The sequence below is a fragment of the Umezawaea endophytica genome (assembly GCF_025061645.1).
GTDB classification, from domain to species: domain Bacteria; phylum Actinomycetota; class Actinomycetes; order Mycobacteriales; family Pseudonocardiaceae; genus Umezawaea; species Umezawaea endophytica.
Map to the genome: position 1 here is coordinate 172,215 of NZ_JANYMP010000003.1, position 114,127 is coordinate 286,341.

Genomic DNA, 114,127 nt, shown 5'->3' on the forward strand with positions numbered 1-114,127 from the left:
CGTACAGCGGGTGGTAGGTCTGCGCGTAGCGTTCGAGGCTCTTCCGGAACAGGGCGCTCTTGTCGCCGAACGTGCCGTAGAGCGAACTCCGGCCCAGGCCGGTGCCCTCGGTCAGGCGGTCGATCGAGGCCTCCGAATAGCCCCAGCGCCAGAAGACGTGCATCGCGCGTCGAAGCGCCTCGTCCACGTCGAACTGCTTGCGACCCGCCATGGTCGATCAGCCTACGCATCTTGCACCGATCGTTTCAACATGGATAGGGTCCCCGCCATGACAAGTTGCACCGATCGTTCCAAGATGCCGACGGACTTGAGCACGCTGCGGCTGCCCGACGGGTTCACCGACCTCTTCACCAGCCGTTACGTGGAGCTGGACGGGTTGCGGCTGCACGCGGTCACCGGCGGTGACGGCCCGCCGCTGCTATTGGTCAGCGGGTGGCCGCAGACCTGGTACGCCTGGCGCGAGGTGATGCCCGCACTCGCCCGCGAGCACACCGTCGTCGCCGTCGACCCGCGCGGCGCAGGCCTCTCCGACAAGCCCGACGACGGCTACGACGCGGGCACGCTGGCCACCGACCTGGTCGCGCTGATGTCCGCGCTGGGGCACGACCGGTTCGACGTGGTCGGCCACGACATCGGCATGTGGACCGGCTACGCCCTAGCCGCGGACCACCCCGAACGCGCACGCACGCTCACCGTCGTCGACGCCATCATCCCCGGCCTCACCCCAACCCCGTCGTTCTTCAGCCCGGCCGCGGTCAACCAACGACTCTGGCACTTCGGCTTCAACCGACTCACCGACCTCAACGAGAAACTGGTCCAGGGCCGGGAACACCTCTACTTCGGCCACCAGTTCGCCACCAAGGCAGCCACTCCGACCACGATCCCCTCGTACGCCGTCGACGTCTACGTCAACGCGATCGTCACAGACCCTCGTGGGCTACGAGCGAGCTTCGCGTACTACCGCGCGCTGGACGAGACGATCGCGCAGAACGAGCACCGCAAGAAGACCCGACTGACGCTGCCCGTGCTCGCCCTCGGCGGCGCGCGCTACAGCGGCCCGCTGGTCGCCGAGACGATGCGCCTGGCGGCCGACGACGTCACCGAAGCGATCCTCGACGACTGCGGCCACTACGCGGCCGAGGAACAGCCGGAGCGGTTCACCGAGGTCCTGGAGGACTTCCTCGGTCGCGTAGGCCGACACCCCACCCCCGGCCAGGGCAGGTCCGCCTAGCGCTCGCCGAACCCGACTTACTCGTCGCCCGTGTGTCGCGTTTCGACTCCCTGACCGACGGCCCCATGCGATCATGCGATCGTCGAGATCACGACTTCCTTGTGGGGGGAACATGTCCAGGACAAGCGCGCTCGTCGCCGCGGTGCTCATCACCGCGGCGGCCGTGTCGGTGTCGGTGAGCACGCCCGCGACGGCTGCTCCGGCAGAGGTCACCATCCAGGGCATCGGGCAGCGGGTCACCGTGCGCACGGGCATCGTCCAGGCGGACCTGAAGCCGATTCCGGGAACCGCTGCTCCCAACACCGGGATCGCCCGGCCCGGCGACAACCTCGCCGCCATCTGCTTCACCCCTGACAACCGGGGTGAGCCCTGGATCCTCGTGATCAACCGCAACGGCATCGCGGGCGCGCAGTACGCCAACACCGTCGGCTACATCCACCAGTACGACCTGAGCAACGGCGGCAGCGTCGTCGTGAACGGTTGCGCCACGACGGACGTGAGGTATCCGGCGCACCACTTCGCGTGGCTTCGACCCGAGTTCACGCAGGCCGACATGAAGCCGGTGGCGGGTACGGACGCCCCCAACACCGGACTGTTCAAGCAGGGCGACAAGGCGGCGGTCTACTGCTTCCTCGCGGACAACCGAGGCGTCTTGTGGGTACTGGCCGTCAACCTGTCGGGACACGCGGGTCAGCAGTACGCCAACACCGTCGGCTTCATCCGGGACGACGCCACCCTCAACGAGTTCGCGGGCGGAGTCGACTGCGGCGCCTCGTAGTAGAACCTCACTGGCGACCTGTCACCTGACCTGAGCGATGAGGTGCGAGGGCGAATCGCACGGTGATCGACAGGCCGCCTTCGGGGTGTGCGCTGGTGGTGACGGTGGCGTGGTGTGCCTGGGCGACCGCCTCGACGATGGCGAGGCCGAGACCGAGACCGTGGCCTGGGCCCAGTCGTTGGAAGGGTTGGAAGAGTCGCTGGATCTGGTCCTCCGGGACTAGCGGTCCGCTGTTCGCCACCGTCAGGGTCGCCTCCGTCGCGGAAGCCCGCGTGATGATCTCCACCCGCCCGCCGGGGTGGTTGTGGCGGACGGCGTTGTCGACGAGGTTGGCGACCAGGCTTTGGACGAGCCCCGTGTCCCCCGCCGTCACCGCGGGCGTGAGGTGTTCGGTCAGGGCGATGCCCCGGAGTGCGCCCTAATCACGGCGGGGAGCGAGCACGGCCGCGACGACGTCGGCGAGGTCGATGGTGTCCCAGCGGGTGATGCCGCGTTCGCTGGTGGCCAGGGCCAGCAGTGCTCGGACGAGCTGTTCCTGGTGTTGGCCGAGGGCAAGGGCTTCCTGGCACGCGGACCGCAGGGTGTCGGTGCTCGCGTCGGGGTCTCCGAGGGTGACTTCGAGGAGGGTGCGCAGGCCTGCGAGGGGGGTGCGCAGTTCGTGGGAGGCGTTGGCGACGAAGTGGCGTTGGGCGGTGAAGGAGGCTTCCAGGCGGGCGAACAGGTCGTCGAGGATGGAGCCCAGTTCGGTCAGCTCGTCGGTGCGCGCGCCGAGGTCCAGCCCGAGGCGGTGGTGGAGGTTTCCGACGGAGATGGCTCTGGCGGTGGTGGTGATCTCCCGCAGTGGCCGGAGGAATCGGCCCGCGACGAACCAGCCGACGGCCACCGAGAGCGGGCACAGCAGGACGAGGGCGAGGGCGGAGCTGAGGAGCAGTTCGCGCGGACCGATCCCGTCGCCGGTGCCGGTAATAGTGGCCGGGACCTGGCTGTGGACGGGAGTGGTCGACCGGATTCCCGCGAGGGGGATGGTGACCACGGCGAGGACCGCGGTTCCGACGGCGAAGGTGGCCGTGGCGTAGGAGATCGTGAGCCGGGCCCGCAAGGACCGTCGGGGGCTGGTCATGCTCGTCCGATCCGGTAGCCGCCTTCACGGACGGTCGTGATCACGGGTGGGTCGCCGAGTTTGGCCCGCAACCGGTGCACGGTGTGCTTGACCGCGGAGCTGAAGGGGTCGGCGGCTTCGTCCCAGGCCCGTTCGAGCAGTTCCTCGGCGGACAGGACCAGACCCGGTGAGGCGAGCAGGCATTCGAGCAGCGCGAACTCCTTGGGGCTGAGGTCGAGGCGCCTGCCCGCGCGGAACGCCGTCCGCCGCGCCGGGTCGAGGGTGATGTCCTCGCAGGAGAGCTCAGGGGGAAGCGGTCGGGCGGCCCGGCGGGCCAGGGCCCGGACGCGGGCGACCAGCTCGGCGAAGGCGAACGGCTTGGGCAGGTAGTCGTCCGCGCCGAGACCGAGGCCTTCGACGCGGTCCTCGACCGTGTCGGACGCGGTCAGCATCAGCACGCGGGTGTCGGCCCGGTCGTTGGCGAGCCGACGGCAGATGTCGTCCCCGTGGACGTCGGGCAGGTCCCGGTCGAGGACCACCACGTCGTAGCGGACGGCGATCAGGCGGTCGAGGGCGTCGGTCCCGGTCAGCACGACGTCGACGGCCATCCCCTCGCGCCGCAACCCGGTCCCGATGGAACGGGCGAGCACCTCGAAGTCCTCGATCACCAGAACTCTCACCGCGGACCACCGCCGGTGGTGGGGGAAGGGCAGGTTCGACGCGTCACGTGCGCCACCATGCCAGGCGCCCGGTTCCAACCAGGTCGCGGTCGCCGAGACCGGGCTGGAACCGTTTGACGGCTACAACTTCCCGCATGAGATCCACACCGACACACCCGGAGGTCGTCGTCGCCGGGCTGCGCAAGCGGTACGGAACGACCCTTGCCCTCGACGGCATGTCCTTCACCGTCCGCCCTGGGCTGGTGACCGGCTTCATCGGGCCGAACGGGGCCGGGAAGTCCACCACGATGCGGGTGGTCCTCGGACTGGACGCGGTCGACGAGGGCACCGCGCTCGTCGGGGGCACGCCGTACCGCGACCTCCGGAACCCGTTGAGCCACGTCGGTTCGCTGCTCGACGCGTCGGCGCCGCACCCCGCCCGGAGCGCCCGCGACCACCTGCTCTGGCTGGCGCACTCGCAGGGCCTCGGCGCGAGCCGGGTGGACCAGGTGGTCGAGCGGGTCGGCCTGACCTCGGCGGCCAGGCGCAAGGCGGGCGGCTACTCGCTCGGCATGCGGCAACGGCTGGGGATCGCCGCGGCCCTGCTGGGCGATCCGCCGATCATCCTGCTCGACGAGCCGTTCAACGGCATGGACCCGGAAGGCATCATCTGGATGCGCGGTTTCCTGCGGTCGCTCGCCGAGCAGGGCCGGGCCGTCCTGGTGTCCAGCCACCTGATGAGCGAGGTGCAGGACACGGCCGACCACCTCGTCGTGGTCGGGCGCGGCAAGGTCGTCGCCGACGCGGGCGTGGCCGACCTGATCGCCGCCGCGTCCGGGAACCGGGTGGCCGTGCGCACCGCGGCCCGGCCGGAGGCGATGGCCCTGCTCTCGCACGCCGGCGCCACCGTGGCGGCCTCCGGCCGGGACACCGTCACCGTTTCCGGTCTGACGGCGGATCACGTCGTGACGCTGCTCAACCGGGGCGCGATCCCGTTCTCCGAGGTGTTCGCGCACCGCGCCACGCTCGAGGAGGCCTACCTGGAGCTCACCCGCGACGCGGTCGAGTTCCGCGCGACCTCACCCGAGGAGGTGTCCCGGTGACGCCGCGCGGGTGGGACGGCTTTCCCCGGTTGCTGCACGCGGAGTGGACCAAGTTCCGCACCGTCCGGGGCTGGACGCTGGGCGTGGTGACCGCGGCGCTGATGGTGGTGCTGGTCGCCGTGCTCGCCGGAGTCAGCAGCGACCAGCGCGACAGGCCCGTCGTACCGATCGGACCCGACGGTGGTCCGGTCACCGACAGCTTCTACTTCGTCCACCGGCCGTTGACCAGGGACGGCAGCATCACCGTCTCCGTTTCCGCGCTCACGAGCAGCATCCCCACGAGTCCGGGAAACCTGCGGCGTGACACTGTGCCGTGGGCGAAGGCCGGGCTCATCATCAAGGACGGCACCCGCCAGGGATCGCCCTACGCGGCCATCATGGTGACCGGCGGCCACGGCGTGCGGATGCAGGACGACTACGTCAACGACACCGCGGACCCCTCCGGCGAATCGCCCCGCTGGCTGCGGCTGGACCGCTCGGGCAACGCGGTCACCGGTTCCACCTCCACCGACGGCACGCGGTGGAACACCGTGGGCACGGTTCACGTCGAAGGACTCGGATCGACCGTCCAGGGCGGACTGTTCGTCGCCTCTCCACCTTCCGTGCAAGGCATGGGCACGGACGTCACCGTCTCCACGGCCGACTTCGAAGACCTGGACACCCGCAGTGGCTGGCACGGCCGGGACTGGACCGGCGACCAGGTCGGACCCGAGTCCGCCGGCTTCGCCGGTTACCCCGTGGGAACGTCGGGTTCGGTCACCGAGTCCGACGGCCGCTTCACCGTGACCGGGGCCGGGGACATCGCACCCGCCGTCCGCTACTCCCTCCCCACCGGCGGCACCCTCAAGGACATCCTCACCGGCACGTTCGCCGCGCTGATCGCGGTGATCGTCATCGGGGCGCTGTTCATCACCACCGAGTACCGAGGGCGCCTGATCCACGTCACCCTGGCCGCCAGCCCCCGGCGAGGGCGGGTGCTCCTCGCCAAGGCCGTCGTGCTGGGCTCCGTCACCGCCGCCGCGGGGGTGGTGGGAGCGACCATCGCCCTACCGCTCGGCGAGCGGCTCGCACGGGCCAACGGCGTGTACATCTTCCCGGCCACCACCTCGACCCAACTCCGGATCGTGCTCGGGACCGCGGCCCTGCTCGCGACGGCCTCGATCCTGGCGCTCGCCGTCGGCGCCGTGGTCCGGCGCAGCGCCGGAGCGGTCACCGCCGTCGTCGTGGCCCTCGTGCTGCCCCACCTCCTGATCGCCAACCCGTTCACGCCGTCGGGCCTGTCCGACTGGCTGGCCAGGGTGACTCCCGCCGCCGCTTTCTCCGTCCAGCAGACACTCGTGCGGTACGACCAGGTCTCCAGCGTCTACACGCCGTACAACGGCTACTACCCCTTGGCGCCGTGGGCCGGGTACGCGGTCCTCGCGGGTTATGCCGTGCTGGGACTGGCGGTCGCGGTCGTCGTGCTCCGCAGGAGGGACGCGTGAAGCGGGCCCTGCACGCGGAGTGGACGAAGACGCGCACCGTCGCAGGCCCCTGGTGGCTGCTCCTCGGCGCCGTCGTGCTGACCATCGCCTCGAGCGCCCTGGTGACCTCGCTGGCGACCTGCCACACCGCCGGTTGCCACACCGACACCACCAGGCTCAGCCTCACCGGCGTCCACCTGGGCCAAGCGCTGATCGCGATCCTGGCCGTGCGGTTCCTCAGCGACGAGTACGACTCGGGCATGATCCGCACCACCCTGGCCGCGATCCCGCACCGACCCACCGCCTTCGCGGCCAAGGCCGTCACCCTCACCGGTGTCGTGGCCGTGGCCGGTTCCATCGCGATCCTCGGCTCACTGCTGGCAGGTCGGATCATCCTGCCCGGCAACGGCTTCACGCCCGCCCACGGCCACCCGGCACTGTCCCTGGCCGACTGGCCCACGCTGCGCGCGACCGTCGGATCGATCCTCTACCTCACGTTGATCGCCCTGCTCAGCCTGGGCATCACCGCCGTGCTGCGGGATTCCGCGACCAGCACCGGAGCCGTCCTGGGCCTGCTCTACCTCTTCCCCGTCCTGGCCCAGGTGATCGACGACCCGCACTGGCAGCGTCTGCTCCACCAGATCGGCCCCATGAGCGCCGGCCTCACCATCCAGGCGACCACCGACCTCCACACCCTGCCCCTCACCCCCTGGGCCGGACTGGGGGTGACCGCCGGCTGGGCCGCCGCGGCGCTCGCGGCAGGCGGCCTGCTGCTGCACATCCGCGACGCCTAGACGAGCAGGTCCTCACCGGACGGGGAACGCGAAATCGAGTGTGGGCGACGGTGTCGCCGGGCATGCTCGTCCACATGCCCTCGAAGATCACTCGCGTCAACCCCGATCAACTCCACACACCACCCGGCTACCACCACATCACCGTCGTCGAGGCAAGCCGAACGGCCTTCCTGGCAGGCCAATGCCCGATCGACCCGGCGGGCGCCCTGGTCGGGGAAGGTGACATCAACGCCCAGATCGACCAGGTCGTCGCGAACGCGATGATCGCGCTCGGCGCGGTCGGGGCCGAGCCGAGCGACGTCGTGCGCACGGTGATCTACGTGGTCAGCGATGACCGGTCCGTGCTGGGCGCGGCGTGGGAACGGCTGACGCAGTCGCCTCTCGCGCCGGCTTTCACCACCGCGAGCACCTTGCTGGGGGTCGCACAGCTCGGGTTCCAGGGCCAACTGATCGAGGTCGACCTCACGGCGGCGTTGCCAGGATGACCGGAACGCCCCTGTCTGCCGCAGGGCGGTCACCAAGCCCAGCCAGCCACGTGTGCGCTGCCCCGACCAGACCTCACCAGCCGCCGTCCACCAACCATCCACCGGACTGAACACCATGACCCGAACACTGCTCGCGGTCCACGCCCACCCCGACGACGAGTCGACCTCCACCGGCGGCATCCTGGCCCACTACGCCTCGCTCGGCACCCGAATCGTGCTCGTGACCTGCACGACCGGCGAACTCGGCGACGCACCGAACGGCGCCAAACCCCTTCACCCCCGCACATGATCCCGCACAGGTCGCCTCGCACCGGCTCGGCGAACTGCGAGCGGCGTGCCGCGTCCTCGGGGTGACCGACGTCGAACTGCTCGGCTACCACGACTCGGGCATCGCGCCGTGGGAGAAACCTCGCGGTGCTTTCGTGGACGTGCCGGTGTCCGCGGCCGCCGACCGGGTGGCGAGGCTGATCGAGCACTACCAGCCGCAGGTCGTGGTGACCTACGACGCCGAGAACACCGCACAACACCGCGACCACCTGCACGCCGCACGGGTCACCTCGGCGGCGTTCGACCTGTCCGCGGTGGCGGCCAAGCTCTACTTCAAAGCACACGGCAGGGCGTACTGGGAACGCGTGATCCGGGCAGCCGCCTCGATCGGGATCCACCGGAACCTGCCCACCGGCCTAGATGACGTCGACCGGCGCATCACCACGACCATCGACACCCGCGCGGTCGTCGACCGCAAACGCGCCGCGCTGCACTGCCACGCCTCCCAACTCGACTCGTCGATCGCGGGCAGGCTGCCACCAACCGAGTTCGCCGCGGCGCTCGGCGTCGAGGACTTCATCCGAGCACGGGACACCACGGGATCACCCGTCCCGGAAACCGACCTCTTCGCCGGGCTCGGGTCGCACGAACGCGGCGATCACCCCCGCGGTTGAGGCAGTGGAACCGTGACGGACCCGAGGCTGGACCACGTCATCCACGAGCCTCACCGAAGAAGCACGGTTCACACCACTGCGGATGTGCCCGCGGAACGACGGCCGCACATCTCCCTGCAGACCGTCCACGTAGTGGTCGAAGGCGCCCCTACTATCTTGGTAAGAACCTCTATCAGGTCGCGACCAGCACAACGGACAGGACTGCTGTGGTGGACACGTTCATGCTCGATCAGTTGAAACTGCGATGGCCTGCGGACTGGACGAAGCTGCACGTCTACTTCGTGCCTGACCCGGTCGAAATCCGACCCGTGATCGATGCCTACCGAAGTGTCCTTGACAGATTCGACTTCATCGCCAGGCAGCCCGACGAATGGTTGCACTCGACGATGATGGTCATCGACGAGATCTCGGCCCGCAACGTCACCTCGGACCAGCGTGCGGAGTTGGCGCGGCGACTTCGGCAGGTGACGGCAGAGATGCCCTCATTCAAGGTCGCCTGTCGGTCCGCAGTCGTCAAGCGCAGCAGCGTGTCTCTGGAGATGGTGCCTGACCTGCGTTTCAACAAGTTGATCGACGGGATGAAGGCGGTTGCGGGTGACATGTTCGGGCAGAAGGCCGTGCAGTACTCGAATGGCCGACCACACATCACCCTGGCGTATGCCACCGGCGATGGCGACTCCGACGTCGTCCAAGCCTCGCTGCGCGAGGTGCTCGATCCTCGGACCGAGCTCACAGTGGACTGCGTTCGTCTAGTGGATGTCCTCGTGGACACCGAACTTGTTCAGTTTCGCTGGGAGGAACTGGCGAAACTTCGGCTGACACACTGAAGAGTCACCAGTCCCCGACCATCGTCGCGTTGGCGCCTTCTTGTACTCGCTCGCGCATTTGTTGTGAGTTTGTTGTGAGGTGGTCGGGCCCAACATCCGTTCGCTGTCGGTGGGGCGGACACAGCGCTCTGCCTCGTCGACTAGTCGGCCTGTTGTTCTTGCGCCGCAAGGCGAGCGGTGACGGCCTGAACGAGTGCCTTCGCGTGCGGCTCGTCATGGGAGGCCCACCCACGCATCGCGTCGCACGGCACAACCCGGCCGTCGGCCATCAGGAACGACACGCGCTGGATGCGGCCCGGCTCACGGTCGATGCCCCTGATCTCGTCCCACGGCAGGAACCGGTCACGCCACGAGTTGCGCACGAGCACCCCATCCGGCCTCAGGACCACCGCCAGCCGCCAGGTCTGGGTCACCAGCGCCACCAGCAGACCGACGAGCAACCCGGTGAGGACGTTCCGGGTCAGCCCGTCCGCTAACTCGTCTATCCGGAACGCCAGGACGAAGTACACGAACACCGAGATGATCACGATGGCCACGCGGGCCGATGGCCTGCGAAAAGTAGTGGTCCCCATGCGCCAAAGCTAGCCCGGCGCGTACCTGGCTGACCTGGAAACGACGAAAGCCCCCACGTGGAGGGCTCTCGGGTGGAGCGGGTGGCGGGCCGAGGCGGCGCGGCCGGAGCTCGAAGGTATGTACTGACAGGTGTCTGCCTCGGGCGGGCGCGGGCCGTGATGCTCGTGGCATGACGAAAAAGAGCGTTCCGATCACCGTCTTCGCCCGTACGACGTCCAGGCCCGCCCACACCTACCGGGTCATCGTGCCGATCGACCTCTCCCAGGTGTTCAAGCCGTGGGGACCGTTCCCCGGCGTCGAGGAGGTGCGCGGCCAGACCGGCACCTGGGACCGGCCGGGGACCTCGCGCCAGACCTGGTTCACCGACGGTTCCAGGGCCGACGAGCGGCTCACCGAGGTCGTGGACGGGCACGGGTTCGCCTACGAGCTCAGCGGATTCACCAACGTGCTGGCCAAGTTGGCCTCCGGGGTGCGCGGCGAGTGGTCGTTCCTCCCCGACGGCACCGGCACGTCGATCCGGTGGACCTACGACTTCCAGCCGCTGCCCGGCCGCCGCTGGATCGTCGCCGGGCCGTTCAAGCCGCTCTGGACCCGCTACATGCGCGCCGCGCTCGCCCGGATGGTGACCGTGGTCCAGGACACGCCTGGTGCGATCATGGAGGAGTGAGCGACCTGAGCTTCGGTGCCCTGGTGCGCGGTTGGCGCGACCGCCTCGACCCGGCTGACGCCGGCTACGCCCGGTCAGCGCGCAGGCGCGCCCCCGGCCTGCGCCGCGAAGAACTCGCCGAACTCGCCGGTCTCTCCCACGAGTACGTCCTGCGGTTGGAGCAGAGCCGGGCCACCAACCCGTCCGCCCAGGTGGTCACGGCCCTGGCCCGCGCGCTGCGCCTCTCCCCCGCCGAACGCGACCAGCTCTTCCGCGCCGCGGACCTGCTCCCGCCCCGCGACCAGACCGTCGGCACCCACGTGCCACCCAGCATCCGCCGCCTCGTCGACCGCCTCGGCGACCTCCCGATCGGCGTGTTCGCCGCCGACTGGAGCCTGCTGTGGTGGAACGACATGTGGACGGCTCTGCACGGCGACCCGTCCGGCCTGCCGCCCACCGAACGCAACCTCGCCCGCGCCCTCTTCGGCACGGGCGAGGGCCGCTGGCACCTGCGCCCGGTCACCTCGACGGCCGGACCGTACGCCTTCGAAACCGCGATCGTCGCGGACCTCCGCGAAGCGGTCTCCCGCTACCCGGCCGACCCGGACCTGGCGGCACTCGTGGACGGCCTGCGGGCGGCCTCGCCGTTCTTCGGCGAGCTGTGGTCGGTGGCGGGCATGGGACAGCTCACCGGCGACCTCAAGACGATCAGCCATCCCGAGCTGGGTGACGTCACCCTGGACTGCGACGTGCTGACCGTGCCCGGCGTCGACCTGCGCATCGTCACCTACACGGCGGCCCAGGGAACCAGCGGCGCCGACCAACTCGACCGACTGCGTGAGTTCCGGCTCAGCGAGGCTCGCTGAGCGGGAACCGGGCCGGCAACACCAGTTCGGTCAACACCACCCGTCTCAGGAGAGCTCTACGTCGTCGCCGGTACCGCGGCACCGGGAACGGGGGCTGGTGCCGGTACCACGGTGGGGTAGCGGGTGTTGCCGGGTGGGAAGGTGCCCGAGTTGGCCGGGAGCGGGAGGATCACCGCCGTGCTCGTGGCCAGGGTGCGCGGGGTCCAGCCGTCCCAGCCGGAGATGTAGGTGTGACCGGACTGGCCCGCCGGGTTCGTGGCGTTCGGGTGGACGTCGGCGGTCATGAGGAGCCTCCAGTTCCGGCCCGCGGCGTCGACGAAGTAGACCCAGACTGACGCCTTCTTCGTGTCGCCGCCGGTGGTCGCGGAGGTGATGACGCTGACCGTGTTGGTGTAGTCGGCGTTCGCGGCCAGGTTGTTGGCGTCGTTGTTGGTGAAGTTGGCCGGGCCCCCGTTGGGGCACTTGCCGTTCCAGGCCATGGTCGACTCCTCGGTGGACGGATGATGTGACCGCTCCACTGAGGAAACTCCTGGTGTGCCTGAATGTCACCACTCACCTGGGTGGAATTGCGTGTAGCTCTCCGTCACGGAAATCGCTGGCAGGCACTGGTATTCAACGCGACCGCCACAGGTGCTACGGGGCGTTGCGGAAGATCCGCCAGCACAGGTAAACGCAGACGCCGGCCGCGGGGGCGCCGCCCAGGAGGGTTGCCGCGATGCCCAGTGGGATCAGTGTTTCTGTCAGGTAGAGCGGTACCAGTACCGCGGTGGCGATGGTGCACTTGGTCAGGAACACCGCTGTACAAGCGTAATAACGGCGTAGCTGGTGGCGGTCGTGTCGCCAGGCGTGGTGGTCGCCGTGCAGCGTGCCCATCACCAAACCTACGATCGGCCACTTCACCAGCATGGACAACAGGAACAGCGCGCCGCCGACCGCCTGCAACACGACGGCGGGGAGGTAGAAGTCGGCTGCTTGTCCGGTGCTGCCCGCCAGCAGTGCGGACGCGCCGACCACCAGCAGCCCCAGTGCGGGTTGCCAGGGTTTGCCGCCGGTGCACAGGCGTGCCGCGGTGAACACGACCACGCCGCCGACCGCGATCAGGGCGGACGTGAGCACCTGGCGGGTGATCAGGTAGGCGACCAGGAACAGTGATCGGGACACGACGCTTTCGGCGACCGTGCGCCAGCCGCCCACCGCGCTGAACAACGACAGCGACTTCCGCGTCAGCATGGTGAAGCTCATGTGCTCGCCTTCGCCTCGACGGACGGGAAACCGTTGCGGCACATCGTGGTCGCTGGTCGCATCCAAGATCACCCCCATTCTTCATCACCTGGTGAAGAACACTCTAGGGCCGATCCCGAAACTCCACCGGGCGGTGAAGAAAGGGGTGTTAGGCTTCGACCGCCATGGCTGAACACGACGACCACCGTCGCCCCGGACGCTGGCGGTCCGGTGCGGAGAGCAAGCAGCGGGTGCTCCAGGTCGCGCGCGAACTGTTCGACCGCAACGGTTACAACGGCACGACGGTGCGCGCCGTCGCCGCCGCGGCGGCGGTCGACCCGGCGATGGTGTTCTACTTCTTCGGCACCAAGCAGGGACTGTTCAGCGCCGTGATCGACAGCGCCCCGCACACCATCGAGTCGATCTTCGCGGGTGATCTCGACACCCTGGGCGAACGGATCGTCCGGACGCTCGTGCGGAACCTCGACGCCTCCGACGGCGCGCCGCTGGTGATGTTGACCAGATCGGCGCCGACCGACCCGCGGTCCGAGGAGCTGCTGCGCGAGTTCATCGGCCGGGAGATCACCGACCGGCTCGTGGCCCTGCTCGACTCACCGGACACCGCGCGGCAGGCGGGCATGGTCAGCGTCCAGGTCCTGGGTCTCGCGGTGGCCCGGTACATCGTGCGCGTCGAGCCGATCGCGTCGGCGTCCGTCGACGAACTGGCCACCACCTTCGGCCCGCTCGTGCAGCAGTGCCTGACCCCAGCGCGCGGGAAAGGGGAACCGTGACGATCACGCTGCCCGTGCCGGAGATCGGGTCGGCGGCCACGCTGCGGCTACCCTCTGCCGCACAGCGGACACCGGCACGTGCGCACACCGCCTGACGGCCGACCCTCGCGGTAATCGACGTCACTTGACCACCATCACGTTGGTACGCCACACTTCGCCCCCTGGGGGGAGTACCCATTCAGCTCGTGATCGACATTACGGCCGCCCCACGGCGACCCGGTCACGGCGCCACCGCACTCCGGTGGTCGGGGAGACCTCGGTTCGTCATCCGAACCGGAGGGCTCGACATGGTCAACGTCCGCAAACGCCTGCTGCTCTTGCTGTTGTGCGTCCTGACGGCCGCGGGGTGCGCCACGCTCAAGGAGCTGTCCACCCTCTCGGCCCGCATCCAGGATGAGGGCTACATCGGGATTTCCGTCAAGCACAACACCTCCAACGGCTTCGACACGCTGGCCGTCACCGCCTACCGCACCGACGAGCAGAACGCCGACGTCGACGCCCTCTTCCGGCTGATCTGGGACACCTACGCCGAAGACGTCGACCGCGTCGTGGTCACCGTCAACGACGAGTCCACCTCCGCCACCAAGGCCGAACTGCAAGCGGCCTACGGTCCCCGCAAGATCCAACCCGCAGGCGGGACGTCCGGCGCGGGTCACGTCATCGCCTGGATCCTCGTCGCACTCCTGCTTGTCGGCGGCACCACCGCCGCGGTGATCGTCCGCCGCCGTCGCCGCCAGCGGACCAAGCCGCCCCACCAGCCACGTCCGTACTACAAGGAGCCCTGACGCGAAGTTCCCGCACAATTACGGTGTGTGAACATGATGTTGGCCCGATCGTAGGCTCACCGGATCATCCGGATGGCGACATGGGGAGGTCACGTGGGGGAAGCGGTGACAGGCACGCCGTCGGCGGGTGGTTGATGGCGTCCGAGGAAACCCGCGACGTGACTCCCGGTCACCGGTCGGGCGATGTCCACCAGGAGGCGACCGCCAGTGGCGGGGCCCACGTCACCCAGGTCGGCCGTGACCAGCACGTCCACTACACCAACGGCGTCCGGGTGCGGCACCGCACGACACCGGGGGCCGTCGTGCACGAGTGCCCCTACCCCGGACTGGCCGCGTTCGGCCCCGAGCAGGCCGAGTGGTTCTTCGGTCGGGACGGACTGGTCGCCGACCTGACCGCGCGCCTGGACCGGCGGCTGGTCGAGGGCGGGGTGCAGGTCGTGGTCGCGCCGTCCGGCGCCGGGAAGTCGTCGCTGCTGCGCGCCGGTCTGCTGCCCGCGCTCGACGACGGCAGGGTGCCGGGCTCCAACGGCTGGCCGAAGGTCGTGTTCACCCCCACCGCCGAGCCGGTGGCGCGGCTCGCCGCCGCCGTGGCGTCGCTGACCGGCGTCGACCACGTCGACCCGGCGGACTGCGTGAAGGCGTTGCGCCGCAACGCGGACACCCCGGTCGTGATCGTGGTGGACCAGTTCGAGGAGCTGTTCACCCTGTGCTCGGACGACCGCGAACGGCAGGTGTTCCTGGACTCGCTGGTCGAGATCGCCGAGAACGACGGCAAGCCGCTCGGACTGGTCGTCGTGGGCTTGCGCGCCGACTTCTACGCCGCCTGCGCCGACCACCCCGGCCTGCGGGCCGCGTTGCAGGACGCCCAGCTCGTGGTCGGTCCCATGACGGAGGACGAGCTGCGCGAAGCCGTCCTCCACCCCGCGGCCGCGGTCGGCCTCGACGTCGAACCGGGCCTGGTGGAACTGCTGCTGCACGACCTCGGCGTCACCACCGGGCAGCGTGCGGAGGACAGGACGAGCTACGACGCGGGCAGGCTGCCGATGCTGGCCCACGCGCTGCGGATCAGTTGGCAGCAGCGCAGCGGCTCGACGCTCACCGTGCAGGGCTACCGGGACACCGGCGGCATCCGCAACGCCATCGCCACCTCCGCCGAGCAGGTCCACGCCCGCTTGGACGACGCCGGACAGCGGACCGCGCGGTCGTTGTTCCTGCGCCTGGTCAGGATCGGCGACGGCACCGAGGACACCCGCAGGCGCGTCCCCGGCAGCGAACTGGCCGACCAGGACCCCGCGGCGACGGCGGCGGTCATCGACGCGTTCACCAGCGCCCGGCTGCTCACCCGGCACCGCGACGAGGTCGAGATCACCCACGAGACCCTGCTGCGCTGCTGGCCCCGGCTGCGGGACTGGATGACCACCGACCGCGTCGGCAGGCTGGTCCAGCAGAACCTCGAAGAAGCGGCCACGGCCTGGTCCCGCGCCGACCGCGACCCGTCGCTGCTGTACTCGGGCAGCCGCCTCCACACCGCCCGGACCTGGGCCGACAGCGCGCCCGCGGGTGACTTCAGCCCGCTCGTGGACTCGTTCCTGGCCGCCTGCACGCGGGCGCGGCGCCGGTCCGCCCGCGTCCGCACCGCCGTGGTCTCCGCGCTCCTGGTCGCCGCCGTGGTCGCCTCCACCGCGGCGGCGCTGTTCGCCGTGCAACGCGGCGAAGCCGAGCGGCAGCGCGACCTGGCCGTGTACAACCGGGTCGTCACGGAGGCCCAGCAGCAGCGGGACGTCGACGCGTCGCTGTCCGCGCAGCTCGACCTGGTCGCCCACCGCCGCCGCCCCGGCGCGGAGACCGCCGCACGGCTGGTCGGGGCCGCGAACCGTCCGCTGTCGACTCCCCTGACCGGCCACGCGGGCCGAGTCGGTGTCGTCGCGTTCAGCCCGGACGGGCGCACGCTGGTCACCGGCGGCGTCGACGAGCCCGCGCCCATCCGGGTGTGGGACGTCTCCGACGCCACCCGGCCCGTGCGGATCGGGCAGTCGGGCGGTGACGCGAACCCCGTGCACGGGCTCGCGATGAGCCCTGACGGTCGGACCGTCGCCACCGGCGGGCTCATGGGCTCGGTGCGCCTGTGGTCGATCGTCGACCCCACCCGTCCCGAACCGCTGCGCGAACTCGGCACCGACGACGGCTTCCCAGGCCAGGTGGGCACCATCGGCCTGCTCGCCTTCAGCCCCGACGGCCGCTTCCTGGCCGCCGCGAACAACCAGGGCACCACGCAGGTGTGGAACCTCGCCGACCCCGCCCTGGCGGGCTCGCCGAGCACGACGTTCGGCCGCCAGGGCAGCGGCGAGGTCGAGGCGGTGGCGTGGAGCCCCGACGGGCGCACCCTGGCCGTCGGCAACGAGGACGCCGCCGCCGTGCTGTGGGACGTGACCGACTACGCCCGGCCGACCGCCGCGAGCCCGAAGCTGACGGGGCACGACGGAGCGGTCGACGCGGTCGCGTTCAGCCCCGACGGGCGCACGCTCGCCACCGGCAGCCAGGACTCCACCATCCGGCTGTGGGACGTGGCCGACCCCGCCCGCGCCTCGGTGGTCGCCGAGACCCCGCGCAGCGGCCTCAGCGCCGTGGCCGGAGCTGTCGCGACGGTGGCGTTCAGCCCCGACGGGCGGACGGTGGCGGGCGGCAGCGGTGACACCGTCCGGCTGTGGAACGTCAGCGACCGGACCCGCCCCGAGGCCGTCGGCGAACCGCTGCGGGGGCACACGGGGGTCGTCGGCGCGGTGGCGTTCAGCCCGGACGGGCGGACCCTGGCCACCGGGGGCAACGACCGGACGGCCCGGCTGTGGCACCTCCCCGGTTCGGTGCTGACCGGACCGTCGGCCACGACCCACTCCGCGGCGTTCAGCCCGGACGGCCGCACCCTGGCCACCGCCACCGCCGAACCCGCCGTGCGGTTGTGGAACGTCACCGACCCGAATCGCGCCGAGGCGTTGGGCGAGCCGCTGACGGGCCTCACCGACGGGGTCCTGTCGGTGGCGTTCAGCCCCGACGGCCGCACGCTCGCCGCCGCCTGCGGCTCCGCCGTGCACCTGTGGAACGTCGCCGACCCGGCGCGGCCGACACCACTGGCCGCCCCGCTGACCGGCCACACCGGACCCGTCAACGCGGTCGCGTTCAGCCCGGACGGGCGCACCCTGGCCAGCGCGAGCAGCGACAAGTCGACCCGGCTGTGGGACCTCGCCGACCCCGCCCGGCCAACCCCGCTCGCGTACCCGCTGGCCACGCGCAGCACCGAGATCGACTTCAACGGCCGCAGCGAGGGCATCTACTCGGTCGCGTTCAGCCCGGACGGCCGCACGCTCGCGACCGGCAGCAGCGACCAGACGATCCGGCTGTGGAACGTCTCGGAGCGGACGCGACCCGTCCTGCTGGGCCCAACGCTGACCGGCCACACCGACACCGTCCTGTCGGTGGCGTTCAGCCCCGACGGCCGCACCCTGGCCACCGGCGGCGCCGACACGACCGTCCGCCTCTGGAACACCACCGACCCGGCCCGGCCGACGTCGGCCGGGCCGCCGCTGACCGACCTCACCCAGGAGGTGTTCGCGGTCGCGTTCAGCCCCCACGGCCACACCCTGGCCACCGGCGGTGCCGACGCCACGGTCCGACTGTGGGACACCACCGATCCCGCGCGGCCCACCTCGCCGGGACCACCGCTGGCCGGCCACACCGACGCCATCGCCACGCTCGCGTTCAGCCCGGACGGGCGCGTGCTCGCGACCGGCGGCGCGGACCGTTCGGTGCGGCTGACGGACCTCGACGTCGACCGCAACAGCGCCCGGATCTGCGCCTTCACCCGCGCCGGCCTCACCGCCGAGCGGTGGGACCGCCACGTCGGCACCGACGTGCCCTTCGCCCCGCCCTGCGCCTGACCGTCCCGAGGAGTCGCCATGACACCACCGCTCACCTCCACCCCGCGCACGCTCGGGCGCTACCGGGTGCTGGGGGAACAGGGCCGGGTGCTGGTCGGTCGCGGACCGGACGGCGACCTGGTCGCGCTGCGCCTGGCGCGGGAGGCCGACGAGGAGTTCCGGCGCGTGGCCGACGCCGCGAAGGCGATGCCGGGAGTCCACGCCGCCGCCGTGGTCGACGCGGACGCTTCCGTTCCGTGGCTGGCCTCCGTGTACGTGGTGGGTCCGTCGCTGGACGAGGTGGGGCCGCTGCCGGAGGAGCCGTTCCGGCGGCTGGCGCGCGAGGCCGCCGCCGGACTGGCCGAGGTGCACGGGGCCGGGTTGCCGCACGGGAACCTCACCGCGTCGACCGTGCTGCTCACCGAGGACGGCGTCAAGGTCGTGGGCTTCGGCTTCGCGGACCCCGGACACGCGGCGGCCGACGACGTCGCCGCGCTCGGTTCCGTGCTCGCCTCCGCGTACGGGGGCACGGCGTTGCCACCGATCGTCGAACGCTGCCGGGCCGAGGACCCCGCCGCACGGCCCACCGCCGCACAGGTCGCGGCCGAGTTCACCGGCCAGGCCGTCGCTTGGCCGACGGAGGTCCGCGAGCTGATCGACCGACACCGAGCCGACGCGGACCGCCTGGCCGAACCGAACACCAAGCGCGGCAAGCGTTTCATCCTCGTGGGCGCGCTGGTCGGCGTCGTCGTGCTGGCCGCCGGTCTGCTGTGGGCGCTCCAGCCCACACCGGACGCGCCAGCCGGGCAGGACCGTCCCGCGACACCGACCCAGGTGGCCGAACTGTCCGACTCCACCGAGAACGCGAACGGGGTGGCGTTCAGCCCCGACAACCGCACGCTGGCCGTGACGAGCGCGGACGGCGCGGTGCGGCTGTGGGACACCACCACCCACCAGCAGGTCGGTGAACCGATCACCGGTCTGGACACCGGGATCGCGCTCCCGGTGGCGTTCAGCCCGGACGGGCGGACGCTCGCCACCGGCGGCATGGTGCCGAGGCTGTGGGACGTGGCCACCCGCCAGTTGCTCGGCGTCCTGAAGGTCCAGGACCGGTTCGCGGTGGACGGCGCCATGGCGCTGGCGTTCAGCCCGGACGGGCGCCTGCTGGTCACGGCGGGCTTGGGCGACACCCGCCTGTGGAACGTGGGCACCCACCAACCGGTCGGCCCCGCTCTGGTGCGGGGCATGCTGGGCGCGGCCTTCAGCCCCGACAGCCGGACCCTGGCGGTGGGTGGCAACGACGGCGGGTTCCTCTACGACGCGGCTTCCTCGCAGGAGATCGGCCGGGTCGCCCAGGGTGACTGGCTGTTCGGCGTGGCGTTCAGCCCGGACGGCAGGACTCTGGCCACCGCGGGCGGGGTGGACTCCGGCAACGCCGTGCGGCTGTGGAACACCGCCGACCTGAAGCAGGTCGGCGGGCCCATGGGCGAGGGGATGGGCGGCCTGGCCTTCAGCCCCGACGGCCGCACGCTCGCCACGATCGGTGGCAACGCGGGCAACACGGGGAGCAACGAATCCGTTCAGCGGTGGGACGTGGCGAGCAGGCAGCAGATCGGCGACCCGCTGGGCGGCGGCACCCTGGCACTGGCCTACCGCCCGGACGGCACCCAGCTCGCCGCCACCAGCGGCGGCCCGTCGACCCGCTTGTGGACGTTGCCGAACGACCGCTGAGCGGCGGTGCCGTCGTCACCTCCGACGACGGCACCGGCCGCTTCGTCCCGTCCGAACGGGACTCCCCTGCCGCGGGAACCCGCGGCCGCGGACTACACGCGCTCGGCGTCGACCGTCGTCGCGGGCTCACTGCCGGGCTGACTGCGGTTCTCCAGCTTGATCCCGCACTTGCCTGCCAGCGCGACACCGACACCGATCGTGGTGACCACCGGGGCGGCCAGCACCGCGACCAACCCGAGAGCCACCGGCACCTCCAACACCACGTCGTCCTTGCTGTCACGCACGACCACACGACGGTTGACGCCCTCGCCGACCAACCCGCGAACGGCGTCGACCACGGAGTCGACGGTGACACGGTTGAACTCGGGCTTGGATTCGCTCATGACTCTCCTCGCACTGCGGATGTCCTCGACACCTCCAAGACTGTCCGCTGTGGAACGCCCTGCCATCAGGGTTTCCCCCGACCTCCGCCTGATTCACCCCTCAGACGCGGCCAGGCGCACGTCGTCGGTGACCGCCAGCGCGAGTTCGCAGAACATCGAGTCCGCCCACGAGAACCACGGCCTGGAGTACGCGGTGGGGTCGGAGGGGTCGAAGCTCTCGTGGACGCGGCCGGTGCCCGCGTCGGTGTCGGCGATGAGGCGCAGGAGGCGTTCCCGGTCGGCCGCCGTTCCCGTCAGGCCCTCGACGGCGAGGGCGATCGGCCACACCCGTCCGGGTTTCGTGTGCGGGCTGCCGATGCCACTCACGACGCGACCGCGGAAGTAGTACGGGTTGCCGGGGCTCAGGGCGAACGCGCGGGTCGCCCGCCAGACATCGGTGTCGACGAGGTCGGGTGCGAGGAGGGGCAGGGAGAGCAGTGACGGTGTGTTGGCGTCGTCCATGAGGAGCACGCCGCCGAGCCCGTCGACCTCGTACGCGTAGACGCGCGCGCCGTCGTGGTCGACGATGCCGTGCGCCTCGACACCGTCGACGAGGTCGCGGGACAGCGCGCGGGCGTCGGCTCCCAGGTCGGTGTCGCCGTAGACCTCCTCGGCGACCTCGGCGATGGCGACCAGCGCCTGTGCCGCGAACAGGTTGGCCGGGATGTTGTACCCGTAGGTGCACGCGTCGTCCGACGGCCGGAACCCGCTCCACGTCATGCCCGTGACGGCGACGGGCGTGCCACGGCCCCCGCGCGCGAGCGTCTCGGTGGGGATCGCGCCAGCGCGCTCGAAGCGGTACGGGGACTCGTCGTGCCGCTGTTCCCGACGCAACTGGCCGACGACCGTGCGCGCCACGCGGTGCGCGCGGGCGTCGAACGCCTCGGTGGAGCCGGTCGCCCGCCACAGCGCGTGCGCGAGCGTGACCGGGTAGGCGAGGCTGTCGACCTCGTACTTCTGCTCCCAGACGTGCGGATCGCCGCACACGTCGTCGGGCTCGTAGTGCGCTCCCGTCGGCCCGTCGTTGAACGCGTTGGCGTACGGGTCGTGGTCGAGGCACGCGAACTGCCTGCGCACCACGGCGGTGACGAGCGCGGCGAGCGGCGGGCACTCGGCGAGGAAGCGCAGGTAGGGCGTCAACTGCGTGGTGGAGTCGCGCATCCACATCGCCGGGATGTCGCCCGTGATGACGAACGCGCTGCCGTCCTCGCCGATCGTGATGGTGTCGCGCAGGGTGCGCAGCAGCGCGGCCTCGACCAGATCACCGATCCGGTCCCCGGTCGCGGCGCGCACGCGGGCCGCCGCGGTCCCGATCGTCCGCTCGATCGACGGGTCGATCACCGTTGCCACGGCGTCATTCCTCCTTCGTCGGTGACGCGCACCCGCGGGGCGTTCCCCGGCTCGTCGGTCTCGTCCGAACTCCACACGCCGATCTCCACCGGGACCGCGACCGGTCGCCCGCTCGCCCACGAGCCCAGTTCGTCGAGCCCCAGTTCGAACTCGACCGTCGTCGTGCTCCTGGGCGCGCACGTCGTGCGCCGCACGGCCAGCAGGCTCCTGCGGCGCGGGCGCACGCCGAGTTCGTGCCTGCGACCGTAGACCGGTACGGCGACGGAGAGCGGAACCGCGCCGACGTTGGTGACGTCCACCGCGACCCGCACGGTCCCGCCGTTCCCCAGGGCTTCGGCGGAGGTGGTCCACGCCGCCTCGCGCACCCTGGTCACGATCGACGGATGGGCTCCGCCGCCGAAGGGAAGACCCACGGGCCGCTTGTGCTCGACGTAGCCGCGAGCCGTTTCCAGGCGCTCGTCGTGGGCCACCGGGAGGACGCCGTCGGCGACGGGGAACGAAGCGGGCAGCCTGCCCGAGGCGGTGCCGTCGAACAGCGCGCTCACGACGGCGGCACCACCGCTCGGGCCGGGGAACGGCACGAAGAGCAGCGCGTCCACCAGGCCCGCCAACGCGGTGAGCACGCGCGGCCGTCCGTCGACGACCACGGCGACGACGGGTTTTCCGCTCGCTCGGGCCCGGCGCGCGAGGTCGAGCTGCGCCTCCGGCAGCGCGATCGAGGCGAGGTCGACGCCTTCGCCGTTGGTCGTGTCCTCCGCCGGGCCCTCGACCGCGCCGTTGTCGGCGAACTCGTCGTCGTAGCCGCGACGGCTCGTGCCACCGAGCACCAGCACGCAGACGTCGGCGCGGCCCGCCACCTCCTCGACGGCCGCGAGCGCGTCCGGGCCGAGCGCGCCGCGCACGCGGGAGCCGGGCGCGTGCAGCACCCGGTCGTCGCCGATCCGCGCCACGAGCGCCGATCGCACGGTCGACGCGGCGGGGTCGTGCGCGGGCCGGGGTGGGGTGTAGTCGCCGAGCTGCGCGTCCAGGTCGTCGGCGTTCGGGCCGATGAGCGCGACCGTGCCCGCGGGGTCGAGCGGCAGCACGCCGTGGTCGTGCACGAGCACCACGGCCTGCCGGGCGGCTCGGTCGACGAGCGCCACGACGTCCCGAGCGACGGGCCGCTCGACCGGTGCGGGCTCACCGAGCAGCCCGACCCGGCGTTTGAGCGCGAGCACGCGGTCGACGGCGCGGTCCAGCTCGTCCTCCCGCACGAGGCCGCGGTCGAGGGCGTGCCCGAGGTGGGTGAACGCCTCGTCCCACAGGCTCAGGTCGACGCCCGCGCGCAGGGCGAGCGCCGCGGCCGCTGCGGGATCGGGCGCGCTGTCGCGGAGGCGGTCGATCGCGGTGCCGTCGGCCATGACGACGCCGTCCCACCCCCAGTCGTCGCGGAGCGTGTCCGTCAGCAGCGCCCGGTTCGCGCTGCACGGAACGCCGTCGACGTCGTTGTAGGCGGCCATGAAACCGGCGACACCGCAGCGGGCGGCGGCGTGGGCGGGGCGCAGGTGTACCTCCCCCAGTTCACGGGGACCGATCGGCGCTCCGGAACCGTTGCGGCCCCCCATTCCCGCGCCCTGGGCCGCGAGGTGCTTGGCGACGACGGCGACGTGCTCCGTGCCGATCGGCCCGGCCCCGGTCGAACCGCCCTGCAACCCCCGCACGGTCGCCGCCACGAGCGCGGCGGCGAGCGCCGGGTCCTCGCCGAAGCACTCCTCCGCGCGGCCCCAGCGGGGATCGCGCAGCACGTCGAGACCCGAGACGAGGACGACGTGCGTCCCCCGCGCCCGTGCCTCGGCGGCGACCACGGCCGCCAGTTCCCCGGTCAGCTCCACGTCCATGCCCGCGCCCAGCGCGAGGTTGACCGGCAGCGTCGTCCCGCCGAGCGCCTGGACGCCGTGCGGCGCCTCCTCGACGAACAGCACGGGCACGCCGTCCCCGTGGCGCGTCACGTAGTCCTGCACGGCCGCGCACGCTTCGGCGCTGCGCTCGGGCGGGATGCCGTTGCGCCAGTGGACGGCCGACCACGGGTCGGCGCGCAGCACCCCGTAGAGGGCGCCGAGTCCGCCGAAGCGGTCGACCTCGCGCCGGAGGACGTCGGTCACGCGGGGCGCGCCGTCGATCCAGCGCAGCGCCTCCCAGCCCTTGAGGCGCTGGTTGACCTGGCCGATCCGGCTGGTCAGGGAGAGCGAGGACGCGGAGAGGGGCGGGGTCATCCCTTGACAGCCCCGGAGATCAGCGCGCGCTGCATCTGGCGCTGGAGGACCGTGTAGACGAGGTACACGGGCAGCAGGGTGAAGAGCGTTCCGGCCATGAGCACTCCGTAGTCCGTGCCCGCGTCGACCTTGAGGGTCGGCAGCGCGACCTGGATCGTGCGCTGGGCGGTGTCGGGGCCGATGAGGATGAGCGGGTACAGGTAGGCGTTCCAGAACGACAGGAAGTTCAGCAGCAGCACGGTCGCGATGCCGGGGACGCAGATGGGCAGGTACACCTGCCGGAGCACCTGGAGGGCCGAGGCGCCGTCCATCGACGCCGCCTCCTCCAGCTCGCGCGGGATCGCCCGCATGAAGGACGTGAGGATCACGATCGACAGCGGCAGCGCGGTCGCGGGCAGCAGGAACACCACGAACGTGCGGCTGTGGAAGAGACCCAGCGCCGCCGCGAGCAGGAACGTCGGGAAGAGCGCCGCGAACGACGGGATGAGGAAGCCGAGCGCGAAGATGTTCTCGACGAAGCGGCCGAGCCTGCCGTTCGAGCGCGCGAGGGCGAACGAGGCGGGCAGGGCGAGCAGCAGGGTGAGGACGAGCGCGGCGACGGTCGTGATCACCGAGTTCGCGACCGCGAGGACGAGTTCGGCCTGGTCGATCGCCGTGCCGAAGTTCGAGAAGTCCCACGTCCCCGGCAGCGCCAGCGGTGACTCGAAGATCTGCTCGTTGTCCTTGAACGACGAGACGACGAAGTAGTAGAGGGGCACGACCAGCAGGGCGCAGTAGATCCAGGCCAGCGCCCCGCTGGTGATCGAGCCGACGCGGTCGCGCAGGGGACGGAGGGCGGTCCGGGCCATGGTGGACTCCTTCGGAACTGGTCAGTGGGACGCGCGGAGCACCCGGCGGATGACTCCCATGCCCAGCAACCCGAGCACGAAGAGGATGAGGCCCACCGCCTGGCTGTAACCCAGGTCGGTTTCGACGAAAGCCTTGCGGTAGACGAGGTACGACAACGTCGTCGTCGACGTGCCGGGGCCGCCCTGGGTCAGCAGCAGCACGGTCTGAGCCGAGTTGAACAGCATCGACAGGAACTGCAACATCGTCACGACGCCGATGAAGTCGCGGGCGATGGGCCAGTACATGCCCCATGCGATGCGCCAGTCACCCGCGCCGTCGATGCGCGCGGCCTGCACGATCTCGGGGGCGACGCTGTCGAGCCGTGCCGCGATGAGCACCGCCGAGTAGCCGATCCCGCTCCACAGCTCGACGGCGATGATCGCGCCGAGCGCGGTCGAGGGGTTGGCCAGCCAGGCGGTGCCGTCGAGCCCGAGCGGGCGCAGCACACCGTTGAGGAGGCCGTCCGGGTTGAGGATCGCGTAGAAGACCATCGCGGTCGCGGGCGCCGAGATGAGCGCGGGGATGAAGAGCAGGTAGCGCATCACCTTGTGGCCGCGCGGTTTCTGCACGACGTAGAACGCCAGTAGGAAGGCGAGCACCATCATGACGGGCAGGCCGATGACGATCTGGACGGCCGAGTTCCCGGCAGCGGCCCAGAACTTCTCGTCGGCGAAGACGCGGCCGAAGTTCGACAGGCCCGCGAACCCCGGTTCGACGAGCATGCCCGGCCAGGACAGGAAGCCGATGAGGACCATCGCCACGACCGGGCCGATCATGAAAACCGCGTACCAGACGAGCGCGGGCAGTGCGAAGCCGGGGAAGCGCTCGCGCAGCGGCGTGCGGGAGCCGCGGCCGGGTGGCGGGGAGGGCTCGGGGGTGGTCGCGGCGCTGGAGGCCACGTCGGTCAGAGCGGTCACGGTGGATCCCTTCCTGAGGCCTGCCCTCAAGCCGTGGCGTAGGCCTTCTCGAAGACGTCGACGATGCGCTCGACGGACACCGGGCCGTAGGCCGTCGCGGTGGCCTGGATCATGGGCTCGAACGCGGATTGGGGGATGGTCAGGTCGGGCAGCATGACCGGCGAGACCTGCGCCGCCGTGAGCCGCGACGCCTGCGCGACGAGCGGGAAGTCGGTGCTGAGCGTGCCGGTCACCCGGCTCATGTCCCGGCCGGAGCCGAGGATCATCGCGTCGGTGACCTCGTCGCTGTAGAGGTACTTGACGAACGGCTCGACGAGGTCGAGCTTCTTCGCGCCGTTCTCGCTGATCCAGATGCCGTGGCCGTTGTAGCTCTGGATCACGCTCGGGTGGTCGAGCACGCCGCCGCGGGACGGCTTGGGCCAGCCGCCGACGGTGACCTCCTTGGCGCGCTCGGCGGGCACCTTGGCCAGTGCCGAGGACATCGCCGGGACGATCGCCGCCTTGCCGGTGTTGAACTGCGTCAGCTCGGAGTCCGAGGTGTAGCCCTGCACGTTGTCGATGAAGACGCCCGCGTCGCGCAGCTCGACGAAGTGCTCGACACCCGCCACGGCACCGGCGCTCTCGGAGAGCTTGCCGCTGGCGAACACCTTCTTGGACTCCTCCGCGGTCAGGAAGCCCTGGATGATCTGGAGGAACAGCTTCTGGCCGCTCCAGTCGGAACCGCCGACCGTCACCGGGCCGATCCCCTTGGCCCGCAACGCCTGGGCGGCGGCGATCAGCTCGTCGGACGTCGTCGGGATCCCGACCCCCGCCTCGTCGAGCAGCCTCGTGTTGAACGAGACGGGCCAGTTCGTGCGGGTGAACGGGAAGGCGCGGACGTTCCCGCTCCCGTCCGTCCACTCGGCGACGGCCTCCGGGATGATCTTGTCGCGCAGCCCCCAGTCGTCGAGCAGCCGGGTGACGGGGATCGTGGCGCCGAGGCCCGTCCACGACAGCGTGCGGCCCTGGAGGTTGACCAGCGCGACGTCGGCCTCCGCGCCCGCGAGCGAACTCGTCTCGAACACGATGGGCAGGTCGGAACCGTTCTTCAGCAGCGCCACCGTCCTGGCGAAGCGCCGCTCGTAGGTGGCGACGGCGTCGGAGAACACGCGAGCACCGGCGACCGCGCCGCTGAGCTGGGTGTGCACCGAGAGCGCGCCCGGCCTGCTCGACGCGGGCGTCAACGCCCCGCACCCCGCGAGCAGTGGTGAGGCGATGCCCGCACCGATCGCGGCGCGCAGCACGGCTCGTCTGCTGATGGCGTGGGTCACGAGTTCCTCCTCGGGAGCTTCAGCGCGTCCGGGCCGCCGCCTTGTAAAGCGATACACATCAAGTGGCGGGCAAGGTATACCGCTTTACATGAAGCGGTCAATTCCCTACTCTCGGCCACGACATGACTGAACCCACCACCAAGCGCGTGACGATCGCCGCCGTCGCCCGGCTCGCGGGCGTCTCACCCTCCGCGGTGTCGCACGTCTTCAACGGCCGTCCGAACGTCTCCGAGGCCACGGCGGCCCGGATCCGCGCCGCAGCCGACGAACTCCACTGGCGCCCGAACTTCGCCAGCCGCAAGGTCTCCGGCCAGGGCGGCCGGAGCCTCGGGCTGGTCATCGCGCGGTCGCGCGAGACGTTCGGCCGCGACCCCTTCTTCATGCGGCTGCTCGCCGGGCTGACCGAGCCACTCGCCGAGATCGGCTGGGCGCTCTCGCTGACCCTCGTGCACGCCGACGAGGAGGAGCAGGTCTACCGGCAGTGGTGGGGCGAGCAGCGCGTCGACGCCTTCCTGCTGGTCGACGTGCGCGACGACGACCCGAGGCTGGCGCTGGTCGAACAGCTCGGCGCGCCGGCGGCGCTGCTCGGTGCGCCGGTCCCCGGCCCGGTGGCCTCGGTGACCGTGCGCGACGGCTCGGCCTTCGCCGAGGCGATCGAGCACCTCACCGGGCTCGGCCACCGCACCGTCACGAGGGTCACCGACGCCCCCGGCCTCGCCCACACCCGTGCCCGCGACCGGCGTTTCCGCCGGGCCGCCAAGGACCGCGGTGTCACGGCGGGCCTGGCGACGTGGAACCCGGACGCCGAGGACCCCGTCGCCGACCTGCTCGGCAGGCTCGGCGGGGCGACGGCGATCATCGTCGACAGCGAGACGATCGCCGCCGAGATCGTCGCCCACGCCCCCGAGATCGGGGTGCGGGTGCCCGAGCAGCTCTCGGTCATCGCCTGGGAGGACTCCTGGGTGTCGTCGATCGCCCGCCCGCGCCTCACGGCCTTCGACGCACCCGTCGAGGAGAGCGCCCGCACCGCCGTCGCACTGCTCGAACGACTCGTGCGCGGCGAAGCCGTCGAAGCGCAGACCGTCAGCGGTCGCCGCCTGCTCGTGCGCGAGTCCACAGCGCCCGCTCCGCACACCCACGACCGCGAGGAACGCCCTTGACCACGACCGCGCCCAGGTTCGGCGTCAACTACACCCCGTCGCAGGACTGGATGTTCCAGTGGATGGCCGTCGACCCCGACGCCGTGCGCGCGGACTTCGAGGCCATCGCCGGGCTCGGCGTCGACCACGTGCGGGTCTTCCCGCTGTGGCCCGTGCTGCAACCCAACCGCACCCTCATCCGGCAGCGGGCCCTCGACGACATCGCGCTGGTCGCCGACGTCGCCGCCGAGTTCGACCTCGACATCGCGGTCGACGTCGTCCAGGGCCACATGTCCGGGTTCGACTTCGTGCCCGCCTGGCTGGTCAACTGGCACGACGGCAACATGTTCACCGACCGGCCCGCCGTCGAGGCTCAGGCCGCGCTCGTCGCCGCCGTCTACGACGCGGTGCGGGAGCGGTCCAACTTCCTGGGGCTGACGCTCGGCAACGAGCTCAACCAGTTCCAGCTCCCCAACCCCGCGGCGATGCCCGCCACGAGCGACCAGGTGCGGCACTGGCTGACCTCGCTGCTCGACGCGCCCCGCGACCGGGACCCGCGCCACGTCCTCGCCCACAGCGAGAACGACCACCTCTGGTACCGCGACGACCACCCGTTCCTGCCCGTGCACGCCGCCCGCCTCGGCGACCTGACGACCGTGCACTCGTGGATCTTCAACGGGACGGCCGCGCGGTACGGCGCGCTCTCGCCGCAGTCGGTGCGGCACGCGGAGTGGATGATCGAGCTGTCGAAGGCGTTCGCGACCGACCCCGCGCGGAAGGTGTGGCTCCAGGAGGTCGGCGCGCCGTCGATGAACCTCGCCGAAGCGGAGATGCCCGAGTTCTGCGCCCGCACGATCGAGGCCGCGCTCACGACCACCGACCTCTTCGCGATCACCTGGTGGTGCTCGCACGACGTCTCGCGGTCGCTCGCGGACTACAAGGACCTGGAGTACTCCCTCGGCCTCCTCGACACCGAGAACCGGGTGAAGCCCCTCGGCCGCCGCTTCGCCGAACTCGTCGCCGAGTCGAAGCGCGCCACCCCGCCGCGGCCCCGCACGGTCGGTGTCGTCGTCGACGTCGACGAGCGGGACCTGCCGCTGTCGCGCGCCGCGCTCGGCCCCGGTGGCGCGATCTTCGAACGCTGGCACGAGCTGCGCGAGCGGGGCGTCGACGTCGCGGTCGTCACGAGCACCACGGCGGCTTCCCCGACGGCGCTGGAGGTGCGGGGCATCCGCGAACTGGACCGCGTCGCGGTGGTCTGAGCCTCACACCGTGAGCACGATCTTGCCCCTGGCGCGGCGGCTCTCGCTCAGCACGTGCGCGGCCGCCGCGTCCCGCAGCGGGAAGGCAGCCGCCAGCGGCACGGTGAACCGGCCCGCCCGAGCCAGCGCGGCGGCCACCTCCAGCCCGTGCAGGCCGGTCTCGGTCGTCGCTCCGGGCCCCGCGCCGCGGGAGAACTCCACCCCGTGCTCGGCCGCCCGCAGGTCCGCGATGGACACCACCCGGTCCGGTCCCCCGGCGATCTCGACGAGGTCCGGCAGCGATCCGGACCCGGCGCAGTCGAGTACCGCGTCGACACCGCGCGGGACCAGTGCCGCGACCCGCTCGGCCAGACCGGGCCCGTAGGTGGTCGGGATCGCGCCCAGCTCCGCGAGCAGGTCGTGGTTGGGTTCGCGGGCGGTGCCGACGACCGTCGCGCCGCGGGCGACGGCGAGCTGGACCACGACGGTGCCGACCCCGCCCGCCGCGCCTTCCACGAGCAGCGTCGTGCCCGCGCCGACCCCGAGCCTGTCCAGCGTCCTGGTGGCGGTCTCAACGTTGGCGGCCGCCCCGCCCGCCTGCTCCCAGCTCCACGAGTCCGGCTTGGCGGCCCAGGCCACCAGCACCGCGTGCTCGGCCGCCGCGCCGCCGAACCGGGCGAGGTCGACCATCCCGAACACCGCGTCGCCGATCCCGACGTCGGTCACCCCCTCACCGACCTCGTCGACGATCCCGGCGGCGTCGACGCCGAGCAGGTGCGGCAGCGTGAGCGGGACGCTGTCCCGCACCCGCCCCGAGCGCAGCGCGCACTCGCCCGGTGTGAGGCCCGCGGCGCGGACGGCGACGCGGATCTCCCCTGGGCCTGCGTGGGGTTCCTCGACCTCGGCCACGGTCAGCACGTCGGGAGGACCGTATTCGGCGAACAACAAAGCGATCATGCGACCGAAGCTAGCGGAGCACCTCGGCCCTCTCCCTAAAGTGAGAGCGGTGACGAAGCGATTGCCCCACAACCTCCGGTCCGACGCGCGGGACAACCGCGACCGCATCCTGGACGCGGCCAGGGCGACCTTCGCGGAGGAGGGTCTCGACGTCTCCCTGCGCGAGATCGCCCGGCGTGCCGGGGTCGGCGCGGCGACGCTGTACCGCCACTTCGAGACGAAGGAGGCGTTGGCCACGGCGGTGCTCGCCGAGCGGATGGCCGCCTGCGCGGCGGTCGTCGACGAAGGCTTGGCCGATCCCGATCCGTGGCGCGGCTTCCGCACCGTGGTCGAGAAGGTCTGCGCCCTGCACGCCGTGGACAGCGGTTTCACCTCGGCGATGCTGTCGACGTTCCCCGGAGCCGTCGACTTCGCGGGGTTCCGGGAGCGCGCGCTGCGCTCCGCCGACCGGTTGGCCCGGCGAGCCGTGGCGAGCGGACACCTGCGGCCCGACTTCGTCCTCGATGACCTGATCATGGTGATCATGGCGAACAGCGGCATCCGCGCCACGTCGCGGGAGGCCGCCGCGGCCGCTTCCCGCCGGTTCGCCGCGCTGCTGATCGACTCCCTGCACAGCGGTTCGCGCAGCACCCCGCTGCCCCCTGCGGTCCGGCTGCCGATCACGACAGCTCTCTGACCGGGCAGTCCTTGAGCGGCAACGGATACCGGGAGGCCGTGGCTAAACTGTCGCGATGATTCCTGGGGGAACCATGAGCGCCGCGGCGCACGACGGCCGGGCGGCCAGGGCCGTCGCGGTGGTGGGCCGGGGCTGCGTCCGCCACCGGTACGTCGTGCTCGGCACGTGGGTGCTGCTGGTGCTGGCGCTGGTGGTGGCCGCGCGGGTGATCGGCACGCCGACGGACAACGACGTGAGCCTGCCGGGCACCGACGCCCAGGTCGTGCGGGACCTGACGGCGTCGTCGGCGACGCCGCTCACCGGCGGGACCGTGATCCTGGTGGCCCCGGACGGGCGGCTGGACGACGAGGCCCGCGCGGGCGTGCTGGCCGCGACGTCGGCCTCCCTGCGGGGAGCCGACCACGTGACGACGGTGAAACCACCCTCCACGCAGGACGGGTCGCTGTCCGCGGACGGCCGCACCGGCTGGTTCGCGGTGGGCCTGGACGTCCGCCGCGCGGAACTCACGAAAGCCATGGCGCACACCGTCACCGACGCCGCCCGGCCCGCCGCCGACGCGGGCCTGCGGGTGCTGCCCGGCGGGGCGCTCGCCCAGGTCGTCGACGGATCGGGCAGCACCGGCGACGAGTACTTCGGCCTCGCACTGGCCGCCCTCGTGCTCTTCCTCGCGCTCGGCGGCCTCGTCGGCGCGGCGCTGGCGCTGCTGACCGCCGCGCTCTCGGTGCTCGCGACGCTGGAGGTCGTCGGGCTCGCCGGGAACCTGACCTCCATGCCCGCGCAGGCGTCGACCCTGGCCCTCATGGTCGGTCTCGGCGTCGGCATCGACTACTCGCTGTTCCTGCTCAGCCGGTTCCGCGCGGTGATGCGGTCGGGGCGCTCGGTGCCGGAGGCCGTCGAACGCGCGGTCGCCGACTCCGGAACGGCGGTGGTCGTCGCCGGTGTGACGGTCGCGGTCGCGCTCGCGGGACTGGGCCTGACCGAGGTCCCGCTGCTGCAAACCCTCGCCTGGACGTGCGGGACGGCCGTCCTGTTCGCCGTCCTCGCCGCGCTCACCCTCCTCCCCGCGCTGACCTCGCTCGCCGGGGAGCGGCTCGCCCGCGGCGGCAAGCTGTACAACAGGCTGGCCCGCCGCACCGGCTCCGGCGGTTTCTGGGCGCGCCAGGCCGACCGCGTCACCAGGCGGCCCCTGCTGGCGGGCGGGCTCGCGATCGTGGTGCTGGCACTGCTCGCCGCACCGGCGACCGACCTGCGCCTCGGCCAGCTCGACGCCGGGTCCTCGCCGGAGTCCACCGCCGTCCGGCAGGCGAACGACGCCGTCTCGGCGGCGTTCGGCCCCGGCGCGGGCACACCCCTCACCGTGCTGGGCAGACTGCCGACGCCGATCACCGACGAGCGCGATCCCCGCGTGCCCCCGCTCGTGGCGGTGGTGCGGGCCCAGCAGGGGGTGGCCGCCGTCGGACGGCCGACGCCGTCCGAGGACGGACGGGTCGTCACGGTCCAGGTGATCGCCTCGACCGCGGGCGGCGACCCGGCGACGGCGGACCTCGTCCACCGCCTGCGGAGCCAGTCCGTGCCGGACATGACCGTGCACGTCGGTGGCAGCGCCGCCGCCAGGGTGGACCTCGCCGACCGGGTCACCGCCAAGCTGCCGCTCGTCATCGGGATCGTGCTGCTGCTGTCGGTCCTGGTGCTGCTGCTGGCTTTCCGGGCCCCGCTGCTCGCGCTGAAGGCCGCCGTCATGGACCTCATCTCCATCGGAGCGGCCTACGGCGTCCTCACGGCGGTGTTCACCTGGGGGTGGGGCGTGACGTGGATCGGGCTCTCCGGCCCGGTCCCCATCCCCAGCTTCGTGCCGCTCATGCTGTTCGCCCTGCTGTTCGGCCTGTCGATGGACTACGAGGTGTTCCTGCTGAACGAGGTCCAGCGGAGCTGGAGGCGAACGGGGGACAACCTGCGCTCGGTCCGCGAGGGCCTGCTCGGGACCGGCCGGGTGATCACCGCGGCGGCGGCGATCATGGTCGGGGTGTTCCTCGCGTTCGTGCCGAACAACGACCCGACGATCAAGATGTTCGGCGTCGGCCTGGCCGTCGCCATCGCCGTGGACGCGACCGTCGTTCGCTGCCTGCTGGTCCCGGCCACGATGGCGCTCCTCGGCGACCTCAACTGGTGGACGCCGGGCCGCGGACGTGCACGGTCCGAAGTGGACGGTGGAGTCACAGGGCCCGGACGACAGCGCCCAGGTGCGAGGTGAGCAGACCGGTCGCCTCCCGCGTCCAGCCGACGCCGTCGGCGCTGAAGTGGCCGTGCAGGGCGCCCTCGTCCGTCCTGCGCAGCCGGATGCCGAGTTCCTGGGCCCTGCCGGTGTCCTTCGGTCCGGCGGCGGCGGTGACCCTGCCCCGGACCGGGCCGAAGTCGACCGCGGCGGGACGCCCGCTCGGGAGGTACTCGAAGAACGGGACGATGCCCGAACTCACGCCGTGGTTCATCGCGCGGATCTCCCCTGCCGGGAACCGGGCGTGCGCCGAACAGCCGCGGACCGCGTCCAGGACGCCGCGGTGGTCGCCCGTCCTCGGCACGGTGAGGTAGGACGGCACCAGGCAGGGGCCCGCGACGCGCCGCCAGCGGGGCCGGTCGCGCTTGCCGAAGATGGTGGTGAACACGAACGTGTCGCCGTCGGGGACCTGCCGGGCCATCCCGTCCGCCACCGCGGCCAGCAGGGTCACCAGCGGAGTGGTCCGCCGGGCGAGGCACCCCCGTTCGACGCGGGTGAACTCCTCCGCGTCAAGGACTTCCGCGCGGTAGGCGAAGGCCTCGCCCTCCCCCGTGGCCGCCACACCGGCGAACGACGCCCGCCCGACCGCCCTGTCCCACCAGGCTTCCGCCTCGTCGCGTCCACTTCGGACCACCTCGGCCTCGGCGAGGGCGTAGTCGCCGAACTGCTCCACCGGGCCCGCCGCCGGAGGACCGCCCACCTGCTCCGCGTACAGCAGGCCGAGGTCGGCCAGCAGGATCCAGAGCGTCTCGGGGTCGGCGACCAGGTGGTGCAGGTGCAACGACAGGACGTGCGTGTCCGGCCCGGTCGTGGCGAAGCGCACGCGGATCGGGACGTCACGGGCGACGGGCGCGTGCGTCCAGTCCTCCACCTCGCCCTCCTCCAAGACCTCCAGGCCCGTCCCAGGCGTCGCACGGACGACCTGGCCGTCGCGGGTCACCTCCGTGCGCAGCACCTCGTGCCGCCGGACGAGGCGGTCGACCGCGACGGCCAACCCGCCGGTGTCCACCGGGCCGCGCAGTTCCACCACCGCGTTCATGGTGAACCACGGGCTGTCGACGAAGCCGGGCCTGAGCGCCTCCAGGTCCCAGGCGAACGACTGCCACAGTGAGGTGGGTCGGACCGTCATGACGCTCCCGCCAGCACGTGCGAGTAGTCGGGGACGTCGTCACGGGCGGCCAGCAGCGCCTCGTGCGCCTCGCGGAGCGGGCCGACGTCGAACCCGCTCGCCTTCCAGTCCTCGAAGGACAGACCGAAACCCATTCCGCGCCAGAGATCGGCGTTGCTCCGCTCGTGGTCGCCGAACGGGTCGAGGAACACCACCGGGGTCGCCGACCACAGCGAGTCGAGCAGCGTGCCGCCACCGGGCTTGCTGACCACCGCCAACGCCTCGCGGCACAGGTCGAACGACCCGTGGTGCCCGGTCCCGCGCCGGAACTCGGGCGCGGCTCCCGGTGTGACCTCGCCGAACGGCGGGTAGCCGTCGTCGAGCCAGGGGAACCAGTCGGGATCCATCATGTGGTAACGAACCCCACCATCCTCATCGGACACGTCGGCCACCTCGTAGGCGACGACGTCGAGCGCGAACCCCTGCGCCCGCAGGCCTCCCACTTCCGCGCGGTAGGTCCCCATCCCCCAGCCGCCACCGTGCACCAGCAACCGGTCCGCCCGGTCCCGCCACGGCAGCGGCGGTCGCCGCGTGACCGGGATGCTGCACGGGACGCGCCCGGACTCGGCGTGCGCCAGCCAGATCGGCCGGGCACCGACGTCCGGGGCCCGGCGGAAGGACGGCGACAGGACCGAGTCCACGTGGCACACGTCGACCCGAGGCCGGATGGAGCAGGTGGACAGGTACCGCTCGACGAGGCGCAGCCAGAATCCCGAGAAGACGACGAACTGCCGGACCCGCATGGTCCGCCAGCGCTCCACCAACGCCGACACGGCCGACGGGTCGACGGCCGCGACCGGGTCGGCCGCGACCCGCTGGCCCGCCCGTGCCAGCCGGAAGTCCCGGTGGAAGGCCACCTTCATCTCGGCCGTGGTGCGCAGCTTGTGCTCGGGCAGCAGCCGTTCGAGCACCGACACGGTCGCGTCGACGCCCTGGTCGCGCAACCGGTCCGCCAGCAGCAGGCCGGGGACGTGCACGCCGAGCGCGACCCCGGACGTGAGGATCTCGATCACCGCGACGCGCCCCCGGTCGACCCCAGCCGGAACGCGGGCAGCAGGTGGGTCATCGCGCCTCCTGGAGTCCGGTCCTCCGCGCACTCCGGTGCACGGCCGTCATCACGGCGATCCGTTCGGCCGCCGCGGGCAGTTCACCGCCCCAGGGCGGGCCGCCCGTCAGCCACCTCCCGACCGCCTTGAGCTGCTCGGTGTAGTACGAGCTCGCCGGGAACCCGATCACCTCCCTGGCTCCGTCCGCGCGCCGGACGACCAGGTTCAGCGGCACGGCGCCGCGCACCGGCAGCAGGAAGTTCCGCAGGGTGGCGGTGGCCCGGTCGAACACGAACTCGTGAGTGGCCACGTGCCGCTCGCCGACCCGGCAGCGAAGGCGCGCCATGCGCCCGTCCGGCCAGGACAGACCGGCGCGGAAGGAGCGGTCGACGCCGTTCGGGCCGTCGAACGCCGACTCGCCGGTCCCGGTGGCGCCGGTGAGCCCTACCGTCGCCTGGATCGCCTGGAGCCAGTAGCTCGCGGTGTCGTAGAAGATCCCGCCGCCCAGTTCGGGGAGGTCGCGGTAGCCACCCGGCTTCGGCGCGCCGAAGGTCAACTCGCTGTGGACCGTCCTGAGGTCGCCGTGCCGCCGGTCCGCGATCATCTCCCGGAGCGCGGCCTGCCACGGGTGGCCCGCCGTCGGCACCGCCTCGACCACGCGCACGCCGTCGCCGAGGTCCTGGATCTCGGCGAGTTCGTCCGTGTCGAGGCACAGCGGCTTCTCCACGATGACGTGCTTGCCCGCCCGCGCCGCCCGCAGGATCCACGGGTGGTGGGCGGAGTTGTGCAGGGAGAGGTAGACCGCGTCGACACCGGGATCGGCGAGCAGGTCGTCGTAGTTCCCGTGGACCAGCGGGATGCGGTTCCGGGCGGCGAACTCCGCGGCGCGCAGCGGATCCCGTGCCGCCACCGCGCGCACCGAGATCCCCTCGACCCCGGCGCTGGGCCGCACGACGGCCCGCTCGGCGATCCCCGTCGCACCGATCAGCCCGATCTCAAGCCGCATCCGGCACTCCCCTGGTGCTCATGCCTGCCGCGGCGACGGCGGCCCTCAGCCGGTCCCGCCAGAGCGGCAGCTCGCCCTGGCGGCAGAAGACGGCAACGTAGACGCGTCCGCCGGGTGAGGTCAGCGCACTCCCGCTGAGGACCGTCACCCCCGCGTCCTCGCCACCCCGGTAGCTCGCGGCACCGAGGGCGCGCACCAGGTCCGCCACACCTCGGTCCGGCCCGACCACGAGGTCGAGCTGCGTCAGGTGGCACCGCAACCCGTGGTGCGCGACGCGCAGGTCGAGCGTCCTGGTCAGCAGACCGAGCGAGTGGCGGGCGTTGACCTCCAGCACCGGGACCACCCGCCCGTCGTCGAGGAGCATCGAGTCGACGCCGATCGGGCCGAAGTACCCCGTCTCCGCGACGGCCTCGACCACACCGGTGAGCGCGCGGCGGTAGCCGTCCTCGTCGACGAGCCCCGGTGGCACCGGACCCGACTCCAGGTGCCGGAAGCCCCGGTTGGTCATCGCCTGAACGCCGAGCCACTCCCAGTTCCCACCTCGGTCGACCACGAGGTGGCCGGAGAAGTCGTGGCGCTTGGCGAACTTCGGCTGCACGAGCAGCTCGACCCGCTTGCCCGCCTCGACCTGCTTGCGGAGCACGCGCACGACCGCCGCCAGGACGCCGGGCGTGCCGACCTCCAGGATCGCCCGGCCGGACACCCCGTACGGGTCCTTCACGACGGCTGCTCCGTCCACTTCGGACACGGCGGCCACCAGGTCGTCGACGGTGCGCACGACGCGGCCCGCGCCGGGCAGGCCGAGCCGCCGGACCACCTCGTTCGACCACGTCTTGGAGTTCACCGCGATCACGGCGTCGAGGTCCGGGAGGTCGTCCCAGCCCATCCGCTCCGCCAACGCCACGGTGTCGGGCAGCACCGCGTACGGCACCAGCCCCTCGGCCTCCCCCATCTGCGCGACGACCGGATCGGGCAGCCGCCGCTCGACCGGTCCTCCCGACGGAGTGCCCGCGTCGACGCGTCCGAAGTGGACACCGGCTTCCGCGAGCCCGTCGACCAGCGCGGGATCCATGGGGCCGCGGGTGACGAGCAGGTCGCCGGGTCGGCAGAACCCGGCGAGCAGCTCGTCCATCCCCGCCACCGCGGCACCGCCGCCACCGGGGACCGCGGGCAGCGCGGCCAGGTCAGCCGGGCGCCACCAGGATTCCGCGTCGAACGTGCCGAGCCGGACCCGACCGCTCACGAGGCGGCCGGCACCAGGCCGGTCACGAACCTGCCGAACTGCCGCACCGAGCGCAGGTCGTCCAGTTCCAGGTTGTCGTAGTCCAGCTCGACGTCGAACTCGTCCTCGATGCCGAGCAGGAACGAGATCATCTGCAACGAGTCGACGCCGTACTCGTCGACCAGGTCGGCGTCGTGCGGGATCTCCGCGGGCTCGGTCCCGTTGGCGAGCACCCCCGCCAGCACCGCCTTGATCCTCTCCTCGACGGCCTCACCCATGTCACACCCCGTTCAGGTAGAGGAGGATGCACTTGGAGCAGACGGGCATCATCCCGTTGGCCGACATGATCTCGCGGACCTGCCGGAAGGACGGGCTCTGCCACAGCTCACCCACCGGGGTGTCGTAGAGGTTGCCCACCACGAACTCCGGGAAGAACTTGCACGAGCTGACGTTGCCGTCGGCGTGCACCTCCAGCCGGTTGGACACCGCCAGGCACTTGCTGCGGTGCTGGGCGGGCCGGGACGTGCCCAGGATGAACTCGTCCACCTCGTCGGGTTCGAGCTGCGGCTGGTAGCGCACGCGGACCCGCCACGGGCGCGAGGCCAGGCGGGCCATCGACTCGCGCAGCACCGGGAGCTGCTCGGGCGGGAGGCGGTAGGTGTAGGAGTGCCAGGTCGGCTGCTTGGTCTGGGTCTCCGGGCCGAGCCAGGCGAACGACTCGGCGTAGAGGCGGTCCATGGCCTGTGCCACTTCCGGGCTGATGTACCAGGGGAACTGGAAGTACACCGTGTTGACGCCGAGTTCCTCGGCCCACTCCATGAACTCGTACATCTTGCCGACGGTCACGTGGGACACCATGCAGGACAGCGAGAGCTCGCCGTCCCACGCACCGGACCGCTTGAGGTCCAGCATGGTCCGGATGTTGTCCATGGTCCTGCCGAAGGTCCCCTTGCCGCGCAACGCCTCGTGGTCCTCCCCCAGCCCGTCCAGGCTCACCAGGAGGTTGAGGTTCCGGCCGATGCGCAGCAGGTCGTCCAGCTTCCGCTTGAGCAGCAGGCCGTTGGTGCACATGTTGACCGTGCGCGGGTACCGTTCGAGCAGTTCGGCGACCTCACCGAAACGCGAGTGCATCAACGGTTCGCCGCCCCAGAGGAACAGTTTGGACCGCTGCGCGGCCGTCGCGGCGAGCACGTCCTCCACGACCTTCAGGTCCAGTTCGGTCCGCTGCCGCTGGGGGCTGAAGTCGCGGAAGAAGCCCTGTTCGTTCCACTGGTAGCAGTGGGTGCAGCGCAGGTTGCACCGGTAGGTCAGTTGCAGGCTCACCTCCTGCGGCAGCGGCGCGGCGTACCCCGGATCGGCCAGCAGGTTCCGGCGAGCCGAGGACCTCATGGCCACCGTGTGCTTGATGTCGGCGAACTCCTTGGCGTTCAACGTCCGGGTCGTGGTCGGCCGCATCGGCCTCCTTCCTACAGGTGAACTGCGACTCGATGGGCTAGGAGGCGGAGCCCGCGCACAGCGCTGCCGGGCCGAATTCCGCTGGACGGCCGGCGCGACAACCGGATTCCTCGAACATAGGGCAGCAATGGAAACGCCTCAAGGGGCACCAATTGGCACTTCTCTGCCCACTCCCGGCACACCGCCCGGACCAGCGCGAACACGCGGATGTTCGGTGTGACAACAGATCTGTCGACTTCGAACGGTTGACACCGACACCCGCGCACCACTATTGGCGACACGAATGCGCGAACGACAACTCCCGGAGACGTGGTCGGCAAGATCACCCCAGGGGCACCGGACGACAGGTCACAAGCACTCCGGACGGCCATAACCTTTGAGTGGCAGACGAATGCCAAGTCCATTGTGGCCGATCGCGACGACTCAGGCCTGTCCTGCTGTGGTCTCCTCCGAGGTCGAACGGCCCGGTGCGAACCACCGGGCGGCCGTGTCGCGCACGGGACGCTTATGCGATCCGTATCCCGACGGCCATAGCGTTGCGCCGTCCTGTCCACGAAACCCTTGGGAACACTGAATGTTGAGACGACTCCTGCTCGCACCGGCGCTGACCCTGGCGGTGATCGCCATGACGGCGGGCCACGCGGGCGCGATCATCGGCGGCCACCAGGTCGACCAGCGGACGTCCTGGATCGCGTCGGTGCAACGACCGGACGGCGCGCACGTGTGCACCGGCAGCCTCGTCGCGCCGCAATGGGTCCTGATGGCGTTCCACTGCACGCTGGCGGGCCCCGACTTCCAGGTCAGGATCGGCAGCCTCGACCGCTCGCGGGGCGGTGAGCTGGTCGGATCCGCGGAGGTCCGACCGCACCCGACCGCGTACTTCGACGAGGAGACGCACACCTTCGGCGGCACCGATCTCGCGCTGGTGAAGCTGGACCGACCGGTGCGGTCGACGCCCATCCCGCTGCTGACGTCCCCACCGCGCAACGGTTCGCCGCTCCGTCTGCTCGGCTGGGGCTACACCTGCCACACCGGGTGCGAGGAACTGCCCGAGCGGCTGCACGAGGTGACGGTGCCCGTCGACACCGAGGGCTGCGACACCCCGGAGCGCCAACGCCTGTGCGCGCGGGACCTGGCGCGTGGCGTCGCCGCCGGTGACTCCGGCGGTCCGGGTGTCGTGCGGACCCCCGGCGGGTGGCGGCTGGCCGGGGTCACCTCCGGAGGCGGCCAGGACGTGGAGACCGGCGAGTACCACACCCTCCAGCAGGACGTGAGCAGTCACCTCGAGTGGCTCCGCGCCACGATGGGCGCCGGCACGCCGTAGCGGCCGCGCCACCGGTTCACGGCGGGCGGCTGAGCACCTCGGCCCTCAGCCGCCCGCCGATCGACCGCCTACTGGTAGACCTCCACCTCGTAGACGCGCGTCGTGGCGTTGCCGCCCTGCTCAGCGGCCAGCACGGAGATCCTGACGTGCCGCCCGGACACCGACACCGCGTGCGTGCTCACGTCCGCCGTGTTGCCCCGCACCTGGGCCGCCGTCGACCACGTCGCACCGTCGTCGGACACCTGCACGTCGAAGTCCCGCGTGTTCCACCCCGCGTACTCGCCGCCCGCACCGGCGTGCCGCACCACCACGGACCCCAGGGCGAGCTTGCTGCCCAGGTCCACCTGGAGGTACTTCACCGACGCCGACGAGCAGAACTTGTCCGACGTACCACCCGACACGCTGCCGTTCACCGCCTTGTCGGCGGTCTCGTTCCCGTTGCACGACGCCGATCCCGACGCGGGCCTGCCCAGCGCCAGGTTCGTCGGTCCCGGCGTGCCGCTGTCGAACGACGGGGGCGCGTCGGCCGCGGCGCTGCCCCACCCCGTGTCCGGGGTCGTGCCAAGGGTGAACGACAGGGTGCCCCCGGTGGTGGCGAAGGACTCCGGCAGCCACGGCTTGGTCGAGGCGACGCCGTTGACCGAGAGCCCCTGGACGTACGGCGTCGCGGCGGCGGCGTTGTCGGCGTTGAGGGTCAGGGTGACGCCGTTGGCGCGGTGCACCACGATCCGCGGGAACAACGGGCTCGCGACCAGCAGTTCGGCGCGGCCGGGGGCGAGCGGGTACAGGCCCATCGCGGCCCAGACGTACCAGGACGACATGGCTCCCAGGTCGTCCTGCCCCGGAATACCGCCCGGCGCCGCCGACCACAGCGTGTTGACCACCTGGCGCACGGTCTGCTGGGTCTTGTGGGGACTGCCCGCGAAGGCGTAGAGCCACGGCGCGCCGATGGACGGCTCGTTGTTCATCTCCGCCTTGAGCCCACCGGCTCCCGTCAACGCCCAGGTCCCGTCGGCGCGGTGGAAGAAGCTGTCCAGCTTGGTGGTCGCCGCGGCGTTGCCGCCCATCCGGTCGAACAGCCCGCGCACGTTGTGCGGCACCATCCACGTGTACTGCGCCGCGCTGCCCTCGGCGAACCCGTTGCTGCTCGCGGGGTCGAAGGACGGCCAGGAGCCGTTGTCGTTGCGGTCCTGGGCGTACCCGCCGTTGGCCGGGTTGTACACGTTCTTCCAGTACTGCGCGCGGGCGAGGAACTCGTCACGGGTCCCGTTCTGCCCCAGCCGCGCCGCCAACTGCGAAAGGCCGAAGTCGGCGACGGAGTCCTCCAGGGTCTCCCCCGCGCCGCCCCACGCGTTGCCGTTGGCCGGGATGTAGTGCTTGGACAGCCACTTGTCCAGCGACGGCCGCTCGCCGACCACCATGACGTTCCACCCGTCACGGCTGAGGTCCGCGCTCGTGACCGTGGTCGCGGCCCGCACCATCGACGTCAGCGCGGCCTGCGCGTCGAACCCCGTGCCGCCGAAGGCGTGGATGCTCGGCAGGGCGGCGTGCGCGGGGTCGCCGGTCATCACGTGGGTGCCGCCCGCGGCGTGGGTCCACCGGTCCCAGACGCCGTTGTTCTGGTCGGCCTGGTTCAGCAGCGACTGGGCGATGTCGCCGCCGACGTCGGGTCGCACCAGGGTGAGCAGTTGCAACTGGCTGCGGTAGGCGTCCCAGCCGGAGAAGTTGGCGTACTGCGCCCGCTGGCCGCCCGACACCGCGTGGACCGCCTGGTCCATGCCGGTGTACTGCCCGTTGGTGTCGCTGAACACGTTGGGGTGCAACAGGGAGTGGTAGAGGGCGGTGTAGAAGGTGGTCTGCTGCGCCGTGGTGCCGCCGGTGATCTCGACGCGCTGGAGTTCGGTGTTCCAGGCGGCGCGGGCGGCCTGCCGCACCGAGTCGAAGCTGGTGCCCGCCGGGTTCTCGGCCTCCAGGTTGGCCCTCGCGCCCGCCTGGCTCACGAAGGAGATGCCGACCCGCATGGTGACCGCCTGGCCAGCGGCGAAGGTGACGTACCCGCCGGAGCCGCGGCCCGCGGCCGGGTAGCCGTTGGTGCCGTAGGTGGTGCCTCCCGACGCACTGGTGGTGCCGGGCCGCAGCGTGCCGTCCTGCCAGGTGCCGGTGCTGGTGAACGGCTGGTCGAACACGGCGTGGAAGTGCAGGGTGTAGTAGCTGCGCCTGCCGATGGCGTTGATGTAGCCGCAGAAGTTGCCGCTGGTCACCGAGCCGGAGATGGTGCGGTTGGCGGCGTCGACCGTGGTCTGCGCGGCGCTGCTGCCCACCTCGGAGTTCGACGTCCGCACGAGCAGCGAGGCGGTCTTGCCCGCCGGGTAGGTCCAGCGCGCGGAGGCGGTGCGGGTGGTCGCGGTGAGTTCCGCCCCGATCCCGGAGGCCAGTCCGACCCGGTAGTGGCCCGCGGTGCCGCTCTCGTCGGCGTGGGCGAAGTCGCTCGCGTACTTCGCGTCGGTGGTGTCCGAACTGGGCGAGGTGTCCACCGCGCCCGCGTGCGGCAGGAACGGGATGTCGCCGTAGGCGCCCGCGCAGCCGGTGCCGGACATGTGCGTCAGCGCGAACCCCCGGACGCGCGTGGCGTCGTAGCGGTACCCGCCGGGCGCCGCGGCACGGGTCTGGTCGCCGCGGGTGTTCTCCGGGCTGAACTGCACCATGCCGAACGGGGTGGCCGCGCCGGGGAAGGTCTCGCCGTGGTTGCTGGTCCCGATCAGGGTGTTCACCAGGCCCGCGGGGTCGGCGACGGCCGCGGCGGCCCGTGCGGGCGGGCTCGCGACCGACGCGATCAGCAGTGCTCCGGCCGCGAGCGTTGACAACGTTGTCTTCAGCGTAGAGCGGTGTGTCTTGACGAATGGACGCATGCTGCCTCCACGACGTGCAGGGACGGTTCTCCCTGTCTAGGCCCGCCGAGGTGGTGCTGCCAGGCCCGAAATTTCGCCCGCTGGACCGCCCGCCCGTCCGTGTACAGTGCCCGACCCCGCGCACGGGGTCAGGTCCACCGCCACCCGATCCCCAGCACCCCGGAGTCCACGGCGGAGGCGAGCAGGTGGACGGTGTGGTGCTCGCTGAGCCGGAGGGCGCCGGTCGGGTGCCGCCCGTCCTCCAGGTCCCGCTGGGCGAACGCGTGGCAGCGCACCGGCACCGCGCGCGGGTCGAAGCGCGCTTGCAGGAGGAACTGCTGGGTGGGGTTGCGGAACCCGTAGGCGAACTCGGTCGTCACGCCCGCGGTGGGGTCGACCAGCTCGCTCTCGAACACCCAGGTCTCCCCCGCCCGCAGCACGTGGTCGAACACCAGCTCGTAGACCAGCCCCGGCGCACTGGGGTGCGGCACGAACCTGCCCGGACGGCAATTGGCCAGTCCTCGCGCGACCACCAGCCCCGGCACGCAGGAGGGGTTCCCGTAGTACCGCACCACGTACCGGTCCACGCCGTCGTGCACGGCGCGGACCAGGAGCTGCGACCACAGCGTCGTCCCGCACCGCTCGGCGTCGACGGTGATCTTGTGCTGGACGCTGATCACCTCGACGTCCTGGTTGTGCGCGGACAGCAGGCCGTCGAGCAGGTCGCTGACCGGCGCGATGTCCGCGCAGCGCGGGGCCGACGTCCGCGCCGCCTGCCCCCTGCCGCCGGTCGCCACGAGCCGCACCAGCGACTCCGGCCGGACGCCGAGGACGCGCTCCAGTTCGCGCACGGCGTTCAGGGAAGCCGGGGTCTCCGGGCGGCTGTGCCCGTTCTGCCAGTTGCTCAGGCTCGACAGGCCGACCGAGACACCGCGCCGGGCCAGGTGGAACCGCAGGCGTTCGAGGGTGAGGCCGCGTTCCCGGATGGCCGCGCGGAGGGCGACGTGGAACAGCCCGCCGGGCAGACCGCCGTCGATCCGCGACCTCCGCGCCGGTTCACCGGGTCCACCCATGCCGTCACCTGAGCCCGTTCTCGACACCTGATGACCGGGTTGATCCTAGCCGCGGGCACGACCACGCGGGGCCGTCGTGCCCGTACCGGCCCCGGTGGCACCGCCGCGGTGGTCCGGGTGAGGATTACCCCGTGCACATCGCGGCAGAGATAGTGGTCCTGGTCGTGACCGTCCTGGTCGTCAGCGCCGCGGCGCGGCGGCTGGACTGGTCCGCACCGCTGTGCCTGATCGCCGTCGGCGTCGGCGCTTCCTACATGCCGGGAGTCCCCGAGTACCACCTCGACCCCGAGGTCGTGCTGCTCGGGCTGCTCCCCCCGCTGCTGTACTCGGCGGCCATCCAGACGTCGCTGATCGACTTCCGGAGGAACCGCGGCGCGATCGGGCTGATGTCGGTCGGGCTCGTCGTGTTCACCGCCCTGGGCGTCGGGCTGGTCGCCTGGGCGGTGATCCCCGACCTCCCGCTCGCCGCGGGCATCGCGCTCGGCGCCGTCGTGGCCCCGCCGGACGCGGTCGCCGCCAGCGCGGTCGCCCGGCGGGTCGGGATGCCCCGCAAGCTGACCCGGCTCCTGGAGGCCGAGAGCCTGTTCAACGACGCCGCCGCGCTGGTCGCCCTCCGCACGGCCATCGCCGCGCTGGCGGGCTCGATCAGCCTCTGGCAGGTCGGCGCCGACTTCCTGCTCGCTGCGGTCGGCGGGATCGCCGTCGGACTGGTGGTCGGGTTCGCCACCGCGTTCATCCGGTCCCGGCTGGACGAGCCCGTGCTGGACACCGCGCTGTCGTTCGCGGTGCCGTTCATCGCCTACCTCCCGGCCGAGGCGATCCACGGTTCCGGCGTGCTCGCGGTGGTGATCGCCGGGCTGATCCTGGGCCACAAGGCGCCGCGGATCCTCTCCGGCTCGACCCGGCTCGCCAGCAGGCTCAACTGGCAGACCATCGCGTTCCTGCTGGAGAACACCGTCTTCCTGCTGATCGGCTTGCAGTTGCGGCGGATCCTCACCGAGGTGGACCAGTCCGGGCTGTCCCCGGCGATGCTCACCTGGATCTGCGTCGCGGTGCTCGGCGCGACCATCCTCACGAGGGTCCTGTGGCTGGTCGGGATCGGCACCGCGAAGCGGGTGCAACGACGCCTGATGCCGACCAGGACGAAGGGGAAGGTCTGGCCGTGGCGCTACTCCGCGGTGATCTCCTGGGCGGGGATGCGCGGGGTCGTCACGCTCGCCGCGGCGTTCATCCTGCCCGCGGACACCCCGCAGCGCGCGGTGCTCGTGCTGGCGGCGTTCGTCGTCGTGGCGGGCACGCTGTCCTTGCAGGGCATGACGCTGCCCCCGCTGATCCGGCGGCTGCGGCTGCCGAGGCCGGACCCGGCGGAGGACGCCCTCCAGGAGGCGGCCGTCCTGCACGACATGACCCGCGCGGCACTGGCGAAGCTGGAGGAGATCCGGACGCCGGACGACCCGCCCGAGATCGTCCAGCGCCTCCGCGACCGGATGCGCAACCGCGCCGACTCGGCGTGGGAGCAGCTCGGCAGGCAGAGCGCGCTGGTCGAGACGCCGAGCGACGCGTACCGACGGCTGCGGCTCGCGCTGCTGGACGTGGAGCGCGAGCAGTTCCTGAAGGCCCGTGACAGCGGGAGCGCCGACGACGACGTCCTGCGGCGCGTGCTGGCCCGGCTCGACATCGAGGAGTCGATGCTCGACCGCCACGACGAGGAGCCCGAGGTCGAGGGCCGCGAACTGCGCACCCCCGCGGCGACGGCACGGTCCTGCAAGCACCTGGCCCACGACTGGGTCGAGAGGGACACCGCGTCGCCGGACGCCTGCCAGGCCTGCGTCGACGAGGGGATGACGTGGGTGCACCTGCGGAAGTGCCTCAAGTGCGGCAACGTCGCGTGCTGCGACTCCTCGCCGGGCCGCCACTCCGCCCAGCACTTCCACGACACCCGCCACCCGGTGATGCGCAGCTTCGAACCGGGCGAGACCTGGCGGTGGTGCTTCGTGGACAAGCAGCTCGGCTGACCTCGGCGTCCGAACGGGCTCACCGCCACCCGAGTGGCCGTTGCAGAGGACGGAACACACCTACGGAAAGTAGAGATTGACGGCTTCCCGGCCGTCTGCTCGTCACCCGGTCGGCCCAATCGACTCCTACCCGCTGCCGTTCACGGGGAGGGGTCGTTGGGCCGATCGCGGCCTCTTGCCGTGAGAGCGGTTTCACGCACCGACGATTGGTCCATACCTATTGGTGTAGTCCAACCGGATCGGTCGTACCGCGCACGACCGGCATGACAAGAGGAGTCCCGAATGTCGATACCCCGGTTCCTGAAGCGCGCCGGAGTGGCGATGACCGCGCTCGCCGCCACCACCGGCGTGCTCGTGCTCCCCGCCACGACCTCGTCAGCCGAACCGTCCACATCGGCAGCGTCCTTCGTGGTCAGCGAGGCCCAGTTCGACCAGATCTTCCCCGGCCGCAACAGCTTCTACACCTACGGCGGTCTGACGGCCGCGCTCGACGCCTACCCCGGTTTCGCCAACACCGGCGACGACGCGGTGAAGAAGCAGGAGGCCGCGGCCTTCCTGGCCAACGTCAACCACGAGACCGGCGGTCTCGTCCACATCGTCGAGCAGAACACGGCGAACTACCCGCACTACTGCGACGCCGGCCAGCCCTACGGCTGCCCCGCGGGTCAGGCCGCGTACTACGGCCGCGGCCCGATCCAGTTGAGCTGGAACTTCAACTACAAGGCGGCCGGGGACAACCTGGGCATCGACCTGCTCAACAACCCGTACCTGGTCGAGCAGGACGCGGCCGTCGCGTGGAAGACCGGTCTCTGGTACTGGAACACCCAGACCGGCCCCGGCACGATCACCCCGCACGACGCGATGGTGACCGGCCGCGGTTTCGGTGAGACCATCCGCAGCATCAACGGGTCCATCGAGTGCAACGGCGGCAACCCGGCGCAGGTGCAGAGCCGGATCGACAAGTACACCCAGATCACCGGGATCCTGGGTGTCCCGGCGGGCGACAACCTGTCCTGCTGACACCGTGCGCGTGGGGCCTTCCCGAGCTTTCCGGGAAGGCCCCACGCGCGTTCACGGGTTGTCGGGCACCACACCGCCGTCCGAGGTCAGCGGGCCAGCTTCCAGATCCGGACGGTCTCGTCCGCGCCACCGCAGGCGATCCGCTCGCCCTTGGCGTCGAACGCCACCGTCTCGATCCGACCGGCGGCGCCGATGACGGTGGCGCGGATCCTCTTGGTCTCCACGTCCCACAACTGGATGAAGTTGCCCTGACCCCAGACGGCGATGGTCGCGCCGTCCGGGTGGTACAGCGCGTGCGAGATGGTGAGGCCGTCGTCGGCCCTGTCGAAGACCGCCTTGCTCTTGGCGGTCGCCACGTCCCAGAGCTGCATGCTGTTCTTGCCGTCGGCGTCGACGACCGCGAGGGTCTTGCCGTCCGGGGAGAACGACACGGCGCTGCCGGTCGAGTCGGTGATGGTGCGGACCGTCTTCCCGCTGGCAGGGTCCGACAGCCGGACCTCCCCGGACTTGGTGCCGCCGTTGGCCAGCAGCGAGCCGTCCGGGCTGAACGCCAGCTCGTGGCCGCCGTCGCCGTCGGGCAGGCCGATCTTGACGTTGCGCGTCGCCACGTCCCACACCTTGATGCCGCCGGTGTGGGTCACGCCCGCCACGGTCTTGCCGTCCGGGTGGAACGCCAGGCTCTTCATGATCGACCGGCTCTGGTCCAGCGGGCCGATCATCGTGCGGTCGGCGACGTTCCACAGGTACGTGGTGGCGTCGCCGGTGCGGTTGCCGCCCGCCGCCAGGATCTTGCCGTCGGGGCTGAACGCCACCGCGCACGCCGACGCGCCACCCGGCCCGTCCGGGTTCTTGACCGTGCCGACCAGCTTCCCGGTCTCCGTGTCCCACAGGCGAACCACGGCGCGGTCGTCGCCGAGGCCGCCGTCGGCGCTCGCGAGCAGCTTGCCGTCCGGGCTGAACGCGATCGACGTGATCCTGTCCTGGTGGTCGACGAGCTGGACGTGCTCGGCGATCTCCTCCGGCGCGCCCGACGCGACCGGTGAGGTCGAGGTCCGCTCGGCACCGCCGTCCTTGACCGGGACGCCGTCCTTGGTCTTGTCCCCCATGGACGGCAGGTTCACGGCCTCGCCCGTCCGGTCCTTCGCCGTGAGCCACCACGCGGTGCCGCCGCCGATCACCGCGAGCGCGCCGCCACCCGCCAGCAGCAGGGCGCGCCTGCTGACACCGGATCGGGCCTGGGGCGGCGCGCCGGGCGCTCCCGCGAGCAGCGCCATCGCCTGGTCCACGGTCGCGCGTTCGGCCGGGTTCTTGCGCAGCAAACCGCCCAACAGCGGGGAAAGCGTCCCCGCCCGCACCGGAGGAGGCGGGTCCTGGGTGAGCAGCATCGACAGCGTCGCCATGAAGTCCTGGCCCTGGAACGGCGGTCTGCCCTCCACCGCGGCGTACAGCGTCGCCCCCAACGACCACATGTCGGTCGCCGGCGTGATCGACGTGCCCGCACCCTGCTCGGGCGCCATGTACGCGGGTGTGCCCACAATGGACCCGTCGGTGGTCAGCGCGGCGTCACCGATCAGCCTGGCGATGCCGAAGTCCGTGATCACCACCCGGTCGCCGGACAGCAGCACGTTGGCGGGCTTGAGGTCCCGGTGCACGATCCCCGCCTGGTGCGCCACCTTCAGCGCCGCCAGCATCGCCCCGCCGATGTGGGCGACCTGCTCCACGGGCAGCGCGCCGCGCGCCCGGATGGCGTCGGACAGCGAGCCACCCCGCACGAACTCCATGACGATCATCGGGGCGCCGTTGTACTCGACGACGTCGTGAACGGTGACGATGCCGGGGTGGTTGAGGTGGCCCGCCAGTTGCGCCTCGCGCATGACGCGGCGGCAGGACAACTCCCGCTCCTGCTCGTCGAGCCCGGTCGGCAGCAGCAGCTCCTTGACGGCCACCTCGCGGCCGATCAGCTCGTCGCGGCCCAGCCACACCCGGCCCATGCCACCGGTACCGATCACCTGAACGAGCCGGTACCGCTGAGCAACCAGGCTTCCCGTCGCATCCGTCACGGCGCGCAGCTTAGAGGGGCGTCCGCTCCCCCGTGGGCGTATCCCTCAAGTTCGTGAAAGGCCGGAACTGTTGGTACCAAGCAACATCGTGCGGGCACAATCAGCCGGGAATGAACCGGACCGCCACAGAACCGTTGGAGGGTAACGATTTCCTGTCATCGACGGTCCGGATCGACGACTCGCGCACCAGTGCGCCGGGTCGAGCCGCGGTCGTCTCACCATGATCGAGTACGCACCTCGCCGCCAGGTTGCTCCACGAGGCGGGAATCACCGGTCCACTACTTCACTAGTGAAAGGTGTTACCTTGTGCCGCAGCCGACGACGGAGGAGAGACGGCCGTGAACTTGCGAAGTCAGCCTGACCAGGCGCTTCCGGTCATCGCCCAGGGACTGGGCAAGAAGTACCGCAGAGGATGGGCACTGCGGGAGACGTCCCTCGTGGTCCCGCGGAACCGGATCGTGGCCCTCGTCGGCCCGAACGGCGCGGGCAAGAGCACGCTGATGGGGCTGATCACCGGGCTGCTGCGCCCGACGACCGGTGGGCTCACCGTCTTCGGCGACCGCCCGGCGGGCAAGGGGCTGCACCCCGCCGTGTCCTACCTGGCCCAGCAGAAGCCGCTGTACCAGCAGTTCACCGTGACCGAGACGCTGCGGCTCGGGGCGCGCACCAACCCGACGTGGAACCAGGACTACGCCGAGCACCTGGTCGAGCAGGCGGCGGTGCCGATGGGCGCGAAGGTGGGCACGCTGTCCGGTGGCCAGCGCACCCGCGTCGCGCTGGCACTGGCCCTCGGCAAGCGCCCGAGCCTGCTGCTGCTCGACGAGCCGCTGGCCGACCTGGACCCGCTGGCCCGCGAGACCGTGCTGCGCACGCTGGTCACCGAGGCGCGGACGCAGGGCATCACCGTGGTGCTGTCCTCGCACGTGCTGGCGGAACTGGAAGGCGTGTGCGACCACCTCGTGCTGCTGCACAACGGCCGGGTCCTGCTGGCCGGGGACGTCAACCGGCTCAGCGCCGACGGCACCCCGCTCGGCGAACTGGCACTGAACCACATGCGCCGGGCGGCGCAGGAGGAAGCGGCATGATCTGGGTCTCCTGGCGGCGGCAGCGCCCGCAGCTCATCACCCTGCTCGCCATGCTGGTCGTCGGCGCGGGCGTCGTCGTCCTGCTGCGGTCGAGCATGCTGGACTCCATCACCTCGTCGGGGCTCACCGAGTGCGTGACGCGAACGACCCAGGAGTGTTCGACGAACAAGTCGGCGGGCGACTTCCGCGCGGAGTGGTCGACCAGGCTCCAACTGGGCCAGGCCGCGATCATCTTCCTGCCCGTCCTGATCGGCCTCTTCATCGGCGCCCCGCTGTTCGCCAGGGAACTGGAGCAGGGGACCCACGTCCTGGCCTTCACCCAGTCGGTGAGTCGCACCCGGTGGATGCTCAGCAAGCTGGTCGTCGCGCTGGTACCCGCGCTGGTCGTGCTGATCGCGCTGCAATACCTGGTCTGGTGGTGGCTGACCACGGCCGGGGTGATGGGTCCGCGGGTCAACGGGTCGTTCCAGGTCTTCAACTTCGGGATCGAGCACGTCTCGCCGGTCGCCTACACGCTGTTCGCCTTCGCGGTCGGAGCCTTCGTCGGAGTGGTGACCCGCCGCACCCTGGTGGCGATGATCGTGACGCTCGGCGCGTTCACCGTCCTGCGCTTCGCCCTGTTCGACGTGGTGACCAGGGTGATGACCACCCAGCGCGAGGTGGTCACCTCCGGCTTGTCGCCCACGGCGTCCCGCGACGCCAGCCTGGTGATCAGCCAGGGCTACCTCGACGCCGCCGGGCAGCCGATCGCCCCCGACAAGGTCGGCGCAGCGGTCCAGGCCTGCAAGGCGACGTGGACGCCGGAGGGGCAGCAGGAGTACGTGGCGTGCTTGGCGAAGTCCGACCTCGGCAGGCGGTACGCGGACTTCATCCCGGAGAGCCAGGCCTGGCAGGCGCACCTCGTCGACGCGTCGATCTACGGCGCGCTCGCGGTCCTGCTGCTGGTGGGCACCGGCTGGGCGCTGCGGCGCCAGAGCTGAGCGTCGTGGGACCCCTGAGCGGCGGGAGCACCTATGCTGGCCGATGTGATCGAGTTCCGGATCGACCGGCGCTCCGGGGTCTCCACCTACATGCAGATCATCCAGCAGGTCAGACAGGCCATGCGACTGGGACTGCTCAACCCCGGCGACCGGCTGCCCTCAGCGCGGGAGGTGGTGGAGGCGACCGCCGTCAACCCCAACACCGTGCTCAAGGCGTACCGCGAGCTGGAACGGGAAGGACTCGTGGAGGCCCGTCGCGGCCTGGGCACGTTCGTGACCAAGTCGCTGTCCTCGGAGGCCACCACCGGCGACGACGCGCCGCTCCGGCAGGAGCTGGCGGGCTGGATGGGCCGCGCCCAGCAGGGCGGCCTCGTCGTCGAGGACGTCGACGCCCTGTACTCCGCGGTCCGCGACGAGCACTACCCCGCCGAGGAACGATCATGAACCCCTTGACCGCCACCGCCGTTGGCAAGCGGTACCGCTCCCGCTGGGCGGTCCGCGACTGCTCCTTCACCATCCCCGAGGGCAAGGTCGTCGCCCTGGTCGGCCCGAACGGCGCGGGCAAGAGCACGCTGCTGGGCATGGCCGCGGGCATCGTCCGCCCCACGACCGGCGGCCTGAGCGCCTTCGGCACGCCCACCGCGGGCCGCACCCACCCCGACGTCTCCTACCTGGGGCAGAACAGGTCGCTCTACCACGACCTCACGGTGCGCGAACTGACGCGGGCCGTCGGGAGCATGAACGACCGCTGGTCGACCGACCGGGTCCACGAGGTGCTCGGGCTGCTGACGGGCGTGGACCACGACGCCAAGGTCGGCACCCTGTCCGCGGGCACCCGGACCCAGGTGGCCATCGCGATGGCGCTGGGACGGCTCCCCCGGCTGCTGCTCCTGGACGAGCCGCTGTCCGACCTGGACCCGCTGGCCCGCGACGAGACGCTCCGGATCATCATGACCGAGGTCGCCGACCGCGGCACCACGGTGGTGATGTCCTCGCACCTGCTCACCGACCTGCGCGAGGTGTGCGACCACATCCTGCTGGTAGACGAGGGCCGGGTCCAGGTCGACGGTGACATCGAGGAAGTCCTCGCGCGGCACCGGATCCTGGTCGGCCCGGCCGCCGACGAGTCCTCTGTGGAGGGAACGCTGGTCAGCGCGACCCGCACGGCGCGCCAGTCCACGCTGCTGCTGCGGGAGGCCGCACCGACGCCGAAGGGCTGGGAGGGCACCGAACCCGACCTGGAGTCGCTGGTCATGGGCTACCTTCGAGCGTCACGCGAACGGCGGAGGTGAGGGCGTGGAGGATCGCGGAACACCGGCGTCGAAGGCCGTGTTCGACTACGACGCCGAGCTGAGCCGCTACCAACCGCGCCTGCGCGAGGCCTTCGACGTGCGCCCCGGCGACAGCGTCCTCGACATCGGGTGCGGCGCCGGGCAGACCACCCGCGAGTCGGCCCGGCTCGCGACCGGGGGCAGCGCGCTCGGCGTCGACGTCTCCGCGGGGATGGTGGCGCGCGCTCGCGAGCTCACCGCCGCCGAGGGGCTCGACAACGTGCGCTTCGAGCAGGCGGACGCGCAGGTCCACCCCTTCCCGCCGGAGCGGTTCACGCTCGGGACCAGCCGGTTCGGCACGATGTTCTTCGCCGACCCGGTCGAGGCGTTCGGCAACGTCCGGCGCGCGCTGCGGCCGGGCGGACGGCTGGTGCAACTGGTGTGGCAGGCCGGTGATCGACAGGAGTGGGTGGCCGCGATCCAGCGCGCGCTCGCGGGTCGTGACCCGGCGCCGGTCCCCCCGGCTGCGGGCGGGCCGTTCTCCCTGGCCGACCCGGCCGCGGTGGAGGGCGTCCTGACCACGGCGGGGTTCACCGACGTGAGCGTGAGCGACGTGAGCGAGCCCGTCTACTACGGCGCGGACCCCGACTCCGCCGCCGACGCCGTGCTCGCCCTGCGGATGGCGAGCGAGGTCCTCGTCCGGCTCGACGCCCAGGAGGTCGAGCGGGCGCTCGACCGGCTGCGCGCGGTCATGGCCGAGCACAGCGGCACCGACGGCGTGTGGTTCGACTCCCGCGCCTGGCTCGTCACGGCCCGCCGGTGAGGTGGTCTTGCAGCCGGGCGTGGCGGAACTGGTAGACCGCCCCGGTCTGCCGGAGCACGCCCCGCAGGCAGGCGTCGGTGAGGAAGTCCTTGACCCGCCAGGGCAGGCGGTCGGTCAGCGGTAGCCACCCCCGCACCAGGACCAGCCAGTAGATCCAGGCGCTGGTGACGCGCACGCTCACGAACCCGACCACGACGGCGGCGAGGATCCCGGCCGCGAACGTGCCCGCGAGCCCGAACCCGAGCCCGACCGGTAGCCCGACGGCGAGCACCTTGCGGATCGTGTTGCGCCGGTCCCGAGCCAGCGACTCGGCGGCGCTGACCACGTCGGCCGCGCTGACGGGTGCCTCGAGCCCGAAGGCGACGGCCGCCGCGAGTCCGAACCCGACCGCGGGCGCGAACCCGTACCCGACCGCGAGCACCACCGCGCCGCCGAAGCCGAACCCGATCACGAACCTGCCGACGAGGCACCGGACGCGGCCCCGGAGTTGGAGGCGCGTGCGGGTCGGCCGGGGGCCCGCGGCTCTCAGCCCGATGAGCCCGGAGGCGAGTCCGGCCGGGAGCCCGACCGCGAGTCCGACCGTGAACACGAACTCGATGTTGACCGCGAAGACGTGCACGAGGTCGACGACGACCGTGTGTGCGAGCGCGAGCATGAGCCCGAGGGTGAGGCTGGTCGCGGGTCCGACCACGAGACCGGTCCCGAGCGCCGTGACGAGCCTGCGGGACGGGCACCCCGGTCGGCCGTGGAGCGAGGTGGTGAAGAACGCCGTCAGCGCGACCGTGAGCCCGCTGGCCAGCGTGGCGGCGAGGCCGAACACGAGCCCGTGCGCGAGTCCGGTCGTCACCCCCGGCACGAGCCCGTACGCGAACACGACCCCGACCGTGAGCGCGAGCACCAGCCCGAACCCGAGCCCGATCACCAGCCCGTCCAGGACGGCGAAGACGAGCGTGCGGTCCCGGCGGGGGATGGTGTCGCGGAGTTGCCACCAGGCCACGTCGCGGGTGCCCGCGCGGTGCAGGTGGTGGGCGAGGTAGGTCAGGTACCGGTGGGCGCGGTCCGCGCTCCACCGCCGTGCACCGCCCGGCCGGTCGGACTGGTAGATGGCCGGGATGAACGCGGCCAGCAGGTGGTCCTGGAGGACCTGCGCGGTGGCGAACCGGTGGGTGTCGAGGAGTTCGGCGGGGTCGTTGGCGGAGTTGTCGCCGTAGGTGGTGCGGGCCAGGAACACCATCAGCGGGTTGGCCAGCACCTGCCGCACCAGGGCGGGTCCAGTGGCGTGCGGCTGGGCGCGCAGGCGGCGCAGGACCGGGTCCCACGTCCCGGTGCGGTGCCCGGCCGCGGTGCGGGGCAGGTAGTCGGCGAGGTCCTCCAGCGTCAGGTCGTCGAGTTCGACGACGGCGGCCGCGGTCAGCACGGCCACGTCGCGCACCGCGGCGGTGTACTCCACGACCCGGCTGGTGATGACCACCGGCACGTCCGGGTCGGCGTTGAGCCCGCGCAGCGCGGCCCGGTGCAGCCAGGGGTCGATCTCGTCGAAGCCGTCCAGGATGGGGAGGACCCGGCCCGCCTCGATCACCGCGGCGGACCGGCTCGGCCCACCCTGCCCGGCGGGCACGGCCAGGCCGGGGTGGTCCCGCCCGATCCGTTCCGCCAGCCAGGTGTTGAGCGGTGTGGTCGCCGGGTTCCACGAGCCGACGCTGACGATGACCGGCACCGGCTGCCCCGGTTGGCGCGCGGCCAGCAGGTCCAGGGCCAGACGACCGGCCAGCACGGTCTTCCCGGCTCCCGCCGGACCGAGGATGACCAGCCTGCCGGACGGGACGCGCCGGTAGACCTCCCCCAGTTGCTCGATGCGCCCGGCCACGACGAGGGGACCGGTCACGGCACCGGCGGGCAGTCGGCGGATGTTGGCCCAGTGGTCGGTCACCTCCGCGGCGGCCGCGTGCCAGCGGACCGGCAACGCCACCGGGTCGTGGACCCGGCGCTGCGCCTCCTCCCGCCTGCGCAGCGTCAACTCCCCCTGGGCCAGCCCCTCGGTCCACTCGTCCACTCCGGACGCCTCGCGGCCCGCCGACCCCCACCACCGCCGCGCCGCGGTGGTGACGACGACCCCGCCCGCGATCGAACCGGCCTGCACCACCACACCACCGGCCACACCGCTGACACCGTTGTGCGCGGCCACCACCGGGCGCTCCGCACCACCGCCACCGTCCACGCCCGTACGGCTCCTTCCCCTGGGACACCACCACACGGGGTCGACCACGTCACCGCACATCCAACACCGGCACACCGGTTCAACGGCCCGGTGTCACCGCATCGAGTGACCAGTTCCCCCGCGACGCCGGGTCGGCGGGCGCACCTCCACATGAGACGCGATCTTGGGAAAAGCCTTGTCCTGCCTCAAAAATCCGCTATCGACGAGCTAGGCTGAGTCGGTGACGAGGCACGATGTGGTGGTGGTAGGCGCCGGTTTCGGCGGGCTCACCATGGGCGCGGCGCTGCGGGCGGCGGGGATCCGGGATTTCGTCATCCTGGAGGAGGGTGACGACGTCGGCGGGGTGTGGCGGGAGAACACCTATCCGGGCTGCGCCTGCGACGTGCCGTCCCACCTCTACTCGTTCGCGTTCGACCCCCACCGCGACGCCGAGGTGCGGTTCCCGGACCAGGGTTCGATCCTGGAGTACATGCGCGCCGTCGTCGAGCGGAACGGGCTGCGCCAACACATCCGCAGCAACACCTCCGTCACCGCGGCGAACTACAGCGACGCCGACGGCACGTGGACGTTGACCACCGCGGACGGGCAGCACCTGCACACCGCCGCGGTGGTGTGGGCCGTCGGCCAGCTCCACCGACCCGCCGTTCCGGACGTCCCCGGCGCGCACAGCTTCGCCGGCGCGGCGTTCCACTCCGCGCGCTGGGACCGCGGCGCCGACCTGACCGGGCACGTCGCGGTCGTCGGAACCGGGTCGTCGGCGGCGCAGATGGTCCCGGAACTGGCGCGCACGGCGGCGAGCGTCACGGTGTACCAGCGCACCCCGTCCTGGATCCTGCCCAAACCGGCCGCCCGGTTCGGGCCGGTGAGCCGGTGGGCGCTGGCGACCGTGCCGGGACTGCACCGGCTCTACCGGGCCGGGCTGTACCTCGGAGCCGATCTGGTCCTGGCCCCGGTCATGCGCGGAGGCTGGTCGGCCCGGCCCGCCCGGTGGCTCGCCCGCGCCCACCTCCGCCGCCAGGTCCCCGACCGGGCGTTGCGCGACCGGCTCACCCCGGACTACCGCATCGGCGAGAAGCGCGTCCTGATGGACAACGGGTTCTACCCGGCACTGTCCCTGCCCCACGTCGAACTGGTCACCGACCCCGTCGAGCAGGTCACCAGCGACGGCGTCCGCACCGTCGGCGGTGCGCACCGCCGGGCCGACGTGATCGTGTGGGCCACCGGGTTCCACGCCCCGGAGTTCCTCGGCGGCGTCGAGGTGCGGGGCCAGGGCGGCACCGACCTCCACGCGCACTGGTCCGAGCAGGGTCGCCCGGAGGCGTTCTTCGGGCTCGCCGTGCCGGGGTTCCCCTCGATGTACCTGATCGCCGGACCGCACAGCTTCACGCCCGCGAACAGCAACCCCTCGATGAAGGACCACCAGGTCCGCTACATCATGGGCTGCCTGGACCTCGCCGCACGACTCGGCGCGCCCGTGGCGGTCACCCCGGCGGCGATGGCCGGGTACCGGCGGTGGCTGGACACCGCGCTGGCCCGCACCGTCTGGCCGGACGGCGTCCCGTCCTGGTTCAAGCGCGACTCCGACGGACCGGTCACGAACCCGTGGCCGTCGAGCGTCCGGGAGTTCGAGCGGCGGCTCCACGCCCACGACCCGGCCGACACCTTCGTCGAGGTCCGGGTCTCGCACACCGCCGCACAGCCGGACCGGGGTGTCCGGCCGTGACGGCGGCGGGCTACTTCGAGTCGATGCGCCCGACCGGTTCCGGCGCGCTCGAGACCTCCTCGGTGATCCGGTCCCAGGCGTCGTCGCCGAGACCGAGCGCTTTCAGCAGGAACGCCGCCGACACCCGGCGGACCAGGTCGACGCGCTCGGGACTCTCGTCGGTGGTGTTGGTGGCGTTGTAGCCGTGGACCCCGCCGAGCGTGTGCTCGCCGCCGAACACGGTGAGCAGGCTCCGGGCGCCGGGGCTGAGCGCGTAGACGTCGGTGAACCAGTCCGGGCCGCGGGTCGAGAGCAGCGACTGGTCGTGGTCGCCCGCGACGACGAGCGTCGGGGTGTTCAGCCGGTCGAAGTCCGGGCTCATGAAGGAGAAGTTCTCCCGCGCGAACGGGGTCAGGGCCTCACCGCCGAGGCCGGTGGCCGCCAGGAGCACGCCCGCCTTGACGCGGGGGTCGGTCCTGTCCTCACCGGGCCGCCCGTCCGCGCCGACGACCCTGGCGCCCAGGAGCATGCCCACCGTCTGGCTGCCCCAGGAGTGCCCGGCGACGGCGAGGCGGTCGCGGTCGACGCGCTCGGGCAGTCCGGGGATCGCGGCCACGACCTCGTCCAGGTGGTCGATGACGAGTTCGACGTCGTCGACGCGCGTGCTCCAGATCGACGCGTACCGCGGGTCGGCCGGGGTGAGGCCGAGCGCGGCCGAGTCGAGGAACGTGGGCTGGATGACGATGAAGCCGTTGGCGGCCCAGTGGTCGACGAGCGGGTCGTAGGAGTCCATCGCGAGGCTGAACCCGTGCGCGAGGACGAGGAGCGGCAGGTCGGTGCCGGTGGCGGGGGCGGAGATCCGCACCGCGAGGTCGTCGCCGCGATTCGGCGCCGACAGGGTGACCGGCTTGGCGGCGAGGATCCGCGATCCGGGAGCCGTTGCGAGAGCGGGCATGGGGGTGTCCTTCCAGAGGTTCGCGAGCACCCGACCGAGCCGGAGACCGGTCGAAACGGAGCATTGCTCCGCCGACAATACGGAGCGGCGCTCCGCATTGCAACACCGAAAAGGAGCAGCGCTCCGATTCGCCCGGTCCGTGCCACAATGGCGGTATGCGCCCCGCCGACCCCGTGCCGACCCGACGGAGAGCAGACGTGGAGCGCAACGAGCGCGCCCTGCTGGACGCCGCCGCCACCGTGTTCGCCCGCTCCGGGGCGGACGCGACGGTGCGGGACGTCGCCGCGGCGGCCGGTGTCGGCATGGGGACGCTGTACCGGCACTTCCCGACGCGCGCCGACCTCGTCGTCGCGGTGTACCGCCACCAGATCGAGGCGTGCGCGGCGGCCGGGCCCGCGCTACTGGCCTCACAGCCCACACCGCTCGACGCGATCGTGCGGTGGACGCACCTCTTCGCCGACTTCATCGGCACCAAGCACGGCATGCTCACGGTGATGCGCGGCGACCCGTCCGGGCTCACCGCGCTCCACTCGCTGTTCCTCGACCGGCTCGTCCCGGTCCTCGGCGACCTCCTGGACCACGCGCGCGCCTCGAACGAGGTGAAGTCCGACGTGTCCGCCTACGAACTGATCCGAGCCGTCGGCGACCTCTGCGCCTTCGCCCCGAACGACCCGAACTACGACGTGCGCCGCGTGATCACGTTGCTGGTGCTGGGGTTGAAGTCCTCCACCCCGAGCGGATGACCCGCTAGACCGGCCGGTTCTCCAGGTCCTGGAGTCCGACCACCCGCAGCAGGTCGAGCTTCCGCTCGTCCTCGGAGCCGGGGGCGGCCGTCATCATCACGATCGTCTGGTCGCCCGGACCGCCGGTGAAGGTGTCGCAGTCCACCACGATGTCCCCGACCACGGTCGTGTGCACGGTCTTGCGGCTGCTGCGCAGCTCCCCGACCGTCCCCGCCTTCCACCGCCGGGCGAAATCGGGGGACGTCCTGGTCAGGCGGTCGATCAACCGCGGCAGGTCCGGGTCGTCCGGGTAGCGGCCGGACGCGGAACGCAGGTGGCCCACGAGGTCCCGCGCGTAGGCCTCGTCGTCCTCGGGTGTGTGCGTCACCGGGATCGACCCCTCGAAGTACTGCCAGGCGACGTTGCGCTCCAGCCGGGTCTGGCTCGACGGGTCGCCGAACAGGGCGGCCCAGAGCGGGTTCCACAGCACCAGCTCGTAGATCGCGGTGTGCACGGCCACGGCTACGGGCGCGTTGCGGAACCGGTCCACCATCCGCTGCGCGGTCGGCGTGACGTGCCTCGGCACGTGACCGGCCGGGGGTACGGCCGCGCCCGCGACGCGGAACAGGTGGTCGCGTTCGGCGTCGTTCAGGCGCAGCGCCCGCGCCAGCGAGGTCAGCAGGTGCGGGGAGGGGTTGCGGGCGCGGCCCTGCTCCAGGCGGACGACGTAGTCCACGCTCACCCCGGCGATGAGGGCCAGTTCCTCGCGGCGCAGGCCGGGCGCGCGGCGGCCGAGGCCGGGCGGCAGTCCGACGTCCTCCGGGCGCACCCGGTCCCGCCACGCCCGGAGGATCTGCGCGAACTCGTCCATGCCCCCATGGTGCCCCGTGAGCGGGCGGCGCGGGTGGTACTGCTGGTCCCACCGTCGAAGGGTGCCTGTCAGCCGGGCGGGCGGCGGCACAGGCTGGTGGCATGACCACGACACTGGTGACCGGCGCCAACAAGGGCCTCGGTCTGGAAACCGTCCGCCGCCTGATCGCCGCGGGCCACACCGTCCACGCCGGGATGCGCGACCTGGCCTCCGGGGACGCCGCCCGCGCGCTCGGCGCGATCCCGGTCCGGCTCGACGTCACCGACCAGGATAGCGTCGACAAGGCCATCGCGTCCCTGCCCGAACTCGACGTGCTGGTCAACAACGCCGCCGTCGTCGGTCCGTCGTGGAGCCTCGACGACCTGGACGTCGAAGCGATGCGCGTGGCGTTCGAGACCAACGTGTTCGGCGTCGTCCGGGTCACCCAGGCCGCCCTGCCCGCGCTGCGCCGCTCGGCCAACCCGGTGGTCGTCAACGTCGCCTCGGGACTGGGCTTCCCCCGTGCCCTGCTGGACCCGGACGACGACTCCTTCCACGCCAACCTGGTGCCGTACGCCAGCTCGAAGGGCGCCGTGATCACGCTGACCGTGCAGTACGCCAAGAGCCTGCCCGGAATGCGGATCAACGCCTCCGACCCCGGCTACACCGCGACCGACCTCAACCAGCACCAGGGCCACCAGACCGTCACCGAGGGCACCGACGCCACGGTCGCACTGGCGCTGCTGGGCCCGGACGGTCCGACCGGCGAGTTCCACAACCGACTCGGACGCGTCACCTACTGACCCCGGCCCCGACCGCTGAAGGAGAACTCCGTTGACCGACAACGACCTGCGCGACTGGTACCTGCGGTACGTCGCGGCGCTCGACGCCCACGAACTGGGGAGGATGGACGAGTTCATCGCCGACGAGGTGCTGCTGAACGGCGAACCGGGGACCAGGGACGACGTCGTCGCCGACATGAGGAGCAGCATCGACGCCGTGCCGAACCTCCACTGGGAGGTCGAGGAACTGCTGATCGACCGCGACCGCGTCGCCGTGCGCGCCGTCAACACCGGCACCCCGGTGGCGGAGTGGCTCGGCGTCGCGCCGACCGGCGCCTCGTTCACGATCGTCGAGTACGCCATCTACCGGGTCGGCGACGGCCGGTTCGTGCAGATGACGAACCTGCACGACTCGGCGGACGTCCGGCGGCAACTGACCGCCTGACCCCGCCGCTACTCCCGGAGGTCCGCGCCGAGGTGCGCGACCAAACCGGGACCGGCCTCCGGCACGACGTCGTGCGCGGTCATGCCCTCTCCGCAGCAGTCGCACGCCAGCGCGACCCGCGCCTCCCCGGCGCAGTCGCGGTGCCGGTAGCGCACCGGCGGCCCGTCCGGGGCCATGTGGGTGTCGCCCCAGTCCCTGATGGCCATCAGGATCGGGTACAGGTCATGCCCCTTGCTGGTCAGCCGGTACTCCGGGTGCTCCCCCTCGTCGGCCTGGCGCCGCACGAGGATCCCGTGGTCCACCAGCCGACCGAGCCGGTCCTGCAACCGGCTGCGGGGGATGCCCAGGTTGCCCTGGAACGCGTTGAACCTCCGGACGCCCGCGAAGGCCTCCTTGAGGATCAGCAACGTCCACCGGTCCCCCAGCACCACCAGCGGACGGGTGATCGAGCACGGCAGGTCGGCGAGCTGTTCGTACCGCATGGCCCGACCCTACCCAAGGCAGTCTCTTTTCGAGACCGACGCGTGCTAGCTTTTGGTCTCGAAAAGAGACTGCCTGGAGGTTCCCTTGAGCACGACGCTCCCCGAACCGCACGAGGCCCTCGGCCGACTGCTCGACGAGAGGTGGACCTGTCGGCAGTTCCTGCCCACCCCGGTCCCCCGGCACACCGTCGAACGGCTGCTCGCGCTCGCGCAGCGCACGCCGTCCTGGTGCAACACGCAGCCGTGGCAGGTGGCCGTCACCGAGGGCGCCGGTACCGAACGCCTTCGCACGCGGCTCCTCGCCCACCTCCAGGACCACCCCGGCGTCCCGGACTTCCCCTTCCCGGAGCGGTACGCGGGCGTCTACCAGGACCGCCGTCGGGAGTGCGGGAAGCAGCTCTACGCGAGCGTCGGGATCGAGCGCCACGACAAGCAGGGCGCCGTGCGGCAGATGCTGCGCAACTTCGAGCTGTTCGACGCGCCGCACGTCGCGATCATCACCACCGAGGCCGACCTCGGCGTGTACGGCGCGATCGACTGCGGCCTGTACCTGAACACGTTCCTGCTCGCCGCGCAAAGCCTCGGGCTGGGAGCGGCGCCGCAGGCCGCGCTGGCGGGGTACTCCGGATTCCTGCGGGACCACTTCGGACTCCCGGACACCAGGCGCGTGGTCGCGGGGGTCTCGTTCGGCTACCCCGACACCGACCACCCGGTGAACAGCTTCCGCACCACCCGCGACTCCCCCGACAACGCCGTGCTGTGGCACTCCACCTGACCTGATGTGGTGGCTCGTCGCCACACCGGCGAGCCACCGCACCAGGCGGTCTCAGTCGAGGGGACCGAGTCCGTAACCGCCGTCGGCGACGATCTCGGCGCCCGTGGCGAAGCGGGCCTGGTCGGAGGCGGCGAAGAGGATGAAGTCGGCGATCTCCTCCAGGGCGGCGTTGCGCGGGATGGCGAGGTTGTCGACGGGGACGATGGGGTTGCCTTCGGGGTCGTAGGCCAGGGGCGTCTCGATGATGCCGGGGTGCACCGAGTTGACGCGGATGTTGTCGCGCGCCAAGCCTTTGGCGGCGGCACGCATGAGGCCGCGCAGGGCCCACTTGCTGCTGCTGTAGGCGACGAGTCCGGGCGCGGCGGTGAGTCCGGCGATGGAGTTGACGTTGACGATCGCGCCGCCACCGGCCTTGCGCATCGAGGGGGCCGCGGCCCGGATGCCTAGCAGCGCGCCGGTGAGGTTGGTGTCGAGCACCTGGCGGAACTCTTCCAGCTCAATGCTTTCCACGGTTCCGATGCGCAGGTAGGCGGCGTTGTTGACGAGGACGTCCAGCGGTCCGAACGCCTCCTCGGTGCGGGTGATCGCGTCGGCCCAGTCGGTTTCGCTGGTGACGTCGAGGCGGACTCCGACGCTGTCGCCGCCCGCCTTCTCGGCCACCTCGTCGTACCGGCTGCGAGCCGCGGCGACGACGTTGGCGCCCGCGGTGGCGAACCGCACGGCCAGGGTGGTGCCGAGCGCACCGGAGGCACCGGTGATCAGGACGGTCTTGCCGGTGAAGTCGAACATGACGGGCTCCTCCTAGCGGGAAGTGGTGGCGAGGGCGGGGACGACGTCGTCGGCGTCGGTGGAGAAGGCGAGGTCGCGCCCGGCTTCCAGGGCGTCGAGGCGGTCGCGCAGGGCCGCGGTGGCCTGCTCGTAGGCGTCGGAGCCGAGCGTGAGCCGCAACGGCGGGTGCGGCTGGTCGGCCGAGGCGATGATGGCCGCCGCCATCTTGGCGGGGTCACCGGGCGCGGGCAGCGGTGGCAGTTCGCCGGACAGGACTCGGCGCAGGTGCCCCGACGGGCCGTCGGCGTACTCGGGCAGGGCCTCGCCGAGGACCGCGCCCCCGCCGAAGTTGGTGCGCGCAATGCCCGGCTCGACGATCGTCACGTCGATGCCGAACGGCGCGAGTTCGGGGGCCGAGGACTCCCAGAACCCTTCGACACCCCACTTGGTGGCGTGGTAGAGGCTCATGGCGGGGAAGGCGATCTGCCCGCCGACGCTGGCGATCTGGATGTAGCGCCCACCGCCCTGGCGGCGCAGGTGCGGGGTGGCGGCGCGGGCGAGCTGGATCGACGCGGTCAGGTTGGTCGCGATCTGCCGGTCGATCTGCTCGTCGCCGAGTTCCTCCGGTGCCCCGAAGAGGCCGTAACCGGCGTTGGACACGACGACGTCGATCCGGCCGAGTTCGGCGAAGGCCCGGTCCACGGTCTCGCGCAGCGCGGTGGTGTCGGTGACGTCCAGCGGGGCCCGCCAGAGCCGGTCCCCGTGGCGGGACGCCAGGTCGTCGAGTGACTCCGGGCGGCGCGCGGTGGCGGCGACCCGATCCCCCCGTTCGAGCAGTTGTCCGGTGAGTTCCCGGCCGAAGCCGGAGGACGTGCCGGTGATGAACCAGGTGCGACTCACGGGTGCTCCTCACTAGGTAAGTAACTGGATACATTCGTACTCGGCGCCGCTCCGGCATGTCAATACCTGGATGGTTATGTACGATGGGGCCATGCCACCCGACGCCACCGAGACCAAGCGGAAGCTCATGGACGCGGCCATCGCCGAGTTCGCCCAGTACGGCTTGGCCGGTGCGCGGGTCGACCGCATCGCCGAGAACGCCCCGGCCAACAAGCGGTCGATCTACATGCACTTCGGCACGAAGGAGGAGCTGTTCGACAAGGTCGTGTCGGACAGCTTCCTCCAGCTCGCGGGGTCGATCGCCTTCGGCGAGGACCACCTCGTCGGCTACGCGGGCGACCTGTTCGACCGGCTGGAGAAGTGGCCGCACATCCAGCGCCTCTACCTGTGGTCAGGGCTGGAGCGCGAGCAGTCCGTGGCCTCCGAGGTCGAGGGCTACCGCAGGAGAGTCCTCGACATCCAGGCCGCGCAGGAGGCGGGCCGGATCCGCGCCGACATCCCACCGGCCGAGCTGATGGCCATGGTGATCGCGGTGGTGATCAGTTGGAAGACCGCCGCCTGGTCGTTGAAGGCGCTGCAACCGGACTACGCGTGCCAGTCCGACAGCACCCGCCGAGCCGCGGTCGTGGCCGCCGTGGCCGGACTCGTCCAGCCACCCTCCTGACGGTCGGCGTTCGGGCTACCGGTCGAGCACCAACCGCCCTTCGAACCGGAGGTCCTCTACGGACCGGCCGACCCGCGCCAGTAAGCGGTCGCGGCTGTTCTCGCCTCGCCGCACCAGGTCCGCCCGGTCGACGCCGACCAGCTCTCCCGCCCACTTGCGCGGGCGGCCGTCGACGATCACCGCGTCCACGTCCCGGACGGTGGCGTAGCTGACCGCGGCACCCAGTTCCGAGGCGATGGGCCGGAGGCGGTCGGTGTTCAGCAGCACCAGGTCCGCTTTCGCGCCGGGCGCGAGGACGCCGACGCGGCCCGCGAGGTCGGCCGCGAGCGCGCCGCCGACCGTGGCGGCGCGCAACGCGTCCCGCACACCCCACGGACGTGGCACGTCCTGCTCCCCCGCCTGGATCGCCGCGAACGACGCGCCCCGTTGCACGCTCATCAACTGGCGCATCTCCTCGAACAGGTGGTAGCCGTACTCGAACTCGTTGTCGCTGCTCAACGCCACCTGCACGCCCGCCCGTTCCGCCTGGAGGACGGGCGCCGCGACACCGAGCCCGTAGTGGGGGTCCGAGCGCGGAGCGAGGGCCACGGCGACGCCGGAGTCCGCGACGCGGGTCCACTGCTCGTCGGACAGCCCGGAGCAGTGGTTGAGCGTGAACGACGGGTTCGGCAGGCCGCTGTCCAGGTAGGCGTCCAGGTTCGGCATCCGGCCGCCGATCTCCGCGACCGCGCCCATCCCGTGCTCGACCGCGAACCTCCAGCCGTCCAGCGTGGGGAAGGCCTGCATCAACCTGATCCGGGTCATGTCGTCGTCGTGGGCGGCACGCAGCTCGCGCAGCAGCGGGAAGAGGTGGCCGTCCGGTTGGCGCACGCCGACGCCGGCGGCGAAGACGGTGCGGATGCCCGAGTCCCGCAACGCCGCGATGGCGGCTTCGGCGTGTTCCCGCGAGCGGACGTTGTGGTTGTTGTCGACGATCGTGGTCACGCCCTGGTCGAGCGCCCGCGCGGCGGTGAGGGCCTCGCCGGTGGCGACGTCGTCCGGGCTCATCAGCGGGGCCAGCGTCGCGTGGGTGAGGGTCAGGTAGGCCATGAAGTCGCTGTCGGGCGACACCCCGCGCAGCGCGCCCTCCCAGGCGTGCACGTGCCCGTCGACCAGGCCGGGGATCACGATCGCGCCACCGGTGTCGATCACCAGCGCGTCGTCGGGCCGATCGGCGCCCGCGCCGGGACCGAGGTCGCGGATGGTGTCGCCGTCGATGACGACGTCCCCGACGAAGTCACCGATCCGGTCGTCCATGCTGATCGCGTGCACGTCGGTCAGCACCACCGTGCGACCGGTGGTCCACTGCTCGGGGATCGACCTGCCAGCGGGGTTCATCGCTCCTCCTCCGGTGTCACGTCACGGATCGGTCGGACACGCCGTCCTGGTCGCCCAGAGCGCGACGTCGCCCCGACCGCGCAGGTCCAGCTTGGCGCGGAGGGTGGCCGGATGACCAGCGAGCGTCTCGGTCGGCTGGGCGCCGCCGAGCGCAAACCGCCCAGCGCGGGCCCGTCTCACTGCTGTCGCGCCTCGCCGTCGTCGGGCTCGCGATGTCCGCGGCGGGCGTCGCGGTCGAAGATGAACAGGACGTCGCACGGGCCGCTCTCGGCGCCGACGGCGTGCGGCATCATCGTCGGGAACTCGGCGGCCTGGTTCGTGCCGACGCGGAAGCGGCGGTCGCCCAGCAGCAGGATCGCGGTGCCCGACAGCACCAGGAGCCATTCGCGGCCGGGGTGGGCGCGCATCCTGGAGAGGTTGTCCGGCGGCGGTTCGGTCAGGCGTCGCCGCATGACGCTCATGGCCGGGTCGCCCTTCATCGGCCAGCTCAGACCGTGGGCGCCGTGGCTCATGGGGCTGACGACGACCTCGTCCGCGGCGTTCTCGACGAGTTGGTCGAGGGTGGTGTCGAGGGCTCGGGCGAGCGTGACGAGCTGGTCGAGCGCCAAGCGGCGCTGACCGTTCTCGATGCGGCTCAACGAGGACTGGCTGAGGTGGGCGCGGACGGCCAACTCCTCCAGCGACAAGCCCTGCGCCACCCTCAACGCGCGGATGCGTTTGCGCACGAGGCTGTCCAGCGCGCCATCTTCTTGCGTCATAAGCAACAGTGTATGCCCATTGCGCAACTCGGGGTTAACGTCGAGCGCAAGGCCCGACGCCGCACCTCGAGAGGAACCCATGAGCACGAACCAGCGAGCGCGGGAGACCGGCACGCCGGACGCGCGTCACCTGCGCGCCGTCCTGATCGCCGTCTCCACCGCGCTGATGGCCGTCATCGCGTCGGTCTCCGGGCTGAACGTCGCCCAGACCCACCTGGCCGTCGAGTTCGAGGCCTCGCAGAGCACGGTCCTCTGGATCATCAACAGCTACACCCTGCCCCTGGCCGCGCTGCTGCTGCCGCTCGGCGCGATCGGTGACCGCCTGGGCCGCAAGCCCGTGCTGGTCGCCGGACTCGTCGTCTTCGGTGTCGCCAACGTCGTGGCGGCCGCGGCCCCGACCGCCGAGGTCATGATCGCGGCCCGCGTGGTGGGCGGTGCCGGTGCCGCGATGATCATGCCGATCACCCTCGCCGTCATCACCTCCACCTTCCCCGAGGACCAGCGCGGCAGGGCGATCGGCGTCTGGACCGGCGTCGCCGGGGGTGGCGGCGTCCTGGGCATGTTCCTGTCCGCGCTCCTCGTCGACGTCGCCGACTGGCGGTGGCTGTTCGCGCTGCCGGTGTTCCTGGTCGTCGTGGCACTGGTCCTGACGCTGAGGTCGGTGCCCGACTCCCGCGAGCGCTCGGCCCACCCCTTCGACACGATCGGCGCGGTGGTCTCCGCCGTCGCCGTCACCAGCCTCATCTTCGTCCTGCAAGAAGGGCCCGAACGCGGCTGGACCGCCCCCGCGACGCTGACCGGCATCACCGTCGGCCTCCTCGCGAGCGCCGGTTTCGTCGCCTGGGAGCTGCACCGCCGGGACGCGTCCCTGCTGGACGTGCGCCTGTTCCGGGACCGCGGCCTGGCCGGTGGCTCGATCACGCTGCTGGTGGTCTTCGGCGTCCAGGCGGGCATCGGCGTGGTCCTGTTCCCGTTCTTCCAGGCCGTGCTCGGCTGGTCGGGCCTGCTGTCGACGGCGGCCATGATGCCGATGGCCGTCATGATGATGGTGGCCTCCGGTCTGGCCCCCAGGATGGCCGCGCGCGTCGGCGCCCGCTCGACCATGACCGCGGGCATCGCGCTGGCGGGCACGGGCCTGGCGCTGATGGCGCTGTTCGTCACCGTGGAGGGCGGCTACCCGAGCATCCTGCCGGGCCTGCTCGCCACGGGCGTGGGCATGGGCCTGTCCATGACGCCCTCCACCGTGGCCATCACCGGCTCGCTGCCGCGCGAGCAGCAGGGCGTCGCCTCCGCGCTCAACGACATCACCCGCGAGTTCGGCACCGCGCTGGGCGTCGCCCTGCTGGGCGCGCTCCTGTCCGCGGGCTACCGCGACTCGATCGACGACCGGCTGGACGGCGTCCCCCAGGCCGCCGCGGACACCGCGCGCGAAGGCGTCGCCAACGCCGTCGAGGTCTCGGGCAGCACCGGCCCGTACGCGCCGCAGATCGTCGACGCCGCTCAGCACTCCTTTGTGGAGGGTTGGCAGCGGTCACTGTGGACGGGTGCCCTCGTCATGGCGGCGCTGTTCGTCCACATCACCCTGCGCGGTCCGAAGAACACCACGGAGGCCTACCGGGACTGATGTCCTCGTGACGCGGTGAACGTCCCTGCTACCAGAGGACCTTCGTCCGTGTGCGCCTCGAACGGGACCGACGACAGTGGAACCCGTCAGGTGATCGAACCCGGTTCGACAGCACACCTCGGAGGAACTCGATGGAAGACCGCGCGGAACCGGTCGTGGTCATGGCCACACCGCACCCGGACGCGATCCGGTGGGCGGCCGCGTACGCCGACCGGCGCGGATCGTCGCTGCGGGTCCTGCACGTCGCACCGCGCGTCCCGGCCGTCGTGGACGAACTCCGCGCCGCGTTCCCCGGTCTGCTGGTCGAGCACCGGCTGATGGCGGAGGCGATCGGGGACGCGCTGCTCACCGAGTCCGAGCACGCCCACTCGATCGTCGTCGCCGACGCGGGAGACGGCGATTCGGTGGTGACCGCCTTGAGCGCGCTCGCTCGGTGCCCGGTGATCAGTGTCCCGCCGAACGCGGTGTGGCACGACTCCGCGGCACCGGTGGTCGTCGGGGTCCACCACCCGGAGAGGACCGCGCGGAAGCTGGAGTTCGCCTTCACCGAGGCCGAGAAGCTGGGCACGGGCGTCCGGTTGGTGCGGTGCGAACCCTCCCGGCGACCGGCCGACGACCTGGACGAGGTGCTCACCGCGTTCACCGCGCTCCACCCCGACGTTCCCGTGCACACCGAGGTCCTCGGCACGTCGGCGTGGAGCGCGCTGGCGTGGCACGCCCACTTCGGCTCGATGGTCGTCCTGGGGTCGCGACGCGGAGGCGCCGTCCGCGGGGCGCTGGTCAGGTCGATCACCCGCGCGGTCCTGCGGCAGCGGTCGAGCCCCGTCGTGGTGATCGGCAGGCGGGCACGTCGCACGTCCCCGGTCTCCCCCGAACTCGGCAGCGCGAAGAGCTAGGCCGACAAAGTCCTTGTCGGCCAACCGAACGAGACCAAGGAGGAATCATGTCCACCGAACAGATCCCGGGCAAGTCCCGCCACACCTCGCAGGAGGGCCGGACGACCGTCCCGGCCGATCGAGCGCTGGCGGTCCTGCGCGTCACGACCGGCCTGGTCTTCCTGTGGGCCTTCGTGGACAAGGCGTTCGGCCTCGGCTACAGCACGGCCTCCGAACGCGCCTGGTTCAACGGGGGCTCGCCCACCAAGGGGTTCCTCGGCCAAGTCGCCGTCGGTCCCCTGGAGTCCACCTTCCACGGGTGGGCAGGCGCCTGGTGGGCCGACCTCCTGTTCATGCTCGGCCTGCTCGCCATCGGCGTCGCGCTGGTGCTGGGCGTCGGCCTGCGCGTCGCCGCCGCCTCCACCACCCTGATGATGCTGATGATGTGGGCCGCGGAGTGGCCACCCGCCCAGCACACGTCGGCCGGCGAGCCCAGCGGCTCCAGCAACCCGCTGATCGACTACCACGTGGTCTACGCCGTCGCGGCCGTCGTCCTGGCCTGCACGGCGGCGGGTGACACCTGGGGCCTCGGCCGGGTGTGGGCGAAACTACCCCTCGTCCACCACACCCGGTGGCTGCGCTGACCTCACCGGGCAGCCCCCCTTGTCCAGTTCCACCAGGACCGAAACCCTCGCCACGGCGTGGCGGTGACCGCTCGGGCTAGGGCTGTCGGACGTCGATCACCGTCTGGATGTCCACCGCCGGAGGTGGTGGGAGCGCACGGGCGGGGTCGGTTCCGGAGGACGTGTCGAAGGACTGGATCAGGTAGGCCAGGACACGGCGGGACGCCGCCTCCGCGATCTCCGGCGGGGTGGCCGTGACGCCCATCTGCGCGAGCAGGATCAGCGGCAGGTCTCGGGACGAGAAGTCGGCGCGCAGCCTGCCCGTCGCCTTGGCGCGGCGGACGAGTTCGGCGAAGTCGCGTTCGATCGTGACCCGCCCGTCGTCGTGCAGCACCTCCGGGTAGGCGGCCAGGAAGGCGTGGGTGAAGCCGCGGTCACCGAGCTGGATCACGCGCGCCGACTCCAGCAGGCCGCAGAACCCGTGCCACGGGTCGGGATCGGCGAGCGCGGTCGCGACCATGGCCTCGCACGTCCTGACCTGTCCGGCGAACACCTCGACCACCAGGTCCCGCTTGGTGGGGAACCTGCGGAACAGGGTCGCGGTGGCGACACCGGCTCGGCGGGCGATCGTCGACAGGGGGACGTCGATCCCGCGCTGCGCGAACGCGGCGCGGGCGGCTTCGAGGATCCGGGTCCGGTTGGACGCGGCGTCGGCGCGCAGACCCGCACGACGACCGGACAGGTGCGTCGGTTCTTCCGCCATGTCTCTCACTTCCGGTGGATCGGAGTCCGTCCTCTGGTTGCGGAGCTAAAGTCGATCACACGAGCGCAACGGTGCCCCACCCGCTCGCCGTCACGGCCCCCGGCCGTCAGCACAGCGGTCCACCGCGCGGAATCCCCGCCCGCGTTCGTCGTCGACGTCACCGCCCCAGGAGTTGCTCCATGACCGAAACCTGCCCGTACCAGGCGAAGGCCGAACCGACGCCGACGCCCGAGCTGCCGCTGCCCATGCGCCGCAACGGTTTCGACCCGACGCCGGAACTGCTCGCGCTGCGCGACCAGGAGCGGATCTCCCGGACGACGACACCGTTCGGGGAGACGGCGTGGCTGATCACCCGCTACGAGGACGTCAAGACCGCGCTGTCGGAGCCGACCCTGTTCAGCAACGCCGGACCCGTACCGGGCTTCGACCAGGCCAGTGACGCGCAGCGGGCGGTGGCCACCGGCAACCTGCTCACCTACGACCCGCCGGACCACACGCGGTTGCGCCGCATGCTCACCGGGCAGTTCACCGTCCGCCGGATGCGGGACCTCACCCCGCGCGTCGAGCAGATCGTGGAGTCCCACCTCCAGGCCATGGAACGGCGCGGGGCACCGACCGACCTCGTCGCCGACTTCGCCCTCCCGGTCCCGTCGCTGGTGATCTGCGAGCTGCTCGGCGTGCCGTGGGACGAGCGCGACGAGTTCCTGCACCGCAGCAACAAGCAGATGGACCTCAGGCTCCCCGAGCAGGAACGCCTGACCCTGTTGGCCGAACTGCACGGCTACCTCGCCGGGCTCGTGGCCAGGGCGCGACGCGATCCCGGTGACGACCTGCTCGGTCTGCTCATCCGCGAGCACAGCACCGACCTCACCACCGAGGAGCTGACCGGGATCGCGTTGCTGCTGCTGGTCGCGGGCCACGAGACCACCGCCAACATGCTCGCCCTGGGCACGCTGGCGCTGCTGCGCCACCCCGACCAGCTCGCGCTGGTGCGCGACGACCCCGCCGCCGTGAACCCGGCCGTCGAGGAGCTGATGCGCTGGCTGTCCGTCGTCCACACCGGTGTCCAGCGCACCGCCGCCACCGACTTCGAGTTCGCGGGCGTCCGGATGCGCGCCGGGGACGCCGTCGTCCTCGCATTCCCCAGCGCCAACCGCGATCACGCCCTCGTCGACGACCCCGACCGCCTCGACATCACCCGCGGCGCTCCCGGCCACCTCGGATTCGGCCACGGCGTGCACCACTGCCTCGGCGCCCCCTTGGCCCGCTTGGAGATGCGGGTCGCCTTTCCCGCGCTGCTCCGGCGTTTCCCGACCCTCGCGCTCGCCAAGCCCGACGACGAGATCGCGTTCCGCTCCTACAACGCCGTCTACGGGCTGGAATCGCTTCCCGTCACCTGGTGACGCGACCACGGGTGGGGCCAGCCCCACCACGGCCGAACCGGCCCGCCGGATGGTGTGCGCGACCCCGGCTGGAGACGCTGGGGCATGCGAAGAACCAGTTGCGTCTTGGTGATGGTCATGGCGGCCGCCGGTGTGTCGGCGCCCGCGGCGCAGGCGCGCGAGACGCGCCCCGAGTGGTCGGCGTGTTCCGGTGCGCCTGCACAGGAGTGCGCCACCGTCGAGGTTCCCCTGGACTACCGGAAGCCAAGGGGGAAAACGATTTCGTTGGCGATCTCCCGGATCCGCACGGCGAAGCCGGGGTCGCGGCGGGGTGTCCTGCTGCTGATCCCCGGCGGGCCGGGGAACCCCGGTTTATCCCGGCCGACCACGCACGGGTCGAGGCTGCCCCAGGAGGTGCTGGACCGCTACGACCTGGTCGGCTTCGATCCTCGCGGGGTCGGCCGGAGCACGCCGGTGACGTGCGACCTGACGGGCGCGGACGCCGACCCGCAAGGGTTCCTGCCGTGGCCGGGAGTGGGTGGCGACATCACCGAGAGCGTCGCCAAGGCCAAGCGGGTCGCGCGGGCGTGCGGCGAGAACGGCGGCGAGCTGATGCGGCACATCAGCACCCGCGACGAGGCGAGGGACATCGACCGGATCCGGCAGGCGCTCGATGAGCGGGCACTGTCCTACTGGGGCGTGTCCTACGGGACCTACGTCGGCGCGGTCTACGCGACGATGTTCCCGGAGCGCACCGACCGGGTCGTGCTGGACAGCAACGACGATCCCGACCCCCGGATGCTGGAACGCGGGTGGCTCAACAACTTCGCGATCGGCGCGCGGGACCGGTTCCCCGACTTCGCCGTCTGGGCCGCGGAACGCGACGACACCTACGGTCTCGGTGCCACGCCTGACGCCGTGACGTCCACCTACCTGGACCTGGCCGCCGCGCTCGACGAGAACCCCCGGCCGGGCGTCACCGGGAACTACCTGCGGGCCGCCATGTTCGCCGCGCTCTACAGCGACGCGAACTTCCCGCTGCTGGCCCAGATCATGGCGGGCGGTCCGCCCTCCATCCCGGTGCCGCCACCCGCCCAGTTCCAGAACGGCTACGCCGTGCTGACCGCGACCGGGTGCAACGACGTGGACTGGCCGAGGTCCGTCGACCACTACGCCCGAGCCGTCGCGGAGAACCGGCGGGAGTTCCCGTTGACCGCCGGCATGCCCGTCAACATCATGGCGTGCGCGTTCTGGCCGTACCGAGCCGAGAAGCCCGTGACGGTCACGTCCCACGGACCCGAGAACATCCTGCTGGTCCAGAACCTCCGCGACCCGGCCACCCCCTACGCCGGGGCGGTGAGGATGCTGGAGGCGCTCGGCCACCGGGCCCGGATGGTCACCGTGGACGCGGGCGGCCACGGCTCCTACCTCGCCAACGGCAACCCGTGCGGCGACGACGCCGTGACGGCGTTCCTCACCAGCGGCACCCACGAGAACACCACCTGCTAGCCCGAGTCCGCCTGCCGTCCGCGCCGACGTGCGGACGGCAGGCGACCACCTCCCCCGGCGCCTGCCGCGCGCACCGGTCGGGCGCACGCGGCTCGTCCGGGTTCCGCCGCCGTTCACCTGGCCAGTTCCGCAGGCGGCGCGACGGCGAGGTCGAGGGCGGTCGTCGCCGACCAGCCGCTCACCGCCGCGTCGGCGATCCGGACGGCCTCCCCCAGGTAGTCGTCCGCGGTGAGGGGCGGATCGGGTAGCAGGTCACGCCGTCCGCGCTCGTCCGCGACCTCCGGCAGCACGTCGGCCAGCGCGCGGTTGGCGCGGCGGGCCCGTGCGGACGCCTCGTAGACCAGGTCGTGCGCGTGCTCCCGCCCCATCACCGCCGCCAGCGAGATCATCCAGGCCTCGGCCATCACCGAACCGCCGTCCTGCTCCAGGTTGGCGCGCATCCGATCGGCGTCGACCCTCATCCCGCGCACCACGGTCAGCGTCTCGGTCAGCGCGCTGCCCGCCAGCACCGCTAGTTGCGGCACCACCTGCCACTCGGTCTGCCACTCCCCTGCGGACCGCTCGTGCCCCGCCTCCTGCGCCCGTGCCAAGGAGGACACCAGCGCACCGGCCGCGCCGGTCAGCCCGATGACGATCTCCGAGGAGATCGGGTTGACCTTCTGCGGCATCGTCGAGGACGCGCCGCGGTGGCTCTCGAACGGCTCGAAGACCTCGCCGATCTCGGTCCGGGACAGGTCGACGACGTTGCGGGCCAGCCGGGCGCAGGTGGCGGTGATCGTCGTGCAGAGCCAGCCGAACTCGGCGACGCCGTCCCGGTCGACGTGCCACGGCACGTCGGTGTGGGCCAACCCCAGTTCACGGGCCATGCTCGCTCTGATCGCGGCCGACCGCGGGCCGAGCGCCGCCGCCGTGCCACCCGCGCCGAACAGCGAGACCACGGCGATCCGCGGCACCGCCTGGGCCAGTCGCGCGCGCTGCCGGGTGAACTGCGCGAGCAGGGTCCCGAGGGTGGCGCCGAACGTGGTGGGAACAGCCTGCTGGGCGTGCGTGCGGGCGGCCATCACGGTGCGGGCGTGCTCGACGACCCTGCTGGCGAGGGCGTCGCCGACCTGGCCGAGCCGACGGTCCAGCGCGGCCACCGAACGGGCCATCTGCAAGGCCAGACCGGTGTCCATGACGTCCTGCGTCGTGGCGCCGTAGTGCACGCGCCCGTCCGGCCCGTCGGGCAGCGCCGCGCTGATCTGCCGGACCAGCCCGAGGATCGGGTAGCCGACGGTCCGGGCGGTCGCCCACAGCGCGTCGAGGTCGAGGGTGCCGACCACGGCGGCGCGGGCGACCGCGTCCGCGTCGGCCTCGCTGATCACGCCGTGCTCGGCCTGGGCGCGTGCCAGGGCGCGCTCGGCGGCGAGCCAGCTCTCGACCGCGCCGAGCTCGGAGAACACCTCCACCTGCTCCTCGTCACCCGCGAGGTGGGTGAGCAGGGAGAACTGGGACCTTCCTCGGTACGTCACCGCAGACTCCGCTTCATGCGCCCAGTGTCCGCCGGGCATTCCGCCCACGGGCGCGCACAACAGGCCCTCGCGGGACCAGGACCGCCGAACACAGGTTCACCAGACCCTGTTTTGGGCGACCGCGACGACTCCCGTGCTGGTTCCATCGTCGGTGACCGGGCACGAGTGGACAGGAACAGCGAGGAACTCGATGGACAGCAACACTTCCGCCGCCGCGGCGGTCCGGCGCGTCCCCAAGCGGCTTCTCATCGGGGGACGGTGGCGGGCCGCGACCGCGGACCGGACGTTCGCGGTGGAGGACCCCGCGACCGGCGCGACGCTGTGCGAGGTCTCGGACGCGTCGCCGGAGGACGCGATGGCCGCCCTCGACGCCGCCGCTGCCGCCCAGGAGGCGTGGGCCGCGGTGGCGCCCCGCGAGCGCGGCGAGGTCCTCCGCCGCGCGCACGACCTGCTCGTCGAGCGCACCGAGGAGATCGCGCTGCTGATCACCCTGGAGATGGGCAAGTCACTGGCCGAGTCGCGCGCCGAGGTGGCCTACGGCGCCGACTACCTGAGGTGGTTCTCCGAGGAGGCCGCCCGGATCTCCGGGGAGTGGCGGACCGACAGCGCTGGCACCGGCCGGATCGTCACCATGCGCCAGCCCGTCGGCCCCTGCCTGCTGATCACGCCGTGGAACGCGCCGCTGGCGATGCCCGCCCGCAAGATCGGGCCCGCCGTCGCCGCGGGCTGCACGATGGTCGTGAAGCCCGCCGCGCAGACCCCGTTGACCACGCTGGCGCTCGCCGAGGTGCTGGTCGAGGCGGGTCTGCCGGACGGGGTGCTCAACGTGGTGCCGACGACCGCCGCGGGCCCGGTCACCGCTCCCCTGCTCGGCGACGGACGGCTGCGGAAGCTGTCGTTCACCGGATCGACGGCGGTGGGGAAGGTGTTGCTGGAGAAGGCCGCCGCCAAGGTGCTCCGCACGTCGATGGAGTTGGGCGGCAACGCGCCGTTCATCGTCTGCGCGGACGCCGACGTCGACGCCGCCGTGGACGGCGCGATGATCGCCAAGATGCGCAACATCGGTGAGGCGTGCGTCGCCGCCAACCGGTTCTACGTGCACGCCGACGTCGCGGAGGAGTTCGTGGGCGAGCTGACCGCCCGCATGACCGCGCTGGCCGTGGGACGGGGTGTCGACGACGGTGTCCAGGTAGGACCGTTGATCGACGCCGTCCAGCGCGACCGGGTCGCCGAACTGGTCGACGACGCGGTCGCCCGTGGCGCCAGGATCGTTTCCACCGCGGAGGTTCCGGACACGGCCGGGTACTTCTACCCGCCGACCGTGCTGACCGACGTCCCGGCCTCCGCCCGGCTGACGAGGGAGGAGATCTTCGGACCGGTCGCGCCGATCACCACCTTCACCGACGAGGAGGACGTCGTCCGCCTGGCCAACGACACCGACTTCGGCCTCGTGAGCTACCTCTACACCCGTGACATCGGCCGGGCCGTCAGGATCGCCGAGCGGCTCCAGTCCGGAATGGTCGGTCTGAACCGGGGCCTGGTGTCCGATCCCGCCGCGCCGTTCGGCGGGGTGAAGCAGTCCGGTCTCGGCCGCGAGGGCGGCACCGGGAGCATCGACGAGTACCTCGAGGTCAAGTACGTGGCGCTGGGCCTCTAGGTGGCGGGGCCGCTCACGTCGTCCAGCCGGACGTCCTGCTCGGACCCCGTCCAGCTCGCGAGCAGGTCCATGGCCCGCCGCGAGGACGACCCGGCCTCGGTGGTGTAGACGAACAGGGTGGTGTCGGGGTCGTCCGGCAGGCTGAGCGACTCGTACTCGACGGTCAGGTCCCCGACCAGGGGGTGGTGCAGCCGCTTGGAACCGTGCGTGCGCTGGTGCACCCGGTGCTGTTCCCACCACTGGTCGAAGTCGCGGCTCTGGTCGCGCAGCTCCGCGACGAGCGCGGCCGTGGCGGCGTCGTCGGGGTCGCGGCCGATGTCGAACCGGAGGCTCTCGACCGCGGCACGGGCCTGGTCCCGCCAGTCCACGAACAGCGACCGGGCCCGCTCGTCGAGGAACATCCAGCGCGCGTAGTTGCGCTGCCTCACCGGCATCCGCTCGAAGTCGGCGAACAGCGCCTTCGCCATCCGGTTGGCGGCCAGTACGTCGGTGCGCCGCCCCAGCACGAGCACCGGCTCGCCGTCGAGGGAGTCCAGGAGCTGGTAGAGACCCGGACGGACGCGCTGCACGCCGCGAGGCCGACGAGGTGCCGCGGACGTGGTCAGCCCAATGAGGTCTTCGAGGTGGGCGCGGCCCGCGGCGTCGAGTTCGAGAGCGCGGCCGATCGCCTCGACCACGGCGACCGAGGGCGTGATGCGCCTGCCCTGCTCGAGCCGGGCGTAGTAGTCGGTGGACACCCCGGCCAGCAGCGCGACCTCCTCACGCCTCAGGCCCGGCACGCGGCGCACGCGCCCGTCCAGCGGCAGACCGGCCCGTGACGGGTCGACCTGGCTCCGGGCCCGGCGCAGGAAGTCGGCGAGTTCGCGGTTGGTTCGTGCCACGGTCCCATTGTCCCCGACACCGTCCGCTCCCGACTGGACCTCCGAGTCCTAGGCAGCCGGGTCCGAGGTCGCGCAGGGCGCGAGATGCGCGTCCACGGCCCGTTCTCCCGCGCCAGGCTTGAACTGCGCCGGAACCCACCGGTTCCCGAGATCCCGAGTGTGAGGACGACGATGAGCTTCCCGACTGATCGACCCGCGACCTGGTTCGTGACCGGCACCTCCCGCGGCCTGGGCCTCGAACTGGTCGAGAAGCTGCTCGACCGGGGCGACCACGTCGCCGCGACGACCCGTTCGACCGACCGGCTGCTCGCCGCGCTCGGTACCGGCGTCGACACCTCGACCCTGCTGCCGCTGGCCGTCGACCTGCGTGACAGCGAGTCCGTCACCCAGGCCGTGCACCGGACGCGCGACCACTTCGGAGGTCTGGACGTCGTCGTGAACAACGCGGGCTACGGCTTCCTGGCCGCGGTGGAGGAGACCAGCGACCGCGAGGTCCGCGACATGCTCGACGTCCAGGTCGTCGGTGTGTGGAACGTGCTGCGCGCCGCGCTGCCGATCCTGCGCGCCCAGGAGAGCGGCCACGTCGTCACCGTGTCGTCGGTGCTCGGGTTGACCGCCGCACCGGGCTGGGGGCTCTACTGCGCGGGCAAGTTCGCCGTGGAGGGCCTCAGCGAGGCCCTGGCGGCCGAGGTCGCCCCCTTCGGCGTCGAGGTCACCATCGTCGAACCCGGCTACTTCCGCACCGGCTTCCTCGCGGAGGACTCGCTCGCGCTGCCCGCCACCACGACCGAGGCCTACCCGTCGATCCGCGAGATGACCGCCGACCACCAGGCGTTGCAGGGCTCCCAGCTCGGCGACCCGGCCAAGGGCGCGGAGGCGATCATCGACCGGGTCGTCGGCGGTGGAGGTCCGCTGCGCCAACTCCTCGGCTCGGACGCCCACGCCTACGCAACCGCCAAGGTCGACGCCCTGCGCGCCAACCTCGACGCCGTCGCGCCCACCGTGGCCGCCACCGACTTCCCCACCGCGTGACACCCACTGGAAGGACCCGCTCGTGAGCAAGATCCTGATCGTCATGTCGGCCGCCGACGCCTGGGAGCGCACCGACGGATCGCTGTACCCGACCGGCTACTGGGCCGAGGAACTCGCCGCACCGCACGAGAAGTTCGTGGCCGCCGGGTTCCAGGTCGACTTCGCCTCTCCGGGCGGGGTCCTCCAACCGCTGGACCAGCACAGCGCCGACCCCGCCATCGCCGGACCGAACTGCGCGCACCACGTGCGGCACGCCGAGAAGGCCCTGCGCGAGTTCGGTCCGCTGCTCAAGCTCGACGAGGTCGACGTCGACGACTACGTCGCGGTCGTCCTGCCCGGCGGGCACGGGCCGGTGGTAGACCTCCACCAGGACCCCGACCTCGGCCGCCTGCTCACCGCCGCGAACTCGTCCGACAAGCTCATCGGAGCCGTCTGCCATGGCCCGGCCGCCCTGCTGTCCGCCATCGACTCCGACGGCCGGTGGGTGTTCGCGGGCCGGGAGATGACCGCTTTCACCGACGAGGAGGAGCAGTTGTTCGGCACCGCCGACGGCGCCCCCTGGCTGCTGGCCACCAGACTTCGGGAAATGGGCGCAAAGCACTCCGGAGGCCCCGCCTACCTCCAGTACACCGTGACCGACGGAAACCTCTTCACCGGCCAGAACCCGGCGTCGAGCGGTGCCATGGCCGACGCCATGATCGCGAGTCTCACCCGGTAACGACCTCGACGGTCCTCCCTCCCGCTCACGGGCCGGAGGAAGGACCGTCGACGTCACGAGGTCACCCTCCCCTGGCCGCCAACGCGGTGCCGAGCCGGTCGATCGCCACCGCCAACAGGCGGGGTGACGTCGCGAACGACAGCCGGACGTGGTGTTCGGCGGTGGGGCCGAAGGCGTTGCCGGGGGTGACCACGACACCGCTGTGCTCGAGCAGCCAGGCGCCTGCCTCCTGCGCCGAACCGAAGCCGAACCGGGAGAGGTCCGGCAGGACGTAGAAGGCGCCCTCCGGGTCGGGGCACACGAGGCCGGGAATCCGGTTCAGCGCGTCGACGACGTACTCGCGGCGCGCGTCGTAGCTCGCCACCATCTCCTCGACGGAGGCGCGGGACTCGGGGGTGAACGCGCCGAGCGCGCCGCGTTGGACGAAGGAAGAGGCACAGCCGACCGTGTGCTCCTGCACCTTCAGGACGTCGTTCATCACGGCGGGCGGGCCCACCACGTAACCGAGCCGCCAGCCCGTCATGGCGTGGCTCTTGGAGAACCCGTTGACGGTGATGGTCCGACCGCGACCGCCGGGCAGGGCGGCCAGGCTGAGGTGGGGTCGGTCGCGGTACCGGATGTGCTCGTAGATCTCATCCGTGAGGATGGTCAGGTCGTTCCGGTCGGCGACGCGCAGGACGGCGTCGGCTTCGGCGCGGGTGAGCATCCGGCCCGTCGGGTTGTTCGGCGAGTTGACCAGCACCGCCCGCGTTCGCGGCGTGATCGCGGCCGCGAGGCGCTCCTCGGTGATCGCGAACCGGTCCCCCGGATCGAGCGGGACGTCGACCGGCCGCCCGCCGAGCAGCCTGATCATCGGGGCGTAGCTGACCCACGCGGGCGAGGGCACCAAGACCTCGTCCCCCGGTCCGATGACACCGGCGAGCGCGATGAACATCCCGTGCTTGGCGGACGGCGTGACGATGATGTCCGTCGCGGGGTCGGCGGTGATGCCGTTGTCGGCGAGGAGCTTGCCCGCGATGGCCTCGCGCAGTTCCGGCAGGCCGCGGCTCGACGTGTAGTGCGTGAAGCCCGCTTCCAGCGCGGCGACGGTCGGGCGCACGACGTGCTCGGGTGTCGGGAAGTCCGGCTCCCCTCCACTGAGGTTGATCACTTCGACGCCCGCCGCCTTCTGGCGTTCGACCTCGTCGAGGAGGGCGACCGTGGGCGACCGACCGAGGGACGTGGCGACCGGAGCGGACCGCGCGCTCACGCGATGTCCTGTCCGGCCAGGGGAAGGGACCGGTCGACGCTGCTGATCACCGCTGTGCGAGCGGCCAGGAGCAGCGCTGCGTCCTGCACCCGCTCGCTGGCGGTGGCCGTGGTGTCCTCCAGCACCTCGACCGCGAACCCGAGGTCGTGCGCCTCCAGGGCGGTCAGGAGAACGACCAGGTCGGTGGCGACCCCGGCCAGGAGCAGCGTGTCGATCTTCCTGGCGCGCAGCAGGAGTTCCAGGTTCGTGCCGTGGAAAGGACTGATCCGCTGCTTGACGACGACGTCCTCGCCGAGTTGGGGAGCAAGCTCGTCGTGCACACGGGTGCCCCAGGACCCCAGCGTGAACCTGCGCTCCGGGTCGGGTGGTCCGAAGAGGATCGACCCCGATGGCCAGTCCTCGTAGTGGTCGCTGTAGCCGAGCACGACGAAGATCACCGGAACCCCGGCGAGCCGGGCGCGGTCGATGGCCACCCTCGCGCGGTCGATCACCCCGCGGCTCGCGACCTGTTCCTGGCAGACGTGCGAGTAGTGCCCGTCGGGGTGGACGAGTTCGTTGACCATGTCGAGGACGAGCAGTGCCGGGCGGCTCATCGTGCGGGACCTCCGATCGCCAGGGGGTGGTCGGTCTGGTGTTCGACGGGCCGCAGCACGTCCTGGGCGACGTCGTCCGCGTCGCGCATGAACTCGCTCCACCCCGCGGGACCGGTCGCGACGACCTGGGTGAAGAACCGGGAGTGCTCGGTGGGGATGCCCAGCACGGACAGGCCCCGCACCGGCCGCCCGTCGGCGCCGACCGGGTGGAACGGTGACCGGGTCACCTCGACGCCGCCGGTGTGGAAGGTCCCGCCGTTGACGAACTCCCGCCACAGCCCCCGGCGCAGCAGGGCGCGGGACAGCGGGGAGGTGTCGGCGCCGACGTCGGGCGACGGGATCCGGGCGTCGATGACGGTGTCGACCGCCACGGACGCGCCCAGCACACACGGCGAGGAGACGCGGAACGTCCCCGAGGCCGCGTCGGCCGCGTACCGGGCACGGGGGCCGATGACGCGCAGGACTCCGGCCTCGATCAACGCCTTCGTCTCCCGCAGCCTGACCAAGGGCGGTCCCGCGGCCAGGAACGCGCTGCGCGGCGCGTACCAGCCGATGAGATCCGCCCGGTGCGACTCGGGCAGCAGTCCGCCGAAGTCCGTCAGCTCGCGGATGGTCGCGCGCAGGCTCCGCAGGACGTCGAGGGCGGCCTTGACCGGCGAGTCGACGTTGCCGCGTTCGGCCTCGTCGACGTCGGCGGCGAGAGCGTTCACCAGCGCGGCGTCGAAGGTGGTCCGGTCGGTGAACGTCCGGTCCGCGAAGGGGAAGGACAACCTGTCGAAGTCGAGCTTCTCCACGTCGGCGACGCCGAAGTCGGCCGCGCATTCGTCCAGTGTGGACAGGGACGCGCCGCCCTTCTCCCGTACCCGCACGACGAAGTCGTCCGCGGCGGCTGGCCCGGAGCGTTCACGCAGCACGGCGGCGCGGTGGACGAAGTCGACCTCCGCCATCAGTCGCGGTAGCAGGTGCTCGCGGAAGTCGAGCCGTCCGGCGCTCGCGTCGGAGCGGACGAGGGCCTCGGTGAAGAAGACGGGCCGGTGCGCGAAGTCCGAGGGCTTTCGGTTGCGGCCTCTGGCCGGTTGCGGGACTCCGCTGCGCGAACCGGCGACGAGGAACGGCTCCTCGCCGCTGGGCGAGTAGACCAGGCCGTCGGGCGACTCCTCGAACCTCCCGCCGCGCCCGACCGTCAACGCGGCCACCACGTCGTAGAAGGTCAACCCCATCCCGATCACACCGACGCCGCTGCCCGGCGGGATGGCGGACAGCGGCATGTCGGCCGCCGAGTCACCGGGGATGAACCGCAGGGACGGGCGGGTCCGCGCGAACCGCCGCAGGTCGAGCAGGTGCCCCGACAGCCGCGGGCGCGCGTGGCCGGTGACCAGGACGGCACGGTCGACGTCGATCTCCGACCCGTCGTCGAGGATGAGGCGGTACCCGCCGGGCCCCAGCTCGCGGAGGTCCTCGACCATCGCGGTGACCCGGTGCACCCTCGCCGAGGTCGGCAGCGCCCGCTCGATGGCGTCGAGGAGGAAGAGCAGGTAGCGCCCGTAGAGGCGACGTGGCGCGTAGTCGTTGGCGTGCGCGCGGCTCGGGTCGACCCGGTCCCACCACTGCGCGAAGGACGGCCCCGCGCCCGGACGCGGCGGGCCGGAGTCGGGTGGTCCGGAGAAGGCGGTGATCTCGCCCGCCACCGTGTTCATCAGGAACCAGTCCGGCTGGTCCGTGCGCCACACCCGGCCGCAGCCCACCTGCACGGGGTCGATCAGGTGGACCTCCACCGGTTCGGCGGCCGCCGTCGCCCGGACGGCGAGCCGCTCCAGGACGCTCAGGGCCCTGGGGCCGCCCCCGATGATCCCCAGCGTGGTCACCGTGCCCGCTCCTCGTCCCCGCGCGAGATCCTGCTCGACTCGTACTCCTCTATGTCGGCGACGTGGGCCAGCGTCTCGGCGATCCGGTCTCCCGGCCGCACCAGGCGGCGCAGCAGCGGATCGTCGATCCTCAGCGGACTCTCCGCCGCCCGGAAGCCGAGGCGCCGCGAGGTCAGGTCGACGGTGACGGGCAGCCACGGGTCCGCCTCGACCTCGCGCCACAGCTCTTCGACCACGTCGTGGTCGACCTCGACCGTCCAGAGCCCCCTGGTGGTGGCGTTGTCCCGGAAGATGTCGCCGAAACCGCTCGCGACGACGACCTGGAACCCCGCGCTCTGGAGGGCCCAGACGGCCGACTCGCGCGACGACCCGGTCCCGAAGTCGTGACCGGCCACGAGGACACTCGCCCCCTGGTGCTCGGGTCGGTTGAGCACGAAGTCCGGGTCCGACCGCCAGTCCGCGAACAGGATGTTCGTGAAGCCGTGCGGGCGGAAGTAGGGGACGAACCGCGCGGGCGAGAGCTGGTCGGTGTCCACGTCGTCGCGCCGCAGCGGGACGGCGGTCCCGGTGTGGCTGGTCGGGGTGCTCATAGGTCTTCCGGTGCCGTGATGCGACCCGTGACCGCGGTGGCCGCCGCGACACGGGGTGACACGAGGTGGGTCCGGGACCGCCTGCCCTGGCGGCCTTCGAAGTTCCGGTTGCTGGTGGACGCCGCGCGCTCGCCGGGAGCGAGCCGGTCCTCGTTCAGCCCGCAGCACATCGAACAGCCCGCGCCGGTGCGGAAGTCGGCGCCTGCCTCGCGGAACACCTCGTCCAAGCCTTCCGCCACGGCTTGGCGGCGGACAGCGGCGGAGCCCGCGACGATCAGCAACCGAGTGCCATCGGCGACCTTGCGGCCGGACAGGACCGACGCCGTCTCACGGAGGTCCTCGATCCGCCCGTTGGTGCACGAGCCGACGAAGACCGTGTCCACCTCGACGTCGCGCATCGACTGGCCGGGCCGCAAACCCATGTACGCGAGGGATCGCTGGGCCGAGGACCACTCCTGCTCCGACGTGAAGTCCACTCTGGACGGAACCCGCCCGTCGAGCGGCAGGTTCTGCGCGGGGTTGGTCCCCCAGGAAACCCTGGGGCGGACGCTCGCGCCGTCGAGGCGCACGACGTCGTCGAACCGCGCGTCGGCGTCGCTGCGCATCTCGCGCCACCTCGACTCGGCGTCCGCCAGGTCCTCCCCCGTGCCCAAGGCCTCCACCCGCGCACGCAGGTAGTCGACCGTGACGTCGTCGACGCCGATCAGCCCCGCACGAGACCCCGCCTCGACGCTCATGTTGCACAGCGTCATCCTGGCTTCCATCGACAGGCCGCGGACCGCGCTGCCCCGGTACTCGATGACGCTGCCCTGACCACCGCCCGTGCCGATCCGCGCGATCAGCGTGAGCGCGAGGTCCTTCGCGGTCACCCCGTCCGGCAGCACACCGGAGACCTCGACCGCCAGGTCCTTCGGCCGGTGGATCGGCAGCGTCTGGGTGGCGAGCACGTGCTCGACCTGGCCCGTGCCGATCCCGAACGCCAGCACGCCCAGCGCTCCCAGCGTCGAGGTGTGCGAGTCGCAGCAGACGATCGTCATCCCCGGCCGGGCGAGTCCCAGTTCCGGGACGACGACGTGCACGATCCCCTGGTCGGCGTCGCCGAGGCGGTGCAGCCGGATGCCGAACTCGGCGCAGTTCGCCCGGATCAGGTCGCGCTGCCTCCGTCCCGCCAGGTCCTCCTGCCCACCGTCCCTGGTCGGCGTGTTGTGGTCCTCGACCGCGAGGGTCAGTTCCGGGCGGCGGACAGTCCGGCCCGCCTCCCTCAGGTCGTCGAACGCGCTTGGCGTGTTGACCTCGTGCAGCACGTGGAGGTCGACGTAGAGCAGGTCCGCGCCGTCGCCGAGGGGGCGCACGACGTGGTCCTCCCAGAGCTTGGCCGCGAGGGTCTTCGCCACGTCAGACCACCACCGGGGCGCTGCGGTCGGTCACGTCGCCGGCCCGCCGTTCAGCACGGGGACGAGGTCGGCCTCCAACCGGCCGCGGAGGACCGAGAGGTCCTCGCAGTCGCTCTCGACGCGCTCCGCGATGTAGACGCGGTAGACCTCGTCCAGCTTGTCGGCGTCCACCTCCAGGCCCAGGCCGGTGAGCAGGTGGCGGAGCACGGCACGGCCGGAGTGCCTGCTGATCAGCAGGGTCCGCTCCCGGCCGAACCTGGCCGGTTCGACGTACTCGTAGGTCGCGGGGTTCCGCAGCATGCCCGCCTGGTGGATCCCGGCCGCCGTGCCGAACGCGTACCTGCCGAAGATCGCCTTGTTGCGCGGTTCCTCCAGGCGGATCACCTCGCGGAGGAGGCCGTAGACGGCGTAGATCGACGCCAGGTCGACCTCTGTGACCAGGCCGAGCCCCTCGCCCTTGTACGCGAGCAGGGCGCAGACCTCCTCCATCGCCGTGTTGCCCGCGCGTTCACCGATGCCGCCGACCGTGACCTGGACGTCGTCCGCGCCCGCCTGCACCCCGGCGACGGCGTTGGCGGTCGCGAGGCCGAAGTCGTTGTGGCAGTGCACACCGACGCGCACCGGCGCGGGCGCCCACTCGCGGATCTTGGCGATCAGCTCGCCGAACTCCTCGGGCGTCGCGCACCCGGAGGTGTCCGCGACCGGGATGTAGCGCGCCCCGGCCTCCACCGCCCGCTCGGTGAGCTGCCGCAGGTAGTCCGGGTCGCCGCGGGTCGCGTCCTCGATCCCGACGGACACGGTCTCCACGCCGAGCGAGTCGGCAAACCTGGCCGCGTCCACCGCGTCGTCGATCGCCTGCTGCCGGGTGATCCCGAGCTTGTGCTCCAGGTGGATGTCGCTGCCGGTGCCCAGGATCTGGAGGACGTGGTTGCGAGTGCCCGCGGCCCGGACGGCGGTCTCGACGTCGTCCCGGCGGGCCCGCGCCAACGTCGCCACCTGAGCCCTGCTGAGCGCCTCCGCGATCGTTCGGGTGGCGGTGAAGTCGTTGGGCGAGGACGCGGGGAACCCGGCTTCGACGACGTCGACGTTCAACGCCTCGATCCGCAGCGCCAACTCCAGCTTGTGCTCGGCGGACATGGCGTTGCCCGGAGCCTGCTCGCCGTCGCGCAGCGTCGTGTCGAAGATCCCGACGCGCCGTGGGGCTTCGTTGGTGGTCACTGGACTCCTTCGGTGGAGGGCTGACGACATCGGCTAGTCGCCGACTTTTCCCGGTATCCCGTCGATCCAGGCGTCGCCGTGCGCGTCCGCCGCCGCCTGGTCGGCGAAGGCGTAGGTCTTGAGCAGCCAGCGGCCGAGCGCCTTCTCCGCGTCGGCGATCTCGATCTGCTCCCGGTTGTGCAGGCCGTGCTGGTTGGCGAAGGTGAGCACGTCGCCCTTCTGCATCCGGTGGCGGTCCTTGGGCACCCTGGTCAACGCGTTCTTCAACGCCAGCAACGCGTCCTTGGCCTCAACCGGCGCGTCGCCGGTGGTCGAGGTGTGCGTGTCGAGGTACCGCAACGAGGACCGCCCGCTCAGGATCGGGTGGGCGACGGCTTCGCCGAGGTCCGCGTTCGCGTCCCGCGAGACGACGTCGAACGGGGTCGCGTAGTAGGGCTCGCGCAGCACCTGCCGGATCTCCGCGGGCAGCTCGGCGAGCAGCCTGAGGCCGGGGACGAAGCCGGTGTAGACCAGGTCCTCGGCCGGGCAGCGCATGCCCAGGAGCGTGATGTAGTCGGCGCGGACGCGGTGCGCCGTGCGGTCGTTGTGGAAGACCACCTCACCGCCGTTGTACCCGGTCTGCTTGCCCAGGTACCTGTTGATCGCGACGACGTCGATGAAGAAGTCCCCGCCGAACCGGTTCGTGTAGGCCAGCAGCGGTGTACTGGTGATCTGGGCCAGCAGTTCCAGGAAGGCCTCGCCGACGAACGTGGTCTTCCGCTTCTTCTTCTCCGCCGAGGGGTCCTCGTTGCCGATCTCGGGCAGGTCGTCGTCGACCGGGCAGTTGCGCAGCACGTGGGCCTCGACGACGCCCTCGGCCCGATCGGACCGGATTCGGCCGGCGGCCCGCAGCAGCCGTTCGGGAACCTCGCCGTCGACCACCACCTCGGAAATGAGTTCGCTGAAAGTCCGGTAGTCGTCGTAAGGGCTGACCTTGACGGCCTCGAACCCCTCGACGAGCTGATCCCGTTCGGAATCGGTGAGAACCAGCAAGGCGTCCACGATCTCGCCTCTCGTGTCGTTCAATTGGATGAGGAAAGCTAATCAGCACTCCCCCGCGGCTCACATCGGCCAACGGCTGAAACTCGTCTCAACCTAGGTTGAGAGGTGAATCGAGGGCGATATCCGCATTCCACCGGAACACCTGACGAGAGCATTCTAGAAAAGCAAATGAGCGCAGCAGAAGAATCGCCGCGCACCACGCTCCGGAAATGAAGCGCGAACCACGTGGATCAGGTCCAAGCCCTGGGCGGGATCACTGTCGCACCCGCGGCCGCCGTGACACAGGAACCGTCTCGATCAGCGGGACCCGCGCCCGGAAGTTCCACTTTCGACGAGGACCGACCGGTTTCCGATCGCGGGTCACATCGGCCGGTAGGTCGCGAGGAAACCGGTCGCCACCTGGTCGCAGAAGTACTCGTCCAGGGGTTCGTCGCTGACCAGGCGCCGGTAGAGCAGCGGGCCGCTGATCTGCGCGATGGCGACCGCGCTGTCGATGTCGTCCCGCAGCTCCCCGCGCCGCGCCGCGTTCGCCGTCACCGTCCGCAGGGTGCTGCGGCGCGCGTCCAGGAAGGCGGGCATGAACGTCGCGAACTCCGGGTCCCGCCGCGCCTCGTCCAGGAGCGTGGGCAGGACGGTGGCCCACGGGTGCGCGCTGAGCTGCTTGGCGAGCGAGTCGACGAAGAACCGCAACTGCTCTTCCACGGTTCCCCGGTCCAACACCTCGAGGGGAGGAGGCATGAGGCGGTTGAGACCGTCGATCAGGAGCGCCCGGCGAGTGGGCCAGTGGCGGTACAGGGTGGCGCGGGAAACGCCGGAGCGGGACAGCACCGCCTCGATCGTCACCGACGGGAGGCCCCGTTCCCGCAGGAGTTCCACGACGGCCGCGAGCACCGCCGTGCGACTGCGTTCGACTCGGGGGTCACGCGATTGCTGCCCGGACACGTCGGGATCTTACAGTACTCCATCAAGACCAATTCGCTTTGGTCTGTTCGCCATCACCACTTCCGCATTGTCGACGACCGGCGACACGTGATCAGGCTCTTTTCCCCCGCTCACGACGAGGAGGTTGCGGACGCCGTTGCGAGTCCCTAAGGTCCCCGAACAAGACCAAGTAGTATTGTTTCGTCGGGGGTAATCCCACCTCCTTCGACCGCCCCGCGCCGGACCCGTTCCCGAGTCCTGCGCCGTTCCCGCGCACGACCATCCCATTTCGTCGCACGAGTTCACCGCTCACCATTTCGCGAAAATCGACCAGGCGAAGCCCGACAAGGAAAAGCGATGACGCTCACGGACACGTCCTCACCACTGCGGGGCACAGCGGACCACGTGGTCGAGGTTGTCCTCTTCGACGAGGATCCGGTTTCCAGGTACGTGTTGGGCGCGGCGTTATCCGCGGTCGGCGGAATCCGGGTGGTGGAATCCACCGACGACGCGACGGCCCACGGGCGGACCCGGCCAGTCGCCGGTCACGTCGCCGTCATCTCCGCCTCCCACGACCGCGCGGTCGGGCTCGTGCGCCTGTTCACCGATCTCGGCCTGCGGACCCTCTGCCTCGGCGTGGGCTGGACACGGGAGCGGCTCGACGAGGTGTTCCACGCGCGGGCGTCCGGGTGCCTGGTCAAGGAAACCAGCATCACCCGGCTCGCGGCGGCGGTCCGAGCCGTGGCGTCGGGCTGCGTCGTCCTGTCCGACGAACTGCGCGGCCTCCAGGCGCTGACGGCCGCGCCCCCGCCGACGGCGTCCCCCGCCGCGGAGATCCTGATCGACGCGTTGACGGGCCGCGAGTTCGAGGTGCTCACCCTCCTGGCCCAGGGCTGGTCGACGGCGGAGACGGCCGCGAGGCTGATCGTGTCGCAGTCGACCGTGAAGAGCCACGTCTCGCACGCCCTCACCAAGCTCGGTGTCCGCAACCGGGTCGAGGCGGTCCTGCTGGTGCGCCGCCTCCTGGACCGTCGAAACGGCTCGGTCGACTTCGCCGGGACGGGTCAGGCGGCGCGCACACCGACACCGGTGTACACCGGCCACGAGTAGGCCCACACGTCCGGGTCGTGCATCCCCTCGCGCAGCACGTCGAGCGCGGGGAGGTCCACGCCCCGGTCGAGCAGACCCGCTTCGATCTGGCGGCTGATGCTGTCCTGCAACAGCATTCCGGCTTCCCCGCCCGCCCAGAGCCGGTTGAACACCCGCGCGGTCACGTCGACGAGGCCCGCCGCGCGCATCGAGGCGGGGATCCGCCGCGCCCACGCGGGGTCCATCCCGTTGCTCACGCCGATGGCGGTCAGGGCGTCCTGGAACGCGGTGAACGCGTCCACGACGGGTTCCGGTGCCACCACGAGCATGTCGCCGCGACGGCTGGCGTCGCAGTCGGTGACCACCAGCACCCCACCGGGTTTGAGCGCGGCCACCGCCCGCTCCATCACGCGTTCCCGCTGGGGCAGGTGCATGAACAGGAACCGGGCGTGGATCAGGTCGTACCGGTCCCGGCCGAAGTCCGTCGTGTTGACGTCCCCCGTGACGACCTCGACGCGGTCGTGGACGGGAACGTGCTGGGGTTTCTCGTCGATGACGGTGACGTGCCCCGCCGAACCGAGCCGGTCGGCGAGCCAGGTGGAGACGGTTCCGGCGCCCGCGCCGAGGTCGAGGCACTGCCAGTCGCGGGAGATCCCCAACTCGTCGAGGACGGACGTGGTGTGCCCGTCGAGCATCGCGGCCAGCAACTGGACCTGGTCCGCGGCGTCCGCGGTGTCGTTGTCGAACAGGTACCTGCCGGTGTCCGCGGACTCGGTCGAGGTGGCGATATCGGTGCTGTGCATCAGGATGGTGCCCCTTGGGGAGTCGCACGGTGACGTCGTTCGGGGTGAACGAGGACAATGAGAACAGCACTTCCCGGCGCTCCACATCGGCCGACGGCTGAGAGCGGGCTCAACCTAGGACGAGAGGACCGTCCACTCTGGACGCGCCCCGAGCGCGGCCCCTAGACTCCCCGCGTGACCTCGGCGACGACGATCGTGAACGCGAAGGTGTTCGACGGGACGAGGTCGCGGGCCTGGACCTCGGTCCGGTTCGCCGACGGCGTGATCACCGCGTGCTCGCCCACGTCGGCCGCCGAGGAGGGCGACGACGTGGTCGACGCGGGCGGCGGGACCGTGCTCCCCGGCCTGATCGACGCACACGTGCACCTCGTGCCCGGCGCCCTCGCGCAGTCGTTGACCTTCGGCGTGACGACCGTGCTGGACATGTTCAGCAAACCCGACCTGGTGGCGAACGCCAAGGAACAGGCAGGCTCCCGTGCGAACGTGGCCGACCTGCGGTCCTCGGGTGTCGGCGCCACCGCACCCGACGGGCACCCGTCGCTGATGTACGCCCCGATCCCGACGGTGACCGCCCCCGACCAGGCCGAGCGGTTCGTCGCGGACCGGATCGCGGAGGGCTCGGACTACCTGAAGGTCATCTCCGGCGTCGGAGGCCTCTGGCCGTCACTGGATTCCGACACCATCAACGCGCTCGTCACCGCCGCGCACGCCCGCGGCCTGGTCGTCGTCGCGCACGTGAGTTCGACGGCCGGTCTCGACCAGGTCGTGTCCGCCGGTGTCGACGTCGTCGCCCACATCCCCGTCGACGCCGTACTCGACCAGGCCCTGGTCGACCGCATCGCCGCGGCCGGGATCGCGGTCGGCCCGACCCTGGCCACCATCGAGAACACCCTCGGCGGGCAGGGTGACGCGGCAGTCGTGGCGGACCCGCGGCTCGCCGACGCGCTCGGGGACGCCTGGGTGCGCCGGTTGACCTCGGACACCTCGGGGTGGAGCGGCAGGGCCATGCCGCCGTACTCGCGGGCCGAGGACAACGTGCGCCGACTGGCCGACGCGGGGGTCACCCTGCTGGCGGGCACCGACGCCCCGAACCCCGGCACCGTCTTCGGCGCGAGCCTGCACCGCGAACTGGAACTCCTCGTCCGCTGCGGCCTCAGCCCGACCCAGGCCCTGACCGCCGCCACCGCCGAACCAGCACGGGTGTTCGGCCTCGCCGACCGAGGACGGGTCGCCGTCGGCAGGCGCGCGGACCTGGTGCTCGTGTCCGGCGACCCCCTGGCGGACATCACCGCGACCCGCGCGATCGACCGGATCTGGCGCACGGGCACGTCCTGCGACCGCCGCGCGTTCGTCGCGAGCGACGCCGAAACCGCCCAGCTCACCGCCTTCGACGCCCAGGTGGCGAAGACGGTGGCGGCCGTGCGCGAACGCCGCTCCACCTTCGGCTCCTGACCCGGTCCGCCCGGCGACGTCGACCGCCTGGAAGCGGCCCCTCCGACCGGAGGAGGCAGGACGGTGGCTGGCTGTGGTCGGGAAGTCGCGGTACGTTGGGAGCGCTCCCAGAATGCGCCCTCCCCCCTGCTCGAGGAGCCGAACCATGCTGCGACAACGCTGTCGCCCGGCCACCCTGCCCGCCGGTCTGCTCATCCTGGTCCTGTCCGCGTTCCTCTTACCCCAACTGGTCGTGGGCGGCACAGCCGCGGCCGGTACACCCCGCGCGGTGCCGCTCACCGAACTGACCGTGGTGTCCGAACAGGTGGCGTCCGGCCTGCGGCGTCCGGTCGCGATCACCGGGCTGGCCGACGGCCGGATGCTGATCGCGGAGAAGGACGGCACCGTCCGCGCCTACCACCCCGACACCGGACTGGCGGCCGCGCCGGTGCTCGACCTGACCGCCCGGATCGACACGTCGGACAACGAGCGCGGCCTCCTGGGCATCGCGCCCGCGCCGAACTTCGCGCGGACCGGGATCGTCTACGTGGCGTACACGAGCCTGCCCGCCGGCGCGCTGACCCTGGCGCGGGTGCCGATCGGCGCTCCTGAACGCTTGCAGGTGCTGCTCACCCAGGAGCACGCCGAGTACGGCAACCACAACGGCGGGCAGGTGGTGTTCGGCCGCGACGGCTACCTCTACTGGTCACTCGGCGACGGCGGCAACGCGAACGACCCGTTCAAGTCCGGGCAGAACCTCGGCACCCTGCTCGGCAAGATCGTGCGGATCGACGTCAACCGCGCCTGCGGGGCGAAGCCCTACTGCGTCCCCTCCGACAACCCGTTCGTCCGCGTTCCGGGCGCGCGACCGGAGATCTGGCTCTACGGCCTGCGCAACCCGTGGCGGTTCTCCGTCGACCCGGTCGACGGCTCGCTGTGGATCGGTGACGTCGGCCAGGGCCTGGTCGAGGAGGTCAACCACGTCCGCCCGTGGCAGGGCGGGGCGAACCTCGGCTGGTCCTGCCGGGAGGGCACCCCGGTGTTCGACCCGCAGCAGTGCAGGCCGGGCGTGAAGTACACCGATCCGGTCTTCGAGTACGACCACTACAACGACAACTGCTCGGTGACCGGCGGCGTGGTGTACCGGGGGTCCCGGACCCCGGAGGCGTGGGGCACGTACGTCGCGAGCGACTACTGCTCGACCCGCGTGTTCGCCGTGCGCCCCAGGTCCGACGGCGGCTACGAGTCCGCCACGATCGGCAACTTCCCCACCCAGCCGACCGCGATCGGCACCGACGTGCACGGCGAGCTGTACGTCCTCAGCGACCTCCCCGGCTGGCTGAACCGAGTGCGGTTCGAACGGGTCCAGCCCCAGGGCGCAAACCGCTAACACTTCAGGACGACCTCGGGGACGGCCGCTTTCGAGTGGCCGTCCCCGGCCATTCCACCCTTTGCGCGGATATCGCGCCGGGCGAAAAGGGGACAAAAAGTGGCCAGTAGGAAGACGGGAACATCCGGGCCGTAGGCAATGCCGACAGCGTTCACCGCCGGACCGTCACCCGAATTGGTGAATCTGCGCTTCCCGAGCACGATCGCGCAGGCCAGGACGGACGACAACACGCACCGCCAATAGCACTCACCCCCCGAAAACCCACTCACTTCGAGCGATGTGAGCGCGTAACCGATGGACGCGCCATGACGACTAGGAGGTGTCGGACGTCGGGAGGTGATGATGACCATTCGGTCGCGGCGCGGTGGAGCGCGCTTTCGCTTACCAGATCAGGTCGGCTTTTTCGACGCGCGGACGTCAGCCATTTCCGCGGGTGGCGAGCCGCTGCGCGGCCACGGCTCCCCGAGGGGTGGTGTGCCAGCCCTTCAACCGCCCGTGGCGGTTCTTGACCAGCAACCCCTGTTCGATCAACGTTCGTCCGCTGCGGCTGATCTGGGCCTCGTGGGCGCCGAGGTCGGTGACGATCTCGGCGCTGGTGATGTGCGGTCTCTCGTGCGCGAGGATCAGCATGCGCGCGGCCCAGGAGTTCGGGTCGAGGGCGTCGACGACCTCGTTCTGCCGGGCGCGGTCGAGACCGGCGCGAGCCACTTCGGCCAGGGTGACGACCGCGGCCTCGAGCCGCGCGGTGGGGCCCTCGGGGTCGAGTCGCAGGACGGCTTCGCGCAGGGTCTCCAGAGCCGCGCGCAGGTTCGGGATGTCGGCCAGCAGGGCCGCGTCCATGAGCCAACGGCTGACCGCGGAAGCCCAGCGGTCCACCATCGCCTGCTCGCCGAGGACCTTCCCCTCCCCGGTCTCCTCCTTCAACCGAGAGGCCCAGACGTCGAGGCCGCGTTCGAGACCGGTCGTCGCGCGCTCACCGACGGCCGTCGTGGCCGCTTCCGAGCGATTCGTGGCCGAGTGGATCTGCGCCGATCTCGTTCGAGGGACCATCGTTCCCGCCTCCATTATCAAGGAAGTGTTAAGTATGGATCCCGCTGACGCGTTCGTCAACCTCTACGACCGGCTGCACCACGTCCACGCCGATCTGCTCACCGAGTGGTCGACGGTGGACGAGGTGCAGGACATCGCCGGACGGGTGCGCCTGGAGGTCGAGGTGACCGGGTCGCTCGGCGAGTGGTGGACGCCGCCGCAGGTGAGCCACGACTCCCACCTGTTCGGAGTCCTCCTCGGGCTCGACCTGGCCCTGCTGCACGCGAGCAAGCAGTTCGGCTTCGTGGGGTCCGGCGTGCTGGACGACCTCGCGGTCCGCCTGACGCTGACCGGGCGGCTGAACGACGAGACGAGCGGGTTGCTCCTGTTCAAGAGGGCTTCGTGGCTGCGACCCCACGAGGACCGGGAGCACCTGGACGGCTTCCTCAACCTGCTGCGGGTGCCCGCCCACATCAGCTCCGACCTGCAGATCGAGGTCGTGCCGGAGGTCTACGACCTGCCCGACCTGGAGACCCTCCACGAACCGGGCGAACTCGATCCGCCCGCACCCCTCGTCGTGGCGCAACTGCCGTTCCTCGCCGATGGCGACGATCTCCGGTGGACTCTCACGGAGGAGTCCTCCCAGGGTTTCTACACCGTTGGACCGGCCGCGGATCGCCTTCGCCCGCACCTGGCCGAAGCGCTGAGCGCGCTGGACCACAGCGGCGCCGCGCTCGGCTTCCTGCCGGAGGCAAGTCTTGACGACGAACTGCTCGAAGCCTGGCTGGACCTGCTGCGGACCACCCCTCGCCCGGACGGGAGCGCGTTGACGTGGTTGCTGCTCGGCTCGGGGCCGGTGCTGGGCGTGGCTCCGCACCCGAACACGGACCGGCTGACGAATCGAGCGGTGCTGGTGCACCGCCACGGCCGAGGTCGACCGCTGTTGGTCCAGGACAAGAACTCCGGTTTCTGCTTCACGGCCCAGAAGCAGCAGGACCTCGGCCTCGACCTCGGGGGCAAGCGGGACGAAAGGATTCCGCACACCCGGACGATCACGGTGGTGGAATCGCGCTGCGGCCGGTTCGGCGTCCAGATCTGCGAGGACCTCAACAGGAGGGAACACCAGCGGAACATCGTGGCGGCGGGCGTCACCCACCTGCTGGTGCCCGTGCTCGCCGGAGCCATGTGGGAAGGTGGCTGGCAGGCCAGGGCCGGGCACGACCTCGCGGTCGAACTCGGTGCCAAGATCGCGGTCGGGAACAGCATGGCGCTCGAACGGTCGTTCAACGACAAGCCCGCTCCGACCCTGCTCACGGTCGCCGGTCCGGCCACTCCGCCGTCGGACTACCTGACCATGAGCGACTCGGTGCGCGTGTACCCCAATCCGAACGCCGCGACGACCGACGCCCGTGAAGACGCGCTGACCCCGAGGGTCGCGGACTGGTGACCGTCATGGCCCGGTGAACAACCCGTCGAGCCGGTAGTCGATGACGGCTGTCGCCTGGTCGGTGTCGTAGGCGTTGACCAGCATCCCGGTCAGCAGGCCCGCGGTCATGGCCGCCAGCGCGTCGGCCTCCATCCCCACCGCGAGGTGGGCCGGAGCCCTGGTCCGGGCCCTGGCCCGCGACGATCCTCCGCCGAATCACGTCCGGCGATCCGGCCGTGCGCCACACCTTCCGCCCGCTGCTGTTCAGCGGCTTCAAGTACCGGGCGCGCCTTCCCCCGCAGCACCTGTTCACCGACGACGAACTGCGCGCGATCGAGGTGCCCACCCTGATCGTCCTAGCCGGACGCAGCAACATCCACCGCCCGCACGAGGTCGTCGCGCGCCTCGAACCGCTCAACCCAGACATCCGCACGGAGATCGTGCCCAGGACTACGCACATGCTGACCTTGCAGGAACCGGATCTCGTCACTGCCCGGATCCTCGACTTCACCGGGTCTTCCTGAACCGCCTGCCCTGGATTCAGGAGGCCCCTGGCGGTTCGAGGTCGAGCGACGGCCAGCGGTCGACGGCCCACGCCTGCCAGCCGGTCCATCCCGACGGCGGGTTCGGAATCGTTGGGCCGCCACGTAGTTCGGCGGCGTCGGGGGCCTGGAACTGGTCTCGCCACACGCCGATGTCGGCCTCGGCCATCGGGAACGTGGTGTGCGGCGCGGTGGCCTGGCGGTGGGCGATCCGGGCGCGCTGGACGTCCTCGGCGACGGGCAGGTAGACCACTCGGCAGGACGCCCCGACCGAGACGGCCAGCCAGCGCAACGCCGACCGCTCGTCACGACCCCAGAGCCCGAAGTCCAGCACGACGTCAGTGCCCACGCTCAGCGCCCGCAGGGCCAGCGCGATGAGCCGTCCTTCCACCAGGTCGCGCTTCCCGTCGGGCTGCGTGCCGTCGAACAGGGAGATCATCCACTCGTCCGGGGTCAGGCGCAGCGCGTCGTGCGCGGCGGCGAGTTCCCTGGCACGAGTGGTCTTCCCCGCGCCGGGGAGCCCGACCATCAGGAGGAGTTCGCAGGCGGTGTCGCGACACGCTCGGGAAGGCTGTGGCATGGGGTGGACCGGCGCTACCGCAGTTGGTCGCGGCGGCGGGTCAGGTAGGCGGTCTCGGCGGTGTTGCCCGCCAGCCCGATCGCCCTGTCGTACGCCGTGCGCGACTGCCCGCTCCGGCCCAGCCTGCGCAGCAGGTCGGCGCGGGTGGCGTGGAAGGCGTGGTAGTCGGCCAACCTGTCCTCGAGGCGGTCGACGGCCGCCAGCGCCACCTCCGGGCCGTCGAGTTCGGCGACCGCGATGGCCCGGTTGAGGGCGACGATCGGTGACGGGTCGAGGCGCACGAGCCGGTCGTAGAGGGCGAGGACCTGCGACCAGTCGGTGTCGCGGATGTCGCGCGCGGACGTGTGCACGGCGTTGATCGCGGCGAGGACCTGGTAGCGCCCCGGAGCCACCCCGGCGGCGGCAGCGGCGAGGCGTTCGCGCACCAGCCCGTGGCCTTCGGCGATCAGCGTCGCGTCCCAGGCCCCGCGGTCCTGCTCGTCGAGGGCGACGAGTTCACCGCTCGCCGAAACGCGGGCGGCGCGGCGGGCCTCGGTGAGGAGCATCTGCGCCAGCAGACCGGTCACCTCACCGTCGTCCGGCAGGAGGGCGCGGATCAGGCGGGTGAGCCGGATCGCCTCGGCGGTCAGGTCGTGGCGCACCGGATCGGTGTCGGGCCCGGTCGCCAGGTAGCCCTCGTTGAAGACCAGGAACAGCACGGCGAGCACGCCGGTGACGCGCGCGGGGAGGTCCTCGGCGGACGGGATCCGGTAGGGGATGCGGGCGGCCTTGATCTTGGCCTTCGCACGGGTGATCCGCTGGCCCATCGCGCTCTCGGCCACCAGGAAGGCGCGGGCGATCTCGGGCATGGTCAGCCCGCCGACCAGGCGCAGCGTCAACGCCAGGCGGGCCTCCACCGCCAGCGCCGGGTGGCAGCAGGTGAAGATCAGCCGGAGCCGGTCGTCGTCGATGGCGCCCAGGGGCTCGGGCGGGTCGTCGTCGTGCGCCACCAGGGCCTCCCGGTGCTTGTCGTCGCGCTTGTTCTCCCGCCGGATCCGGTCGATGGCCTTGCGGGTGGCGGTGATGGTCAGCCAGGCGCCGGGGTTGGGCGGCACGCCGTCGGCGGGCCACCGTTCGACGGCGGTCGCGAACGCCTCGGCTGCCCCCTCCTCCGCGAGGTCGAGGTCACCGAACCGCCTGGTCAGCGCGGCGACCACCCGTGCCCACTCCTCGTGGTGCACACGGGTGATCGCCTCCTCCACGTCACTCACTGGAACGGCCGCACCTCGATCTTCCGATCGCACGCCTTCGACGCCTCGGCGGCGAGTTCGAGCGCCACGTCCAGATCAGGCGCCTCCCACACCCAGACACCCGCGAGGTACTCCTTCGACTCCACGAACGGCCCATCGCTGAACACCGCCCGCTCCCCCCGGTTGTCGACGACCGTCGCCGCGTCGGTGTCCGCGAGCCCACCCGCGAAGACCCAGTAGCCGTCGGCGATCAGGCGTTCGTTGAACGCGCTGATGTGAGGCTGCCGGTCGGTGCTGCCGGGGTCGTCCTTGTCGTCGATCACCGAAACCAGGTATCGCATGCGCAGATCCTCTCCTGTGGTTACCAGGACCACGAACACCACCGCCCCGATCCGACACTTCTCACCCGTCCACACTGGAAAGCCGGCGCAGGCGGTGCCTGAGGTGCTGTTGCTCGGCGAGGTTGACGGTGGTGGCGATGGCTCGCCGGTAGGCGTTCGCCGCGTCGGCGGTGCGGCCCGCTCGCTCCAGCAGGTGGGCGCGGACGGCGTCGAGCCTGGGCAGGTGGGGGTGTTCGGCCTCCAGTTCGGCGAGGTGGGCGAGTGCGGTGTCGGGTCCGTCGACCATGGCCTGGGCGACGACGCGGTTGAGGGTGATCGTGGGGTTGGTGTGGCCGGTGACGAGTTCGAGCAGCCGGTAGAGCGCGAGGACCTCGACCCAGTCCGTCGTCGCGGTGTCGGGGGCCTCGGCGTGCAGGGCCGCGATGCAGGCCTGGAGCAGGTACGGGCAGGGGCGGGCGCCGGGCGTGGCTCGTTCGACCAGCGCGACGCCCTCGGTGATCAGGTCCCTGCTCCACAGCGCCCGGTCCTGCTCGTCCAACGGCCGGAGGCGTCCGTCCGGTCCGACTCGGGCCGGGTGGCGGGCCTCGGTGAGCAGCATCAGGGCCAGAAGACCGGCAACCTCGGTGGAGTCGGGCAGGCCGCGCAGGAGGAGCCGGGTCAGGTGCACCGCCTCGGCCGCGAGGTCCGCGTCGTGAGGTGGTGCGCCGGTGGTCGTGTGGTGGGCCTCGGTGAACATCACGTACAGCACGTCCAGCACGGCGGTGATCCGCTCGGCCGTGGGAGCGGGCGGCGGGCCGAGCTGGGACACGCGGCGCTTGGCCCGCGTGATCCGCTGGGCGATGGTGGCCTCGGGGACCTGGTAGACCGTGGCGATCTGGGCCGTGGTCAGTCCGGCGACCGCCCGCAGGGTCAGCGCGACCTGCCCGGAGCGCGGCAGGTCCGGGTGGCAGCACAGTTGCAGCACCAGCAGCGAGTCGTCGGTCTGGACGGCCTCCGGCGGGAACTCCGACGCGGTGCGGGTCTCGCGGTCCCGACGTCGGGCGTCGCTGCGGGCCTGGTCGGCGTACCGGCGGCGAGCGGTCACGGTCAGCCAGCCCAACGGGTCGTCGGGGAACCGCCCCGGCCACTGCTGGTGCGCTTGCAGGAGCGCCTCCTGGACGGCGTCCTCGCACCGGTCGAACCGGGCGCTGCCGTAGGCGCGCAGCAACCGGGCGAGGACCTGCCGCGTGAGTTCACGCCACAGGTCCTCGCCCACCGGGGTCCCAGCGGTCACTCGTTCCCCAGGTCGGCGAACATCACCGGCCGCAGTTCGAGGGCGAGGCCGGGGATCGTCGCGTCGGGGATCTGCTTCGCCAGCTCCACCGCTCGAGCCTCGTCCTCGACGTCGACGAGGTAGAAGCCGCCCATGAACTCCTTGCTCTCGACGAACGGCCCGTCGGTCACCTCGGGCTGCCCGCCGGTGCTGCGGATGACCTTCGACCGGCTGGGGTCGGCCAGGGCCTGCGTCGCGATGAACTCACCGCGTTCCTTCGTGACGGCCATGAACGCGGCGTGCCCCTCGTGGATCCGCGTCTGCTGCTCGTCGGTGAGCCGCTCCAGCACCGCCGGGTCGACCTGCATCAGGATCAGGTACTTCACTGTTTCCTCCTGGTGGGTGAACCGCCCTGGTGGCGGTTCACCAGGTGGTCGTCACCGGTCCGGCGGATACGACACCTCCGTGCCGACAATTTTCCCCCATTCGGACGCGGCGTCCGAGGAGCGGGGAAGAACAAGACTGTTCTTCCCCGAAATCGCGGTGCACGCTCGACGGCACTGATCGCTGACCTGGGGGAACGCGTGGCCGGTAGGGAGATCGACGTCGAGCAGGAGTACGTGGCGGCGCTGTACGTCCGTCTGGACGCGCTGCGCGAGGAGGCGGCCGAGCGGCTGGCCGGTGGGGATCGGGAGACCGCGGCGGTGTGGCGGGCGGAGGTGGCCCGACTGGACGCGGTGGAGCAGGGGTTGTGCTTCGGGCGGCTGGACACGCACGACGGCCGCCGCGTGCACGTCGGCAGGCTCAGCCTGTTCCCGGACCAGGGCGGTGACCCGCTGCTGGTGGACTGGCGCGCGCCTGCGGCCCGTGCGTTCTACACCGCGACGGCGGCGGCTCCGGACGGGGTGCGGCGACGGCGGCGCATCACCACGCGGGGCCGGACCGTCGTCGCGCTGAACGACGAGTTGCTGGACCTGGACGGCGCGGGCGACGACGGCCTGGTCGGCGAGGCGGCGTTGCTGGCGGCGGTGACCGCGGAGCGGACCGGGCGGATGCACGACATCGTGACCACCCTCCAGGCCGAACAGGACCGGATCGTCCGGCACGGATCGGGTGGGGTGCTGGTGGTGCAGGGCGGGCCAGGCACGGGGAAGACGGCCGTCGCGCTGCACCGGGTCGCGTACCTGCTCTACACCCGTCCGCACCTGCGCACCCGCGGTGTCCTGGTGGTGGGCCCCAGCCGGATCTTCCTCGACTACATCGGCCAGGTGCTGCCGGGGCTCGGCGAGAACAGCGTGGTGACCACCACCATCGCCGACCTGCGACCGGGCGTCGAGGTCAGCCGGGTGGACCCGCCGGAGGTCGTCGCGGCCAAGGGCGGCGCGGTGATGGCCGAACGGCTGGCGGCGGCGGTGCGGTCGCGGGTCCAGGCACCGGACCACCCGGTCGACGTCGAGTTCGAGCAGCAGGTGCTGCGGCTCGACCCGAGCGACCTCGCCCGTGCCGCGCGGAAGGCCAGGCGGACCGGACTTCCGCACAACCAGGCCAGGTTGGTCTTCCAGCGCGAGGTCGTGGACGTGCTCGCCCAGCGCCTGGCGGAGGGGATGGAGGCGGTCGTGCTCACCGACACCGGCGAGGCGATCGACGGCGGCGACCCGGACGGCAGGCTCGGCGCGGCCGATCTGCGCGCGCTGGCCGCCGCGGGTTTCGTGGTCGACCAGGACGACCCCGGCGGCCCGAGGACCCTGCTGGACGAGAACGACCGGGCAGGCCTGCGGGACTCGCTGCTCGCCGACGCGGGCGTCCAGGCCGCGCTCGACGAGCTGTGGCCCGCGCTGACCCCGGAGCGCGTGGTGTCGGACCTCCTCGGCGAGCGGGCTGACGGCTGGAGCGCCGCGGACGTCCCGCTGCTGGACGAAGCGGCAGGCCTGATCGGTTCCGTCGACGGCCACGCGACGTTCGGGCACGTGGTCGTCGACGAGGCGCAGGAGCTGTCCGAGATGGCCTGGCGGATGCTGATGCGCCGGTGCCCCAGCAGGTCGATGACCGTCGTCGGCGATCTCGCCCAGACCGGCAGCCCAGCGGGCGCCTCGTCGTGGGACCGCGTGCTGCGACCGCACGTGCGGGACCGGTGGCGGCTCGCCCCGCTCGGCGTCAACTACCGCACCCCGGCGGAGATCATGGCCGCCACCGCGGACCTGCTCGCCGCACACCACCCCGGAACACCTCCACCCCGGTCGGTCCGCTCCACCGGTGAACAACCGTGGCGCGTCGGCACCACCCACGCCGACCTGATCACCACCGTCGCCACCCTCGCCGCAGCGCACACCGACGGCCAACTCGCGATCATCGCCCCGACCGCCCACATCGAGCCCCTGGCCACCGCGCTGTCCACCACCCCGGCGGACCTGACCGGCCCGGTCGTGCTGCTCACTCCCGACCAGGCCAAGGGTTTGGAGTTCGACTCGGTCCTGATCGCCGACCCGGCGGCGATCCTCGACGCCGCGCCCAACGACCTGTACGTCGCCATGACCAGGGCGACTCAACGGTTGGGCGTCGTGTACCCCGGCGAGCCACCGGCCGTGCTGGCCGGACTCCGGGAACTCCACCCGGACCTGATCGGCTGATCGGCCTCCTGCCACGTCGCCGTCCGGTTAAGATCCACGTTCCGGCTGAGGGGGGATAGCCATGAGCATGGCCGATGAACTGGGGAAACTCGATCGCCTGCGTCAGTCGGGAGCCTTGTCCGACGCGGAGTTCGCCGCGGCGAAGCGATCCCTCCTGGAGCCGAAGGCACCGGCCAGGGAGGACTCGATCGGGCGTGCCGCCAACCGCTACGTCAGCTTCCAGGTGGTGGCGGGCGTCATCGGGCTGATCGTGTTCCTGATCTTCCTGCTCGCCGTGTTCCTGCCGATGGCGGACAAGGCGAACGACATGGTTCCCCCGTCGCTGACGGGTTTCAACCAGGGGCCGATCAATTTCCCGTAGGCGGTGGCGGACTTCGTCGAGTGGACGCCACCCGACGGCGGCGACAGCACGCTCGGGGTCGTCGACTTCTCGATCTTCCCGCACCTGGGCCACCTGCCGGACAACACCGTGGCCGCCGCCGAGAGGTGGGCGGCCGAGATCGCGGGTCCGGCGTACGCGATCGACGACCAGACGGCCATCAAGGTGACCGACGGCGGCGTCGAGGTCGTCTCCGAGGGGCACTGGAAGCTGTTTCCCTGATGGCCGTGGGCAACAGCACCCGCGTGACAGGACGTTGACCCGATCACGTGGTGCCGCTACCGTCGAGTCCGGCGTGGCTCACGCCCGACCTCCATCGACTGTCCCCAGCGCAGTCCTGGTGTGGAGGCGAAGGGACTTCTCGTCTCGGGTCGCTGTCGTGGTCCCGTCCGTCTCGGACGTACAGGTCGCTGGGGGATCGTCGTCCGAGATCCGGAAGGACCTGATGACGGCGAACAGGAATTTCAAGCGCCGGGTTCGAGCCCGCGCGGCCAAGACCGGCCAGTCCTACACGACTGCCCTCAGGCACTTCCGGTCGACTCCGACAGGAGACCCCATGCCGGAAACCAAGCACGTGCGACTGGCCGTGGCGCAGACCGTTCTGCGCGAGGGCCCTCGCGACGACACCGAACTCCGTGACAGCGGAAGCGATGTACGGCGGCTGATGCGCGAGGCGCGCGAAGCCGGTGCGACCCTGGTGCACTTCCCCGAGAGCGCGACCTGCCTTCCCGACAAGTACCGCCTCTGCGGGGGCGAGCCCGCCGAGTCCGGCCCGGCGAACTGGGAGTTGTTCTCCTGGGACGCGCTGGATCGGGAGCTGGCGGACATCGCGGCGCTGGCCGGGGAACTGGGGCTGTGGACCGTGCTCGGCTCCACTCATCGCCTGACACCGCCCAACCGCCCGCACAACAGCCTGTACGTGATCTCCGACCGGGGGCGGCTGGTCACGCGGTACGACGAGCGGTTGCTGTCCAACACGAAGATCAATCACCTGTACACGCCCGAAACGGGCACCAGGACGTTCACCGTCGGCGGTCTGCGATTCGGGCTGCTGCTCGGGATGGAGGTCCACTTCCCGGAACTCTTCCTCGAACAGGAACGGCTCGACGTCGACTGCGTCCTGTTCTCCACGCACGACGACGACGAACCCTCCGCCGCCGAAGCGCGCGGGCACGCGGCCACCAACAGCTTCTGGGTCAGCTACGCGGCACCCGCACGGGGAGCGACATCCGGCGTGATCTCCCCTACGGGGCACTGGGAAGCCCGCTGCTCCGGGAGCGGGAAGCCGGAGCTGGCGATCGTCGATCTCGACGGCGGTCAGGAGAACCTCGCACGGCGCTGGCGGCGCACAGCACGCTCGGGGATCTATGAACCGCACACCGTTCGGAACGACAGCAGGAGCGACAACCTCCACGCGTTCTAGGGGGTCTTGATCAACACCCACCAGTGGCGGGGTCGCCGTCGAGGCGATCCCGCCAAGCGGGTCAGCGGTCGGGGTCGAAGCTCCTCAACAGCAGGCTGTTGGTCACCACGAGCACCGACGACAGCGACATGGCCGCGCCCGCGACCAGGGGGTTGAGGAGGCCGAACGCGGCCAGTGGGATGGCGGCCACGTTGTAGCCGAACGCCCACGCGAGGTTGCCCCTGATCACGCCGAGGGTTCGGTTGGCCAGTGCGATGGCGTCCGGGACGGTGTTGAGGTCGTCGCGCACCAGGACGACGTCGGCGGCCTGCACGGCGATGTCGCTGCCGCGTGCCATCGCCATGCCCAGGTCGGCTGCCGCGAGCGCGGGGCCGTCGTTGACGCCGTCGCCGACCACCGCGACCCGGTGTCCCTTCTCCCGCAACACGTCGACCGCGGCGGCCTTGTCGGCGGGGCGGACGTCGGCCATGACGTCGGTGATGCCGATCTCGTCGGCGACCGCGCGGGCGACCACCGCGTTGTCGCCGGTGAGCAGCACGGTGCGCAGACCGAGGCGGTGCAGGCGGGCCACGGCCTCGGCCGCGGACGGCTTGACGGTGTCGCGCACGGCGATCCCGCCGACGACCTCGCCGTCGCGCGCCACCAGCACGCGGGTGGACGCCATCTCCGCCACCAACCACCGGTGCACGGGCTCGGAAATCCGGACGCCTTCGGCGGTCATCGACCTCAGGTTGCCGACCACCACCAGGTGCCCGTCGACCTCACCCCGAGCCCCGGCACCGACGAGCGCCCGGAACGCCGAGACCGCGGGAAGATCCTCGTCCGCCGCCCGGACCACGGCCGCGGCGATCGGGTGTTCCGAAGCGGACTCGACGGCGCCCGCCCAGCGCAGCACGTCCGCTTCGGGAGCACCGCTGAACGAGGTGGTGTCCACAACGGACATCCGGCCGGTGGTGACCGTGCCGGTCTTGTCCAGCACGACGGTGTCCACCGCTCGGGTGGCCTCCAACGCGTCCGGTCCCTTGATCAGGATGCCGAACTGCGCGGCACGGGCCACGCCCACCATCAACGCCATCGGCGTGGCCAACCCCAGCGCGCACGGGCAGGCGATGATCAGCACCGACACGGCCGCGGCGAACGCCTCCCGCACCCCGAACCCGCCGAGCAGCCAGCCCGCCAGGGTCACCAACGCCAGGACCAGCACCACCGGCACGAACACCGCGCACACCCGGTCGACCGAGCGCTGCGCGGCCGACTTGCGCTGCGTGGCCTGTTCCACGAGCGCGCTCATCTGCGCGAGCTGCGTGTTGGCGCCGACCCCGGTGGTGCGCACGACCAGCCTGCCGGTCTGGTTGACCGTCCCACCGACCACGGGGACGCCCGGTTCGACCTCGACGGGAACGGACTCGCCGGTGATCGCGGAGACGTCCACGGCCGAGAACCCGTCGACGACCTCGCCGTCCGCCGCGACGCCCTCACCGGGTTTGACGACGAACAGGTCGCCGACGCGCAGTTCGGCGACGGGAACGACGTGCTCCGCACCGTCGCGCAGCACCCGCACGTCCTTGACCGCCAACCCGGCCAACGCGGACAGCAGGTCCACCGCACCTCGACGTGACCGGCTCTCGAAGTACCTGCCCGCCAACAGGAACGTGGTCACCCCCGCCGCGACTTCGAGGTACACCGCGTCCGCGCCGGAGGTCGTCGTGCCGAACCCGAGCCAGTAGCCGGGTTCGTCGACCCCGAAGAGCATCGACCACACCGCCCACCCGAACGAGGCGAGCACCCCCAACGACACCAGTGTGTCCATGCTGGACGAACCGTGGCGGAGGTTCCGCAGCGCGGCCCGGTGGAAGGGCAGCGCCGAGTAGCCGACCACCGGCAGCGCCAGCAGCACGCACAGCGCCTCCCACCCGGTGAAGCGCAGCGCGGGCACCAGTGCGAGGGTGATCGACAGGTTGCCCAACGGGATCGCCAGCAGCGCCGCGACGACGAGACGGCGCCGCAGGTCGTCGACCGCGGCCGTGTGCAACGCCCTGCTGTCGTCGGTGCGGAGCCGCACGTGCGCGTCGTACCCGGCGTGGCGGACCGCCTTCACCGCGTCCTCGGCGGCGAAGCCGGGCGGGAGGTGCACGACGGCGCGTTCGGTGGCGTAGTTGACCGAGGCGTGCACCCCGCTGAGCTTGTTGAGCTTGCGCTCGATCCTGGCGGCGCAGGCGGCGCACGTCATGCCGGACACGGCCAGTTCGACCGGCGCGGGCGCGTCGGTCGTCGATGCGGTCATCGTCGTCACTCCGAATCGGGTTGTCCTAGTGCCCACGCTTGACCAGGTCGGCGAGCATGGCGTTGTAGGCGTCGAGCCGGTCGTCCTCACCGCTGTCGAGGCGGCGGTCGGTGCGGGTCGCTTCACGGCGGTCGGCCGCGACCCACTGCCGCAGCAGGGCCACGACCACGACGAGCATGGGGATCTCGCCGGTGGCCCAGGCGATGCCGCCGCCCAACCGCTGGTCGGTGAGCAGGTCCGGCACCCAGGCCAGGCCCAGGTTCCGGTAGTAGGTCTCGGCGATCACGGTCTGGGCGCTCATCAGGATCACGCCGAAGAACGCGTGGAAGGGCATGACCGCGAACAGCATCCCCAGCCGGGCCAGGTGCGGCAGCGGGTGCGGTGGGCGGTCCACGCCGATCACCAGCCAGTAGAAGACGTAGCCCGACAGCAGGAAGTGCAGGTTCATCACCTGGTGCGCCCAGTGGAAGGGCATCGCCGCGCCGAACAGGCCGGAGAAGTAGAGCACGTAGAACGAGGCGACGAAGGTGGTCGCCGCGACGGCGGGGTGCCCCACGATCCGAGCCGCCCTGGAGCGCGTCAGCGCGAGCAGCCACGCGCGCGGCCCTGGCGGCAACGTCCTCAACGCCAGGGTCACCGGGCCGCCGAGCACCAGCAGCACCGGCGCGAGCATCGTCAACGACATGTGGGCGACCATGTGCAGGCTGAAGGTGCCCGGCGAGTGGCGGCCGAGGCCGGACGAGGTGGTCACCAGCACCACCAGGCAGCCCGACAGCCACGCCGCCACGCGCCCGACCTGCCAGGCGTCACCGCGACGGCGCAGCGCCCGCACCCCGACGAGGTACGCCCCGGCCAGCAGGACAGCGCCCAGTCCGAGCACCAGGTCGGGCCGCCACTCCAGCAGCAGCGCGGACACCGTGGGTGGTGACGGCAAGTCGTAGCCCAGCACCGTTTCCTGGACCGACGGCCGGTCGGCGAGGAACGCGGGCGGCACCAGGTGGGTGAGCCCGACCGACGCCGCCATGGTGAGGCAGAGGACGACGAGTTCGACCGCGAACGTCCACCGGGTGTTCTTCCAGCGCCGCAGGAGGAGCACCGCGGCGCACGCGGCGACCTTGGCGGCGAGCAGCGCCGCGTAACCGCCGACCGAGCCGCCCGATAGGACCAGTCCGGAGATGAGTCCACTCAGGACCAGGACACCCAGGCACACCAGCGTGAGCCCGCGGTAGCGGCGCAGCACCACGTCCCGGTCACGAGATCCCGGTCTGCGCAGGAAAGCCCGCAGTGCGACCAGCGCGCCCACCCACACGCCCGCGGCCGGGATGTGCCACGCCATCGCGTTGGTGGCCACGTCGTGCCACGCGCCGACGGAGACGTGACCGGCGATCACCGGCGGCAGCAGGCCGACGACGGCGATCACGAACCACAGGACGGTCGTGGTCCAGGTCAGCGTCGACCTCGCGCCCACGGCCACGACCAGTGCCGCCGCGCTCACCAGCAGCCACGCCTTGGGTTCCTCGGTGGCGTCGACCAACGCGGGCAGGTTCGCCCACACCACCGCCATCGGCTGCCCGGACGCGTCTCCCGCCGACAGCGGCACCGCCGCGAGTGCCGCGAACACCCACGCGGTGGCCGCCACGGCCGCGGTGCGCACCGCGGCGAACGCGTCGGCCGTCAACCGCCCGCCCTGCCGCGCGGGCACGACGAACACCGCGAACGCCAGCGCTCCCACCGCGACCACCCCGGCGGCGTCGGCGGAGAACCGGACCACGGCGAACAGCAGCGAGGCGAGTCGTCCGGGATCGCTGTCCCCCAAGGCCTCGTGCACGTCGCCCGCCAGCACCACGAGCACCACGAGACCGAGCACCCCTGCGCCGCAACCGAACACCGCGGCCTTGTCAGCTCTCACGTCCGGATGTGTCGCGCCACCCGTCGACGAAGTTCCCGAGACCGTCGCGGGTGTAACCCGACTAACACGGGGCGAGTCGCCTGCTGAGGTTCCGGACGGCGTGGACGAGTTCCGGCGCGGTCACGCCGCGCGGCGGGCTGACCGGTCGGCCGTCGCGGCCGATGATCAGGCCGGTCCGCTCGGCGAGCGCGGGGTCGGTGGCCGCGACGATCGACGACCACGCCGCTTCGGACGGCGTGCCCCCGGTGGTGCGCTGGAACGCTCGGAGAACGAGGAACCAGAAGGGCCGCAGCCACGGCGCGACGACCTGGGAGGAACGCATGGTGCCCGCGGTCATGTCCGTGACCGCGCCTCCGGGATCGGCGGCGAAGACCGAGACACCGGTTCCTCGCAGCCGTTCCGCCAGGTCGAGCGTGTGGACGAGGTTGGCGAGTTTCGCGCGCCCGTAGACGTGGAGCCCGTAGTAGCCACCCGGTGGCTCGGCCGCGTCGAACCGCCGGGTCCCGATCCGGACGGAGCCGGAGGTGACGTTGACGACGCGGCTGGGCGCGCCGTCCCGCAGGCTCGGCAGGAGCAGTTCGGTGAGGAGGTACGGGGACAGGTGGTTGAGCGCGAAGGTCGCCTCGACCCCTTCCGGGCTGAGGCGGCGCTCGTCGAACATCGCGCCGACGTTGTTGACCAGCACGGCCACCCGCCCTTCGGCCGCCACCCGCTCGGCCAGCGCCCGCACGGACGTCAGGGAGAGCAGGTCCGCGGACAGGAACCGCGCCCTGGCACCGGTTCCATGGGCGTCGACGCGGTCCACGGCGAGTTTCCCGCGCTCCGCGTCCCGCCCGACGACCGTCACCTCGTACCCGGCCGCGGCGAGCCCCACGGCGGTCTCCAACCCGATACCGCCGGTCCCTGCCGTCACCACTGCTCGCTGATTCGTCATCGCCGCTTCTCCCGGGTGGTGCCCGTACCGGTGGGCTGGTGGATCACAGGGCCCGCAACGCCTGGACGCGGCCGGCGATGGCGCGACGGCTGACGGCCGCCGCGGGGGCGAAGGTGTCGAACGCGTGCGGCACCGCCGGGTACTGGACCAGTTCGACCGGGACACCGGCCCGGCCGAGCCGGTCCGCGTAGCTGACGTCCTCCTCGCGGAAGAGGTCGAGCTGTCCGGTCTCGACGTACGCGGGCGGCAGACCCGTCAGGTCCGTCGCACGGCCGGGAGTGGCGTAGCCGGGGGTGTCGGGACCGCCCGCGGCCTCGCCCAGCAGGCACGTCCAGCCGGTGAGGTTGTCGTCGACGGTCCAGGTCGCGACGCCGTCGAGGTCCGGCCGCGCGACGATCGTGCGGTCGTCGAGCATGGGCTGGATCAGGATCTGCGCGGCCAGGTCGGGTCCGCCGCGATCACGCGCGAGCAACGCGACCCCGGCGGCGAGTCCCCCACCGGCGCTGTCGCCCATGACCGCGACGCGGCGCGGGTCGACACCGAGGCCGGGAGCGTTGTCGGCCGCCCACCGCAGGGCCGCGTAGCAGTCCTCCACGGGGACCGGGTGCGGGTGCTCGGGTGCCAGTCGGTACCCGACCGACAGCAGCGCGACCCCGGAGAGCGCGGCGTAGGCGCGGCACCGCGAATCGTGGGTGTCGAGACCGCCGAGGAACATGCCGCCGCCGTGGAGGTGGACGGCCAGCGCGGGCGACCGGATCTCCGTGGGCCGGTACAGGCGCAGCGGGATCGACGCACCATCCTCGGCGGTGGCCGCGCACGACGTGACGACCACGCCGTCGGGAGCCGTCAGCAGGGCGTCCTGCGCGGTGATGGCCGCGTCGAACACCTCGCGCCTGCCGCGCCAGTCGCCGGGCACCAGCGGCGGGATGGCCTTCATCGCCTCGCGGACCGGGGCCAGGGCGGCGGCGACCTCCGCGTCCAACTCGACCGTCACTCGCCTGCTCCTCGTTCCGGCTCAAGGGGAAACCGGTCCAGGGCAGCGCGCAGGGACTGGGTGAGGTGGTCGTCGGGCCCGGCTCCGGTGATCGCGGCGTCGGTCTCGTCGATCACGGCTCGTCCGGCCAGCCGCAGGCGGTGGCCCTCGTCGGTCACCCGCAGCATCGCGGTGCGGCCGCGTCCCGGTTCGGTCGTGCGCTCGACGGCTCCGAGTTGTTCGAGGCGCCGCAGCGTGTCCTGCATGCTCTGCGGTGTGACCCCGGCGCGGCGCGCGAGTTCGCTGTAGGAGATGCCGGGCCTGCGGTGCAGGTGTCCCAGTGCCGAGAGGTGGCGCAGGGCGATGCCGTGTTCGCGCAAGCGGTCCTCGACGCGCTCCCTGACTCGCCTACCGAGCGCCATCGCCAGGAACGCCGCGCTGAGCGGCGGTCCGGATTCCGATTCCATGAGTTACAGTCTGCCTGAAAGGCAGTTTCAGTCAAGCTGCAACTCAACGAAGTGGAGTGACATGGCGAACGCGACCCGAGTCCCGCTGTCCGTGCGGGCGCAGGAGGTCGCGGTCGGGCTGCTGAGCCAGTTGCCCGCCGCGGTGCGAGCGCGGATGGCGGGCCCGGAGGTCGTCGTCGACGACGCGCGGCTGGCCGTTGACGCCCGCCTGCTGATCCGGTCCCTGGGCGCCAGGCCATCGGCGCTCGTGGTCGACGGGTCGCCGGAGTTGTCCCGCGCCGCGCTCGACCGCAGCGCGCCTGCCGACGCTCGTCGCGGTCGGTCACGGCATCCGAGGTGCGCCTGCGCGGTGCGCGGGGCCAACTGGACGCGACCCTGTACGCACCGGCGTCCGGTCGTGATCGCCCCGGCGCGCTGGTGTTCTTCCACGGCGGCGGCTGGGTGATCGGCAGCCGGACGGGCTACGACCACGTTGGTCGGTACCTCGCCGAGCGCACCGGCCACCGGGTGCTGTCCGTGGACTACCGGCTCGCGCCCGAGGACCCGTTCCCGGCGGCGGTCGACGACGCGCTCGCGGCGTTCGACGACACGGTCGCGCGCGCTCACGAGTTCGGCGTCGACCCGGACCGGATCGTCGTCGGCGGGGACAGCGCGGGAGGCACCCTCGCCGCCGTGACCGCCCGTCGCGCCGCCGACCGCGCCGACGGCCCGGTCCCGGCGGGGCAGTGGCTGCTGTACCCGGCCACCGACCTGGCGACCCGGCACCCCTCCCGCGACCGGTTCGGGCGGGGGTTCCTGCTGACCGACGAGGACATCGTGTGGTTCCAGGACCACTACGTCCCCTCGGGGGTCGACCGGGCCGATCCGCTCGTGTCGGTGCTCTACGGCGCGGTCGCGGCGACGACCCCGCCCGCCCTCGTGGTCACCGCCGGGTTCGACCCGCTGCGGGACGAGGGCGAGCGGTACGCGGAGAAGCTGCGGGCCGCGGGCGTGCCGGTCGAAGCGGTGCGCGAAGCCGACCTGCCGCACGGTTTCCTGCCGTTCGTCCACCTCGGCCCCCGCTTCGGCGAGGCCGTGGCCGCGAGCGCGGACGCGCTCCGACGGATGCTGGACCAACCGGGGCGGACTCGCTGATCACCCCGTGGCACGGGGTGATCAGCGGGCTCAGCGGAACAGCAGCCGGTCGATCACCGCGCCCAGGGTCGTCGACTGCTCGGGCGGCGCGACCGTGGTCCTGCTGCGCCAGGCGATGAAACCGTCCGGCCGCACCAGGACCACGCCGTCCTCGGCGATCCCGTACGCGTCGAGGAACCGCCCGGCGTCGACGCGGTGGTACTCGATCGGCACGCCCGTCACGCGGGTGATCTCCGCCGCCGCGTCGGACCAGCCGACGCTCGCGGGACCACCCAGCAGCACCGGGTACAGCCCCACGAGGTCCACTGTGGACACGGTGTTCCCGTTGCTCTGCACGACCACGTGCGGTGCGCGGCTTCCCGGCGCGCCGGACGGGTGGTCCGGATCCTCCAGGCGCCCCGGCTCGCTCCCCGACTCCGGGAGGAACGCGCCCTCGGCGTAGGTGTAGCCGAACATCATCATCCGCTGCCGCGCCGCGCTCTCGCGGGGATTACCGGGTTTGCCGTTGACGAGTTCGTAGCGCTCGACGGTCAGGCTCGTGGTCTCCCTCGCCACGGGCAGCCGCTCGGCGTCGTAGGTGTCGAGCAGTCCCGGCCCGGCGAGTCCGCGGTGGCGCAGACCGATCTTCCACGCCAGGTTGAACGCGTCCTGCACCCCTGTCGCCACGCCGAACGTCCCGACCGGCGGCATCGCGTGCGCCGCGTCGCCCGCGATGAGCACGCGCCCGGCGCGCATCCGTTCGGCGACCTGACCGCGGATCTCCCACGGTGAACCGGAAATCCGGTCGACCACGATCGGCACGTCGACGCCGATGGCGGCGAGGAGCAGCTCCACGCACCGCGCCTCGGTGAACTCGGCGGCGTCCTGGTCCGGCCGGAGCGAGATCGCGAACCGCCAGCGCTTGGCGCCGTCGATCGAGGTGAGGAACCCGTGCACGGCCGGGTTGCGCAGGGTCATCGCGACGATCTTGCGGTCCTGGAGCGGTTCGCGGAGGTCGGCCTCGAAGTAGACGTTGACCTTGCGCGCGATCGTCCCCGGCCCGTCGTGCCCGATGCCGAGCATGGCTCGAACCGGGCTGTGCGCGCCGTCCGCGGCGATGAGGTGCTCCGCGACCACGCGGTGCTCGGCGCCGGTGTCGAGGTCTCGCAGGGTCACCCGCACACCGTCGGGCGCGTCGGCCACGGCGACGACCTCGGTGTGGTGGCGCACGTCCGCGCCCGCGGCGACGGCGTGGGCGTGCAGGAGCGGTTCGAGCTGGTTCTGGTCGATGGCCGCCCAACCGGACGGGCTGAGCCCCTCGGTGTCCGGACCGAGGCGGTTCGGCAGCCGCAGCAGCTCCGGTCCGGCCAACGTGGTGGCGTGCGCGACGACGGTGTGGTCGGCCACCGGAGACCGGACGTCGTGGATGGCCCGCTCCAGGCCCGCGGCGCGGTAGAGCTCCATGGTGCGCGGGTTGAGCGCCCTCGCCCTCGGGTCGGTGACGGGCTCGGCGTGCCGCTCGACCACCAGTGCGGGCACGCCGTACCGGGCCAGGAAGACCGCCGCCGACAGACCGGTGACGCCACCGCCCGCGATCAGCACCGGGGTGGTGGTCGGGACGTGGTCAGTCATGTCGCTCCCAGCGGTAGAACTCGTGGGCCATGGCGTCCTGGGGCCCGCGCCAGGTGTCGGGGTCGTAGGGCGAGACGTGGTGGCGCAGTTCGTCACTGATCCGGCGGAACTGCGGGTGGTCGTGGTGCTCGGCGACCGCCCGCCCGATCGGCCGCTCCCCCTCGATCAGGTGCAGGTACAGGCCGCCGAACCGGAACAGGCTGCGACCCCGCACCCCGATCACCGCGGGCAGGTCCGTGTTGTGGTCGGATTCGCCGAACACGTGGGCGATGTCGTCCACGGAGCCGGGGTCCATCCGGGCCACGATCAGAGCGCGGTGCACGCGAACTCCTCCACCTTCCGCTTGATGAGGGCCATCTGCGTCCGGCTGTTGTCGTTGATCCGCCGGGTCATCGCGGCGTCGTCGACCGGCGCCGTCGGTTTCATCGCGAAGTCCTGCACCCAGCGCATCCGCACGCCGCCTTCGACATCCTCGTAGGTCCACCGGATGTCCATCCGCTCGAACGGGCCGGTCTCGACGCGCCGGGCGGTGACCGTGCGGGTCGCGGGATCGGCCACACGCTCGGAGACCCAGCTCCAGACCTGGCCGTTCTCGTCCGGGTGCATGGTGAGCCGGAACAGCACCCGGTCGCCGTCGCGTTCCAGCACCTGCGCCGAGGCGTACTC

At 71.6% G+C, this 114,127-nt stretch carries 107 protein-coding genes and 2 pseudogenes (2 of these 109 only partly in view); 51 read left to right on the top strand and 58 right to left on the bottom strand.

The window, feature by feature from the left end:
* A protein-coding gene (locus tag NZH93_RS08135) for a TetR/AcrR family transcriptional regulator (RefSeq protein ID WP_259622335.1) crosses the window boundary here: on the bottom strand, positions 1–211 show its start. Its footprint begins 371 nt before the window's first position; the window shows 211 of its 582 coding nt (coding positions 1–211); it begins with the start codon at positions 209–211; its stop codon lies beyond the left edge, outside the window.
* 84 nt (positions 212–295) lie between these two features.
* Here NZH93_RS08135 and NZH93_RS08140 point away from each other — a divergent pair, with 84 nt between their 5' ends.
* Both NZH93_RS08140 and NZH93_RS08145 read left to right on the top strand, forming a co-directional pair.
* Entirely contained in the window at positions 296–1,231 is a 936-nt protein-coding gene (locus NZH93_RS08140; protein WP_259622336.1) for an alpha/beta fold hydrolase, read from the top strand.
* 112 nt (positions 1,232–1,343) lie between these two features.
* The gene (locus NZH93_RS08145; protein WP_259622337.1) at positions 1,344–2,009 is read left to right on the top strand and encodes a hypothetical protein; all 666 of its coding nucleotides are present in this window, start codon (positions 1,344–1,346) and stop codon (positions 2,007–2,009) included.
* Positions 2,010–2,016: 7 nt separating this feature from the next.
* On the opposite strand, the gene NZH93_RS08150 is transcribed toward NZH93_RS08145, so the two are convergent.
* The 3 genes from NZH93_RS08150 to NZH93_RS08160 are packed head-to-tail and all read right to left on the bottom strand — an operon-like array spanning position 2,017 to position 3,788.
* The gene (locus NZH93_RS08150) at positions 2,017–2,382 is read right to left on the bottom strand and encodes a sensor histidine kinase (protein ID WP_259622338.1); all 366 of its coding nucleotides are present in this window, start codon (positions 2,380–2,382) and stop codon (positions 2,017–2,019) included.
* Positions 2,383–2,427: 45 nt separating this feature from the next.
* Positions 2,428–3,129: a sensor histidine kinase gene (locus tag NZH93_RS08155; RefSeq protein ID WP_259622339.1), complete on the bottom strand. Its 702-nt coding sequence runs from the start codon at positions 3,127–3,129 to the stop codon at positions 2,428–2,430.
* Positions 3,126–3,788, bottom strand: a complete 663-nt coding sequence (locus tag NZH93_RS08160) for a response regulator transcription factor (RefSeq protein ID WP_259622340.1) — start codon at positions 3,786–3,788, stop codon at positions 3,126–3,128. Before NZH93_RS08160 ends, NZH93_RS08155 begins: the two co-directional genes overlap by 4 nt.
* Before the next feature lie 134 nt (positions 3,789–3,922).
* Between NZH93_RS08160 and NZH93_RS08165 the strand changes: the two genes are divergently transcribed.
* The 7 genes and pseudogenes from NZH93_RS08165 (at position 3,923) to NZH93_RS08195 (ending at position 9,380) form a co-directional block, all read left to right on the top strand.
* The gene (locus NZH93_RS08165; protein WP_259622341.1) at positions 3,923–4,870 is read left to right on the top strand and encodes an ATP-binding cassette domain-containing protein; all 948 of its coding nucleotides are present in this window, start codon (positions 3,923–3,925) and stop codon (positions 4,868–4,870) included.
* Complete coding sequence (locus NZH93_RS08170) at positions 4,867–6,354, top strand: DUF1349 domain-containing protein (protein WP_259622342.1); 1,488 nt, start codon at positions 4,867–4,869, stop codon at positions 6,352–6,354. The genes NZH93_RS08165 and NZH93_RS08170 overlap by 4 nt, the downstream gene beginning before the upstream one ends.
* On the top strand, positions 6,351–7,127 hold the full coding sequence (locus NZH93_RS08175) for an ABC transporter permease (RefSeq protein WP_259622343.1): 777 nt from the start codon (positions 6,351–6,353) through the stop codon (positions 7,125–7,127). Before NZH93_RS08170 ends, NZH93_RS08175 begins: the two co-directional genes overlap by 4 nt.
* A gap of 74 nt (positions 7,128–7,201) precedes the next feature.
* Complete coding sequence (locus NZH93_RS08180) at positions 7,202–7,612, top strand: RidA family protein (protein ID WP_259622344.1); 411 nt, start codon at positions 7,202–7,204, stop codon at positions 7,610–7,612.
* Positions 7,613–7,727: 115 nt separating this feature from the next.
* Positions 7,728–7,901: a PIG-L family deacetylase gene (locus NZH93_RS08185; RefSeq protein WP_259622345.1), complete on the top strand. Its 174-nt coding sequence runs from the start codon at positions 7,728–7,730 to the stop codon at positions 7,899–7,901.
* Between the two features lie 10 nt (positions 7,902–7,911).
* Positions 7,912–8,553 (top strand): annotated as a pseudogene (locus NZH93_RS08190) (PIG-L deacetylase family protein); the annotation flags it as partial.
* Positions 8,554–8,762: 209 nt separating this feature from the next.
* Positions 8,763–9,380, top strand: a complete 618-nt coding sequence (locus tag NZH93_RS08195) for a 2'-5' RNA ligase family protein (RefSeq protein ID WP_259622346.1) — start codon at positions 8,763–8,765, stop codon at positions 9,378–9,380.
* Positions 9,381–9,520: 140 nt separating this feature from the next.
* On the opposite strand, the gene NZH93_RS08200 is transcribed toward NZH93_RS08195, so the two are convergent.
* Complete coding sequence (locus tag NZH93_RS08200; protein ID WP_259622347.1) at positions 9,521–9,952, bottom strand: PH domain-containing protein; 432 nt, start codon at positions 9,950–9,952, stop codon at positions 9,521–9,523.
* A 170-nt stretch (positions 9,953–10,122) separates the two neighbouring features.
* Here NZH93_RS08200 and NZH93_RS08205 point away from each other — a divergent pair, with 170 nt between their 5' ends.
* Together NZH93_RS08205 and NZH93_RS08210 are read left to right on the top strand one after the other, a co-directional pair.
* Complete coding sequence (locus NZH93_RS08205; RefSeq protein ID WP_259622348.1) at positions 10,123–10,620, top strand: SRPBCC family protein; 498 nt, start codon at positions 10,123–10,125, stop codon at positions 10,618–10,620.
* Positions 10,617–11,465: a helix-turn-helix domain-containing protein gene (locus NZH93_RS08210; RefSeq protein WP_259622349.1), complete on the top strand. Its 849-nt coding sequence runs from the start codon at positions 10,617–10,619 to the stop codon at positions 11,463–11,465. Before NZH93_RS08205 ends, NZH93_RS08210 begins: the two co-directional genes overlap by 4 nt.
* 56 nt (positions 11,466–11,521) lie before the next feature.
* Here the strand turns inward: NZH93_RS08210 and NZH93_RS08215 are convergent, their stop codons facing one another.
* Positions 11,522–11,944, bottom strand: coding sequence for a hypothetical protein (locus tag NZH93_RS08215; RefSeq protein ID WP_259622350.1), 423 nt, complete (start codon positions 11,942–11,944; stop codon positions 11,522–11,524).
* 154 nt (positions 11,945–12,098) lie between these two features.
* On the bottom strand, positions 12,099–12,785 hold the full coding sequence (locus tag NZH93_RS08220; RefSeq protein WP_259622351.1) for a DUF3159 domain-containing protein: 687 nt from the start codon (positions 12,783–12,785) through the stop codon (positions 12,099–12,101).
* An 86-nt stretch (positions 12,786–12,871) separates the two neighbouring features.
* Between NZH93_RS08220 and NZH93_RS08225 the strand changes: the two genes are divergently transcribed.
* The 4 genes from NZH93_RS08225 (at position 12,872) to NZH93_RS08240 (ending at position 19,904) form a co-directional block, all read left to right on the top strand.
* Complete coding sequence (locus NZH93_RS08225; protein ID WP_259622352.1) at positions 12,872–13,477, top strand: TetR/AcrR family transcriptional regulator; 606 nt, start codon at positions 12,872–12,874, stop codon at positions 13,475–13,477.
* Positions 13,478–13,764: 287 nt separating this feature from the next.
* Positions 13,765–14,262, top strand: a complete 498-nt coding sequence (locus NZH93_RS08230) for a hypothetical protein (RefSeq protein WP_259622353.1) — start codon at positions 13,765–13,767, stop codon at positions 14,260–14,262.
* A gap of 134 nt (positions 14,263–14,396) precedes the next feature.
* Positions 14,397–18,194, top strand: coding sequence for an nSTAND1 domain-containing NTPase (locus NZH93_RS08235; RefSeq protein ID WP_259622354.1), 3,798 nt, complete (start codon positions 14,397–14,399; stop codon positions 18,192–18,194).
* Between the two features lie 18 nt (positions 18,195–18,212).
* On the top strand, positions 18,213–19,904 hold the full coding sequence (locus tag NZH93_RS08240) for a protein kinase family protein (RefSeq protein WP_259622355.1): 1,692 nt from the start codon (positions 18,213–18,215) through the stop codon (positions 19,902–19,904).
* A gap of 92 nt (positions 19,905–19,996) precedes the next feature.
* On the opposite strand, the gene NZH93_RS08245 is transcribed toward NZH93_RS08240, so the two are convergent.
* The 6 genes from NZH93_RS08245 to NZH93_RS08270 all read right to left on the bottom strand — a co-directional run bounded on the left by NZH93_RS08245 (position 19,997) and on the right by NZH93_RS08270 (position 27,043).
* Entirely contained in the window at positions 19,997–20,287 is a 291-nt protein-coding gene (locus tag NZH93_RS08245) for a DUF4342 domain-containing protein (protein ID WP_259622356.1), read from the bottom strand.
* A 93-nt stretch (positions 20,288–20,380) separates the two neighbouring features.
* Positions 20,381–21,676 (bottom strand): glycoside hydrolase family 125 protein, encoded by a 1,296-nt coding sequence (locus tag NZH93_RS08250; protein ID WP_259622357.1) that lies wholly within the window; start codon positions 21,674–21,676, stop codon positions 20,381–20,383.
* Entirely contained in the window at positions 21,664–23,928 is a 2,265-nt protein-coding gene (locus NZH93_RS08255; protein WP_259622358.1) for a glycoside hydrolase family 3 N-terminal domain-containing protein, read from the bottom strand. The genes NZH93_RS08250 and NZH93_RS08255 overlap by 13 nt, the downstream gene beginning before the upstream one ends.
* Positions 23,925–24,776, bottom strand: coding sequence for a carbohydrate ABC transporter permease (locus NZH93_RS08260; RefSeq protein WP_259622359.1), 852 nt, complete (start codon positions 24,774–24,776; stop codon positions 23,925–23,927). The genes NZH93_RS08255 and NZH93_RS08260 overlap by 4 nt, the downstream gene beginning before the upstream one ends.
* Positions 24,777–24,797: 21 nt before the next feature.
* On the bottom strand, positions 24,798–25,733 hold the full coding sequence (locus NZH93_RS08265) for a carbohydrate ABC transporter permease (protein WP_259622360.1): 936 nt from the start codon (positions 25,731–25,733) through the stop codon (positions 24,798–24,800).
* A 26-nt stretch (positions 25,734–25,759) separates the two neighbouring features.
* Positions 25,760–27,043 (bottom strand): ABC transporter substrate-binding protein, encoded by a 1,284-nt coding sequence (locus tag NZH93_RS08270; protein WP_259622361.1) that lies wholly within the window; start codon positions 27,041–27,043, stop codon positions 25,760–25,762.
* Between the two features lie 122 nt (positions 27,044–27,165).
* On the opposite strand from NZH93_RS08270, the gene NZH93_RS08275 reads away from it, so the two are divergent.
* Together NZH93_RS08275 and NZH93_RS08280 are read left to right on the top strand one after the other, a co-directional pair.
* Complete coding sequence (locus NZH93_RS08275; RefSeq protein WP_259622362.1) at positions 27,166–28,203, top strand: LacI family DNA-binding transcriptional regulator; 1,038 nt, start codon at positions 27,166–27,168, stop codon at positions 28,201–28,203.
* Positions 28,200–29,444: a glycoside hydrolase 5 family protein gene (locus tag NZH93_RS08280; RefSeq protein WP_259622363.1), complete on the top strand. Its 1,245-nt coding sequence runs from the start codon at positions 28,200–28,202 to the stop codon at positions 29,442–29,444. Before NZH93_RS08275 ends, NZH93_RS08280 begins: the two co-directional genes overlap by 4 nt.
* A 3-nt stretch (positions 29,445–29,447) precedes the next feature.
* On the opposite strand, the gene NZH93_RS08285 is transcribed toward NZH93_RS08280, so the two are convergent.
* Positions 29,448–30,380 (bottom strand): NADP-dependent oxidoreductase, encoded by a 933-nt coding sequence (locus tag NZH93_RS08285; protein ID WP_259622364.1) that lies wholly within the window; start codon positions 30,378–30,380, stop codon positions 29,448–29,450.
* 49 nt (positions 30,381–30,429) lie between these two features.
* Between NZH93_RS08285 and NZH93_RS08290 the strand changes: the two genes are divergently transcribed.
* The gene (locus NZH93_RS08290; protein ID WP_259622365.1) at positions 30,430–31,056 is read left to right on the top strand and encodes a TetR/AcrR family transcriptional regulator; all 627 of its coding nucleotides are present in this window, start codon (positions 30,430–30,432) and stop codon (positions 31,054–31,056) included.
* Between the two features lie 55 nt (positions 31,057–31,111).
* A complete protein-coding gene (locus NZH93_RS08295; protein WP_259622366.1) occupies positions 31,112–33,307 on the top strand; it encodes an MMPL family transporter in 2,196 nt (731 codons plus the stop codon).
* Here NZH93_RS08295 and NZH93_RS08300 read toward each other — a convergent pair.
* The 6 genes from NZH93_RS08300 to NZH93_RS08325 are packed head-to-tail and all read right to left on the bottom strand — an operon-like array spanning position 33,270 to position 39,225.
* Entirely contained in the window at positions 33,270–34,457 is a 1,188-nt protein-coding gene (locus tag NZH93_RS08300) for a condensation domain-containing protein (protein WP_259622367.1), read from the bottom strand. The genes NZH93_RS08295 and NZH93_RS08300 overlap by 38 nt on opposite strands.
* Positions 34,454–35,509, bottom strand: a complete 1,056-nt coding sequence (locus tag NZH93_RS08305; RefSeq protein ID WP_259622368.1) for a glycosyltransferase family protein — start codon at positions 35,507–35,509, stop codon at positions 34,454–34,456. The genes NZH93_RS08300 and NZH93_RS08305 overlap by 4 nt, the downstream gene beginning before the upstream one ends.
* Positions 35,510–35,558: 49 nt before the next feature.
* Positions 35,559–36,548: a Gfo/Idh/MocA family protein gene (locus tag NZH93_RS08310; protein ID WP_259622369.1), complete on the bottom strand. Its 990-nt coding sequence runs from the start codon at positions 36,546–36,548 to the stop codon at positions 35,559–35,561.
* Positions 36,538–37,791, bottom strand: coding sequence for an ATP-grasp domain-containing protein (locus tag NZH93_RS08315; RefSeq protein WP_259622370.1), 1,254 nt, complete (start codon positions 37,789–37,791; stop codon positions 36,538–36,540). Before NZH93_RS08315 ends, NZH93_RS08310 begins: the two co-directional genes overlap by 11 nt.
* Positions 37,788–38,048 (bottom strand): acyl carrier protein, encoded by a 261-nt coding sequence (locus NZH93_RS08320; RefSeq protein WP_259622371.1) that lies wholly within the window; start codon positions 38,046–38,048, stop codon positions 37,788–37,790. Before NZH93_RS08320 ends, NZH93_RS08315 begins: the two co-directional genes overlap by 4 nt.
* Position 38,049: 1 nt before the next feature.
* A complete protein-coding gene (locus NZH93_RS08325) occupies positions 38,050–39,225 on the bottom strand; it encodes a radical SAM protein (RefSeq protein WP_259622372.1) in 1,176 nt (391 codons plus the stop codon).
* Positions 39,226–39,799: 574 nt separating this feature from the next.
* Between NZH93_RS08325 and NZH93_RS08330 the strand changes: the two genes are divergently transcribed.
* A complete protein-coding gene (locus NZH93_RS08330; protein ID WP_259622373.1) occupies positions 39,800–40,549 on the top strand; it encodes a S1 family peptidase in 750 nt (249 codons plus the stop codon).
* A 68-nt stretch (positions 40,550–40,617) separates the two neighbouring features.
* Here the strand turns inward: NZH93_RS08330 and NZH93_RS08335 are convergent, their stop codons facing one another.
* Together NZH93_RS08335 and NZH93_RS08340 are read right to left on the bottom strand one after the other, a co-directional pair.
* A complete protein-coding gene (locus NZH93_RS08335) occupies positions 40,618–43,413 on the bottom strand; it encodes a GH92 family glycosyl hydrolase (protein WP_259622374.1) in 2,796 nt (931 codons plus the stop codon).
* 173 nt (positions 43,414–43,586) lie between these two features.
* Complete coding sequence (locus tag NZH93_RS08340) at positions 43,587–44,510, bottom strand: helix-turn-helix domain-containing protein (RefSeq protein ID WP_259622375.1); 924 nt, start codon at positions 44,508–44,510, stop codon at positions 43,587–43,589.
* A gap of 131 nt (positions 44,511–44,641) precedes the next feature.
* Between NZH93_RS08340 and NZH93_RS08345 the strand changes: the two genes are divergently transcribed.
* Positions 44,642–46,525, top strand: a complete 1,884-nt coding sequence (locus NZH93_RS08345) for a Na+/H+ antiporter (protein ID WP_259622376.1) — start codon at positions 44,642–44,644, stop codon at positions 46,523–46,525.
* A gap of 282 nt (positions 46,526–46,807) precedes the next feature.
* Positions 46,808–47,545 carry a chitinase gene (locus NZH93_RS08350; protein WP_259622377.1) on the top strand — a complete coding sequence of 246 codons (738 nt, stop codon included), beginning with the start codon at positions 46,808–46,810 and terminating at the stop codon, positions 47,543–47,545.
* Positions 47,546–47,631: 86 nt separating this feature from the next.
* On the opposite strand, the gene NZH93_RS08355 is transcribed toward NZH93_RS08350, so the two are convergent.
* Complete coding sequence (locus NZH93_RS08355; RefSeq protein WP_259622378.1) at positions 47,632–49,605, bottom strand: WD40 repeat domain-containing serine/threonine protein kinase; 1,974 nt, start codon at positions 49,603–49,605, stop codon at positions 47,632–47,634.
* A gap of 338 nt (positions 49,606–49,943) precedes the next feature.
* On the opposite strand from NZH93_RS08355, the gene NZH93_RS08360 reads away from it, so the two are divergent.
* Genes NZH93_RS08360 through NZH93_RS08380 form a run of 5 tightly spaced genes read left to right on the top strand, consistent with a single transcriptional unit; the run spans position 49,944 to position 53,764 of the window.
* Positions 49,944–50,690: an ABC transporter ATP-binding protein gene (locus NZH93_RS08360; protein WP_259622379.1), complete on the top strand. Its 747-nt coding sequence runs from the start codon at positions 49,944–49,946 to the stop codon at positions 50,688–50,690.
* Positions 50,687–51,670 carry an ABC transporter permease gene (locus NZH93_RS08365; protein WP_259622380.1) on the top strand — a complete coding sequence of 328 codons (984 nt, stop codon included), beginning with the start codon at positions 50,687–50,689 and terminating at the stop codon, positions 51,668–51,670. Before NZH93_RS08360 ends, NZH93_RS08365 begins: the two co-directional genes overlap by 4 nt.
* A 45-nt stretch (positions 51,671–51,715) precedes the next feature.
* A complete protein-coding gene (locus NZH93_RS08370; RefSeq protein ID WP_372506601.1) occupies positions 51,716–52,114 on the top strand; it encodes a GntR family transcriptional regulator in 399 nt (132 codons plus the stop codon).
* Positions 52,111–52,962, top strand: a complete 852-nt coding sequence (locus NZH93_RS08375) for an ATP-binding cassette domain-containing protein (RefSeq protein ID WP_259622382.1) — start codon at positions 52,111–52,113, stop codon at positions 52,960–52,962. Before NZH93_RS08370 ends, NZH93_RS08375 begins: the two co-directional genes overlap by 4 nt.
* A gap of 4 nt (positions 52,963–52,966) precedes the next feature.
* Positions 52,967–53,764: a class I SAM-dependent methyltransferase gene (locus tag NZH93_RS08380; protein WP_259622383.1), complete on the top strand. Its 798-nt coding sequence runs from the start codon at positions 52,967–52,969 to the stop codon at positions 53,762–53,764.
* On the opposite strand, the gene NZH93_RS08385 is transcribed toward NZH93_RS08380, so the two are convergent.
* A complete protein-coding gene (locus tag NZH93_RS08385; RefSeq protein ID WP_259622384.1) occupies positions 53,748–55,982 on the bottom strand; it encodes an NACHT domain-containing protein in 2,235 nt (744 codons plus the stop codon). The two genes, NZH93_RS08380 and NZH93_RS08385, sit on opposite strands and share 17 nt — an antisense overlap.
* Before the next feature lie 220 nt (positions 55,983–56,202).
* Here NZH93_RS08385 and NZH93_RS08390 point away from each other — a divergent pair, with 220 nt between their 5' ends.
* The gene (locus tag NZH93_RS08390) at positions 56,203–57,705 is read left to right on the top strand and encodes a flavin-containing monooxygenase (protein WP_259622385.1); all 1,503 of its coding nucleotides are present in this window, start codon (positions 56,203–56,205) and stop codon (positions 57,703–57,705) included.
* Between the two features lie 10 nt (positions 57,706–57,715).
* On the opposite strand, the gene NZH93_RS08395 is transcribed toward NZH93_RS08390, so the two are convergent.
* Complete coding sequence (locus NZH93_RS08395) at positions 57,716–58,639, bottom strand: alpha/beta hydrolase family protein (protein ID WP_259622386.1); 924 nt, start codon at positions 58,637–58,639, stop codon at positions 57,716–57,718.
* Between the two features lie 155 nt (positions 58,640–58,794).
* Here NZH93_RS08395 and NZH93_RS08400 point away from each other — a divergent pair, with 155 nt between their 5' ends.
* Positions 58,795–59,382, top strand: a complete 588-nt coding sequence (locus NZH93_RS08400; RefSeq protein ID WP_259622387.1) for a TetR/AcrR family transcriptional regulator — start codon at positions 58,795–58,797, stop codon at positions 59,380–59,382.
* Positions 59,383–59,386: 4 nt separating this feature from the next.
* Here NZH93_RS08400 and NZH93_RS08405 read toward each other — a convergent pair whose 3' ends face one another.
* On the bottom strand, positions 59,387–60,232 hold the full coding sequence (locus NZH93_RS08405; protein WP_259622388.1) for a helix-turn-helix domain-containing protein: 846 nt from the start codon (positions 60,230–60,232) through the stop codon (positions 59,387–59,389).
* A gap of 101 nt (positions 60,233–60,333) precedes the next feature.
* Between NZH93_RS08405 and NZH93_RS08410 the strand changes: the two genes are divergently transcribed.
* Together NZH93_RS08410 and NZH93_RS08415 are read left to right on the top strand one after the other, a co-directional pair.
* Entirely contained in the window at positions 60,334–61,014 is a 681-nt protein-coding gene (locus tag NZH93_RS08410; protein WP_259622389.1) for an SDR family NAD(P)-dependent oxidoreductase, read from the top strand.
* Between the two features lie 31 nt (positions 61,015–61,045).
* The gene (locus tag NZH93_RS08415) at positions 61,046–61,438 is read left to right on the top strand and encodes an ester cyclase (protein WP_259622390.1); all 393 of its coding nucleotides are present in this window, start codon (positions 61,046–61,048) and stop codon (positions 61,436–61,438) included.
* A gap of 8 nt (positions 61,439–61,446) precedes the next feature.
* Here the strand turns inward: NZH93_RS08415 and NZH93_RS08420 are convergent, their stop codons facing one another.
* Positions 61,447–61,920, bottom strand: a complete 474-nt coding sequence (locus tag NZH93_RS08420; RefSeq protein WP_259622391.1) for a winged helix-turn-helix transcriptional regulator — start codon at positions 61,918–61,920, stop codon at positions 61,447–61,449.
* A gap of 85 nt (positions 61,921–62,005) precedes the next feature.
* Between NZH93_RS08420 and NZH93_RS08425 the strand changes: the two genes are divergently transcribed.
* Positions 62,006–62,695, top strand: a complete 690-nt coding sequence (locus NZH93_RS08425) for a nitroreductase (protein WP_259622392.1) — start codon at positions 62,006–62,008, stop codon at positions 62,693–62,695.
* Positions 62,696–62,746: 51 nt separating this feature from the next.
* Here NZH93_RS08425 and NZH93_RS08430 read toward each other — a convergent pair whose 3' ends face one another.
* The gene (locus NZH93_RS08430; protein WP_259622393.1) at positions 62,747–63,484 is read right to left on the bottom strand and encodes an SDR family NAD(P)-dependent oxidoreductase; all 738 of its coding nucleotides are present in this window, start codon (positions 63,482–63,484) and stop codon (positions 62,747–62,749) included.
* Between the two features lie 12 nt (positions 63,485–63,496).
* Positions 63,497–64,363 carry an SDR family oxidoreductase gene (locus tag NZH93_RS08435; RefSeq protein ID WP_259622394.1) on the bottom strand — a complete coding sequence of 289 codons (867 nt, stop codon included), beginning with the start codon at positions 64,361–64,363 and terminating at the stop codon, positions 63,497–63,499.
* A gap of 91 nt (positions 64,364–64,454) precedes the next feature.
* Here NZH93_RS08435 and NZH93_RS08440 point away from each other — a divergent pair, with 91 nt between their 5' ends.
* Complete coding sequence (locus NZH93_RS08440) at positions 64,455–65,027, top strand: TetR/AcrR family transcriptional regulator (RefSeq protein WP_259622395.1); 573 nt, start codon at positions 64,455–64,457, stop codon at positions 65,025–65,027.
* A 15-nt stretch (positions 65,028–65,042) separates the two neighbouring features.
* Here the strand turns inward: NZH93_RS08440 and NZH93_RS08445 are convergent, their stop codons facing one another.
* Positions 65,043–66,404, bottom strand: a complete 1,362-nt coding sequence (locus NZH93_RS08445; protein ID WP_259622396.1) for an amidohydrolase family protein — start codon at positions 66,402–66,404, stop codon at positions 65,043–65,045.
* A 176-nt stretch (positions 66,405–66,580) separates the two neighbouring features.
* Complete coding sequence (locus NZH93_RS08450) at positions 66,581–67,162, bottom strand: helix-turn-helix domain-containing protein (protein WP_259622397.1); 582 nt, start codon at positions 67,160–67,162, stop codon at positions 66,581–66,583.
* Positions 67,163–67,241: 79 nt separating this feature from the next.
* Between NZH93_RS08450 and NZH93_RS08455 the strand changes: the two genes are divergently transcribed.
* The 3 genes from NZH93_RS08455 (at position 67,242) to NZH93_RS08465 (ending at position 70,305) form a co-directional block, all read left to right on the top strand.
* Positions 67,242–68,786, top strand: coding sequence for an MFS transporter (locus NZH93_RS08455; protein WP_259622398.1), 1,545 nt, complete (start codon positions 67,242–67,244; stop codon positions 68,784–68,786).
* A 131-nt stretch (positions 68,787–68,917) separates the two neighbouring features.
* Entirely contained in the window at positions 68,918–69,682 is a 765-nt protein-coding gene (locus NZH93_RS08460; protein ID WP_259622399.1) for an adenine nucleotide alpha hydrolase family protein, read from the top strand.
* Between the two features lie 47 nt (positions 69,683–69,729).
* The gene (locus tag NZH93_RS08465) at positions 69,730–70,305 is read left to right on the top strand and encodes a DoxX family membrane protein (protein ID WP_259622400.1); all 576 of its coding nucleotides are present in this window, start codon (positions 69,730–69,732) and stop codon (positions 70,303–70,305) included.
* A gap of 76 nt (positions 70,306–70,381) precedes the next feature.
* On the opposite strand, the gene NZH93_RS08470 is transcribed toward NZH93_RS08465, so the two are convergent.
* Positions 70,382–71,047 (bottom strand): TetR/AcrR family transcriptional regulator, encoded by a 666-nt coding sequence (locus NZH93_RS08470; protein ID WP_259622401.1) that lies wholly within the window; start codon positions 71,045–71,047, stop codon positions 70,382–70,384.
* Positions 71,048–71,226: 179 nt separating this feature from the next.
* Between NZH93_RS08470 and NZH93_RS08475 the strand changes: the two genes are divergently transcribed.
* Both NZH93_RS08475 and NZH93_RS08480 read left to right on the top strand, forming a co-directional pair.
* The gene (locus NZH93_RS08475; protein WP_259622402.1) at positions 71,227–72,450 is read left to right on the top strand and encodes a cytochrome P450; all 1,224 of its coding nucleotides are present in this window, start codon (positions 71,227–71,229) and stop codon (positions 72,448–72,450) included.
* An 84-nt stretch (positions 72,451–72,534) separates the two neighbouring features.
* Positions 72,535–73,938 (top strand): alpha/beta hydrolase, encoded by a 1,404-nt coding sequence (locus tag NZH93_RS08480; RefSeq protein ID WP_259622403.1) that lies wholly within the window; start codon positions 72,535–72,537, stop codon positions 73,936–73,938.
* 113 nt (positions 73,939–74,051) lie between these two features.
* On the opposite strand, the gene NZH93_RS08485 is transcribed toward NZH93_RS08480, so the two are convergent.
* The gene (locus tag NZH93_RS08485; protein WP_259622404.1) at positions 74,052–75,449 is read right to left on the bottom strand and encodes a lyase family protein; all 1,398 of its coding nucleotides are present in this window, start codon (positions 75,447–75,449) and stop codon (positions 74,052–74,054) included.
* A gap of 190 nt (positions 75,450–75,639) precedes the next feature.
* On the opposite strand from NZH93_RS08485, the gene NZH93_RS08490 reads away from it, so the two are divergent.
* On the top strand, positions 75,640–77,106 hold the full coding sequence (locus tag NZH93_RS08490; protein ID WP_259622405.1) for an NAD-dependent succinate-semialdehyde dehydrogenase: 1,467 nt from the start codon (positions 75,640–75,642) through the stop codon (positions 77,104–77,106).
* On the opposite strand, the gene NZH93_RS08495 is transcribed toward NZH93_RS08490, so the two are convergent.
* Positions 77,103–77,987 carry a helix-turn-helix domain-containing protein gene (locus NZH93_RS08495; RefSeq protein WP_259622406.1) on the bottom strand — a complete coding sequence of 295 codons (885 nt, stop codon included), beginning with the start codon at positions 77,985–77,987 and terminating at the stop codon, positions 77,103–77,105. The two genes, NZH93_RS08490 and NZH93_RS08495, sit on opposite strands and share 4 nt — an antisense overlap.
* A 171-nt stretch (positions 77,988–78,158) precedes the next feature.
* Between NZH93_RS08495 and NZH93_RS08500 the strand changes: the two genes are divergently transcribed.
* Together NZH93_RS08500 and NZH93_RS08505 are read left to right on the top strand one after the other, a co-directional pair.
* Complete coding sequence (locus tag NZH93_RS08500) at positions 78,159–79,019, top strand: SDR family NAD(P)-dependent oxidoreductase (RefSeq protein ID WP_259622407.1); 861 nt, start codon at positions 78,159–78,161, stop codon at positions 79,017–79,019.
* A 22-nt stretch (positions 79,020–79,041) separates the two neighbouring features.
* Positions 79,042–79,737, top strand: a complete 696-nt coding sequence (locus tag NZH93_RS08505) for a type 1 glutamine amidotransferase domain-containing protein (RefSeq protein ID WP_259622408.1) — start codon at positions 79,042–79,044, stop codon at positions 79,735–79,737.
* Between the two features lie 61 nt (positions 79,738–79,798).
* Here NZH93_RS08505 and NZH93_RS08510 read toward each other — a convergent pair whose 3' ends face one another.
* The 8 genes from NZH93_RS08510 to NZH93_RS50555 form a co-directional block, all read right to left on the bottom strand.
* Complete coding sequence (locus NZH93_RS08510) at positions 79,799–80,986, bottom strand: pyridoxal phosphate-dependent aminotransferase (protein WP_259622409.1); 1,188 nt, start codon at positions 80,984–80,986, stop codon at positions 79,799–79,801.
* Positions 80,983–81,579 carry a cysteine hydrolase family protein gene (locus NZH93_RS08515; protein ID WP_259622410.1) on the bottom strand — a complete coding sequence of 199 codons (597 nt, stop codon included), beginning with the start codon at positions 81,577–81,579 and terminating at the stop codon, positions 80,983–80,985. Before NZH93_RS08515 ends, NZH93_RS08510 begins: the two co-directional genes overlap by 4 nt.
* Positions 81,576–83,444, bottom strand: coding sequence for an FAD/NAD(P)-binding protein (locus NZH93_RS08520; protein WP_259622411.1), 1,869 nt, complete (start codon positions 83,442–83,444; stop codon positions 81,576–81,578). Before NZH93_RS08520 ends, NZH93_RS08515 begins: the two co-directional genes overlap by 4 nt.
* Positions 83,441–84,034 carry a 3-isopropylmalate dehydratase small subunit gene (locus NZH93_RS08525; RefSeq protein ID WP_259622412.1) on the bottom strand — a complete coding sequence of 198 codons (594 nt, stop codon included), beginning with the start codon at positions 84,032–84,034 and terminating at the stop codon, positions 83,441–83,443. The genes NZH93_RS08520 and NZH93_RS08525 overlap by 4 nt, the downstream gene beginning before the upstream one ends.
* On the bottom strand, positions 84,031–85,428 hold the full coding sequence (leuC, locus tag NZH93_RS08530) for a 3-isopropylmalate dehydratase large subunit (RefSeq protein WP_259622413.1): 1,398 nt from the start codon (positions 85,426–85,428) through the stop codon (positions 84,031–84,033). Before leuC ends, NZH93_RS08525 begins: the two co-directional genes overlap by 4 nt.
* Before the next feature lie 30 nt (positions 85,429–85,458).
* Positions 85,459–86,646 carry a LeuA family protein gene (locus tag NZH93_RS08535; protein WP_259622414.1) on the bottom strand — a complete coding sequence of 396 codons (1,188 nt, stop codon included), beginning with the start codon at positions 86,644–86,646 and terminating at the stop codon, positions 85,459–85,461.
* Between the two features lie 33 nt (positions 86,647–86,679).
* Positions 86,680–87,711 (bottom strand): TauD/TfdA family dioxygenase, encoded by a 1,032-nt coding sequence (locus NZH93_RS08540; protein ID WP_259622415.1) that lies wholly within the window; start codon positions 87,709–87,711, stop codon positions 86,680–86,682.
* Between the two features lie 336 nt (positions 87,712–88,047).
* The gene (locus tag NZH93_RS50555) at positions 88,048–88,629 is read right to left on the bottom strand and encodes a TetR/AcrR family transcriptional regulator (RefSeq protein ID WP_259622416.1); all 582 of its coding nucleotides are present in this window, start codon (positions 88,627–88,629) and stop codon (positions 88,048–88,050) included.
* A gap of 336 nt (positions 88,630–88,965) precedes the next feature.
* Here NZH93_RS50555 and NZH93_RS08550 point away from each other — a divergent pair, with 336 nt between their 5' ends.
* Entirely contained in the window at positions 88,966–89,718 is a 753-nt protein-coding gene (locus NZH93_RS08550; protein WP_259622417.1) for a helix-turn-helix transcriptional regulator, read from the top strand.
* Here the strand turns inward: NZH93_RS08550 and NZH93_RS08555 are convergent.
* Positions 89,673–90,500 carry a class I SAM-dependent methyltransferase gene (locus NZH93_RS08555; protein ID WP_259622418.1) on the bottom strand — a complete coding sequence of 276 codons (828 nt, stop codon included), beginning with the start codon at positions 90,498–90,500 and terminating at the stop codon, positions 89,673–89,675. The two genes, NZH93_RS08550 and NZH93_RS08555, sit on opposite strands and share 46 nt — an antisense overlap.
* 174 nt (positions 90,501–90,674) lie before the next feature.
* Between NZH93_RS08555 and NZH93_RS08560 the strand changes: the two genes are divergently transcribed.
* Positions 90,675–91,952 carry an amidohydrolase family protein gene (locus NZH93_RS08560; protein ID WP_259622419.1) on the top strand — a complete coding sequence of 426 codons (1,278 nt, stop codon included), beginning with the start codon at positions 90,675–90,677 and terminating at the stop codon, positions 91,950–91,952.
* 145 nt (positions 91,953–92,097) lie between these two features.
* Positions 92,098–93,321, top strand: a complete 1,224-nt coding sequence (locus NZH93_RS08565; RefSeq protein WP_259622420.1) for a PQQ-dependent sugar dehydrogenase — start codon at positions 92,098–92,100, stop codon at positions 93,319–93,321.
* Between the two features lie 417 nt (positions 93,322–93,738).
* Here NZH93_RS08565 and NZH93_RS08570 read toward each other — a convergent pair whose 3' ends face one another.
* Positions 93,739–94,371, bottom strand: a complete 633-nt coding sequence (locus NZH93_RS08570) for a MarR family transcriptional regulator (protein ID WP_259622421.1) — start codon at positions 94,369–94,371, stop codon at positions 93,739–93,741.
* A 34-nt stretch (positions 94,372–94,405) separates the two neighbouring features.
* On the opposite strand from NZH93_RS08570, the gene NZH93_RS08575 reads away from it, so the two are divergent.
* Complete coding sequence (locus NZH93_RS08575; protein WP_259622422.1) at positions 94,406–95,797, top strand: carbon-nitrogen hydrolase family protein; 1,392 nt, start codon at positions 94,406–94,408, stop codon at positions 95,795–95,797.
* 3 nt (positions 95,798–95,800) lie between these two features.
* On the opposite strand, the gene NZH93_RS08580 is transcribed toward NZH93_RS08575, so the two are convergent.
* Complete coding sequence (locus NZH93_RS08580) at positions 95,801–95,929, bottom strand: hypothetical protein (RefSeq protein ID WP_259622423.1); 129 nt, start codon at positions 95,927–95,929, stop codon at positions 95,801–95,803.
* An 83-nt stretch (positions 95,930–96,012) separates the two neighbouring features.
* Here NZH93_RS08580 and NZH93_RS08585 point away from each other — a divergent pair, with 83 nt between their 5' ends.
* Positions 96,013–96,300 carry an alpha/beta fold hydrolase gene (locus NZH93_RS08585; protein WP_259622424.1) on the top strand — a complete coding sequence of 96 codons (288 nt, stop codon included), beginning with the start codon at positions 96,013–96,015 and terminating at the stop codon, positions 96,298–96,300.
* A gap of 16 nt (positions 96,301–96,316) precedes the next feature.
* Here NZH93_RS08585 and NZH93_RS08590 read toward each other — a convergent pair whose 3' ends face one another.
* The 5 genes from NZH93_RS08590 to NZH93_RS08610 all read right to left on the bottom strand — a co-directional run bounded on the left by NZH93_RS08590 (position 96,317) and on the right by NZH93_RS08610 (position 100,106).
* A complete protein-coding gene (locus tag NZH93_RS08590; protein WP_259622425.1) occupies positions 96,317–96,847 on the bottom strand; it encodes a P-loop nucleotide/nucleoside kinase family protein in 531 nt (176 codons plus the stop codon).
* A 65-nt stretch (positions 96,848–96,912) separates the two neighbouring features.
* Positions 96,913–98,148 carry an RNA polymerase sigma factor gene (locus NZH93_RS08595; RefSeq protein WP_259622426.1) on the bottom strand — a complete coding sequence of 412 codons (1,236 nt, stop codon included), beginning with the start codon at positions 98,146–98,148 and terminating at the stop codon, positions 96,913–96,915.
* A complete protein-coding gene (locus NZH93_RS08600; RefSeq protein WP_259622427.1) occupies positions 98,145–98,468 on the bottom strand; it encodes a YciI family protein in 324 nt (107 codons plus the stop codon). The genes NZH93_RS08595 and NZH93_RS08600 overlap by 4 nt, the downstream gene beginning before the upstream one ends.
* A gap of 61 nt (positions 98,469–98,529) precedes the next feature.
* Entirely contained in the window at positions 98,530–99,741 is a 1,212-nt protein-coding gene (locus NZH93_RS08605) for an RNA polymerase sigma factor (protein ID WP_259622428.1), read from the bottom strand.
* Positions 99,738–100,106 (bottom strand): YciI family protein, encoded by a 369-nt coding sequence (locus NZH93_RS08610; protein WP_259622429.1) that lies wholly within the window; start codon positions 100,104–100,106, stop codon positions 99,738–99,740. Before NZH93_RS08610 ends, NZH93_RS08605 begins: the two co-directional genes overlap by 4 nt.
* A 198-nt stretch (positions 100,107–100,304) precedes the next feature.
* On the opposite strand from NZH93_RS08610, the gene NZH93_RS08615 reads away from it, so the two are divergent.
* The 4 genes from NZH93_RS08615 (at position 100,305) to NZH93_RS08630 (ending at position 104,149) form a co-directional block, all read left to right on the top strand.
* Positions 100,305–102,347, top strand: a complete 2,043-nt coding sequence (locus NZH93_RS08615; protein WP_259622430.1) for a HelD family protein — start codon at positions 100,305–100,307, stop codon at positions 102,345–102,347.
* Positions 102,348–102,414: 67 nt separating this feature from the next.
* Positions 102,415–102,708 (top strand): SHOCT domain-containing protein, encoded by a 294-nt coding sequence (locus NZH93_RS08620; RefSeq protein ID WP_259622431.1) that lies wholly within the window; start codon positions 102,415–102,417, stop codon positions 102,706–102,708.
* Positions 102,709–102,711: 3 nt separating this feature from the next.
* Positions 102,712–102,948: a type 1 glutamine amidotransferase family protein gene (locus NZH93_RS08625; protein ID WP_259622432.1), complete on the top strand. Its 237-nt coding sequence runs from the start codon at positions 102,712–102,714 to the stop codon at positions 102,946–102,948.
* A gap of 334 nt (positions 102,949–103,282) precedes the next feature.
* Positions 103,283–104,149: a carbon-nitrogen hydrolase family protein gene (locus NZH93_RS08630; RefSeq protein ID WP_259622433.1), complete on the top strand. Its 867-nt coding sequence runs from the start codon at positions 103,283–103,285 to the stop codon at positions 104,147–104,149.
* Between the two features lie 61 nt (positions 104,150–104,210).
* Here NZH93_RS08630 and NZH93_RS08635 read toward each other — a convergent pair whose 3' ends face one another.
* The 5 genes from NZH93_RS08635 to NZH93_RS08655 form a co-directional block, all read right to left on the bottom strand.
* Positions 104,211–106,433, bottom strand: coding sequence for a heavy metal translocating P-type ATPase (locus NZH93_RS08635; RefSeq protein WP_259622434.1), 2,223 nt, complete (start codon positions 106,431–106,433; stop codon positions 104,211–104,213).
* A gap of 25 nt (positions 106,434–106,458) precedes the next feature.
* Entirely contained in the window at positions 106,459–108,342 is a 1,884-nt protein-coding gene (locus tag NZH93_RS08640; protein WP_259622435.1) for a cytochrome c oxidase assembly protein, read from the bottom strand.
* A gap of 61 nt (positions 108,343–108,403) precedes the next feature.
* The gene (locus NZH93_RS08645) at positions 108,404–109,255 is read right to left on the bottom strand and encodes an SDR family NAD(P)-dependent oxidoreductase (protein WP_259622436.1); all 852 of its coding nucleotides are present in this window, start codon (positions 109,253–109,255) and stop codon (positions 108,404–108,406) included.
* Between the two features lie 64 nt (positions 109,256–109,319).
* Positions 109,320–110,270, bottom strand: a complete 951-nt coding sequence (locus tag NZH93_RS08650) for an alpha/beta hydrolase (protein ID WP_259622437.1) — start codon at positions 110,268–110,270, stop codon at positions 109,320–109,322.
* Complete coding sequence (locus NZH93_RS08655) at positions 110,267–110,716, bottom strand: MarR family winged helix-turn-helix transcriptional regulator (RefSeq protein WP_259622438.1); 450 nt, start codon at positions 110,714–110,716, stop codon at positions 110,267–110,269. The genes NZH93_RS08650 and NZH93_RS08655 overlap by 4 nt, the downstream gene beginning before the upstream one ends.
* A gap of 61 nt (positions 110,717–110,777) precedes the next feature.
* On the opposite strand from NZH93_RS08655, the pseudogene NZH93_RS08660 reads away from it, so the two are divergent.
* Positions 110,778–111,850: pseudogene (locus NZH93_RS08660) on the top strand (alpha/beta hydrolase).
* Positions 111,851–111,880: 30 nt separating this feature from the next.
* Here NZH93_RS08660 and NZH93_RS08665 read toward each other — a convergent pair.
* The 3 genes in view from NZH93_RS08665 to NZH93_RS08675 are tightly spaced (each overlapping or abutting the next) and all read right to left on the bottom strand, a layout consistent with a single transcriptional unit that may run on beyond the window.
* The gene (locus NZH93_RS08665) at positions 111,881–113,461 is read right to left on the bottom strand and encodes an FAD-dependent monooxygenase (protein WP_259622439.1); all 1,581 of its coding nucleotides are present in this window, start codon (positions 113,459–113,461) and stop codon (positions 111,881–111,883) included.
* Positions 113,454–113,783 carry a TcmI family type II polyketide cyclase gene (locus tag NZH93_RS08670; protein WP_259622440.1) on the bottom strand — a complete coding sequence of 110 codons (330 nt, stop codon included), beginning with the start codon at positions 113,781–113,783 and terminating at the stop codon, positions 113,454–113,456. The genes NZH93_RS08665 and NZH93_RS08670 overlap by 8 nt, the downstream gene beginning before the upstream one ends.
* Positions 113,768–114,127, bottom strand: partial view of an SRPBCC family protein gene (locus NZH93_RS08675; RefSeq protein ID WP_259622441.1) — the 3' portion only. Its footprint extends 99 nt past the window's final position; the window shows 360 of its 459 coding nt (coding positions 100–459); its start codon lies off the right edge, out of view; its stop codon occupies positions 113,768–113,770. Before NZH93_RS08675 ends, NZH93_RS08670 begins: the two co-directional genes overlap by 16 nt.

Bases quoted from the DNA above. Each gene is read 5' to 3' on its own strand.
- NZH93_RS08140 (WP_259622336.1), top strand. From the start codon at position 296: ATGCCGACGGACTTGAGCACGCTGCGGCTGCCCGACGGGTTCACCGAC.
- NZH93_RS08145 (WP_259622337.1), top strand. From the start codon at position 1,344: ATGTCCAGGACAAGCGCGCTCGTCGCCGCGGTGCTCATCACCGCGGCG.
- NZH93_RS08155 (WP_259622339.1), bottom strand. From the start codon at position 3,129: ATGACCAGCCCCCGACGGTCCTTGCGGGCCCGGCTCACGATCTCCTAC.
- NZH93_RS08165 (WP_259622341.1), top strand. From the start codon at position 3,923: ATGAGATCCACACCGACACACCCGGAGGTCGTCGTCGCCGGGCTGCGC.
- NZH93_RS08180 (WP_259622344.1), top strand. From the start codon at position 7,202: ATGCCCTCGAAGATCACTCGCGTCAACCCCGATCAACTCCACACACCA.
- NZH93_RS08185 (WP_259622345.1), top strand. From the start codon at position 7,728: ATGACCCGAACACTGCTCGCGGTCCACGCCCACCCCGACGACGAGTCG.
- NZH93_RS08200 (WP_259622347.1), bottom strand. From the start codon at position 9,952: ATGGGGACCACTACTTTTCGCAGGCCATCGGCCCGCGTGGCCATCGTG.
- NZH93_RS08205 (WP_259622348.1), top strand. From the start codon at position 10,123: ATGACGAAAAAGAGCGTTCCGATCACCGTCTTCGCCCGTACGACGTCC.
- NZH93_RS08215 (WP_259622350.1), bottom strand. From the start codon at position 11,944: ATGGCCTGGAACGGCAAGTGCCCCAACGGGGGCCCGGCCAACTTCACC.
- NZH93_RS08220 (WP_259622351.1), bottom strand. From the start codon at position 12,785: ATGGGGGTGATCTTGGATGCGACCAGCGACCACGATGTGCCGCAACGG.
- NZH93_RS08225 (WP_259622352.1), top strand. From the start codon at position 12,872: ATGGCTGAACACGACGACCACCGTCGCCCCGGACGCTGGCGGTCCGGT.
- NZH93_RS08230 (WP_259622353.1), top strand. From the start codon at position 13,765: ATGGTCAACGTCCGCAAACGCCTGCTGCTCTTGCTGTTGTGCGTCCTG.
- NZH93_RS08235 (WP_259622354.1), top strand. From the start codon at position 14,397: ATGGCGTCCGAGGAAACCCGCGACGTGACTCCCGGTCACCGGTCGGGC.
- NZH93_RS08240 (WP_259622355.1), top strand. From the start codon at position 18,213: ATGACACCACCGCTCACCTCCACCCCGCGCACGCTCGGGCGCTACCGG.
- NZH93_RS08245 (WP_259622356.1), bottom strand. From the start codon at position 20,287: ATGAGCGAATCCAAGCCCGAGTTCAACCGTGTCACCGTCGACTCCGTG.
- NZH93_RS08255 (WP_259622358.1), bottom strand. From the start codon at position 23,928: ATGACCCCGCCCCTCTCCGCGTCCTCGCTCTCCCTGACCAGCCGGATC.
- NZH93_RS08260 (WP_259622359.1), bottom strand. From the start codon at position 24,776: ATGGCCCGGACCGCCCTCCGTCCCCTGCGCGACCGCGTCGGCTCGATC.
- NZH93_RS08275 (WP_259622362.1), top strand. From the start codon at position 27,166: ATGACTGAACCCACCACCAAGCGCGTGACGATCGCCGCCGTCGCCCGG.
- NZH93_RS08285 (WP_259622364.1), bottom strand. From the start codon at position 30,380: ATGATCGCTTTGTTGTTCGCCGAATACGGTCCTCCCGACGTGCTGACC.
- NZH93_RS08295 (WP_259622366.1), top strand. From the start codon at position 31,112: ATGATTCCTGGGGGAACCATGAGCGCCGCGGCGCACGACGGCCGGGCG.
- NZH93_RS08300 (WP_259622367.1), bottom strand. From the start codon at position 34,457: ATGACGGTCCGACCCACCTCACTGTGGCAGTCGTTCGCCTGGGACCTG.
- NZH93_RS08310 (WP_259622369.1), bottom strand. From the start codon at position 36,548: ATGCGGCTTGAGATCGGGCTGATCGGTGCGACGGGGATCGCCGAGCGG.
- NZH93_RS08320 (WP_259622371.1), bottom strand. From the start codon at position 38,048: ATGGGTGAGGCCGTCGAGGAGAGGATCAAGGCGGTGCTGGCGGGGGTG.
- NZH93_RS08325 (WP_259622372.1), bottom strand. From the start codon at position 39,225: ATGCGGCCGACCACGACCCGGACGTTGAACGCCAAGGAGTTCGCCGAC.
- NZH93_RS08330 (WP_259622373.1), top strand. From the start codon at position 39,800: ATGTTGAGACGACTCCTGCTCGCACCGGCGCTGACCCTGGCGGTGATC.
- NZH93_RS08340 (WP_259622375.1), bottom strand. From the start codon at position 44,510: ATGGGTGGACCCGGTGAACCGGCGCGGAGGTCGCGGATCGACGGCGGT.
- NZH93_RS08350 (WP_259622377.1), top strand. From the start codon at position 46,808: ATGTCGATACCCCGGTTCCTGAAGCGCGCCGGAGTGGCGATGACCGCG.
- NZH93_RS08365 (WP_259622380.1), top strand. From the start codon at position 50,687: ATGATCTGGGTCTCCTGGCGGCGGCAGCGCCCGCAGCTCATCACCCTG.
- NZH93_RS08375 (WP_259622382.1), top strand. From the start codon at position 52,111: ATGAACCCCTTGACCGCCACCGCCGTTGGCAAGCGGTACCGCTCCCGC.
- NZH93_RS08395 (WP_259622386.1), bottom strand. From the start codon at position 58,639: ATGCCCGCTCTCGCAACGGCTCCCGGATCGCGGATCCTCGCCGCCAAG.
- NZH93_RS08400 (WP_259622387.1), top strand. From the start codon at position 58,795: ATGCGCCCCGCCGACCCCGTGCCGACCCGACGGAGAGCAGACGTGGAG.
- NZH93_RS08405 (WP_259622388.1), bottom strand. From the start codon at position 60,232: ATGGACGAGTTCGCGCAGATCCTCCGGGCGTGGCGGGACCGGGTGCGC.
- NZH93_RS08410 (WP_259622389.1), top strand. From the start codon at position 60,334: ATGACCACGACACTGGTGACCGGCGCCAACAAGGGCCTCGGTCTGGAA.
- NZH93_RS08420 (WP_259622391.1), bottom strand. From the start codon at position 61,920: ATGCGGTACGAACAGCTCGCCGACCTGCCGTGCTCGATCACCCGTCCG.
- NZH93_RS08430 (WP_259622393.1), bottom strand. From the start codon at position 63,484: ATGTTCGACTTCACCGGCAAGACCGTCCTGATCACCGGTGCCTCCGGT.
- NZH93_RS08440 (WP_259622395.1), top strand. From the start codon at position 64,455: ATGCCACCCGACGCCACCGAGACCAAGCGGAAGCTCATGGACGCGGCC.
- NZH93_RS08445 (WP_259622396.1), bottom strand. From the start codon at position 66,404: ATGAACCCCGCTGGCAGGTCGATCCCCGAGCAGTGGACCACCGGTCGC.
- NZH93_RS08450 (WP_259622397.1), bottom strand. From the start codon at position 67,162: ATGACGCAAGAAGATGGCGCGCTGGACAGCCTCGTGCGCAAACGCATC.
- NZH93_RS08455 (WP_259622398.1), top strand. From the start codon at position 67,242: ATGAGCACGAACCAGCGAGCGCGGGAGACCGGCACGCCGGACGCGCGT.
- NZH93_RS08460 (WP_259622399.1), top strand. From the start codon at position 68,918: ATGGAAGACCGCGCGGAACCGGTCGTGGTCATGGCCACACCGCACCCG.
- NZH93_RS08465 (WP_259622400.1), top strand. From the start codon at position 69,730: ATGTCCACCGAACAGATCCCGGGCAAGTCCCGCCACACCTCGCAGGAG.
- NZH93_RS08470 (WP_259622401.1), bottom strand. From the start codon at position 71,047: ATGGCGGAAGAACCGACGCACCTGTCCGGTCGTCGTGCGGGTCTGCGC.
- NZH93_RS08475 (WP_259622402.1), top strand. From the start codon at position 71,227: ATGACCGAAACCTGCCCGTACCAGGCGAAGGCCGAACCGACGCCGACG.
- NZH93_RS08480 (WP_259622403.1), top strand. From the start codon at position 72,535: ATGCGAAGAACCAGTTGCGTCTTGGTGATGGTCATGGCGGCCGCCGGT.
- NZH93_RS08490 (WP_259622405.1), top strand. From the start codon at position 75,640: ATGGACAGCAACACTTCCGCCGCCGCGGCGGTCCGGCGCGTCCCCAAG.
- NZH93_RS08500 (WP_259622407.1), top strand. From the start codon at position 78,159: ATGAGCTTCCCGACTGATCGACCCGCGACCTGGTTCGTGACCGGCACC.
- NZH93_RS08515 (WP_259622410.1), bottom strand. From the start codon at position 81,579: ATGAGCCGCCCGGCACTGCTCGTCCTCGACATGGTCAACGAACTCGTC.
- NZH93_RS08525 (WP_259622412.1), bottom strand. From the start codon at position 84,034: ATGAGCACCCCGACCAGCCACACCGGGACCGCCGTCCCGCTGCGGCGC.
- NZH93_RS08550 (WP_259622417.1), top strand. From the start codon at position 88,966: ATGACGCTCACGGACACGTCCTCACCACTGCGGGGCACAGCGGACCAC.
- NZH93_RS08555 (WP_259622418.1), bottom strand. From the start codon at position 90,500: ATGCACAGCACCGATATCGCCACCTCGACCGAGTCCGCGGACACCGGC.
- NZH93_RS08565 (WP_259622420.1), top strand. From the start codon at position 92,098: ATGCTGCGACAACGCTGTCGCCCGGCCACCCTGCCCGCCGGTCTGCTC.
- NZH93_RS08570 (WP_259622421.1), bottom strand. From the start codon at position 94,371: ATGGTCCCTCGAACGAGATCGGCGCAGATCCACTCGGCCACGAATCGC.
- NZH93_RS08575 (WP_259622422.1), top strand. From the start codon at position 94,406: ATGGATCCCGCTGACGCGTTCGTCAACCTCTACGACCGGCTGCACCAC.
- NZH93_RS08580 (WP_259622423.1), bottom strand. From the start codon at position 95,929: ATGGAGGCCGACGCGCTGGCGGCCATGACCGCGGGCCTGCTGACCGGG.
- NZH93_RS08590 (WP_259622425.1), bottom strand. From the start codon at position 96,847: ATGGTCGGGCTCCCCGGCGCGGGGAAGACCACTCGTGCCAGGGAACTC.
- NZH93_RS08600 (WP_259622427.1), bottom strand. From the start codon at position 98,468: ATGCGATACCTGGTTTCGGTGATCGACGACAAGGACGACCCCGGCAGC.
- NZH93_RS08620 (WP_259622431.1), top strand. From the start codon at position 102,415: ATGGCCGATGAACTGGGGAAACTCGATCGCCTGCGTCAGTCGGGAGCC.
- NZH93_RS08630 (WP_259622433.1), top strand. From the start codon at position 103,283: ATGCCGGAAACCAAGCACGTGCGACTGGCCGTGGCGCAGACCGTTCTG.
- NZH93_RS08635 (WP_259622434.1), bottom strand. From the start codon at position 106,433: ATGACCGCATCGACGACCGACGCGCCCGCGCCGGTCGAACTGGCCGTG.
- NZH93_RS08655 (WP_259622438.1), bottom strand. From the start codon at position 110,716: ATGGAATCGGAATCCGGACCGCCGCTCAGCGCGGCGTTCCTGGCGATG.
- NZH93_RS08665 (WP_259622439.1), bottom strand. From the start codon at position 113,461: ATGACTGACCACGTCCCGACCACCACCCCGGTGCTGATCGCGGGCGGT.